Source organism: Citrobacter sp. Ca225 (assembly GCF_030337175.1).
GTDB lineage: Bacteria > Pseudomonadota > Gammaproteobacteria > Enterobacterales > Enterobacteriaceae > Citrobacter_A > Citrobacter_A amalonaticus.
On the sequence record NZ_JAOWCD010000103.1, the window covers coordinates 299571 to 382418 of the forward strand.

The 82848-nt window shown below is 53.6% G+C and carries 79 protein-coding genes and 1 pseudogene; 37 read left to right on the plus strand and 43 right to left on the minus strand.

Annotated features, from left to right (window positions below; all coding sequences use genetic code 11):
* From tuf to fkpA, 9 genes are all read right to left on the minus strand, one after another.
* The coding region (gene tuf, locus OGW13_RS25250) for an elongation factor Tu (RefSeq protein ID WP_054176463.1) at positions 1-1148 on the minus strand (1148 nt) is incomplete at its 3' end.
* A gap of 70 nt (positions 1149-1218) precedes the next feature.
* Positions 1219-3333, minus strand: a complete 2115-nt coding sequence (gene fusA, locus OGW13_RS25255; protein WP_042322790.1) for an elongation factor G — start codon at positions 3331-3333, stop codon at positions 1219-1221.
* A gap of 96 nt (positions 3334-3429) precedes the next feature.
* Positions 3430-3900 carry a 30S ribosomal protein S7 gene (gene rpsG, locus OGW13_RS25260; protein WP_042998382.1) on the minus strand — a complete coding sequence of 157 codons (471 nt, stop codon included), beginning with the start codon at positions 3898-3900 and terminating at the stop codon, positions 3430-3432.
* A gap of 96 nt (positions 3901-3996) precedes the next feature.
* A complete protein-coding gene (gene rpsL, locus OGW13_RS25265; protein WP_000246815.1) occupies positions 3997-4371 on the minus strand; it encodes a 30S ribosomal protein S12 in 375 nt (124 codons plus the stop codon).
* Between the two features lie 125 nt (positions 4372-4496).
* Entirely contained in the window at positions 4497-4784 is a 288-nt protein-coding gene (gene tusB / locus OGW13_RS25270; protein WP_042998383.1) for a sulfurtransferase complex subunit TusB, read from the minus strand.
* Positions 4785-4791: 7 nt separating this feature from the next.
* A complete protein-coding gene (gene tusC, locus OGW13_RS25275) occupies positions 4792-5151 on the minus strand; it encodes a sulfurtransferase complex subunit TusC (RefSeq protein ID WP_044263779.1) in 360 nt (119 codons plus the stop codon).
* Positions 5151-5537 carry a sulfurtransferase complex subunit TusD gene (gene tusD, locus OGW13_RS25280; RefSeq protein WP_042998385.1) on the minus strand — a complete coding sequence of 129 codons (387 nt, stop codon included), beginning with the start codon at positions 5535-5537 and terminating at the stop codon, positions 5151-5153. Before tusD ends, tusC begins: the two co-directional genes overlap by 1 nt.
* Entirely contained in the window at positions 5537-6259 is a 723-nt protein-coding gene (locus OGW13_RS25285) for a helix-turn-helix transcriptional regulator (RefSeq protein WP_042286247.1), read from the minus strand. The genes tusD and OGW13_RS25285 overlap by 1 nt, the downstream gene beginning before the upstream one ends.
* A 166-nt stretch (positions 6260-6425) precedes the next feature.
* Complete coding sequence (fkpA, locus tag OGW13_RS25290) at positions 6426-7253, minus strand: FKBP-type peptidyl-prolyl cis-trans isomerase (protein ID WP_044263781.1); 828 nt, start codon at positions 7251-7253, stop codon at positions 6426-6428.
* Between the two features lie 223 nt (positions 7254-7476).
* Between fkpA and OGW13_RS25295 the strand changes: the two genes are divergently transcribed.
* Positions 7477-7695 carry a protein SlyX gene (locus OGW13_RS25295; RefSeq protein WP_042998387.1) on the plus strand — a complete coding sequence of 73 codons (219 nt, stop codon included), beginning with the start codon at positions 7477-7479 and terminating at the stop codon, positions 7693-7695.
* A gap of 197 nt (positions 7696-7892) precedes the next feature.
* On the opposite strand, the gene slyD is transcribed toward OGW13_RS25295, so the two are convergent.
* From slyD to kefG, 4 genes are all read right to left on the minus strand, one after another.
* Positions 7893-8489, minus strand: coding sequence for a peptidylprolyl isomerase (gene slyD, locus OGW13_RS25300; protein WP_042322804.1), 597 nt, complete (start codon positions 8487-8489; stop codon positions 7893-7895).
* A gap of 94 nt (positions 8490-8583) precedes the next feature.
* Positions 8584-8784 (minus strand): YheV family putative zinc ribbon protein, encoded by a 201-nt coding sequence (locus OGW13_RS25305; RefSeq protein ID WP_042998388.1) that lies wholly within the window; start codon positions 8782-8784, stop codon positions 8584-8586.
* 9 nt (positions 8785-8793) lie between these two features.
* On the minus strand, positions 8794-10599 hold the full coding sequence (gene kefB / locus OGW13_RS25310; protein WP_044263783.1) for a glutathione-regulated potassium-efflux system protein KefB: 1806 nt from the start codon (positions 10597-10599) through the stop codon (positions 8794-8796).
* Positions 10599-11150, minus strand: a complete 552-nt coding sequence (gene kefG, locus OGW13_RS25315; protein ID WP_042322810.1) for a glutathione-regulated potassium-efflux system ancillary protein KefG — start codon at positions 11148-11150, stop codon at positions 10599-10601. The genes kefB and kefG overlap by 1 nt, the downstream gene beginning before the upstream one ends.
* A 136-nt stretch (positions 11151-11286) precedes the next feature.
* Here kefG and OGW13_RS25320 point away from each other — a divergent pair, with 136 nt between their 5' ends.
* Genes OGW13_RS25320 through OGW13_RS25335 form a run of 4 tightly spaced genes read left to right on the plus strand, consistent with a single transcriptional unit; the run spans position 11287 to position 15355 of the window.
* Positions 11287-13188 (plus strand): ABC transporter ATP-binding protein, encoded by a 1902-nt coding sequence (locus tag OGW13_RS25320; protein ID WP_287116619.1) that lies wholly within the window; start codon positions 11287-11289, stop codon positions 13186-13188.
* Between the two features lie 5 nt (positions 13189-13193).
* Positions 13194-14210 carry a hydrolase gene (locus OGW13_RS25325; RefSeq protein WP_080721655.1) on the plus strand — a complete coding sequence of 339 codons (1017 nt, stop codon included), beginning with the start codon at positions 13194-13196 and terminating at the stop codon, positions 14208-14210.
* A 2-nt stretch (positions 14211-14212) separates the two neighbouring features.
* A complete protein-coding gene (locus OGW13_RS25330) occupies positions 14213-14431 on the plus strand; it encodes a YheU family protein (RefSeq protein ID WP_042998391.1) in 219 nt (72 codons plus the stop codon).
* 54 nt (positions 14432-14485) lie between these two features.
* Positions 14486-15355, plus strand: coding sequence for a phosphoribulokinase (locus tag OGW13_RS25335; protein ID WP_042998392.1), 870 nt, complete (start codon positions 14486-14488; stop codon positions 15353-15355).
* 99 nt (positions 15356-15454) lie between these two features.
* Here OGW13_RS25335 and OGW13_RS25340 read toward each other — a convergent pair whose 3' ends face one another.
* A complete protein-coding gene (locus OGW13_RS25340) occupies positions 15455-15859 on the minus strand; it encodes an OsmC family protein (protein ID WP_042998393.1) in 405 nt (134 codons plus the stop codon).
* Between the two features lie 307 nt (positions 15860-16166).
* Here OGW13_RS25340 and crp point away from each other — a divergent pair, with 307 nt between their 5' ends.
* Both crp and OGW13_RS25350 read left to right on the plus strand, forming a co-directional pair.
* The gene (gene crp, locus OGW13_RS25345; protein ID WP_000242758.1) at positions 16167-16799 is read left to right on the plus strand and encodes a cAMP-activated global transcriptional regulator CRP; all 633 of its coding nucleotides are present in this window, start codon (positions 16167-16169) and stop codon (positions 16797-16799) included.
* A gap of 51 nt (positions 16800-16850) precedes the next feature.
* Complete coding sequence (locus OGW13_RS25350; protein ID WP_044253459.1) at positions 16851-18938, plus strand: YccS/YhfK family putative transporter; 2088 nt, start codon at positions 16851-16853, stop codon at positions 18936-18938.
* 67 nt (positions 18939-19005) lie between these two features.
* Here OGW13_RS25350 and argD read toward each other — a convergent pair whose 3' ends face one another.
* From argD to ppiA, 5 genes are all read right to left on the minus strand, one after another.
* Positions 19006-20223 carry a bifunctional acetylornithine/succinyldiaminopimelate transaminase gene (gene argD / locus OGW13_RS25355; RefSeq protein WP_044253462.1) on the minus strand — a complete coding sequence of 406 codons (1218 nt, stop codon included), beginning with the start codon at positions 20221-20223 and terminating at the stop codon, positions 19006-19008.
* Between the two features lie 85 nt (positions 20224-20308).
* Positions 20309-20872, minus strand: a complete 564-nt coding sequence (gene pabA / locus OGW13_RS25360) for an aminodeoxychorismate synthase component 2 (protein WP_109739780.1) — start codon at positions 20870-20872, stop codon at positions 20309-20311.
* 31 nt (positions 20873-20903) lie between these two features.
* Entirely contained in the window at positions 20904-21506 is a 603-nt protein-coding gene (locus OGW13_RS25365) for a putative adenosine monophosphate-protein transferase Fic (RefSeq protein ID WP_042998398.1), read from the minus strand.
* Positions 21496-21663 (minus strand): FicA/YhfG family antitoxin, encoded by a 168-nt coding sequence (ficA, locus tag OGW13_RS25370; protein ID WP_287116620.1) that lies wholly within the window; start codon positions 21661-21663, stop codon positions 21496-21498. The genes OGW13_RS25365 and ficA overlap by 11 nt, the downstream gene beginning before the upstream one ends.
* A 108-nt stretch (positions 21664-21771) precedes the next feature.
* Positions 21772-22344: a peptidylprolyl isomerase A gene (ppiA, locus tag OGW13_RS25375; RefSeq protein WP_042998400.1), complete on the minus strand. Its 573-nt coding sequence runs from the start codon at positions 22342-22344 to the stop codon at positions 21772-21774.
* Positions 22345-22609: 265 nt separating this feature from the next.
* Between ppiA and tsgA the strand changes: the two genes are divergently transcribed.
* The 6 genes from tsgA to OGW13_RS25405 all read left to right on the plus strand — a co-directional run bounded on the left by tsgA (position 22610) and on the right by OGW13_RS25405 (position 29725).
* A complete protein-coding gene (gene tsgA, locus OGW13_RS25380; RefSeq protein WP_044253471.1) occupies positions 22610-23791 on the plus strand; it encodes an MFS transporter TsgA in 1182 nt (393 codons plus the stop codon).
* 321 nt (positions 23792-24112) lie between these two features.
* Positions 24113-26656, plus strand: a complete 2544-nt coding sequence (gene nirB, locus OGW13_RS25385; protein ID WP_042998402.1) for an NADPH-nitrite reductase large subunit — start codon at positions 24113-24115, stop codon at positions 26654-26656.
* Positions 26653-26979, plus strand: a complete 327-nt coding sequence (gene nirD / locus OGW13_RS25390) for a nitrite reductase small subunit NirD (RefSeq protein ID WP_042998403.1) — start codon at positions 26653-26655, stop codon at positions 26977-26979. The genes nirB and nirD overlap by 4 nt, the downstream gene beginning before the upstream one ends.
* 136 nt (positions 26980-27115) lie before the next feature.
* Complete coding sequence (gene nirC, locus OGW13_RS25395; RefSeq protein WP_042998404.1) at positions 27116-27925, plus strand: nitrite transporter NirC; 810 nt, start codon at positions 27116-27118, stop codon at positions 27923-27925.
* An 11-nt stretch (positions 27926-27936) separates the two neighbouring features.
* A complete protein-coding gene (gene cysG / locus OGW13_RS25400) occupies positions 27937-29310 on the plus strand; it encodes a siroheme synthase CysG (RefSeq protein WP_042998405.1) in 1374 nt (457 codons plus the stop codon).
* A 247-nt stretch (positions 29311-29557) separates the two neighbouring features.
* Entirely contained in the window at positions 29558-29725 is a 168-nt protein-coding gene (locus OGW13_RS25405) for a DUF4223 family protein (protein WP_042998406.1), read from the plus strand.
* 67 nt (positions 29726-29792) lie between these two features.
* Here the strand turns inward: OGW13_RS25405 and trpS are convergent, their stop codons facing one another.
* The 12 genes from trpS to OGW13_RS25465 form a co-directional block, all read right to left on the minus strand.
* On the minus strand, positions 29793-30797 hold the full coding sequence (gene trpS, locus OGW13_RS25410) for a tryptophan--tRNA ligase (RefSeq protein ID WP_090050276.1): 1005 nt from the start codon (positions 30795-30797) through the stop codon (positions 29793-29795).
* Positions 30790-31548, minus strand: a complete 759-nt coding sequence (gene gph, locus OGW13_RS25415; RefSeq protein WP_042998408.1) for a phosphoglycolate phosphatase — start codon at positions 31546-31548, stop codon at positions 30790-30792. The genes trpS and gph overlap by 8 nt, the downstream gene beginning before the upstream one ends.
* The gene (gene rpe, locus OGW13_RS25420; RefSeq protein ID WP_044263794.1) at positions 31541-32218 is read right to left on the minus strand and encodes a ribulose-phosphate 3-epimerase; all 678 of its coding nucleotides are present in this window, start codon (positions 32216-32218) and stop codon (positions 31541-31543) included. Before rpe ends, gph begins: the two co-directional genes overlap by 8 nt.
* 17 nt (positions 32219-32235) lie before the next feature.
* On the minus strand, positions 32236-33072 hold the full coding sequence (gene dam / locus OGW13_RS25425; protein ID WP_042998410.1) for an adenine-specific DNA-methyltransferase: 837 nt from the start codon (positions 33070-33072) through the stop codon (positions 32236-32238).
* A 66-nt stretch (positions 33073-33138) separates the two neighbouring features.
* A complete protein-coding gene (gene damX, locus OGW13_RS25430) occupies positions 33139-34419 on the minus strand; it encodes a cell division protein DamX (protein WP_287116621.1) in 1281 nt (426 codons plus the stop codon).
* A gap of 96 nt (positions 34420-34515) precedes the next feature.
* Positions 34516-35604 carry a 3-dehydroquinate synthase gene (gene aroB / locus OGW13_RS25435; protein WP_044253482.1) on the minus strand — a complete coding sequence of 363 codons (1089 nt, stop codon included), beginning with the start codon at positions 35602-35604 and terminating at the stop codon, positions 34516-34518.
* 58 nt (positions 35605-35662) lie between these two features.
* Positions 35663-36184 (minus strand): shikimate kinase AroK, encoded by a 522-nt coding sequence (aroK, locus tag OGW13_RS25440; RefSeq protein ID WP_042322869.1) that lies wholly within the window; start codon positions 36182-36184, stop codon positions 35663-35665.
* A gap of 306 nt (positions 36185-36490) precedes the next feature.
* On the minus strand, positions 36491-37729 hold the full coding sequence (hofQ, locus tag OGW13_RS25445; protein ID WP_044263798.1) for a DNA uptake porin HofQ: 1239 nt from the start codon (positions 37727-37729) through the stop codon (positions 36491-36493).
* Positions 37641-38045, minus strand: a complete 405-nt coding sequence (locus tag OGW13_RS25450) for a HofP DNA utilization family protein (protein WP_044253488.1) — start codon at positions 38043-38045, stop codon at positions 37641-37643. Before OGW13_RS25450 ends, hofQ begins: the two co-directional genes overlap by 89 nt.
* Entirely contained in the window at positions 38035-38493 is a 459-nt protein-coding gene (locus OGW13_RS25455; protein WP_104445769.1) for a HofO family protein, read from the minus strand. The genes OGW13_RS25450 and OGW13_RS25455 overlap by 11 nt, the downstream gene beginning before the upstream one ends.
* A complete protein-coding gene (locus tag OGW13_RS25460; protein WP_042998416.1) occupies positions 38477-39016 on the minus strand; it encodes a PilN domain-containing protein in 540 nt (179 codons plus the stop codon). Before OGW13_RS25460 ends, OGW13_RS25455 begins: the two co-directional genes overlap by 17 nt.
* On the minus strand, positions 39016-39795 hold the full coding sequence (locus OGW13_RS25465) for a type II secretion system protein GspL (protein WP_044263801.1): 780 nt from the start codon (positions 39793-39795) through the stop codon (positions 39016-39018). Before OGW13_RS25465 ends, OGW13_RS25460 begins: the two co-directional genes overlap by 1 nt.
* A gap of 120 nt (positions 39796-39915) precedes the next feature.
* Here OGW13_RS25465 and mrcA point away from each other — a divergent pair, with 120 nt between their 5' ends.
* Positions 39916-42468: a peptidoglycan glycosyltransferase/peptidoglycan DD-transpeptidase MrcA gene (mrcA, locus tag OGW13_RS25470; protein ID WP_044327315.1), complete on the plus strand. Its 2553-nt coding sequence runs from the start codon at positions 39916-39918 to the stop codon at positions 42466-42468.
* Positions 42469-42543: 75 nt separating this feature from the next.
* On the opposite strand, the gene tnpA is transcribed toward mrcA, so the two are convergent.
* Positions 42544-42978 (minus strand): IS200/IS605 family transposase, encoded by a 435-nt coding sequence (gene tnpA, locus OGW13_RS25475; protein ID WP_044269204.1) that lies wholly within the window; start codon positions 42976-42978, stop codon positions 42544-42546.
* A gap of 167 nt (positions 42979-43145) precedes the next feature.
* Positions 43146-43706, minus strand: coding sequence for an ADP compounds hydrolase NudE (gene nudE / locus OGW13_RS25480; RefSeq protein WP_042998419.1), 561 nt, complete (start codon positions 43704-43706; stop codon positions 43146-43148).
* A 324-nt stretch (positions 43707-44030) separates the two neighbouring features.
* Between nudE and igaA the strand changes: the two genes are divergently transcribed.
* The 5 genes from igaA to pckA all read left to right on the plus strand — a co-directional run bounded on the left by igaA (position 44031) and on the right by pckA (position 50205).
* The gene (igaA, locus tag OGW13_RS25485; protein ID WP_044263804.1) at positions 44031-46163 is read left to right on the plus strand and encodes an intracellular growth attenuator protein IgaA; all 2133 of its coding nucleotides are present in this window, start codon (positions 44031-44033) and stop codon (positions 46161-46163) included.
* Between the two features lie 65 nt (positions 46164-46228).
* Entirely contained in the window at positions 46229-46897 is a 669-nt protein-coding gene (gene yrfG / locus OGW13_RS25490) for a GMP/IMP nucleotidase (RefSeq protein ID WP_042998421.1), read from the plus strand.
* Positions 46898-46907: 10 nt separating this feature from the next.
* Positions 46908-47309, plus strand: coding sequence for a ribosome-associated heat shock protein Hsp15 (hslR, locus tag OGW13_RS25495; protein ID WP_287116624.1), 402 nt, complete (start codon positions 46908-46910; stop codon positions 47307-47309).
* Positions 47310-47333: 24 nt separating this feature from the next.
* Positions 47334-48212, plus strand: coding sequence for an Hsp33 family molecular chaperone HslO (gene hslO, locus OGW13_RS25500; protein ID WP_043001765.1), 879 nt, complete (start codon positions 47334-47336; stop codon positions 48210-48212).
* Between the two features lie 373 nt (positions 48213-48585).
* Positions 48586-50205 carry a phosphoenolpyruvate carboxykinase (ATP) gene (pckA, locus tag OGW13_RS25505; protein WP_287116625.1) on the plus strand — a complete coding sequence of 540 codons (1620 nt, stop codon included), beginning with the start codon at positions 48586-48588 and terminating at the stop codon, positions 50203-50205.
* Positions 50206-50257: 52 nt separating this feature from the next.
* Here pckA and envZ read toward each other — a convergent pair whose 3' ends face one another.
* The gene (gene envZ, locus OGW13_RS25510) at positions 50258-51610 is read right to left on the minus strand and encodes a two-component system sensor histidine kinase EnvZ (RefSeq protein ID WP_042998424.1); all 1353 of its coding nucleotides are present in this window, start codon (positions 51608-51610) and stop codon (positions 50258-50260) included.
* A complete protein-coding gene (gene ompR, locus OGW13_RS25515; RefSeq protein WP_001157751.1) occupies positions 51607-52326 on the minus strand; it encodes an osmolarity response regulator transcription factor OmpR in 720 nt (239 codons plus the stop codon). The genes envZ and ompR overlap by 4 nt, the downstream gene beginning before the upstream one ends.
* A gap of 226 nt (positions 52327-52552) precedes the next feature.
* Here ompR and greB point away from each other — a divergent pair, with 226 nt between their 5' ends.
* The 5 genes from greB (at position 52553) to feoC (ending at position 58628) form a co-directional block, all read left to right on the plus strand.
* Complete coding sequence (gene greB / locus OGW13_RS25520) at positions 52553-53026, plus strand: transcription elongation factor GreB (protein WP_109739773.1); 474 nt, start codon at positions 52553-52555, stop codon at positions 53024-53026.
* Between the two features lie 98 nt (positions 53027-53124).
* Entirely contained in the window at positions 53125-55440 is a 2316-nt protein-coding gene (locus tag OGW13_RS25525) for a Tex family protein (RefSeq protein WP_287116627.1), read from the plus strand.
* Positions 55441-55814: 374 nt separating this feature from the next.
* Complete coding sequence (gene feoA / locus OGW13_RS25530; RefSeq protein ID WP_042998427.1) at positions 55815-56042, plus strand: ferrous iron transporter A; 228 nt, start codon at positions 55815-55817, stop codon at positions 56040-56042.
* Between the two features lie 18 nt (positions 56043-56060).
* Entirely contained in the window at positions 56061-58382 is a 2322-nt protein-coding gene (gene feoB / locus OGW13_RS25535) for a Fe(2+) transporter permease subunit FeoB (protein ID WP_042998428.1), read from the plus strand.
* A 9-nt stretch (positions 58383-58391) separates the two neighbouring features.
* The gene (gene feoC / locus OGW13_RS25540) at positions 58392-58628 is read left to right on the plus strand and encodes a [Fe-S]-dependent transcriptional repressor FeoC (protein ID WP_042998429.1); all 237 of its coding nucleotides are present in this window, start codon (positions 58392-58394) and stop codon (positions 58626-58628) included.
* Between the two features lie 158 nt (positions 58629-58786).
* Here the strand turns inward: feoC and bioH are convergent, their stop codons facing one another.
* Positions 58787-59557 carry a pimeloyl-ACP methyl ester esterase BioH gene (gene bioH / locus OGW13_RS25545; RefSeq protein ID WP_287116628.1) on the minus strand — a complete coding sequence of 257 codons (771 nt, stop codon included), beginning with the start codon at positions 59555-59557 and terminating at the stop codon, positions 58787-58789.
* Between the two features lie 37 nt (positions 59558-59594).
* Between bioH and gntX the strand changes: the two genes are divergently transcribed.
* From gntX to gntT, 3 genes are all read left to right on the plus strand, one after another.
* Positions 59595-60278 (plus strand): DNA utilization protein GntX, encoded by a 684-nt coding sequence (gene gntX / locus OGW13_RS25550; protein ID WP_042998431.1) that lies wholly within the window; start codon positions 59595-59597, stop codon positions 60276-60278.
* A gap of 58 nt (positions 60279-60336) precedes the next feature.
* Positions 60337-60912: a Fe-S biogenesis protein NfuA gene (gene nfuA, locus OGW13_RS25555; RefSeq protein WP_042998432.1), complete on the plus strand. Its 576-nt coding sequence runs from the start codon at positions 60337-60339 to the stop codon at positions 60910-60912.
* 322 nt (positions 60913-61234) lie between these two features.
* Positions 61235-62551 (plus strand): gluconate transporter, encoded by a 1317-nt coding sequence (gntT, locus tag OGW13_RS25560; protein WP_042998433.1) that lies wholly within the window; start codon positions 61235-61237, stop codon positions 62549-62551.
* Between the two features lie 37 nt (positions 62552-62588).
* Here the strand turns inward: gntT and malQ are convergent, their stop codons facing one another.
* Both malQ and malP read right to left on the minus strand, forming a co-directional pair.
* Positions 62589-64676 carry a 4-alpha-glucanotransferase gene (gene malQ / locus OGW13_RS25565; protein ID WP_042998434.1) on the minus strand — a complete coding sequence of 696 codons (2088 nt, stop codon included), beginning with the start codon at positions 64674-64676 and terminating at the stop codon, positions 62589-62591.
* 9 nt (positions 64677-64685) lie between these two features.
* Positions 64686-67079: a maltodextrin phosphorylase gene (gene malP, locus OGW13_RS25570; RefSeq protein WP_287116629.1), complete on the minus strand. Its 2394-nt coding sequence runs from the start codon at positions 67077-67079 to the stop codon at positions 64686-64688.
* A 376-nt stretch (positions 67080-67455) separates the two neighbouring features.
* On the opposite strand from malP, the pseudogene OGW13_RS25575 reads away from it, so the two are divergent.
* The 6 genes and pseudogenes from OGW13_RS25575 to malT all read left to right on the plus strand — a co-directional run bounded on the left by OGW13_RS25575 (position 67456) and on the right by malT (position 73267).
* Positions 67456-67935, plus strand: a pseudogene (locus OGW13_RS25575) (Hcp family type VI secretion system effector).
* Between the two features lie 28 nt (positions 67936-67963).
* Entirely contained in the window at positions 67964-68830 is an 867-nt protein-coding gene (locus OGW13_RS25580) for a hypothetical protein (RefSeq protein ID WP_054176477.1), read from the plus strand.
* A gap of 9 nt (positions 68831-68839) precedes the next feature.
* Complete coding sequence (locus OGW13_RS25585) at positions 68840-69283, plus strand: DUF1240 domain-containing protein (RefSeq protein ID WP_287116630.1); 444 nt, start codon at positions 68840-68842, stop codon at positions 69281-69283.
* A 9-nt stretch (positions 69284-69292) separates the two neighbouring features.
* Positions 69293-69724 (plus strand): DUF1240 domain-containing protein, encoded by a 432-nt coding sequence (locus tag OGW13_RS25590; protein ID WP_263508294.1) that lies wholly within the window; start codon positions 69293-69295, stop codon positions 69722-69724.
* Between the two features lie 27 nt (positions 69725-69751).
* The gene (locus tag OGW13_RS25595) at positions 69752-70183 is read left to right on the plus strand and encodes a DUF1240 domain-containing protein (RefSeq protein ID WP_042998438.1); all 432 of its coding nucleotides are present in this window, start codon (positions 69752-69754) and stop codon (positions 70181-70183) included.
* Between the two features lie 378 nt (positions 70184-70561).
* Positions 70562-73267 carry an HTH-type transcriptional regulator MalT gene (malT, locus tag OGW13_RS25600; protein WP_287116631.1) on the plus strand — a complete coding sequence of 902 codons (2706 nt, stop codon included), beginning with the start codon at positions 70562-70564 and terminating at the stop codon, positions 73265-73267.
* A 49-nt stretch (positions 73268-73316) separates the two neighbouring features.
* Here malT and OGW13_RS25605 read toward each other — a convergent pair whose 3' ends face one another.
* From OGW13_RS25605 to glpE, 3 genes are all read right to left on the minus strand, one after another.
* Complete coding sequence (locus tag OGW13_RS25605) at positions 73317-74075, minus strand: DeoR/GlpR family transcriptional regulator (protein ID WP_042998447.1); 759 nt, start codon at positions 74073-74075, stop codon at positions 73317-73319.
* Positions 74076-74090: 15 nt separating this feature from the next.
* The gene (gene glpG / locus OGW13_RS25610) at positions 74091-74921 is read right to left on the minus strand and encodes a rhomboid family intramembrane serine protease GlpG (RefSeq protein ID WP_042998448.1); all 831 of its coding nucleotides are present in this window, start codon (positions 74919-74921) and stop codon (positions 74091-74093) included.
* Positions 74922-74995: 74 nt separating this feature from the next.
* Positions 74996-75328, minus strand: a complete 333-nt coding sequence (glpE, locus tag OGW13_RS25615) for a thiosulfate sulfurtransferase GlpE (protein ID WP_042998449.1) — start codon at positions 75326-75328, stop codon at positions 74996-74998.
* Between the two features lie 197 nt (positions 75329-75525).
* Here glpE and glpD point away from each other — a divergent pair, with 197 nt between their 5' ends.
* From glpD to OGW13_RS25635, 4 genes are all read left to right on the plus strand, one after another.
* Positions 75526-77034, plus strand: a complete 1509-nt coding sequence (gene glpD, locus OGW13_RS25620; protein ID WP_044253534.1) for a glycerol-3-phosphate dehydrogenase — start codon at positions 75526-75528, stop codon at positions 77032-77034.
* 410 nt (positions 77035-77444) lie between these two features.
* Positions 77445-78776 (plus strand): MFS transporter, encoded by a 1332-nt coding sequence (locus OGW13_RS25625; RefSeq protein WP_044253536.1) that lies wholly within the window; start codon positions 77445-77447, stop codon positions 78774-78776.
* Positions 78773-80488, plus strand: a complete 1716-nt coding sequence (ilvD, locus tag OGW13_RS25630; protein ID WP_044263849.1) for a dihydroxy-acid dehydratase — start codon at positions 78773-78775, stop codon at positions 80486-80488. The genes OGW13_RS25625 and ilvD overlap by 4 nt, the downstream gene beginning before the upstream one ends.
* Before the next feature lie 53 nt (positions 80489-80541).
* Positions 80542-81447, plus strand: coding sequence for a dihydrodipicolinate synthase family protein (locus OGW13_RS25635; RefSeq protein WP_054176523.1), 906 nt, complete (start codon positions 80542-80544; stop codon positions 81445-81447).
* A 49-nt stretch (positions 81448-81496) separates the two neighbouring features.
* Here the strand turns inward: OGW13_RS25635 and OGW13_RS25640 are convergent, their stop codons facing one another.
* Both OGW13_RS25640 and OGW13_RS25645 read right to left on the minus strand, forming a co-directional pair.
* Entirely contained in the window at positions 81497-82252 is a 756-nt protein-coding gene (locus OGW13_RS25640) for an IclR family transcriptional regulator (RefSeq protein ID WP_042998453.1), read from the minus strand.
* A gap of 266 nt (positions 82253-82518) precedes the next feature.
* Positions 82519-82848, minus strand: a 330-nt coding sequence (locus OGW13_RS25645; protein WP_202096121.1) for a transposase, incomplete at its 5' end; no start/stop codon positions are given.

Sequence of the window (82848 nt, forward strand, 5' to 3'; positions counted from 1 at the left end):
GTACGGCCGCCTTCACGGATTGCGAAACGCAGACCGTCGTCCATCGCGATCGGGTGGATCAGGGTAACAACCATTTTGATGTTGTCGCCCGGCATTACCATCTCAACGCCTTCCGGCAGTTCGATGGTGCCAGTCACGTCAGTTGTACGGAAGTAGAACTGCGGACGGTAGCCTTTGAAGAACGGAGTATGACGGCCGCCTTCGTCTTTGGACAGGATGTACACTTCGGATTCGAACATCGTGTGCGGCTTGATGGTGCCCGGCTTAGCCAGTACCTGACCACGTTCGATTTCTTCACGTTTGATACCACGCAGCAGAACACCAACGTTCTCACCCGCACGGCCTTCGTCCAGCAGTTTGCGGAACATTTCAACGCCAGTACAGGTAGACTTGGCAGTCTCTTTGATACCAACGATTTCAACTTCTTCGCCCACTTTGATGATACCGCGTTCTACACGACCGGTAACAACGGTACCACGACCGGAGATGGAGAATACGTCTTCGATCGGCAGCAGGAACGGCTTGTCAATCGCACGCTCTGGTTCCGGGATGTAAGAATCCAGGAAGCCAGCCAGTTCGATGATTTTCGCTTCCCACTCTGCGTCGCCTTCCAGCGCTTTCAGAGCAGAACCACGAACGATCGGGGTGTCGTCGCCCGGGAAATCGTACTGAGACAGAAGTTCACGAACTTCCATTTCTACCAGTTCCAGCAGCTCTTCGTCATCAACCATGTCGCATTTGTTCAGGAACACGATGATGTACGGAACGCCTACCTGACGACCCAGCAGGATGTGCTCACGAGTCTGCGGCATCGGGCCGTCAGTCGCAGCAACAACCAGGATCGCGCCGTCCATCTGCGCAGCACCGGTGATCATGTTTTTAACATAGTCGGCGTGGCCCGGGCAGTCTACGTGTGCGTAGTGGCGAGTCGGGGTGTCATATTCAACGTGAGAAGTGTTGATGGTGATACCACGAGCTTTTTCTTCCGGCGCGTTATCGATCTGATCGAATGCGCGAGCAGCACCGCCGTAGGTTTTAGCCAGTACGGTAGTGATTGCAGCAGTCAGGGTAGTTTTACCGTGGTCAACGTGGCCGATGGTGCCGACGTTAACGTGCGGTTTTGTACGTTCAAATTTTTCTTTAGACACGGCTATATTCCTTACTATAGCGCTCTCCCCTTGTGGAGAGAGCACGGGACTTAGGTTTTAATCCTGTGGATTATTTACCACGGGCTTCGATTACGGCCTGAGCAACGTTGTTCGGTGCATCATCATACTTCAGGAATTCCATAGTGTATGATGCGCGACCTTTGGTCAGAGAACGCAGCTGAGTTGCATATCCGAACATTTCAGACAGCGGAACTTCAGCGTGGATCTTAACGCCAGTGACTTCGGATTCCTGACCGCGCAGCATACCGCGACGACGGCTCAAGTCACCGATAACATCACCGGTGTTTTCTTCCGGCGTTTCTACCTCAACCTTCATGATTGGCTCAAGCAGAACTGGTTTAGCTTTCTTAAAGCCTTCTTTAAAGGCAATAGACGCAGCCAGTTTAAACGCCAGTTCAGAGGAGTCAACGTCATGGTAAGAACCGAAGTGCAGACGAACACCCATATCAACAACCGGGTAACCTGCCAGCGGACCGGCTTTCAGCTGCTCCTGGATACCTTTATCAACGGCAGGGATGTATTCGCCAGGGATTACACCACCTTTAATGTCGTTGATGAACTCGTAGCCTTTCGGGTTAGAACCCGGCTCCAGCGGGTACATGTCGATAACAACATGACCATACTGACCGCGACCACCAGACTGCTTGGCGTGTTTACCTTCGATATCGGTAACTTTCGCACGAATCGCTTCGCGGTAAGCAACCTGAGGTTTACCGACGTTCGCTTCAACGTTGAATTCACGCTTCATACGGTCAACGATGATGTCGAGGTGCAGTTCACCCATACCGGCGATAATGGTCTGGTTAGATTCTTCGTCAGTCCATACACGGAATGACGGGTCTTCTTTAGCCAGACGGCCCAGAGCCAGACCCATTTTTTCCTGGTCAGCTTTGGTTTTCGGTTCTACGGCGATGGAGATTACCGGCTCAGGGAATTCCATACGCTCCAGAATGATCGGCGCATCCGGGTCACACAGGGTGTCACCAGTGGTTACGTCTTTCAGACCGATCGCAGCAGCGATGTCGCCCGCGCGAACTTCTTTGATCTCTTCACGTTTGTTAGCGTGCATCTGAACGATACGACCAAAACGCTCACGTGCAGCTTTCACGGAGTTCAGTACGGTATCACCAGAGTTAACCACACCGGAGTACACACGGAAGAAGGTCAGGTTACCCACGAACGGGTCAGTAGCGATTTTGAATGCCAGTGCAGAGAAAGGCTCTTCGTCGCTTGCGTGACGCTCAGCAGGCGTGTCTTTACCGTCGTCCAGGATACCGTTGATCGCAGGTACGTCAACCGGGGATGGCAGGTAATCAATTACCGCATCCAGCATCGCCTGAACACCCTTGTTCTTAAATGCAGAACCACAGGTTACCAGGATGATTTCGTTGTTCAGAACGCGCTGACGCAGAGCTTTTTTGATCTCTTCTTCAGTCAGTTCTTCACCACCCAGGTATTTCTCCATCAGCTCTTCAGAAGCTTCCGCTGCGGACTCGATCAGGTTCTGGTGCCATTCTTCAGCCAGTTCCTGCATGTCAGCCGGGATATCTTCGTAAGTGAAGGTAACGCCTGCATCTGCTTCGTTCCAATTGATGGCTTTCATTTTCACCAGGTCAACAACACCGGTGAACGCTTCTTCAGCGCCAATCGCCAGCTGCAGCGGAACAGGGTTCGCGCCCAGACGGGTTTTGATCTGACCAACAACTTTCAGGAAGTTCGCACCCATACGGTCCATTTTGTTAACGAACGCAATGCGTGGAACTTTATATTTGTTTGCCTGACGCCATACGGTTTCAGACTGCGGCTGAACACCACCAACTGCGCAGTAAACCATTACCGCACCATCAAGAACACGCATGGAACGTTCTACTTCGATAGTGAAGTCAACGTGCCCCGGGGTGTCGATGATGTTTACGCGATGCGGTTCATACTGCTTAGCCATACCAGACCAGAATGCAGTAGTCGCTGCGGAAGTGATAGTAATACCACGTTCCTGCTCCTGCTCCATCCAGTCCATGGTGGCTGCGCCGTCATGAACTTCACCGATTTTATGGTTTACACCGGTGTAGAACAGAATACGTTCGGTAGTAGTGGTTTTACCGGCGTCGATGTGCGCACTGATACCGATGTTACGGTAGCGTGCGATGGGTGTTGTACGAGCCATTTGATTCCTCGTTTATCTTTTAGGCGTTCAATTTAAGTAGCCCAAAGCGGGCTGCTTACTGGAAGCGCCCGCCTGGTGACTAAAACTCCGAAGGGATTACCAACGGTAGTGTGCGAACGCCTTGTTGGCTTCGGCCATACGGTGAACGTCTTCACGTTTCTTAACTGCAGTACCTTTGTTTTCTGCAGCATCGGAAAGTTCGTTCGCCAGGCGCAGAGCCATGGATTTATCACCGCGTTTACGAGCAGCTTCAACGATCCAACGCATTGCCAGGGCATTACGACGAACCGGACGGACTTCAACTGGTACCTGATAAGTAGAACCACCAACGCGGCGAGACTTAACTTCGACAGTCGGGCGCACGTTTTCGAGAGCTACTTCGAAAGCTTCCAGTTCAGATTTACCAGAACGCTGAGCCAGGGTCTCCAGCGCGCTGTATACGATTGTTTCGGCAGTAGATTTTTTACCATCTACCATCAGGATATTTACAAATTTAGCCAGCAGTTCTGATCCGAACTTCGGATCCGGCAGAATTTTACGCTGACCAATGACGCGACGACGTGGCATGGAAATACTCCGTTGTTAATTCAGGATTGTCCAAAACTCTACGAGTTTAGTTTGACATTTAAGTTAAAACGTTTGGCCTTACTTAACGGAGAACCATTAAGCCTTAGGACGCTTCACGCCATACTTGGAGCGAGCTTGCTTACGGTCTTTAACGCCGGAGCAGTCAAGCGCACCGCGTACGGTGTGGTAACGAACACCCGGGAGGTCTTTAACACGACCGCCACGGATCAGGATCACGGAGTGCTCCTGCAGGTTGTGACCTTCACCACCGATGTAGGAAGTCACTTCGAAACCGTTAGTCAGACGAACACGGCATACTTTACGCAGTGCGGAGTTCGGTTTTTTAGGAGTGGTAGTATATACACGAGTACATACACCACGTTTTTGCGGGCATGCTTCCAGCGCAGGCACGTTGCTTTTTGCAACTTTGCGAGCGCGTGGTTTGCGTACCAGCTGGTTAACTGTTGCCATTAAATAGCTCCTGGTTTTAGCTTTTGCTTCGTAAACACGTAATAAAACGACCTCATACAATATGAGGACGCCGAATTTTAGGGCGGTGTCGAAAAGGTGTCAAGAAATATACAACGATCACACAATCACCAGGCCATCTGGCTGGCGTGCTTAACCGTAAGTCTGACGAAGTCAGTATAGTCAACCCTGACGACACTGTCTGAAATTTGACCACCCAAACCCCGGGCGTCAATGTCTTCTTTCAGTGCATATACCGTTATGGGGGTGTTTTGCAGGCTTTCAAGGAAGCGACAGCCTTCGACTGCGGCGGTAACGCCATCCTGGAGCAACAAAAGTTCATCCCCTTCTGCAAGCAGGCGCAGGATTGCAGAGAAATCAGAGTGCCACGCGGAGCGGTGTAAAGTATGCAGCATGAAAACCTCAGAATCTCAGGATGACATCGTAGTTGCCCAGTTCACGACGCAGCGCGTCTGGTTCCAGCGGCGTCGTCTCAACGACAAAACTGGCCCCTTCTTCGAGTCCACGCTCGCGCAGCGAGGCGGCGCATAACCAGCACTGTTCGATATCGTACAATCCCAGCAGTTTGAAGGTCGCAATATAGTCGCGGGCCAGAATCACATCCGGCTTTTGTTCCTGCAGGATCTGAAAGACGCCATCACCTATAAAGAAGACGCCGATCTCTTCTGTTAACGCCGACGTCGCCAACAGCGCGTCCAGCCCTTCACGGCCAGAAGCACTACCGTGCGGCACGGTGGAAAAGACAAAGGCAATACGTTTCATCAAAACTGTACCACGCGATCGCAGGTCAATGAGGCTTGTGCCAACGCGCCCAGTCCGCTGAGGGTAAAACCCGGCTGCAGATTGGCGGACGCCAGTCCCAGTCGGCCCGCTTCAGTTTCATCTACCACACCGCGGCGCAGCGCCGCCGCCACACAAATGTTCAGCTCAACGCCATGCTGTGTATTCATCTGTTGCCATGCCCGGACCAGATCAAATTCATCACTGGCCGGAGAGGTCAACTGGTTGGCGTTATACACCCCTTCCCGATAGAAAAAGACGCTGCTTAACGTATGGCCTTCTTCAAGCAAAGCCTGAGCAAACTGCAATGCGCTGCTCGCCTGCTGGGTACCATACGCCGGACCGGTAACCACAATGGCAAAACGCATTACTTATCTTGCCCCTGAAAGTCGCCGCTCTTGAACTGGCGAATATAGAGGTACACGGTGTGCTTGGAGATGTTCAGACGATCGGCGACCTGATTGATGGCATCCTTAATATCGAAGATACCCTTCTCATACAGATTCAGGACGATCTGGCGGTTCTTGGCATTATTGGAGACATTACGATCGGCGTTCACCTCTTCAATGGTGAACTCCAGCGTCTGCGTCACCAGATCTTCCACGGAAGAGGCGAAGTTAACAGACGATCCCACTTCCGGGGTCTCCGGGGGAATAAAGGTATTCATGATCTGCGAAAACGGGACATCAAGGTTCATGTTGATGCACAGCAGACCAATCACACGATGCTCGCGATTGCGAATGGCAATCGTCACTGACTTCATCAGAACGCCGCTTTTCGCACGGGTAAAGTAGCATTTGGAGACGCTGCTATCTGCACCGGTCATATCGTGCAGCATCCGTAACGCAAGGTCAGTAATCGGCGAACCGATTTTTCGTCCCGTATGTTCGCCGTTGGCAATGCGAATGGCGGAACATTTCAAATCCTGCAAAGAGTGCAAAACGATTTCACAGTGGGAACCAATGAGCATCGCTAACCCGTCCACCACCGCTTCGTAGGATTTCAGAATATCAAAGTCGGTTTGATCGAAAGGACGTTGATCCAGTAAATCAAGCTCACTGGTTTCGTTGGTTAAAAGCGACCTGGACATGAAAAAAAACACTCCTTTTCAGGAGCCTGTCGTTATGTTTTCAGGGCAGGCTCATTAATTTTGTGGATGATTAAATTAATACAGTGGTGGTTCCACTTTCCACTATTAATTATATCCGGCCTGCACAAAAAAAACCGCCGCTCTGTTCGGCGGCGGTTCTCAGTTTTTATTTTTTAGCGGCATCTGCTGCTTTTGCATCAGCTTCAGCTGCTGCTTCTGGCTTGGCATCCGCCTTCGGTGCTGGCTTGATGTCCAACAGTTCTACGTCGAATACCAGCGTGGAGTTAGCCGGGATCCCCGGAACGCCGGTTTTACCGTAAGCCAGTTCTGGTGGGATGACCATCTTAATCTTCCCACCTTTCTTAATGTTCTTCAGACCTTCAGTCCAGCCAGGGATCACACCGTCCAGACGGAAAGAGAGCGGTTCGCCACGGGTGTAGGAGTTATCAAACTCTTTACCGTCGATCAGCGTACCTTTGTAGTTCACCACCACCGTGTCGCTGTCTTTCGGCGCTTCGCCTGTACCGGCTTTCTCAACTTTGTAGAGCAGGCCAGTCGAAGAGGTCTTCACATCTTTCTCTTTCGCAAACTTGGTGCGGAACTCTTTACCTTTGGCTTCGTTGTCAGCTGCGTCTTTTTCCATCTTCGCCTGGGCGGAAGCTTTCACGCGTGCTTCAAAAGCCTGCAGAGTCTGCTCGATTTCCTGGTCAGACAGTTTGCTCTTATTAGCAAACGCATCCTGCACACCGGCGATCAGCTGGTCTTTGTCCAGTTTGATGCCCAGTTTTTCCTGTTCTTTCAGGGAGTTTTCCATATAGCGACCCAGCGATGCACCCAGTGCGTAAGCCGATTTCTGGTCGTCATTTTTGAACGCAGCTTTGCTGTCAGCAGCGGCGGCGGCCGGTTTTGCGGCGTCCGCTGCGAAGGTGATCGGGGCGTGCAGAGCAACGGCCATCGTGGTCGCCAGCAAAGTGACTTTAAACAGTGATTTCATCCATATCTCCAGGGCCGGGGCATCTCACCCCATGGTTAACTTTACTATGAGAAGCGTACTATAAAGCGTTGTTGAACAAATCAACATACGGACATGCCTGATTCTCGCTACTTTTGAGACTCTTTTTGTTTAAATTAGTTTCGACAAGACTGAATCAGGGCTGTGTATTCAGACAAAGTTAAGTAGAATCCGCCGCGACCAGAGACAATCGATGAGGTGAATCATGCAGGACACAACGATGGAAACCCGGCTGGCCGAGCTGGAAAGTCGGCTGGCTTTTCAGGAAATCACCATTGAAGAGCTCAACGTAACGGTAACCGCTCACGAGATGGAAATGGCCAAATTGCGCGATCATCTGCGACTGCTGACGGAAAAGCTCAAAGCGAGCCAGCCTTCCCACATCGCCTCCCAGGCCGAAGAGACGCCACCGCCTCATTATTGAGACGTAAAAAAAGCGGGTTAAACCCGCTTTCTTGTATCCGATGGCACCAACACTTATCGGACGGTCTCATAAATACCCAAAGGATTTCGAGTCACCGCAAGGCGGCAAGCTTGAGCAAGCCCCGGGAGCATAGAAAACTATGTGACCGGGGTTCGAAAGCGCAGCCAACGCTGCGGTGGTTTGAAAGACGACGGGTATTAGTGGCAACCGCAGCCGCCATTGCCTTTACCGCCGCCACCGCAGCAGCCTTCGCCGCCGTGCTCGTGACCGTGATCATGGCCGTGACCGCCGCAGCAGCCGTCGTGATCGTGGTCATGGTCGTGACCGTGCGCACCGTGAACGTGGCCGTGAGCCAGTTCTTCTTCGGTCGCTTCGCGGATCGCCACAACTTCAACGTTGAATTTCAGATTCTGACCCGCCAGCATGTGGTTGCCGTCAACCACAACGTGGTCGTCTTCCACTTCGGTAATTTCTACCGGTACCGGGCCCTGGTCAGTTTCCGCCAGGAAACGCATGCCAACCTGCAGCTCATCAACGCCCATGAAGACGTCTTTTGGAACGCGCTGCACCAGGTTTTCATCATACTGACCGTAAGCGTCGTTCGCGCCTACCGCAACATCGAATTTGTCGCCAACATCGTGACCTTCCAGCGCTGTTTCCAGGCCAGAGATCAGGGAACCGTGACCATGCAGGTAGTCCAGCGGCGCACTCACCGGAGACTCATCAACCAACACACCGTCTTCTGTACGTACCTGATAGGCCAGGCTGACCACCAGGTCTTTTGCTACTTTCATGATATCTCCTGAGCGTGGGAAAATTGCTGGCGCAGATTGTAGCGGAAATCTGCACCTGTGTACCCTTTAGCTTAAAAAATCTCGGGCCATATCGCTAGTCTGGATGAAAGATCCCAATCACTTGCTCTTCTTTGCGAACGTGATCGCGGACTTCTTTATCCGCTTCCCGCATCTGATGTCCGCACTTAACGCATTCAACAATATCGATATTATTCTCGCGCCACATCGCCAGAGAATCCTGCGCCTGGCAGGAAGGGCATTTCGCCCCTGCAATAAAACGTTTACGAATTGCCATACTTATCCTCTATTCGAATTCATCCCAGCCATCCAGTTGGCGTCGTTCTTGTTGCATCTCGCGCTGGAAAATCTCCTCCAGCTCGCGTCTGGCTTCTCTGGCGCGAGAGATTTGTACCGTATCAGCATGCATTGGGATGAGCTCCCTCAGCATCCGCATATCCAGCCGGCGGAAATGCAGTTGCGCCCGCTGCGCCTGATGGGGATGCATCCCCAACGACACCAGCGTTTTGCGTCCCAGTTCCAGCGCACTGGAAAAGGTCTCACGGGAAAACTGTGATACCCCTGCCTGTAATAACTCATGCGCTTCAACACGTCCGCGCGCTCGCGCAAGAATATGCAAATGCGGGAAATGCTGCTGACAGATCGCCACCAGCTTCATCGTATCTTCCGGTTCATTACAGGTAATGACGATAGATTCCGCCGCCTCTGCGCCCGCGGAACGTAGCAGATCCACCTGCGTCGCATCACCGTAATAGACCTTATAGCCATATTTACGCATCAGGTTCACCGCGCTGATGTCCCGCTCCAGCACGGTAATGCGCATTTTATTCGCCATCAGCAAACGGCCGATAACCTGACCAAAACGACCAAAGCCCACTACGATGACCTGCGGCTTATCATCCTCAACCCACGGCATTTCATCTTCTTCATCCGGGCCGTTAAGCTGGCGGGATAGCCATTTATCGATAAGCTTCATCAGCATCGGCGTGGTCATCATCGACAACGTGACGGTCACCAGCAAAAGCGCCATCTGATCGCCCTGAAACAACCGCTGCGACGACGCGGTTGAGAACAGCACAAAAGCGAACTCTCCGCCCTGGCTCAACACGCCCGCAAACTGCATTCTTTCAGAACTGCGCAGGCCGTACAGTCGCGCCAGCAGATAAAGCACCAACGTTTTGACCGCCACCAGCACCACCACGCTTGCCACAACCCACAGCAGATGGGTATACAGCACGCCCAGATTGAGTGACATCCCGACAGAAATAAAGAAGAGACCCAGCAGCAGTCCTTTAAACGGATCGATCGCGGTTTCCAGCTCATGCCGATATTCGCTTTCCGCTAACAGCACCCCGGCGATAAACGTGCCGAGTGCCATCGACAGCCCCAGCGCATCCATAAACAATGCCGATCCCAGCACCAGCAGCAGCGTGGCGGCGGTAAACACTTCACGCACGCCGGAGGCGGCAATAAACCGGAACACCGGACGCAGCAGATAGCGTCCACCAATCAGCATGCCAGCAAACGCCAGCACCTTCATACCGATCTTCATCCAGTCAAAGTCTTCATCGGCCGAACCGGCTAACAGCGGTACTAGCGCGAGCGCCGGGATCACCGCCAGATCCTGGAACAGCAAAACCGAAAAGCCCAACTGCCCGGATTCGCTGCGATTCATCCCTTTTTCGCGCATCAGTTGTAGTGCCATCGCAGTGGAAGACATTGCCAGGCCTATCCCGCCGACGACCGCCGCAGGCCACGAGAAATCGGTCAACATTAGCAGTCCGGCCAACAGCGCCGCACTCAGCAGAACCTGCGCCGCACCCACGCCAAAGATAGAACGCCGAAGCTGCCAGAGCTTCGACGGGTTCAGCTCCAGCCCAATAATAAACATCAGAAACACGACGCCAAGTTCAGAGAAGTGGAGAATCTCATCTACGTCGCTGATGAACCCCAGCCCCCACGGACCAATAGCAATCCCCGCAAGCAAATAGCCCAATACCGCGCCAATCCCCAGCCGCGATGCCAAAGGCACCGCAGCCACCGCCGCGAAGAGAAACAGCACTCCTGCCAGCATTAAATCGGAACCTTCCATCAGCGGCCTCCCACAGGAACGGGATGAGCAAGCCAGTCGCCATACGCTTTTGCATGGCTTTCCAGCTCCTGCGCGCTTTGTCGTCTGGCCCAGTAGATAATAATGGGACTCAACCAGTGCATCCGGCACATCCCTGCCGTCAGTTCGAATGGCCGTAGTACATCGCTCATCGGATAGCGATTCAGCGCGTCATAGCGATAGGCGCTCTCCGGTTCCCCGGTTGTTATCACGCTCCGCCAGTACTTTCCCGCTAACTGATTTCCCCCGGGGCCGCTGGCAAAGCCACGGCTCAATACGCGGTCCAGCCACTCTTTCAGCAACGCCGGACAGCTATAGGTGTACAGCGGATGCTGAAACACGATCACGTCATGCTCACGCAGTAGCGCCTGCTCATGCGGGATATCGATAAAAAAATCAGGATAGTGCGCGTAGAGATCGTGCACCGTAACGTTGCTGAGCTGCGTGGCCGGCTTAAGCAGTACCCGGTTAGCCACCGAGTCCTGAGATTCCGGATGGGCATACAGCAGCAAGACCTTTGCTGGCTGAGACATCATCCCCCTCCCGGTTTATTTCTGTTTTTGTGTATCGTCGTCGTTTTGGGCTACCATTGCGGCCCGGTGCGGAAAATGGCCCACACCTTACATTATCATAATGATAAATTAACATAGTCTGAACATACGGCGCCTTATGATTGTTTTCTCCTCGTTACAAATTCGTCGCGGCGTGCGCGTCTTACTGGACAATGCCACTGCCACCATCAATCCGGGCCAGAAAGTGGGCCTGGTGGGTAAGAACGGCTGCGGGAAATCTACCCTGCTGGCATTGCTGAAAAATGAAATCAGCGCAGATGCCGGCGGTTTTACCTTTCCCGGTAGCTGGCAGCTGGCGTGGGTGAATCAGGAAACACCAGCTCTGCCCCAGCCCGCGCTGGAATATGTTATTGACGGTGACCGCGAATATCGTCAACTGGAAGCCCAGTTGCATGACGCTAACGAACGTAACGACGGACACGCCATTGCCACCGTCCACGGCAAGCTGGATGCCATCGACGCCTGGACCGTACGCTCCCGCGCAGCCAGCCTGTTGCATGGTCTCGGTTTCTCTAATGAACAACTGGAACGTCCAGTCAGCGACTTTTCCGGCGGCTGGCGTATGCGTCTCAACCTGGCTCAGGCGCTGATTTGTCGCTCCGATCTCCTCCTGCTCGATGAACCAACCAACCACCTCGATCTGGATGCGGTTATCTGGCTGGAAAAATGGCTAAAGAGCTATCAGGGCACTCTGATTCTGATCTCTCACGACCGTGATTTCCTCGATCCGGTTGTGGATAAAATCATTCATATCGAACAGCAAACGATGTTCGAGTACACCGGCAACTACAGCGCGTTTGAAATTCAGCGTGCCACGCGTCTGGCCCAGCAACAGGCGATGTATGAAAGCCAGCAGGAGCGCGTGGCGCATCTGCAAAGCTATATCGATCGCTTCCGCGCCAAAGCCACGAAAGCAAAACAGGCACAGAGCCGTATTAAGATGCTGGAACGCATGGAGCTGATTGCCCCGGCGCATGTCGATAACCCGTTCCATTTCAGCTTCCGCGCGCCGGAAAGCCTGCCGAATCCGCTCTTGAAGATGGAGAAAGTGAGCGCCGGTTACGGCGAACGCATCATTCTGGATTCAATCAAACTGAACCTGGTGCCAGGATCGCGTATTGGTTTGCTGGGACGTAACGGTGCGGGTAAATCCACGCTCATTAAACTGTTGGCGGGCGAACTCGCGCCGGTGAGCGGTGAAATTGGCCTGGCAAAAGGCATTAAGCTCGGGTATTTCGCCCAGCATCAACTTGAGTATTTGCGCGCGGATGAGTCGCCGTTGCAGCATCTGGTGCGACTGGCGCCACAAGAACTGGAACAGAAACTACGCGATTACCTGGGTGGCTTCGGCTTTCAGGGCGATAAAGTCAGCGAAGAGACGCGTCGTTTCTCCGGCGGTGAAAAAGCGCGACTGGTGCTGGCGCTGATCGTCTGGCAGCGTCCGAACCTGTTGCTGCTCGATGAACCGACTAACCACCTTGATCTCGACATGCGCCAGGCATTAACCGAAGCGCTGATTGAATTTGAAGGCGCGCTGGTGGTCGTATCGCACGACCGCCATTTGCTGCGCTCCACAACCGACGACCTGTATCTGGTGCATGACCGCAAGGTCGAGCCGTTCGATGGCGATCTGGAAGATTATCAGCAGTGGCTGAGCGATGTGCAGAAGCAGGAAAGCCAGTCCGACGAGACGCCGAAAGAGAACATCAACAGCGCGCAAGCGCGTAAAGATCAGAAGCGTCGGGAAGCTGAACTGCGGACGCAAACCCAGCCGTTGCGTAAAGAGATCGCCCGTCTGGAAAAAGAGATGGAGAAGCTGAACGCACAGCTGGCGCAGGCAGAAGAGAAGCTGGGTGACAGCGAACTTTACGACCAGAGCCGCAAAGCCGAGCTGACGGAATGTCTGCAACAGCAGGCCAGCGCCAAAGCCGGGCTGGAAGCGTGCGAACTGGTCTGGCTGGACGCCCAGGAACAGCTTGAGCAGATGCTGAGCGAGTAACGGTGATGACACACGTAATCCTTCACGACCCAGAGATGCCAAATGGCAGCAGTGACGAATTTCGCCCGATGCGCGGTATCAGTAACTGCCATCTACAGACCATGTTGCCGCGTTTGATCCGCCGAAAGGTGAATTTCGACGCCCACTGGCAGCGTCTGGAATTGCCCGACGGCGACTTTGTCGATCTGGCATGGAGTGAAGATCCGCATCAGGCGAAGCACAAGCCGCGCCTGGTGGTCTTTCATGGTCTGGAAGGCAGCCTGAACAGTCCGTACGCACATGGCCTGATTGAAGCGGCAAAGAATCGTGGCTGGCTTGGCGTGGTGATGCACTTTCGCGGTTGCAGCGGCGAACCGAATCGCCTGAACCGTATTTATCACTCCGGTGAAACCGAAGACGGAACCTGGTTCTTAGGCTGGTTGCAGCGGGAATTTGGCCACGCGCCGACGGCCGCCGTAGGCTATTCGCTCGGCGGAAATATGTTGGCATGCCTGCTGGCTAAAGAAGGGAAAAACATCCCGCTTGATGCGGCGGTCATTGTCTCGGCTCCCTTTGTACTGGAAGCCTGCAGCTATCATATGGATAAAGGCTTTTCCCGTATTTATCAGCGCTATCTGCTCAACCTGCTGAAAGCTAACGCATCGCGCAAGCTGGCGGCTTATCCAGGCTCGCTGCCGGTGAGCCTGGCGCAGTTGAAGTCCCTGCGCCGGATCCGTGAGTTTGACGATCTGATCACTGCCAAAATTCACGGCTTCGCCGATGCTATCGACTACTATCGTCAGTGCAGTGCCATGCCCTTGCTCAGCGACATCGCCATTCCGACGCTGATCATTCACGCGAAAGACGACCCGTTTATGGATCATCATGTGATCCCCAAAGCAGAAGATTTACCGCCGCAGGTGGAATATCAGTTAACCGAACATGGCGGGCACGTTGGATTTATTGGCGGGACGCTACGTCGGCCAGAAATGTGGCTGGAATCGCGCATCCCTGACTGGCTGACACCGTATCTGGAGGCCTAATCATGCAAATCCCCTGGCAGGACCTTTCCCCCGAGACGCTGGACAATCTGATCGAAAGCTTTGTGTTGCGCGAAGGTACCGATTATGGTGAACATGAACGTACCCTTGAACAAAAAGTCGCCGACGTCAAACGCCAGTTACAGTGTGGCGAAGCGGTGCTGGTGTGGTCTGAGTTGCACGAAACCGTCAATATCATGCCGCGCAAGCAATTTCGCGAATAACCCGCACGCTATCGGCCGACTATAATAAAAAATCAATTTATTGATGGAGTTAACATGTCTGCCAAACATCCGGTGATTGCGGTAACAGGATCCAGCGGCGCGGGGACCACCACCACAAGCCTCGCGTTCCGTAAAATTTTTGCGCAGCTCAACCTGCGCGCAGCCGAGGTGGAAGGCGACAGTTTTCACCGCTATACCCGTCCGGAAATGGATATGGCGATCCGCAAAGCACGCGACGCCGGACGCCACATCAGCTATTTTGGCCCCGACGCCAATGACTTCGGTCTACTGGAGCAGACGTTCATTGAGTACGGTCAGACGGGCAAAGGCCAGTCGCGTAAATATCTGCATACCTATGATGAAGCCGTGCCATGGAATCAGGTACCGGGGACGTTTACCCCGTGGCAACCCCTGCCAGAACCCACCGACGTATTGTTCTATGAAGGCCTGCACGGCGGCGTCGTCACGCCCCAGCATGAGGTCGCAAGACATGTTGATCTCCTGGTCGGCGTGGTCCCCATCGTTAACCTGGAGTGGATCCAGAAGCTTATCCGCGACACCAGCGAACGAGGCCATTCTCGTGAGGCGGTGATGGATTCGGTAGTGCGTTCGATGGACGACTATATCAACTACATCACGCCGCAGTTCTCCCGTACCCATATTAACTTCCAGCGCGTTCCCACCGTGGACACCTCGAACCCATTCGCGGCCAAAGGCATTCCATCACTGGATGAGAGCTTTGTCGTGATTCATTTCCGTAATCTGGAAGGAATCGATTTCCCCTGGTTGCTGGCGATGCTGCAGGGGTCATTCATTTCCCACATCAATACATTGGTGGTACCCGGCGGCAAAATGGGGCTGGCAATGGAACTCATCATGTTGCCGCTGGTGCAGCGACTGATGGAAGGCAAGAAGATCGAATAAACGATGGGAAGTGCGCGATGGCGCTACGCTTATCGGGCCTACAAATCAGGGATCTGTAGGCCGGACCAGGCGCTAGCCGCCATCCGGCGACAGGAAAAATTACGCCGCAATCACTTCATACGAATGGGTAATGTTGACCGCTTTTCCCAGCATCAGCGCCACAGAGCAGTACTTCTCCGCTGACAGGTCGACCGCACGCGAAACGGCGGCATCTTTCAGATCGTTACCGGTGACAATAAAGTGCAGATTGATGTGGGTGAACAGGCGTGGCGCCTCTTCGCGACGTTCTGACGTCAGTTTCACTTCGCAGTTCGTCACATCCTGACGGCCTTTTTGCAGGATAGAAACCACGTCAATGGCGCTGCAACCGCCCGCTGCCATCAACACCATTTCCATCGGGCTCGGCGCTTTATCACCAGAGTTACCGTCCATCAAAATCTGGTGTCCGGAAGCCGACTCACCCAGGAAGGTTAACCCCTCAACCCATTTAACACGCGCTTGCATATTTTTTAACTCCAGTGCGTCAATTTTCCTGACAGATTACGCGTACATAACAATTCTCGCAACGGAAGGCGACCTCCGTCATGCTGAAGCGAGACACCAGGAGACACACGGCTAAAGCTATGCTAAAACAGTCAGGATGCTACAGTAATACATTGATGTACTGCATGTATGCAGAGGACTTCACATTAAAGGCTGCAGTGAGTTTTTGACAGCCTCTTCCCAGGACGCGGGAAGCACATTTTTGCAACCCCAGAGACAGCGGCATTTTTTGGCTCTGGAGACAGCTTATAACAGAGGATAATCGCGCATGGTGCTTGGCAAACCGCAAACAGACCCGACACTTGAATGGTTCTTGTCTCATTGCCACATTCATAAGTACCCGTCCAAGAGCACGCTGATTCACCAGGGTGAAAAAGCAGAAACGTTGTACTACATCGTTAAGGGCTCAGTGGCAGTGTTGATTAAGGATGAGGAAGGCAAAGAAATGATCCTTTCTTATCTGAATCAGGGTGATTTTATTGGCGAACTGGGCCTGTTTGAAGAAGGCCAGGAACGTAGCGCATGGGTTCGGGCGAAAACAGCGTGTGAAGTGGCTGAAATTTCTTACAAGAAATTCCGTCAGTTGATCCAGGTGAACCCGGATATTCTGATGCGCCTCTCTTCCCAAATGGCTCGCCGTCTGCAAGTCACTTCAGAGAAAGTCGGTAACCTGGCCTTCCTCGACGTGACCGGTCGTATCGCCCAGACTCTGCTGAATCTGGCGAAACAACCTGATGCGATGACTCACCCGGACGGCATGCAGATCAAAATCACTCGCCAGGAGATTGGCCAGATCGTTGGCTGCTCTCGCGAAACCGTTGGTCGTATTCTGAAGATGCTGGAAGATCAGAACCTGATCTCCGCTCACGGTAAAACGATCGTCGTTTACGGCACTCGTTAATCTCATCGGAAATGACGCGCTACCCGCTAGCGCGTCATTTTTGTTTTGCCAATGTGGCGCAGACTGATTTATCACCCAGAAATCAATTATGCACTACGTCAAACGCTGGTGCTCTGTTTGCCCGTGGCCGTCGGACTGATCATCGGGCAGTTACATCTGGGCCTGCTCTTCTCTCTCGTTCCCGCCTGCTGCAACATTGCCGGGCTTGATACTCCGCACAAACGCTTTTTCAAACGTCTGATCATCGGTGCGTCGCTGTTTGCCGGCTGTAGCCTGATCATGCAGCTGCTGCTGGCACAGGCGGTGCCGTTACCCCTGATCCTGACCGGCCTGACGCTCACGCTCGGCGTCACCGCTGAATTGAGCTCCCTTCACGCGCGTTTGCTTCCGGCCTCGCTGATCGCGGCGATTTTCACACTGAGCCTCGCGGGAAATATGCCGGTCTGGGAACCGCTGCTGATCTACGCGCTGGGCACGCTGTGGTATGGCTTGTTTAACTGGTTCTGGTTCTGGCTCTGGCGCGAACAGCCGCTGCGCGAGTCGCTGAGCCTGCTGTACCGGGAACTGGCGGATTACTGCGAAGCGAAATACAGCATGCTGACCCAGCATACCGACCCGGAAAAAGCCCTGCCGCCGCTGCTGGTGCGCCAGCAGAAAGCCGTCGACCTCATCACCCAGTGCTATCAGCAGATGCACATGCTGTCGGCGCATCACAATAATGACTATAAGCGGATGCTGCGCGCCTTTCAGGAAGCGCTGGATCTGCAGGAACATATCTCCGTCAGTTTGCATCAACCGGAAGAGGTGCAAAAGCTGGTCGAGCGCAGTCACGCGGAGCAGGTGATACGCTGGACGGCGCAAACGGTCGCCGCTCGCCTGCGCGTACTGGCGGATGACATTCTGTATCACCGGCTGCCGACGCGGTTCACCATGCAAAAGCAGATTGGCGCGCTGGAAAAAATTGCTCATCAGCATCCGGATAACCCCGTCGGGCAGTTCTGTTACTGGCACTTCAGCCGTATCGCCCGCGTACTGCGCACCCAGCGACCATTGTACGCCCGCGATCTGATGGCCGATAAGCAGCGTCGGCTACCGCTGCTGCCGGCGTTGAAAAACTACCTCTCGCTGAAATCTCCGGCGCTCCGCAGCGCCGGGCGGATCAGCGTCATGCTCAGCATCGCCAGTCTGATGGGAACCGCGCTGCATCTGCCGAAGCCTTACTGGATCCTGATGACGGTGCTGTTTGTGACACAAAACGGTTACGGCGCCACCCGCGTGCGTATTCTGCACCGTTCGGCGGGAACGCTGGTGGGGCTGATTATCGCAGGCGTAACACTGCACTTTCATATTCCTGAAGGATATACGCTGGCGCTGATGCTGGTGATCACCCTGGTCAGCTATCTGACCATCCGCAAAAACTACGGCTGGGCGACCGTGGGATTTACCGTCACGGCGGTGTACACCCTGCAACTCCTGACGCTGGACGGCGAACAGTTCATCATTCCGCGATTTGTCGACACGGTGATAGGCTGCCTGATTGCGTTTGGCGGCACCGTTTGGTTATGGCCACAATGGCAGAGCGGACTGTTGCGTAAAAACGCCCATGATGCGCTGGAGGCCGATCAGGAAGCTATTCGTCTGATTCTGAGTGACGATCCGCAGGCCACACCGCTGGCTTATCAGCGTATGCGCGTCAATCAGGCGCACAACACGCTGTTTAACTCGCTGAATCAGGCGATGCAGGAGCCAGGCTTTAACACGCACTACCTGGCGGACATGAAGCTGTGGGTGACGCACAGTCAGTTTATCGTCGAACATATCAATGCCATGACCACGCTGGCGCGTGAGCATACGATGCTGACGCCGGAACTGGCGCAGCGATATCTGCAATCGTGCGAAATTGCCATCCAACGCTGTCAGCAGCGGCTGGAATACGACGGGCCGGGCAGTTCGGGGGATGTGAATATTCTGGAAGCGCCCGAAGCGCTCACCCACGGCCCCTTAAGCACGCTGGAACAGCATCTGCAACGCGTGCTGGGGCACCTGAACACGATGCATACTATCTCGTCTGTCGCATGGCGTCAGCGGCCGCACCATGGGATCTGGCTCAGCCGCCGGTTACGGGATATGCGGGGTTAACACGGATTGCCGGATACGCGCGTTATCAGCACCAGGCCTGATAAACGCCGCGCCGTCAGGCACACCGTTAACCGATAACCTTCGCCACAGCCTGTGCAAAACGCTGCATCCCTTCGTCGATATCCGCCTCTTCCACCACCAGCGATGGGGCAAAGCGCATCACATCAGGACCGGCATTCAACACCATCACACCCGCGTCGGCTGCCGCATAGAGGAAATCACGCGCACGCCCTTTGTATTGTGATTTCAGCTCGGCCCCAATCAACAGCCCCATACCGCGAATATCGCTGAACACGTGGTACTGCTCATCAATCTGCTGCAGATGTTGAACGAATCTCTGGCGTTTTGCACTCACGCCTCCCAGAACCTCTGGCGTGTTGATGATGTCGAACGCGGCTTCCGCCACCGCGCAGGCCAGCGGGTTACCGCCGTAGGTCGAACCATGAGAGCCGACATGAAACGCCGAGGCGATTTCCTGCGTCGTCAATACCGCGCTCACCGGGAAGCCGCCGCCCAGCGCTTTCGCGCTGGTGAGGATATCCGGCGTCACGCCATAGTGCATATAGGCAAACAGATCGCCGGTACGCCCCATTCCGCTTTGTACTTCATCAAACACCAGCAATGCCTGGTGCTCGTCGCAGAGCTCGCGCAGCCCTTGCAGGAACTCCGGCGTCGCGGCCAGAACGCCACCTTCTCCCTGTACCGGCTCAACCACCACCGCGCAGGTATGGTCATCCATCACCGCTTTCACCGCATGGAGATCGTTAAACGGTACATGGATGATATCCGCCGGTTTCGGCCCAAAGCCATCGGAATACTTCGGCTGACCGCCCACCGTGACGGTAAACAACGAGCGACCGTGGAACGCGTTATGAAAGGCAATGATTTTGGTTTTGAACGGGCTATGGCGCACGCAGGCGTAATGACGCGCCAACTTGAACGCCGTTTCGTTGGCTTCTGTTCCCGAGTTCATAAACAGCACGCGCTCGGCAAAGGTGGCATCGATTATTTTCCGTCCCAGACGCAGCGCGGGTTCGTTGGTGAAGACGTTACTGGTATGCCAGAGCGTTTCGCCCTGCGCTTTTAACGCATCGACCAGTACAGGATGGCAATGCCCCAGCGCGGTCACCGCAATTCCGCCCGCGAAATCAACATAGTCTTTGCCCTGCTGATCCCAGATCCGGCTGCCTTTGCCTTTTACCGGAATAAATTCCGCCGGTGCATAAATCGGCAGAATGACTTCATCGAAAGTTGCCCGGGTTACTGCCGTTTGTTCAGTTGCCATCTCATGCCCATCCAGTTATGCAAAAATGAATGTGAAAATATAATCACAAAATATGCATAAAAAATCACAGGATAGCAATCACAAATCACCGATTGAGGAAATTTTCCAGCAATTGATGTCCCTGCTCGCTGAGAATACTCTCCGGGTGGAACTGCACCCCTTCCAGATCCCACATCGTATGGCGAATCCCCATAATTTCCTGTGTTTCGCTCCAGGCGGTCACCTCAAAGCAGTCTGGCAGTGTGGTGGGGTCGATGATGAGCGAGTGATAGCGGGTGACGGTAAGCGGGTTAGTTACCCCCTGAAACACGCCCTGTCCCGTATGGTGGATGGGCGACGTTTTTCCGTGCATCACTTTTTCGGCGCGTACGATCGTTGCGCCAAAAGCCTGCGCCATCGCCTGATGCCCCAGGCAGACACCCAGTATCGGCAAACGTCCGGCATAGTGGCGAATCACCTCCAGCGAAATTCCGGCATCATCCGGGGTGCAGGGACCGGGCGAAATGACGATTTTTTGCGGCTGTAGCGCATCGATCTGCGACAGCGTCAATTCATCATTGCGCTTAACCTGCACGTCAGCGCCCAGCTCACAAAAATACTGGTAGAGGTTCCAGGTGAAAGAATCGTAGTTATCGATAAGCAGGATCATGGCGGCTCCGGTCGAGGAAAACCGCGCTATTCTACTCAGTTTCCTCGGCTTCGCTTACCCCTTTACGAAATATCGCCTGCAATGCGCTAAGGTCGCCCATCGCCCCTTCCTGATTCGCCCGACGCCACTCCGCCACCGGCACATCTGCCCAGTGAAGAAGATACCCCGCATGAATAGCCAGCTGTTCGAAGAAAATCCGCTGCGCCATGCCGCTGCCAAGACGAAACGGATGTAGCACGTTGATCTCACAGTAATAATGTGCAAGGCGACTGACGAACTTCTCTTTTGGCAGCCCCATCAGGTAGCCCTCTTCTTCCAGATCCTGCATCAGGGCATTTCCCTCTTTTTCGATGTACGCGAAATGGCAGAAACGGGTATCACCCTGATAGATATCCACTTCACGCAGATGACCCGCCCAGTCAAAGACGTCCTGGTAAAGCTGCCGATGAATCGCGCACAGATGAGGCAAGCCGCGCTTCGCCGGGCCCAGTTCGATAGTCGCCGCTCGTAGTGCAGTCAGTTCATAAGCGGCCTGTTCCAGACGTGCAACCTGGTGGATCCCCAGACGGTTACGCATCACATTCAGTCCGGGGTAAAGATACGGATCGCGGTCGTCGCCGATTTTATCGCTCATAGTGCCTCCGGAGTTCTTCCAGACGCGCCAGCGCCTCTGCGGGATTAAGCGTGACTAACGGACTTTCGACGCCCTCAAGACGGCGGCTGGCCTGGTAATTCACGTTGCGCTGCTGTTCCCAGAGCCGGGATTTTTGCCTGTCGGTGAGTTTTTTCACTTTACGCCTCCCTGATTGATCCGTGTTTGCCACAAGTATAAGCAGCAAAACGCGGTTACGCAGGGAAGATAAAGCAACGCGGGCCTGCAATGCCCGCGCGGGAAAGGATTACGGCAGAACTTTGGCGGAGAGGATAACCACTGGTTTTGACGGCACATTCTGGTAAGGGCCGACATCATGGGTCGGCACCTGGGAAATCTTATCGGCCACCTCCATCCCTTTCACAACTTTACCAAATACGGCATAGCCGAAATCACGCTGGCCGTGATCGAGGAAGGCATTATCGGCCACGTTGATAAAGAACTGGCTGGTCGCGCTGTCTTTATCAGCAGTACGCGCCATCGCGATGGTGCCGCGCGTGTTACGCAAGCCATTATCGGCTTCGTTTTTAATCGGGGGATTAGGTTTCTTCTGCTGCATCTGCTCGGTGAAGCCACCGCCCTGGACCATAAAGCCGGGAATTACACGGTGAAACGTGGTGTTGTTATAGAAACCATTGTTCACATAATCGACAAAGTTTTGCACTGAAACAGGCGCTTTCTGGCTATTCAGTTCCAGTTCAATATTACCTGCAGAGGTCGTCAGCAAAACGTGCGGATCCCCTTTTGCTGCCAGCGCTGCGGGAGAGAGAGCAGAAAGGGCGAAAACAGCTGCAACAGCCGCCAGGGTCGATTTGAGCATGAGATTTCCTTTAGGAGAGCGGTAACAAAAGCCAGTGGTTTGATTCTAAAGAGCCTTCAGGGACAAGGCCATCCCTTTACCTAATTTTACGTACCTGAAACATATGTAACTTCATCAAAGCATTAATTATTGTGACTTACATCACCTTTAAAAATGTAACAGATCCTGTAATTTCCGATAAAAGTTTAAATGCATCACTAAAAAGCCTAAAATCCGCCCGTTCCCGGCGCCGTCAATGCGCTTTACTTCCATTTACAGGCCAGTCATGACTAACAGCAATCGTATCAAGCTCACATGGATTAGCTTTCTCTCCTACGCCCTCACCGGTGCGTTGGTTATTGTCACCGGGATGGTGATGGGAAACATCGCAGAGTATTTCCAGCTGCCAGTTTCCAGTATGAGTAACACTTTCACCTTCCTGAACGCCGGTATCTTGATCTCAATTTTCCTTAATGCCTGGCTGATGGAAATTGTTCCGCTGAAAACGCAACTGCGCTTTGGCTTTATCCTGATGGTACTGGCCGTTGCCGGTCTGATGTTCAGCCACAGTCTGGCTTTATTCTCTGCCGCAATGTTTGTGCTGGGACTGGTCAGCGGGATCACCATGTCCATTGGTACGTTCCTGATTACGCAGATGTATGAAGGCCGTCAGCGCGGCTCCCGTCTGTTGTTTACCGACTCCTTCTTCAGCATGGCTGGGATGGTTTTCCCGATGGTCGCCGCGTTCCTGTTGGCGCGCAGCATCGAATGGTACTGGGTGTACGCCTGCATCGGTCTGGTCTATGTCGCTATTTTTCTTCTGACCTTTGGTTGTGAATTCCCGCCGCTGGGCAAACACGCGCCGCAAAGCGATACACCCATCGTGAAAGAGAAATGGGGCATTGGCGTCCTGTTTCTGTCTGTCGCTGCGCTGTGTTACATCCTCGGTCAGTTGGGCTTTATCTCCTGGGTACCCGAGTACGCGAAAGGGTTGGGGATGAGCCTGAACGATGCCGGTACGCTGGTCAGCAACTTCTGGATGTCATACATGTTTGGGATGTGGGCATTCAGCTTCATTCTGCGTTTCTTTGATTTGCAGCGCATTCTGACTGTACTGGCGGCACTGGCCACCGTGCTGATGTACTTGTTCATCACCGGGACGCCTGAACATATGCCGTGGTTTATTCTGGCTCTCGGCTTTTTCTCCAGCGCCATCTATACCACTATCATCACCCTGGGTTCGCAGCAAACCCGCGTAGCCTCGCCAAAACTGGTTAACTTCGTCCTGACCTGCGGCACCATCGGCACCATGCTGACGTTTGTCGTCACCGGTCCTATCGTGGCGCACAGCGGTCCTCAGGCGGCCTTGCTCACCGCGAATGGCCTGTACGCTATCGTCTTCGTGATGTGCTTTATCCTCGGTTTTGTGACCCGTCATCGTCAGCATGAGGCCCCGACAGCACAGTAACGTGATTTGCCGGATGGCGATCCTCTTTATAGGCCGGATAAAACGCTACCGCCATTCGGCCTTTTCTCGTTTCTCTTCCCTTCCTCGAAGGATGTAAGGCAGCCAATCTTTAGTGGTAGCCCTCTTCTGCTAAAAACCCCCTCATTTTGTACGTTATTTGTACAATCGCGAAAAGTCTGATATTTCCACAACTTAAGAAAATGCTGTCAAATCAGCAATATACTCCTTAAGAGGTATATAAAGGTGAATTTGATTTGCATCAATAAGTGGGGGTGCTGAATCGTTAAGGTAGGCAGTAATAGAAAAGAAATCGAGGCAAAAATGAGCAAAGTCAGACTCGCTATTATCGGTAATGGTATGGTCGGCCATCGCTTTATTGAGGACCTTCTTGATAAATCCGACGCTGCCAATTTTGATATTACTGTTTTCTGCGAAGAACCCCGCAAGGCATACGACCGTGTGCACCTGTCATCCTACTTCTCACACCACACCGCCGAAGAACTGTCTCTGGTTCGCGAAGGATTTTACGAGAAGCACGGCGTTAACGTGCTGGTCGGCGAACGTGCGATTACCATCAACCGCCAGGAAAAAGTGATTCACTCCAGTGCGGGCCGTACGGTTTACTACGACAAGCTGATTATGGCGACCGGTTCTTATCCGTGGATCCCGCCGATTAAAGGTTCCGAAACCCAGGACTGCTTCGTTTATCGTACCATTGAAGACCTCAACGCGATTGAATCCTGTGCTCGTCGCAGCAAGCGTGGTGCGGTCGTCGGCGGCGGTCTGTTAGGTCTGGAAGCGGCAGGCGCGCTGAAAAACCTCGGCGTGGAAACTCACGTAATTGAATTCGCCCCGATGCTGATGGCTGAGCAGCTTGACCCTATGGGCGGCGAACAGTTGCGTCGCAAGATTGAAAGCATGGGCGTGCGCGTGCACACCAGCAAAAACACCCAGGAGATCGTCCAGCAAGGCACTGAAGCCCGTAAAACGATGCGTTTTGCCGACGGTAGCGAGCTGGAAGTGGACTTCATCGTCTTCTCGACCGGTATTCGCCCACGCGACAAACTGGCGACCCAGTGTGGTCTGGAGGTTGCGCCACGCGGCGGGATCGTGATCAACGATGCCTGCCAGACGTCCGACCCGGATATCTACGCCATCGGTGAATGTGCCAGTTGGAACAACCGGGTATACGGTCTGGTCGCGCCGGGCTACAAAATGGCGCAGGTCGCCGTTGACCATATTCTCAATAACGAAAACGCCTTCGAAGGCGCAGATTTAAGCGCCAAGCTGAAACTGCTGGGCGTTGACGTCGGCGGTATTGGCGACGCACATGGCCGCACGCCGGGTGCCCGTAGTTACGTTTACCTCGACGAAAGCAAAGAAGTCTACAAACGCCTTATCGTAAGCCAGGATAACAAAACCCTGCTCGGCGCTGTGCTGGTGGGAGATACCAGCGATTACGGCAACCTGCTGCAACTGGTACTGAATGCCATCGAACTGCCGGAAAACCCGGACTCGCTGATCCTGCCGGCCCATGCCGGCAGTGGTAAACCGTCTATTGGCGTGGATAAACTGCCGGACAGCGCGCAGATTTGCTCCTGTTTCGACGTCACCAAGGGGATGCTGGTCGCCGCCATCAACAAAGGCTGCCACACCGTTGCCGCGCTGAAAGCCGAAACCAAAGCCGGTACCGGCTGCGGCGGCTGTATCCCACTGGTTACCCAGGTGCTGAACGCCGAACTGGCGAAACAGGGTATCGAAGTGAACAACAACCTGTGCGAGCACTTTGCTTACTCGCGCCAGGAACTGTTCCACCTGATTCGAGTGGAAGGCATCAAAACCTTCGAGGAGCTGCTGGCAAAACACGGTAAAGGTTATGGCTGCGAAGTGTGTAAACCGACCGTGGGCTCTTTGCTGGCTTCCTGCTGGAATGAGTACATTCTGAAACCGCAGCACACCCCGCTGCAGGATACTAACGACAACTTCCTGGCGAACATCCAGAAAGACGGGACCTACTCTGTGATCCCACGCTCTGCCGGCGGTGAAATCACGCCGGAAGGTCTGGTTGCCGTAGGTCGTATCGCCCGTGAATTTAATCTGTACACCAAAATCACCGGTTCTCAGCGTATCGGCCTGTTCGGCGCGCAAAAAGACGACCTGCCGGAAATCTGGCGCCAACTGATTGAAGCTGGCTTCGAAACCGGCCATGCCTACGCCAAAGCGCTGCGCATGGCGAAAACCTGTGTGGGCAGCACCTGGTGCCGTTATGGCGTGGGTGACAGCGTGGGCTTCGGCGTTGAGCTGGAAAACCGCTACAAAGGCATTCGCACCCCGCACAAGATGAAGTTCGGCGTTTCCGGCTGTACCCGTGAATGTGCCGAAGCCCAGGGCAAAGACGTCGGTATCATCGCTACCGAGAAAGGCTGGAACCTGTACGTCTGCGGTAATGGCGGGATGAAACCGCGTCATGCGGATCTGCTGGCAGCGGATATCGATCGTGAAACGCTGCTCAAATATCTCGACCGTTTCATGATGTTCTACATCCGTACGGCGGACAAACTGACCCGTACCGCCCCGTGGTTAGACAACCTGGAAGGCGGCATTGAGTATCTGCGTTCCGTCATCATCGACGACAAACTGGGTCTGAACGAACATCTGGAAGAAGAGATGGCCCGTCTGCGCGAAGCCGTAGTCTGCGAGTGGACGGAAACCGTCAACACGCCATCTGCCCAGACGCGTTTCAGACACTTTATCAACAGCGATAAACGCGATCCGAACGTCCAGGTAGTGCCTGAACGTGAACAGCATCGTCCGGCCACGCCGTATGAACGCATCCCGGTCACTCTGGTGGAGGAAAACGCATGAGCCAGTGGACAAACATCTGCCACATTGATGACATCCTGCCCGCAACCGGCGTCTGCGCGTTGTTAGGTGAGGAACAGGTCGCTATTTTTCGTCCGTATCACAACGACCAGGTGTTTGCGATCAGCAACATCGACCCGTTCTTTGAATCCAGCGTGCTGTCTCGCGGATTGATTGCGGAACATCAGGGCGAATTGTGGGTCGCCAGCCCGTTGAAAAAACAGCGCTTTCGCCTGAGCGACGGCCTGTGCATGGAGGATGAACGTCATTCCGTGGCGCACTACGACGCGCGGGTGAAAGATGGCATTGTGCAGTTGCGCAGTTAATGAATTTTAGGGAGGCGCAACGCCTCCCTTTTTAACGTATTGGCAGTCCCGTTTTTTCGTAGGTCTGATGGCGGCATAAAGGCCTATCCGGCCTACGGTTACGTTTTTATTTTATTTTTTATGGGTAATCACAGTCATGTTCACAGATACAATTAACAAATGTGCGGCTAACGCTGCGCGCATCGCACGCCTGTCGGCGAATAACCCGCTCGGCTTCTGGGTCAGTTCTGCGATGGCAGGGGCTTACGTTGGCCTCGGTATCATCCTGATTTTCACTCTCGGTAACTTACTCGATCCGTCCGTGCGTCCGCTGGTGATGGGCGCGACCTTTGGGATTGCCTTAACGCTGGTCATTATTGCTGGTTCCGAACTGTTTACCGGTCACACGATGTTCCTGACGCTTGGCGTCAAAGCGGGCACCATCAGCCAGGGGCAGATGTGGGCGATTTTGCCGCAGACCTGGTTGGGTAACCTGGTGGGTTCCGTGTTCGTCGCGCTACTGTACAGCTGGGGTGGCGGTAGCCTGCTACCGGTCGATACCAGCATCGTACACTCGGTCGCGCTGGCGAAAACCACGGCACCGGCAACGGTACTGTTCTTCAAAGGCGCGCTGTGTAACTGGTTGGTTTGTCTGGCAATCTGGATGGCGATCCGTACTGAAGGCGCTGCGAAATTTATCGCTATCTGGTGGTGTCTGCTGGCGTTTATCGCGTCCGGCTATGAACACTCAGTTGCCAACATGACGCTGTTCGCCCTCTCCTGGTTCGGACACCACAGCGAAGCCTATACCCTGGCGGGGATTGGTCATAACCTGCTGTGGGTAACACTCGGCAATACTTTGTCCGGTGTCGTGTTCATGGGGTTAGGTTATTGGTATGCTACGCCAAAATCGGAGCGACCTGCTCCGGCAAAAATCAACCAAACTGAGGCTACAGCCAATAATTAAGGGGTAATGTCGTGGATCATTTGCCTATATTTTGTCAACTACGAGACCGCGACTGTCTGATTGTCGGCGGTGGTGATGTCGCAGAACGCAAAGCACGGTTACTGCTGGAAGCAGGCGCTCGTTTAACGGTTAATGCGCTGGCGTTTATTCCGCAGTTCACCGTATGGGCAAATGAAAACATGTTGACGCTGGTGGAAGGACCGTTTGATGAAGCCCTTCTCGACCCGTGCTGGCTGGCGATTGCCGCGACCGATGATGATGCGGTGAATCAGCGCGTGAGCGATGCTGCAGAATCCCGCCGCATCTTCTGTAACGTCGTGGATGCGCCGAAAGCCGCCAGTTTCATCATGCCATCGATTATCGACCGTTCACCGCTAATGGTGGCGGTCTCTTCCGGCGGCACCTCACCGGTGCTGGCCCGTCTGCTGCGTGAAAAACTGGAATCCGTTTTACCTCAACATTTGGGTCAGGTTGCACATTATGCCGGGCAACTTCGTTCCCGGGTGAAAAAACAGTTTGCCACGATGGGTGAACGTCGCCGCTTCTGGGAAAAGCTGTTTGTTAACGACAGGCTGGCACAGTCGCTGGCGAATGCCGACCATAAAGCGGTAGAAGAAACCACCGAGCAGATGCTCAGCGAGCCGTTGGATCATCGCGGTGAAGTGGTGCTGGTGGGTGCAGGCCCTGGCGATGCCGGACTTCTGACGCTAAAAGGGTTGCAGCAGATCCAGCAGGCCGATGTGGTGGTCTATGACCGTCTGGTGTCTGACGACATCATGAACCTGGTGCGTCGCGACGCCGACCGTGTGTTTGTCGGTAAACGCGCGGGTTATCACTGCGTGCCGCAGGAGGAAATTAACCAAATCCTGCTGCGTGAAGCGCAACAGGGCAAACGTGTCGTCCGTCTGAAAGGCGGTGACCCGTTTATCTTTGGTCGTGGTGGAGAGGAGCTGGAAACACTGTGCCATGCCGGTATTCCGTTTTCCGTGGTGCCGGGAATAACCGCGGCATCCGGCTGTTCCGCCTACTCCGGCATTCCGCTGACACACCGTGACTACGCCCAGAGCGTACGTCTGGTTACCGGGCACCTGAAGACCGGCGGCGAACTGGACTGGGAAAACCTGGCGGCAGAAAAACAGACGTTGGTGTTTTACATGGGGCTAAATCAGGCGGCCACTATCCAGCAAAAACTGATCGAATTTGGCATGCAGGCCGATATGCCGGTCGCACTGGTTGAAAACGGCACCTCGGTGAAACAGCGGGTAGTCAAAGGTGAACTGAATAATCTCGGCGAACTGGCAACACAGGTTGCAAGCCCGGCGCTAATCATTGTGGGGCGCGTGGTGGGATTACGTGAAAAACTAAACTGGTTCTCTAATCACTAAGCCTTAATTGTCGGTAAGGTCAGCATCGTCTGGCCTTATTTTTTTGGCCCTAAAATACAAGTTCCAGATCCGGACATTATATTAACTCATTAATTTTAAAATGATTACCCCTTCCACCCCTCCCGCATGCCTATTCCCTTACTGACGCGAAAAATAGATTACGTTATCGTCGACCCCGGTTAGCGAATGAAGATTCACTAATTCAATTGATGGTTAAAAAATTATATTTTTTACATAGGGAATGTAAATGAACACATTTATCAAAATGGCACTCTTAGGTGCGGCACTGGCAACCCTGACAGCTTGTACAGGTCACATCGAAAACCGTAATAAGACCTGCTCTTATGACTATCTTCTGCACCCTGCCATTTCTATTTCTAAGATGATTGGCGGCTGCGGCCCGACCGCAGAATAATCTCGCTGATCATTGCGCCGATACAAAAAAACCGGGAATCTCCCGGTTTTTTCATTTCGCGTACCCGTTACGGCCTGGCAACAAAACCAATCGCTTCATAAACCGCTTTCAGCGTAGCTGATGCACGCGCGCCCGCTTTTTCCGCGCCGTCTTTCATCACCTGTTGCAGGAAGGCTTCGTCGTTACGGTAACGATAATAACGCTCCTGCAACTCAGTCAGCATGCCGGATACCGCATCGGCGACTTCGCCTTTCAAGTGACCATACATCTTGCCTTCAAACTGTTTTTCCAGTTCGGGAATACTCTGTCCGGTCACGGCGGAGAGAATATCCAGCAGGTTAGAGACGCCCGCCTTGTTCTGCACATCGTAGCGCACCACCGGCGGCTCTTCGGAATCCGTTACCGCGCGTTTAATCTTCTTGACCACGGATTTCGGATCTTCCAGCAGGCCAATCACGTTGTTGCGGTTGTCGTCCGACTTGGACATCTTTTTCGTCGGCTCCAACAGAGACATCACGCGGGCGCCTGATTTAGGAATAAACGGCTCAGGAATTTTGAAGATGTCGCCATACAGCGCGTTGAAACGCTGAGCGATATCGCGGCTCAGTTCCAGGTGCTGTTTCTGGTCTTCGCCCACCGGCACCAGGTTGGTCTGATACAGCAGGATATCTGCTGCCATCAGTACCGGGTAGTCAAACAGACCAGCGTTGATGTTCTCAGCGTAGCGCGCTGACTTATCTTTGAACTGGGTCATACGGCTCAGTTCGCCAAAGTAGGTGTAGCAGTTCAGCGCCCAGCTCAGTTGCGCATGTTCAGGCACATGAGACTGAACGAAAATGGTGCTTTTCTCAGGATCGATACCACACGCGAGGTAGAGCGCCAGCGTATCCAGCGTCGCTTTACGCAGTTGCTGGGCATCCTGACGAACGGTGATAGCATGCTGGTCAACGATACAATAGATGCAATGGTAATCATCCTGCATGTTCACCCACTGACGCAGTGCACCCATGTAGTTACCAATGGTCAATTCACCTGAGGGCTGTGCGCCACTAAAAACGATGGGCTTAGTCATTTTTCGATTCCTGATTTTCGCTATGCGGAAGCCCGAGAGCGGGCAGTAGTTCATTAATGCGGTCATACATGACGTCTGGCTGGCTCAGCGCGATGGGTTCACCATAGTTGTAACCATAGGTGAGGCCAACGGACGGGCAGCCAGCGGCTTTTGCCGCCTGAATATCATTACGCGAATCCCCCACGAAGAGCAATTGCTCTGGCGCAATGCCGAGCTTACTTGCCACCAGCAGCAGCGGATCCGGATGTGGTTTTTTGTTCTGGACGTCGTCACCGCCAATAACGACGCTGAAATATTTACTGATATCCAGCGCGTCGAGCAATGGCGCAACAAACGGCGTCGGCTTGTTGGTCACCAGACCGAGCGGCAGTCCTTTGGCGTGCAGTGCGCCCAGCGTGTCGGCGACATCAGGGAACAGAAACGTCCCTTCTTCTGCGACATCTCCGTAGTAGCGGTCAAATAGCTTACGCAGAATACGGACCTGCTCCTCGGCGGGAATATCTTCATCGACCGGCGGCTTGCCCATCGTCTTACGAAGTGTGGCGCGCTCCTGACGAGACCAGGTTAACGCCCGCTCCATCAATACATCAGCACCATTACCAATCCAGGTAATGACGCGCTCTTCACCGGCAACCGGCAGCTCCAGCGCATACAGCGCCATGTCCACTGCGGCGCTCAATCCCGGCGCGCTGTCCACCAGCGTTCCGTCGAGGTCAAAGGCAACGCCCCGAATATCCTGCAATTTATCCATGACTTACCTTCGCCAGTTCGCTGCGCATGTCATCAATGACTTTTTTGTAGTCTGGCTGATCGAAGACGGCGGAACCGGCGACAAACATATCGGCTCCCGCGGCGGCGATTTCAGCTATGTTGCTCGCCTTCACGCCGCCATCCACTTCGAGGCGAATGTCATAACCCGACTCGTCAATGCGACGACGGACTTCGCGCAGTTTGTCCAGCGTTTGCGGAATGAAAGATTGACCGCCAAAGCCTGGGTTAACGGACATCAACAGGATCACATCCAGCTTGTCCATTACATAGTCCAGATAGCTTAATGGTGTCGCCGGATTGAAGACCAACCCGGCTTTACAGCCGTGCTCTTTAATCAGTTGCAGCGATCGGTCAACGTGTTCGGAGGCTTCCGGATGAAAGGTAATGATGCTGGCGCCCGCGGCTGCGAAATCCGGGATGATTCGATCGACAGGTTTCACCATCAGATGCACATCGATGGGAGCCGTAATGCCATATTTACGCAGGGATTTCAGTACCATCGGACCCATGGTCAGATTCGGTACATAGTGGTTGTCCATGACGTCAAAATGCACGACGTCACCACCGGCAGCCAGAGCTTTCGCGGTGTCCTCACCCAGGCGAGCAAAATCAGCCGACAGGATTGAGGGGGCAATCAAATACTGTTTCATCCGCTTCTCCTTGAGAATTATTTATTCGCGGGTGAAACGACTCCTGGTTTGTACAGAGCCAGCAGTTCGTCCACCTTTTTACGTGTGCCGCCGTTGCTGCTTATACTGCGTCGCACTTTGACCTGAAAATGTTCCGCCGCTTTATACCATTCGCGGGTATCCGGCGTGTCATGGTTCGAAATTAACACCGGGATCTGCTTACTGACCAGCTTTTCGGCCATTTTAGCCAGATGGGCCTGCTCTTTCGGGCTGAAGCTATTGGTATGATACGCGGTGAAATTCGCCGTTGCTGACAGCGGGGCGTAGGGCGGATCGCAATAGACAACCGAGTTCGCATCCGCTTGCTCCATGCACTCATCATATGAGAGGCAGTGGAATTCCGCATTCTGCGCTTTTTCCGCAAAGTGATACAACTCAGCTTCCGGGAAGTAAGGCTTTTTGTAACGTCCAAACGGCACGTTAAACTCACCGCGCAGATTATACCGGCACAGGCCGTTGTAACCATATCGGTTCAGATACAGGAACAGAACCGCACGACGGAAAGGATCCTGGCTGGCGTTGAACTCTTCACGGAACTGATAGTAGAGCTCAGCCTGATTGGTTTCCGGGTTAAACAGTTCACGGGAAGCCTTCACGTACTCGTCGGTACGGGTCTTCACGATCTTATAGAGACTGATGAGGTCGCTATTGATATCGGCAAGAATATAACGAGAAAAGTCGGTGTTAAGAAACACCGACCCTGCACCCACAAAGGGTTCGACCAGGCATTCGCCCTGCGGTAAATGCCGTTTGATGTCGTCAAGCAGGGGATATTTACCCCCTGCCCACTTCAGAAAAGCGCGATTTTTTTTCATGCTGACTAACTAATTACACCTTCTCCGGCTGTGGAGAAAGCTCCGACAGCATCCTGCGCTTTAACATTATTTCAGATCGGCCTGTACCTGATGCAACGGTTTGGCCCACGGATTTTTTGCCTGCACATCGGCTGGCAGCGTGGAAACCGCGCGTTTCGCATCTTCTTTCGAGGCATACACGCCAGACACCAGAACATACCACGGTTGGCCGTTACGCGTCGTCTGATACACCACATAGTTTTTCAGATTCTCTTTCTTCGCCCAACCATTCAGGTTGTCGTAGTTTGAAGAGCTGCTGAGCTGCAGGGTGTAATGACTGGACGGTGCGGACTTCAGCGATCCGACGTTACCGGCGCTTTTAGCGCCAGATGCGCTACCTGCCGTTGCCGCTGGCGCGGTCTGAGCAGGTGCTGGCGTTTGCGCGGGCGCTGCTGTCTGTGCCGGTGCGGTGCTGACCGTCGCTTTTGGCGTCGTCGTGGCCGTAGGCGCTGCGGGTTCAGTCCGTTTAGGCTGAGCCGCCGGTTTCGGTGCTGCGGACGTCGTTTTCGCGGTGGTCTGCGGTTTCTTCGGCTCGATCACAGCCTGTTTACGTTCAGGTCGCTGGGCGCTGGCGGCGGGTGCCGTCGCCGTCTGGCTTGACGCAGTACCATTACGCACGGGCGCAACGGTCGCCGGTTCTGTTGGCAGCGTAGAGTTTACCGCCACATTATTTAGCTGTTCCTGACCCTGCGGTTGCGTCAGTGCATTATTCAGATCGCCCTGCACTTCTACACGCTGTTGACCTTCTGTGGTCACAGGCGTTTGACCCTGCGTTGGCGTGGAGGAGATTGGTGGCAAAGAAACATCCTGCTGAGTGTTACCCGCAGTCTGTTCAGCGGAAGTGCTTCCCGGAGCGGGTTGGGCGCCGTTTGCCTGGTCAGCGGCATTGCCGGTGAGATCGATATTCTTCTCGCCAGACGCCGTTTGTTCACTTGAAGACGGGGTGGAAGGCGCTTTCAGCGCGGAGCCAATACCGATGATCAGCAGCAGCAGGACCAGCACGCCCACGCCCATCATCATGTACTGACGAGAAGCGGGTTTACCGGCGGCTTTTTTACGCTTACGCGGACGACGCTCGACGCGTTCTTCATCCACGAACTCTTCATCATCGGATTCGTAATCCTCTTCCCTCTCTTGCTCATCAAGGCGTTCTTTACGCCCGCGTGCAGGACGGCGATCGTCAGCGTCCAGATCAAAATCATCAAAGTTGATCTGCGGTTCTCCGCGTTCTGAAGATTGACGAGAACGACCAGTACGACGATCGCTGGGATCGGGTTTCAGCTCGTCTTCTGGTTTGAATTCATCCATTTAACACCCCACTCAAAGGCTAATGCTTACGACGTTGCAACTAACCTGAATCTAAATGGCCGATACGTGAGCCGTATCAGTCCGCCTTTCTTGTTGTTACGCCTGCTGGCAATCAGCAATAGCGTTAAGAACCACCTCGTGCGACACGCCGCCGCGTACTTCACTTTTCCCTATCGCCAGCGGAAGGACTAAGCGCATTTCTCCCGCCAACACTTTTTTATCACGCAACATGTGCGGCAGGTAAGCCTGCGCGGACATCTCGCGCGGTCCGTGGACCGGCAAGCCGGCACGTTTAAGTAACGTGATGATGCGCTGCGTATCTTCTGGCGCAAACTGCCCCAGACGTTCCGACGTCCGCGCAGCCATTACCATACCTGCTGCGACCGCTTCACCATGTAACCAATTGCCATAACCCATTTCAGCTTCAATGGCATGACCGTATGTGTGCCCCAGATTCAGTAAAGCACGTAAGCCGGTTTCGCGCTCGTCTGCGGCAACAACTTCGGCTTTCAGCTCACAACAACGACGAATACACCAGGCCATTGCCGGTCCGTCCAGACGCAGTAGCGCATCCAGATTCTCCTCCAGCCAGCTAAAGAATTCGCCATCCAGGATAATGCCGTACTTGATCACTTCCGCCAGACCGGATGCCAGTTCACGGGCAGGGAGCGTTTTCAGACAGTCGAGATCCACCACCACGGAGGCCGGCTGGTAAAACGCGCCGATCATGTTTTTGCCGAGGGGATGGTTTACGGCGGTTTTACCGCCAACGGAGGAGTCAACCTGCGACAAAAGTGTCGTCGGGACCTGGATGAAGCGTACACCGCGCTGATAGCTGGCAGCGGCAAAACCGGTCAGGTCGCCAATGACGCCGCCGCCCAGTGCGACCAGCGTCGTATCACGACCATGCGGTTTTTGCAGCAAGGCGGTGAATACCGTATCCAGCACCGTCAGGCTTTTGTACTGCTCGCCGTCAGGCAGGATGACGCTATCAACGTTCACACCCGCTTGTTCAAGTACGCTGCTAATCTTATCAAGATAAAGGGGAGCCAGGGTTTCGTTGGTGACCAACATAACCTGATCGCCCGATTTCAGCGGTAAGAATGAAGCTGGTTCGTTAAACAAACCAGCCGCGATGGTGATAGGGTAACTACGTTCCCCGAGAGTGACGGTAATCCTCTCCATGACGCGACATCCACCTTAATGACTTATACCCGCTTACCGAGTGTGTATTAAGCCAGAATCAGTTGCTTTCCAGCATATGAATAATCTGGTTTGCAACGACTTTGGCGCTCTGATCATCGGTACGAATGGTTACGTCGGCAATCTCTTCATACAGCGGATTGCGTTCGTCGGCCAACGCTTCCAGAACTTCACGAGGCGGCGCTTCTACCTGCAACAGCGGACGTTTTTTATCGCGCTGCGTACGCGCAAGTTGTTTTTCGATGGTCGTTTCGAGATAGACCACGACGCCACGCGCGGAAAGACGATTACGGGTTTCACGCGATTTTACAGAGCCACCACCGGTAGCCAGCACAATACCCTGTTTTTCCGTCAATTCGTTGATGACTTTCTCTTCACGATCGCGGAAGCCGTCTTCACCTTCTACGTCGAAGACCCAGCCCACATCAGCTCCGGTTCGTTTCTCAATCTCTTGATCAGAATCGTAAAATTCCATATTGAGTTGTTGAGCTAACTGGCGCCCAATAGTGCTTTTTCCGGCACCCATAGGCCCAACCAGAAAGATATTGCGTTTCTCTGCCATTTTTTCGGTACTACTAAGACTATTCGTTAATGATAAACCCGCGTCGCAGACACTGAGCGCAGCAGGACATGAACTGAAACCTCATAAGATATTGCGAGAGTCAGACTGAAAATTATCTCAATACTCAAGCAGGTTTGGCAACTGAATAAATCATCAAACCAGATTGTAGACAACCCGAGTCGGCATTGCCGGACGGCGATGAGAAGTACCGACTCTCAAATCGGTACTCCTTGTATGCTAAATAGCTGCGCACGTCAAATCCCTGAAACGAGTTAAGTGCAAAAACAACGGTGTTTCATGCATAAATCATTCTGTCGAGACCAATCTGGGCGTAATAAATACCACCAGCTCACGACGTTCGTTTTCTTTCCCATCGTGGCGAAAGAGTTGTCCAAACCAGGGAATATCACCTAACAGCGGAATACTGTCCTTCCCGGTTTTACTCTTGTTTGAAAAAATGCCGCCCAGCGCCAGCGTCTCTCCACTTTTCACCTCGACCTGCGTTTCAATTTCCTGCTTATCGATGGCCAGTACCTCGCCATCCGCTTGTTGCAGCATCTGCCCCGGCATGTTCTGACTGATACGTAGCTTCAGGCGGATCCGCCCCTTCGGTAAAACCGTTGGGGTGACTTCCATCCCTAGCACGGCCTCTTTAAATTCAACCGACGTCGCACCGCTTTCGCCGCTGGAAACCTGATAGGGGATCTCGCTCCCTTGCTTGATGCTGGCAGGCTGTAGGTGAGAAGCCAGCAGTCGCGGACTGGCGATAATATCGAGCTGTTGCTGTTGCTCCAGTGCAGACAGCTCCAGATCCAGCAACCGCCCATTAATACGACCAATATTGAACCCGACGCGGGTGGTCGCATTCGCGACCGAGAGATCGCTGGCTATCGTTGTCACTTGCCCCACCGCACCGGCCTTCTCGGCCTCTGCCAGTGTCCATTTCACCCCCAGTTCACGCAGACTTTTTTCATTAATGGTGACGATATGCGCCGCCAGTTCGACCTGTTCTATCGGGAGATCCATTTGTGCCACCCACTGTTCCACCAGCGCCAGCGTCGGCGAGTTATCCCTGACCAGCAGTCGATTGGTACGCTTATCTACCGTGAGGCTACCTTTGGCACTCAGCAGTTTATCCCCCGCTTTCGCCAGTTCAGTGGCATCGGCGTAATGCAGGGCAATATGCCGATTCTCCAGCGGTAAGTTCGCCTGGCGTCTTGCGACCTCCGCCTCCTGTCGCGCCGCCTCTTCGCTCTGCCAGCTCTCGGAATGCACATGTAAAATCGCCCCTTCCTGACGTAACACCAGTCCAGCGCTTTTCACTACCGTCTGGAGCGCCTGTTTCCACGGGACATCCGTCAGATGCAACGACACCACGCCGCTGACATCCGGCGATATCACGAGGTTTTTTCGCTCCTGTTCAGCCAGTGCCTGAAGAACCTGCGTGACGGGCACGTCATCCACCACCAGCGTCACGTTCTGGTTTTTTCCGGCCTGAACCGGCTGCAGGATGGCGATCAACACCACCAGTATCCATTGCTTCATTACCCTCTCCTTGTCGTTGCCACTGCCACTGGGGCGGGTCACACTCTTTACCTGTGCTCACTGTCAGCGTCTGTGCCGTGAGTTGCACGATAGTCCAGCCATTATCCAGAACCTCATGTTGCTCGACACGCCGCCAGTGATGCTGCCCGTCCTGAAGCAGTCCAATATTTCGCTCTCCCCTGCTCACCATCCCCTGGTATTGCCATTGCGCCAGCTCGGCACCATGGCAATGATCTTCAGGCTGGCGGAACGGATCGCGCATGCCGGTCAGCATCAACAATGAAAGAGCCACCAACACCGCGTTCTTACCCTTCATGGAGAGACTCCAGCCTGAGCGTCAACACTCGCTCGTCGTTTTCTGCTTTCAGCGAAAATGCACTCACGGACATGCCTCGCGCCGCCAGGTATCCGAACAATGACACCATCGCCTTCCAAGGCGCCTTCACCGCAAGTTCTCCGCCCTGCGCCGATGGACGCCAGTACAGTAGCTGCATATTCGGCACCTGAAGCGTGAGCGGTGAAAACACCGGCGTTTGCGATGCCGATGAAAGCTGTGCCTCTGCCTGCGCGCCAGAGAGGTGATACAACGTTGAACTGAGCTGGCGGTTGGCCACCCGTTGCTGGCTAAGCGCACCCTCATCACGCATTCCCGGGAAGAACAGAAAAGACAACGCGATCGTACTTAACGCAGCCACCCAACTTACCCAGCAGACAATGCGGGTACGCGGCGAAAAAGCGCACCAGGTGTCAAAGAGGGCGATCATGCGCTTCTCTCCATATCACACGGTACTGGAACTGCCAGTATCCCTGCGCATCCTGCAGGGTGGCGCCGGTATGGTTTATCTCAAACATCGGCGAGTCGCGCAGGGCGGCTTCCAGTGCGCTGAGCGCAGAAAAGGTGAGCGCTTTTCCACTGAGTTCCAGTGAGCTCTGCTGGTAGTCCATACTGGTTAGCCAGGCCTGTGCCGGCACACTCAACGCAAGACTTTCCAGCGCGGGCTGCCAGCGGCGGGTCTGCTCGCGCAATCTGTCTCGTTGAATGACCTGCTGCGCCTGACGCTGGCGCGCCTCAAGCCGGGGTTTCACTGTCGTAAGCGCCGTGGCAAGTTGTTGCTCCGCCTGCAACAACACCCCATTAGCCTGCCCGCTCGTGGCGCGGGCGAGATATCCGATCAGCGTTAGTGCCAGCACGATCGCCGCTGATGCGCCGAATAGCCCACCCCACATACGCAGACAGGCATTACGCCGCTGTTGCCGCCAGGGCAAAAAATTGACGGGAGGATGCATCAACGCATTTCTCCCAGCGCCAGTCCTAGCGCAACGGCGAATGCATGACCTTCCCTGGGTACGGGAGGCTGACGAATTGAAACCGCCCGCCAGGGGTCAAACCCCTCGTCTGCGCAGAGCGCCACCTCTTCGCTTCTGAGGGAGAGTCCGGCAGCTAGGTCGTGAAGATGAGCTATCTCTGCCCGCGATTTGCGCCCCCATGCGTTGCGCGTCGCCCACAGCCACTGCGTGTCATCGCGCCACACCAGGCAGGTTTGTTCCGGGGAAAGAAAAGGCAGCAGACGCTGCAATGCGCAGGCATCTGGGGTGATCGCCGTGACGTTTACACCGAGTGTTTTCGCCAGCGTTAACAGAGCCGAAATCTCTTTGTCCTGCGCGGCGGTGACCGTATAGGCCGGGGCGAGCGCATCTTCGCTATAGTCAAAGCGCAGAGCTGCCGACTCCATATCCAGTTCACGCGCCATCGAACCGGTCAGCCAGGCCGTTTGTTCACGCTCGCGAAGCGACATTGAGGGGCGGGGAAAGCGCTTTTGCCGCGTCCGACTCGCAGGAAAAGAGAGGTGTATATGGTGGCGTTGCGGCAGCTCGCGACTCCACGGTTGTAACACCGCCACAAGCTGTTCGGCGTCGTGGAAATGTCCGTCGCTGATTGTGTGTTGCGCCAGCGGCAGACGCCACCAGCGCTGTAGATACCAACCCGACGCGCCGCGAACGACGGCAACCGCCAGGGCTTCGTGTGGCTGAATGTGAAGGCCGACTTGCCAGAATCTGAAAGCCATTGCTGATGATCTCCTTATCACCCGTCGCTCTCACGGGTATATCAATGCGTCTGGCTTGCCTTTATACTACCGCGCGGTTGTTTATAAACTGCCCAAATGAAACTAAATGGGAAATCTCCGGTGAAGTTCGTAAAGTATTTATTGATCCTTGCAGTATGTTGCATCCTGCTGGGAGCAGGCTCGATTTATGGCCTCTATCGCTATATTGAGCCACAGTTACCTGACGTCGCGACGCTTAAAGATGTGCGTTTGCAGATCCCGATGCAGGTTTACAGCGCAGATGGCGAGCTCATTGCGCAATATGGTGAAAAACGTCGTATTCCGGTGACGCTCAATCAGATCCCGCCGGAAATGGTCAAAGCCTTTATCGCCACAGAAGACAGTCGTTTCTATGAGCACCACGGCGTTGACCCGGTGGGGATTTTCCGTGCGGCAAGCGTAGCGCTGTTCTCCGGTCACGCCTCGCAAGGGGCGAGTACCATCACGCAGCAGCTCGCAAGAAATTTCTTCCTCAGTCCTGAACGCACGTTGATGCGTAAGATTAAGGAAGTGTTCCTGGCGATCCGCATTGAGCAATTGCTGAGTAAGGATGAGATCCTCGAACTCTATCTGAACAAGATCTACCTCGGTTACCGCGCTTATGGCGTCGGGGCGGCGGCGCAGGTCTATTTCGGTAAATCAGTCGACCAGTTGGATCTGGGTGAGATCGCGGTAATTGCCGGTTTGCCGAAAGCGCCTTCTACCTTTAACCCGCTTTATTCGATGGACCGCGCGACCGCACGTCGTAACGTGGTGCTGTCTCGCATGCTGAGCGAAGGGTACATCACTCAGGCACAGTACGATCAGGCGCGGAATGAGCCGATCGACGCCAACTATCATGCGCCGGAAATCGCTTTCTCCGCCCCGTACCTGTCAGAAATGGTGCGTCAGGAGATGTACAACCGTTATGGCGAAAACGCCTATGAAGACGGTTACCGCATTTACACCACGATCACCCGTAAGGTGCAGCAGGCCGCGCAACAGGCGGTACGTAATAATGTGCTGGACTATGACATGCGCCACGGCTATCGCGGTCCGGCCAACGTGCTGTGGAAAGTGGGTGAAACCGCATGGGACAGTAAGAAAATCACCGATACGCTGAAAGCGCTGCCAACTTACGGGCCGTTGCTGCCAGCGGTGATCACCAGTGCAAACCCGCAGGAAGCGACGGCGACTCTGGCAGACGGCACTTCGGTCTCGCTGCGGATGGAAGGCATTCGTTGGGCGCGTCCTTATCGTTCGGATACTCAGCAAGGCCCGACGCCGCGTAAGGTCACTGACGCGGTGCAGACCGGTCAGCAGATCTGGGTGCGGAAGATGGGCGAAGCCTGGTGGCTGGCGCAGGTTCCGGATGTGAACTCCGCGCTGGTCTCTATCAATCCGAAAAACGGGGCCGTGCTGGCGCTGGTCGGCGGTTTTGACTTTAACCAGAGCAAGTTCAACCGTGCCACTCAGGCGCTGCGTCAGGTCGGTTCTAACATTAAGCCGTTCCTCTACACTGCCGCGATGGACAAAGGTCTGACGCTGGCGAGTATGCTGAACGACGTGCCAATTTCTCGCTGGGATGCTGGCGCCGGTTCCGACTGGCGTCCGAAAAACTCACCACCGCAGTACGCAGGCCCGATTCGTTTACGTCAGGGGCTGGGCGAATCGAAAAACGTAGTAATGGTACGCGCCATGCGGGCCATGGGCGTGGACTACGCGGCGGAATATCTGCAGCGTTTCGGCTTCCCGGCACAAAACATTGTGCGTACCGAATCCCTGGCGCTGGGCTCCGCGTCATTTACCCCGCTACAGGTGGCGCGTGGTTATGCCGTCATGTCGAACGGCGGCTTCCTGGTCGATCCCTATTTCATCAGCAAGATTGAAACGGACCAGAACGGCGTAATTTTCGAAGCGAAGCCGAAAATCGCCTGCCCGGAGTGTGATATTCCGGTGATTTACGGTGATACCCAGAAATCCAACGTTCTGGAAAACAGCAACGTCGAAGATGTCTCCATCTCTGGCGAGCAGCAGAACGCCGCCGTGCCAATGCCCAAACTGGAGCAGGCAAATCAGGCGTTAGTGGCGCAGACCGGGGCGCAAGAGTACGCACCGCACGTGATCAACACGCCGCTGGCTTTCCTGATCAAGAGCGCGCTGAATACCAACATTTTCGGCGAACCCGGCTGGATGGGTACAGGTTGGCGTGCAGGTCGTGATCTGAATCGCCACGATATCGGCGGTAAAACCGGGACCACCAACAGCTCGAAAGACGCCTGGTTCTCCGGCTACGGTCCAGGGGTAGTCACCTCCGTATGGATTGGATTTGACGATCACCGCCGTGACCTGGGGCGCACCACCGCCTCTGGCGCGATCAAAGATCAAATCTCTGGCTACGAAGGCGGTGCGAAAAGTGCGCAACCCGCGTGGGATGCTTACATGAAAGTGGTGCTGGAAGGGGTTCCTGAGGAGCCGCTGACGCCGCCACCAGGCATCGTCACGGTCAATATCGATCGCAGCACCGGACAACTGGCAAACGGCGGTAACAGCCGGGCAGAATATTTCATCGAAGGCACGCAGCCGACACAGCAGGCGGTGCATGAGGTGGGAACGACCATCACTGACGGTGGTGAGACACACGAACTGTTCTAAGTAAAAGACCACCTTCTGAGAAGGTGGCTTTTGAGAATGCCCCCTGTAAGGGGGGCTACTGTCAACTTTCGATGACTACCCTAGCAATTCCATTTGCTGTTCATGCGTTTGTTCCGTTTTCTCCTGATGCCTCACATATCGTCTGATAATTTCTTCATTCACTCCCACCGTATCGACAAAGTAGCCTCGGGACCAAAAATGGTTTCCCCACAGCTTCTTCCTGATATGTGGAAAACGATTATAAAGCCTGATTGCACTGCGTCCTTTTAGATGGCCCATGAGAGTTGATATCGAGATCTTCGGTGGGATGATGACGACCAGATGCACATGATCGGGCTGAACATTTAGCTCCAGAACCTCACAATCCTTTATTCCACAGAGGATATAGATCGTCCTGTACAGCTCCTTACCCAACTTATCTTTCAGGATCCTGAATCGGTACTTGGGCGTCCAGACTATGTGGTATTTGCAACGCCAATATACATGTGATGAACTCCTGTAAAGTCCCATGTCGGTTTGTCTCCTTTTACTTGTGGTGAGTAAGCAAAGATATTCCGACATGGGCATTCTTCAGGCTATAGCCTTACAGGAGCAATCACCACCTCCCTAGGAGGTGGTTTAGGGATGACAATAAAAAGGCGCTGCGGCGCCTTTTTTCATTCCTTCAGGGTGCTCGTTTACAGCCGTCCCTGCCCTTTCAGCCATTCGCGTACAAGAAACAACGCGCTCACGTTTCGTGCTTCGGTAAAGTCGGGGTCTTCCAGCAGATCCATCAGATGCGCCAGCGGCCAGCGCACCTGCGGCAACGGTTCGGGTTCATCGCCTTCCAGTGACTCGGGAAAAAGGTCTTCCGCCACCACGATATTCATCTTGCTGGAAAAGTAAGACGGCGCCATGCTGAGTTTTTTTAAAAAAGTCAGATCGTTTGCCCCAAAACCGACCTCTTCTTTCAGTTCCCGGTTCGCCGCTTCAAACACGCTTTCACCCGGGTCGATCAACCCTTTGGAAAAGCCCAGCTCATAGGACTCCGTTCCCACCGCGTATTCACGAATCAGAATCAGGTGATCGTCAACGATCGGAACAATCATTACCGCTTCACGGGTCGAGGGACGCATCCGTTCATAGACACGACGCACGCCGTTGCTGAATTCGAGGTCCACGCTTTCAACGCTAAATAGCCGCGACTGTGCGACAGTTTCGACGTTCAGAATGGTGGGTTTTTGTAATGATTTGCTCATCGTGAGAATCTATGCCGTGAAATCAGTCGTTATTGTGCGATACGCAACACGGTTTCGGCAATGCGAATTGCCAGTTATTTACATTTATGTAACCTAATAAAAATATAATTCCTATTTCAAATTAAAAGTCAATAGGTTGAAATAGGTCCAGGAATTTGCTGATATTCCGCTTTTGCAGGTTTTGCTATCATCAGCATTCACTGGGATGCGCTGAAAAATGCTCAAGTTCAACTCCATGCTTGCCGATAGCCAACCACGGGATCACGTTCATTGTGACAGGGTGCGACTGACCACACCTGACAGATTAAGTAAGATGGGGAAAGCATGAGCACCATTCTGATTTTTTTAGCGGCGTTGCTGGTCTGCGCATTGCTGGCCTGGTGGCGACTTAACGTTCGTGCCAGACGGCGTAAGCTGCCGTGGACAAATGCATTCTCAGAGGCGGCAACGCGCAAACTCACGCCTGAAGAACGCAGCGCCGTTGAAAATTATCTTGATAGCCTGAGTCAAATCCAGCAGGTACCCGGTCCGACGGGTGCCAGCGCAGCCCCTGTTTCCCTGACGCTGAATGCTGAAAGCAATAACGTCATCATTCTGACCCACTCAATCACCCGCTACGGCATCACGACGGACGATCCGAATAAGTGGCGCTACTACCTCGATTCCGTCGAAGTCCATCTGCCTCCCTTTTGGGAACAGTACATTAATGATGAAAACAGCGTTGAGCTGATCCACACCGATACGCTGCCGCTGGTGATCTCGCTAAATGGTCATTCCCTGCAAGAGTATATGCAGGAGGCGCGTGGTTACGCGCTGCAACCGACCACATCCACACAGGCGTCGATTCGCGGCGAAGAGAGCGAACAAATTGAGTTGCTGAACATTCGTCAGGAGACGCATGAAGAATACGCGCTCAGTCGCCCGGCCGGTTTTCGCGAAGCGCTGTTAATTGTCGCCGCCTTCCTGCTGTTCTTTTTCTGTCTGGTTACGCCGGACGTCTTTGTGCCGTGGATGGTGGGCGGAGCCGTGCTGTTACTGGCGGCAGGATTGTGGGGCTTATTCGCGCCGCCATCGAAATCCGCACTACGCGAAATTCACTGCCTGCGGGGAACGCCGCGCCGCTGGGGACTGTTTGGCGAAAATGACCAGGAGCAGATCAACAATATCTCGCTGGGGATTATCGACCTGGTGTATCCAAGCCACTGGCAGCCTTACATTGCGCAAGATCTCGGCCAGCAAACAGATATTGATATTTATCTCGATCGCCACGTCGTGCGTCAGGGACGGTTTTTATCCCTGCATGACGAGGTTAAACACTTCCCGTTGCAGCACTGGGTACGCAGCACGATCATCGCCGGTGGCTCACTGCTGGTGCTGATGATGCTGTTATTCTGGATCCCGCTCGATATGCCGATTAAGTTCACGCTGTCGTGGATGAAAGGTGCACAAACCATCGAAGCGACCAGCGTAAAACAGCTTGAACAGTCCGGCGTGCGCGTCGGCGACACGTTAAATCTTCGCGGGACCGGCATGTGTAATATTCATGCGCAGGGCACCTGGAGCGCACAAACCAGTTCACCGTTTATGCCGTTTGACTGCTCGCAAATCATCTGGAATGACGCCCCTGCGCTACCGTTGCCGGAATCCGATCTAGTGAACAAAGCCACTGCGCTCTCGCAGGCCGTTAACCGCCAGTTGCACCCCAAACCGGAAGATGACTCTCGCGTCAGCGCGGCCTTGCGCTCCGCCATTCAGAAATCGGGCATGGTGCTGCTGGATGATTTTGGCGATATCGTCCTGAAAACCGCCGAGTTGTGCGCGGCAGAAGACGAGTGCGTACGCCTCAAAAATGCGCTGGTAAACCTGGGGAACAGTAAAGACTGGAGCGCGCTGGTGAAACGGGCCAACGCGGGCAAACTGGATGGTGTTAACGTTCTGCTGCGTCCCGTCAGCGCCGAATCGCTCGACAATCTGGTTACCACCTCCACGGCGCCCTTTATTACCCGCGAGACCGCCCGCGCCGCCCAATCGCTGAACAGTCCCGCTCCTGGCGGATTCCTGATTGTCAGCGATGAAGGCAGCGATCTGGTCGATCAGCCCTGGCCGACCGTATCGCTGTACGATTACCCGGCGCAGGAACAGTGGAGCGCCTTCCAGCGACTGGCACAAATGCTGATGAACACGCCGTTTAGCGCCGAAGGGATTGTCACCAATATCTATACTGACGCCAATGGCACGCAGCATATCGCCCTGCACCGCATCCCTGATCGTTCTGGTTTGTGGCGTTACCTCGGCACCACGCTGCTGATGCTGACGATGTTAGCCTGCACACTCTATAATGGCGTACAGGCATTCCGCCGCTACCAGCGTCATCGCACCCGCATGATGGAGATTCAACAGTACTATGAAAGCTGTCTGAATCCGAAGCTCATCAGCGCTCCGGAAAGCCTCATCTGATAACATGTCTGCGGCACCGGGTGTGCTACCCTGTGCCGCATCGCGTTTTCTTCTGGAGAGTTCCCATGCATATTGATATTGCCTGGCAGAACGTGGATACCGTTCTGTTAGACATGGACGGCACGCTGCTCGACCTGGCGTTTGATAACTACTTCTGGCAAAAGCTGGTGCCTGAGACCTACGGCGCGCAGAACGGGATCTCGCCACAAGAGGCGCAGGAACGCATCCGCCAGGAATATCATGCCGTGCAGCATACGCTAAACTGGTACTGTCTTGATTACTGGAGCGACCGTCTGGGTCTGGATATCTGCGCGATGACTACCGCAATGGGGCCGCGAGCGGTGTTACGTGACGATACAATCCCCTTTTTAGACGCGCTCAAAGCCTGCGGTAAACGGCGGATTTTGCTGACCAATGCGCATCCGCATAATCTGGCCGTGAAGCTGGAGCATACCGGTCTGGCCTCACACCTTGATTTATTACTTTCTACCCACACATTTGGATATCCCAAAGAGGATCAGCGGTTATGGCGCGCCGTGGCGGAAGAAACGGGAATGAGTGCAGAGAAAACGCTGTTTATCGACGATAGCGAACCTATTCTCGATGCGGCGGCGAAGTTTGGTATTCGTTATTGCCTCGGCGTGACTAACCCCGACTCTGGCGTTGCGGAAAAACAGTATGCGCGCCATCCGTCATTGAATGACTACCGCCGACTGATCCCCTCACTGATGTGAAGGAGACGCCATGAAAGAGAAGCCCTCGGTTGAGGTCAGACTGGATAAATGGCTTTGGGCTGCGCGGTTTTATAAAACCCGCGCACTGGCCCGCGAAATGGTGGACGGCGGGAAAGTTCACTATAACGGACAGCGCAGTAAGCCAAGCAAGATCGTCGAACTGAACGCCACGCTAACGCTGCGTCAGGGCAACGACGAGCGAAAGGTGGTGATCAAGGCGATCACCGAGCAGCGTCGTCCGGTCAGCGAAGCCGTCACTCTGTACGAAGAGACAACGGAAAGCATAGAGAAACGCGAAAAAATGGCGCTGGCGCGTAAGCTTAACGCTCTGACCATGCCGCACCCGGACAGGCGACCGGACAAAAAAGAACGCCGTGACCTGTTACGATTTAAACACGGCGACAGTGAATAACTGTCGCCCGCTAGAGAGATGATTATGCCGCAACATGACCAATTACACCGCTATCTGTTTGAAAATTTTGCCGTGCGCGGCGAACTGGTAACCGTATCGGAAACCCTGCAACAGATCCTCGAAAACCATACTTATCCGCAGCCAGTGAAAACCGTTCTCGCTGAGTTACTGGTTGCCACCAGTCTGCTCACGGCGACGCTGAAGTTCGCCGGTGATATCACCGTTCAGCTCCAGGGTGATGGTCCGCTGAGCCTGGCGGTGATCAACGGCAACAACAATCAGCAGATGCGTGGTGTGGCGCGCGTCCAGGGCGAGATCCCGGAAGATGCTGACCTGAAAACGCTGGTCGGTAATGGTTATCTGGTCATTACCATTACCCCGGAAGAAGGCGAGCGTTATCAGGGCGTTGTCGGTCTGGAAGGCGATACGCTGGCGGCATGTCTGGAAGATTACTTCCTGCGTTCTGAGCAATTGCCAACCCGTCTGTTCATTCGTACCGGTGATGTTGACGGGAAAGCCGCTGCCGGCGGAATGCTGTTGCAGGTGATGCCAGCCCAGGATGCGCAAGCGGATGACTTCAACCATCTGGCCACGCTGACCGAAACTATCAAGGCGGAAGAGCTACTGACCCTGCCAGCCAATGAAGTGCTGTGGCGTCTGTATCACGAAGAAGAGGTCACCCTTTACGATCCGCAGGACGTTGAGTTCAAATGCACCTGCTCGCGCGAACGCTGTGCTGGCGCACTGAAAACGCTGCCGGACGAAGAGGTGGATAGCATTCTGGCGGAAGAAGGCGAAATCGATATGCATTGCGACTATTGCGGGAGCCACTACCTGTTCAATGCCATGGATATTGCCGAGATCCGTAATAACGCCTCCCCTGCCGATCCGCAGGTTCACTGATCGATATCCTGAACCGGTCGGATGACGCGATGCGTCTCCGACCGTCCGCACTAAATTCCGCACTTTTTGCTAAAATTTTCTTTCGTGGTGAATCGATATTTTGTATGTAAGTGGTTTGTTAATTTCTCGCATGAATGCGATTACACTCACAACATTCCCGTGAAAAATACTAATCCTTAACCTTTTAGGAACATTTTCCACAACTAAAAAGTCATTCCTGCCATAATAAGCCCCGCTTCGTGACTGGAGTCACAGCGTTTTCAGTCAATCGTGATTTTGTCCAGATAAGTAAATCTATGAGCCTTGTCGCGGTTAACACCCCCAAAAAAACCTTACTATTCCAGGTAATACATATTGGCTAAGGAGCAGTGATATGCGCGTGAAACGATTAACCCCGCAAGATCTCAAGGCTTATGGTATCAGCGACGTTCAGGATATCGTCTACAACCCCAGCTATGAAACCCTTTATCAGGAAGAGCTAGACCCAAGCCTGGAAGGTTATGAGCGTGGTGTGTTGACGAACCTGGGTGCCGTTGCAGTTGATACCGGTATTTTCACCGGACGTTCGCCGAAGGATAAGTACATTGTTCGTGATGACACCACGCGTGATACGCTGTGGTGGTCCGACAAAGGAAAAGGCAAGAACGACAACAAACCGCTATCCCAGGAAACCTGGCAGCACCTGAAAGGATTAGTCACTAAACAACTTTCCGGTAAACGTCTGTTTATCGTTGATGCTTTCTGTGGCGCAAACGCCGATACTCGCCTCTCTGTCCGCTTCATTACCGAAGTGGCGTGGCAGGCGCATTTCGTGAAGAACATGTTCATCCGCCCAAGCGATGACGAACTGGAAGGCTTTGAGCCTGACTTTATCGTGATGAACGGCGCGAAGTGCACGAACCCACAGTGGAAAGAGCAGGGTCTGAACTCCGAAAACTTTGTCGCCTTCAACCTGACCGAACGTATCCAGCTGATTGGTGGTACCTGGTACGGCGGCGAAATGAAGAAAGGTATGTTCTCGGTGATGAACTATCTGCTGCCGCTGAAAGGCATTGCCTCCATGCACTGTTCCGCCAACGTGGGCGAGAAAAGCGACGTTGCGGTGTTCTTCGGTCTTTCCGGCACCGGGAAAACCACCCTCTCCACCGACCCGAAACGCCGTCTGATCGGCGATGACGAGCACGGCTGGGATGACGATGGCGTGTTCAACTTTGAAGGCGGTTGCTACGCAAAAACGATCAAGCTGTCGAAAGAAGCGGAACCGGAAATCTACAACGCTATCCGCCGTGATGCGCTGTTAGAAAACGTCACCGTGCGCGACGATGGGACTATCGATTTTGACGACGGCTCGAAAACCGAGAATACCCGCGTTTCCTATCCTATCTATCACATCGAAAATATCGTTAAACCGGTTTCCAAAGCCGGCCATGCCACGAAGGTGATCTTCCTGACCGCTGATGCTTTTGGCGTGCTGCCACCGGTTTCTCGCCTGACCGCCAACCAGACGCAGTACCACTTCCTGTCTGGCTTCACGGCTAAACTGGCGGGTACGGAACGCGGTGTCACCGAGCCGACGCCAACCTTCTCCGCCTGCTTCGGCGCGGCATTCCTGTCGCTGCATCCGACGCAGTATGCTGAAGTGCTGGTGAAACGCATGCAGGCCTCAGGTGCGCAGGCATACCTGGTCAACACTGGCTGGAACGGTACGGGCAAACGTATCTCCATCAAAGATACCCGCGCCATTATCGACGCTATCCTGAACGGTTCTCTGGACGATGCAGAAACCTTCAACCTGCCGATGTTTGATCTGGCGATCCCGACCGAACTTCCAGGCGTGGATACCCGTATTCTCGACCCGCGTAATACCTACGGGTCTCCGGAACAGTGGCAGGAAAAAGCCACTGCGCTGGCGAAACTGTTCATCGAGAACTTCGAGAAATACACCGATACGCCAGCAGGCGAAGCATTGGTCAGTGCCGGGCCGAAGCTGTAAGTCAGTCCGGATAAAGTAAAAATAACAAGGGAGGCATTTCGCCTCCCTTTTTTTACGCCTCTTTAGTCGTCCCCTGGACGCGGACCACAGGAACCGGTAGCCAGGCGCGGATAGAGAGCCCGCCCCGCTCGCTGGTGCCGATCTCCAGCAGCCCGTTATGGTTGTCCACGATACGCTGCACAATCGCCAGTCCCAGACCGGTTCCGCTGGTGCTACGCGCACTGTCGCCACGGACAAACGGCTGGAACAGGTGTTTACGCTGCTCAGGCTTAATGCCGGGGCCATCATCTTCCACCTGGAACCAGGCACGATGCGGTTCAGTCCCGCTGCTGACTTTGATCCATCCGTTGCCATAACGCGCAGCGTTCACCACCATGTTGGCGACTGCACGCTTGATAGACAGCGGGTGCATCTTCACCTGAATGCTACCCGGCTGAAGCGCCGTCTCAATTTCGCGCTCATAGCCACTTTCTGCCGCCACCACTTCGCCCAGCACGGCGTTGAGATCGGCCATCTCCATCGGCATCTCCTGCCCGGTGCGCAGGTAGTCGATGAACTGTTCAATGATCGCGTTGCACTCTTCGATATCTTTATTGATGGACTCCGCCAGATAACCATCCTGCTCGCCCATCATCTCTGTCGCCAGACGAATACGCGTCAGCGGGGTGCGGAGATCGTGACTGACCCCCGCCATCAGCAGCGTTCGGTCATCCGCGAGCTGCTTCACCCCGGCTGCCATATGGTTGAAGGCGCGGGTCACCGAGCGGACCTCAGAGGCGCCGTACTCACGCAGCGGCGGTGGAATAATGCCTTTCCCTACCTGCAGCGCGGCATGTTCGAGATCCACAAGGGGTCGGTTTTGTATACGTATAAACAGCCACGCCCCCCCTATTGCCAACAACATGATGGCCAGCGTATAGCGAAACAGCGGGGAGAAATCGCCCTGATGAATTTCCGTTAACGGAACGCGCACCCAGATATTGGGTGACAGCCAGGTTTTCAGCCAGACAACCGGCGAGCTTTTGTTGACCTCAACGCGCACTTCCGTCGGCCCGCCCAGCTGCTGCGCCATCTGATGGCTTAAAAATTCATAGTGTTGCGCCCAACGCAGTCCCGCCTCTTCGGCGGCTTCGTTGGAATAAAGAGAAATCCCCAGCTCACGGTAAATTTCCCGGCGAAAAGCGGGAGGCACCACCAGTTGCGTGCCGTCCTCCAGTTGCAGTTTATCGGTCATCAGCATACGCACTTCGTAGGCCAGGACCTTATTAAACTGCTGGAGACTCGGCAGAATCGCAAAGTTCAGCACCACCAGATAGGTCGTCACCAGACTGACAAACAGCAGGGTGACGATGAGCAGCAGCGTGCGGGCAAATGAACTTCGTGGCGAGAAGCGCATTCGCCTCATGCTTTAGAACCGTCCGGTACAAAAACGTAACCCAGGCCCCACACGGTCTGGATATAACGCGGATGAGCGGGATCTTCTTCCACCATGCGGCGCAAACGAGAAATCTGTACGTCGATGGAACGCTCCATTGCGGAATACTCACGACCACGCGCCAGGTTCATCAGTTTGTCACGGGACAGCGGCTCGCGCGGGTGGCTCACCAGCGCTTTCAGTACCGCAAATTCACCACTAGTGAGCGGCATCGGCTCGTCTTCACGGAACATTTCGCGAGTGCCCAGGTTTAATTTGAACTTACCAAAAGCGATGACCGCCTCTTCCTGAGAAGGCGCGCCCGGCAGTTCGTTCGCCTGACGACGCAGCACCGCCCGAATACGCGCCAGCAGTTCGCGTGGGTTAAACGGTTTCGGGATATAGTCATCGGCGCCGATTTCCAGCCCGACAATACGGTCAACTTCTTCCCCTTTCGCCGTGACCATGATGATCGGCATCGGGTTACTCTGGCTGCGCAGACGGCGGCAAATAGACAGGCCATCTTCACCCGGCAGCATCAGATCCAGTACCATAAGGTGGAAAGATTCGCGGGTTAGCAGGCGATCCATTTGCTCGGCGTTAGCGACGCTTCGAACCTGGAAGCCCTGTTCGGTCAGATAACGCTCCAGCAGCGCGCGCAGGCGCATGTCGTCATCGACCACCAGAATTTTATAGTTCTCTTGCATTGTTTGTACTCCCAAAGGTTCGCAACAATTGAAGGTATGTATTCTTAAAAAAGCTTACGTTCGTCACCAGCGAATTCTGGTATGAATTCCAGGCTAAATTGTTACAAAGCATATTTAACAGCAGCTTAAGTATACAATGAAACGCGCAGCACATTATTTATTCTGTTATCAGGGTGACGTAATACGAATTGTGCGCTTCGTCACAGACTTAAAGGTAATCAATAAGATGAAAACGCCTCTGATCACCCGGGAAGGGTACGAAAAACTCAAAAGTGAGCTTAATTACCTCTGGCGTGAAGAACGCCCGGAAGTCACAAAAAAGGTGACCTGGGCGGCGAGTCTGGGTGACCGCAGTGAGAATGCCGACTATCAGTATAATAAAAAGCGCCTGCGTGAGATCGACCGACGCGTCCGTTACCTGACTAAATGCATGGAGAATTTGAAGATCGTCGATTACTCCCCGCAGCAGGAAGGCAAAGTGTTTTTCGGCGCATGGGTAGAAATTGAGAATGACGATGGCGATACCCGTCGCTTTCGGATTGTCGGCTACGATGAAATTTTTGGCCGCAAAGATTATATCTCCATCGACTCGCCGATGGCGCGCGCGCTGCTGAAAAAAGAGGTCGGCGATCTCGCGGTGGTCAACACGCCTGGTGGGGAAGCAAGCTGGTACGTGAATGCGATCGAATACGAAAAATGAGCAGGAACAATCCGAAGCCCCGCGCTATGGCTGGCGTTTTTGCCCATCAATCCGTATAACTGTTCCCTGATTTTTTACTCAGTAGATGAAGCCAATCCATGATGAATGATTCTTTCTGCCGCATTATTGCGGGTGAAATTCAGGCCCGGGCCGACCAGGTCACCGCTGCCGTTCGCCTGCTTGACGAAGGGAACACCGTGCCGTTTATCGCACGTTACCGTAAGGAAATCACCGGCGGCCTGGATGATACGCAACTGCGTAATCTGGAGACCCGACTGGGCTATTTGCGCGAACTGGAAGAGCGCCGTCAGGCCATTCTCAAGTCCATTTCCGAGCAAGGCAAACTGACCGATGATCTGGCGACTGCCATCAACGGCACGTTAAGTAAGACCGAACTCGAAGATCTTTACCTCCCGTATAAACCCAAACGCCGCACCCGTGGACAGATAGCGATTGAAGCCGGTCTGGAACCGCTGGCCGACCTGTTGTGGAACGACCCGTCACACGATCCGGACACCGAAGCGGCAAAATATATCGATGCAGAGAAAGGGGTTGCCGACAGCAAAGCCGCGCTTGATGGCGCACGCTATATCCTGATGGAACGCTTTGCCGAAGACGCCGCGCTGCTGGCGAAGGTACGTGACTATCTGTGGAAAAATGCCCATCTGGTTGCCAGCGTAGTCAGCGGTAAAGAAGAGGAAGGCGCAAAATTCCGCGACTATTTCGATCATCACGAGCCGATCGCCTCCGTGCCTTCTCACCGTGCGCTGGCAATGTTCCGCGGCCGTAATGAAGGCGTGTTGCAGCTTTCGCTGAATGCCGATCCGCAGTTCGATGAGCCGCCGAAAGAGAGCTACTGCGAGCAGATCATTATGGATCACCTCGGCCTGCGTCTGAACAACGCACCGGCAGACAGCTGGCGCAAAGGCGTGGTGAGCTGGACGTGGCGTATCAAGGTGCTTATGCACCTCGAGACCGAGCTGATGGGGACTGTCCGCGAGCGCGCGGAGGACGAAGCAATCAACGTATTCGCCCGCAACCTGCACGACCTGTTGATGGCGGCACCAGCGGGTCTGCGTGCCACTATGGGCCTCGATCCGGGTCTGCGTACCGGGGTAAAAGTCGCCGTGGTGGATGGCACTGGTAAGCTGGTCGCCACCGATACCATCTATCCTCACACCGGTCAGGCGGCGAAAGCCGCCATGGTAGTGGCTGCGCTGTGTGAGAAGTACAATGTGGAACTGGTGGCGATTGGTAACGGCACCGCCTCGCGTGAAACCGAACGCTTCTTCCTCGATGTACAGAAACAGTTCCCGAAAGTGACGGCGCAGAAAGTGATCGTCAGCGAAGCCGGGGCGTCAGTCTATTCCGCGTCAGAACTGGCAGCCCAGGAGTTCCCGGATCTCGACGTCTCGCTGCGCGGCGCGGTCTCTATTGCGCGCCGTCTGCAGGATCCGCTCGCTGAGCTGGTGAAAATCGATCCGAAATCGATCGGCGTCGGTCAGTATCAGCATGACGTCAGCCAGACACAGTTAGCCCGTAAGCTGGACGCGGTGGTGGAAGACTGTGTGAACGCCGTCGGCGTTGATTTGAATACGGCATCGGTTCCGCTGTTAACCCGTGTAGCCGGTCTGACCCGAATGATGGCGCAGAATATCGTGGCCTGGCGCGACGAGAACGGGCAGTTCCAGAATCGTCAGCAACTGCTGAAAGTCAGCCGACTGGGACCGAAAGCCTTCGAACAGTGCGCAGGCTTCCTGCGTATTAACCACGGTGATAACCCGCTGGATGCTTCCACCGTTCACCCGGAAGCCTATCCGGTCGTGGAACGTATTCTGGCGGCAACCCAACAGGCGCTGAAAGATCTGATGGGCAACAGCAGCGAACTGCGCAATCTGAAAGCCGTCGATTTCATCGACGACAAGTTCGGTGTCCCGACCGTCAGTGACATCATCAAAGAGCTGGAGAAACCGGGTCGCGATCCGCGTCCGGAATTCAAAACCGCGCAGTTTGCCGATGGCGTTGAAACCATGAACGATTTGCAGCCGGGGATGGTTCTCGAGGGTGCCGTCACCAACGTCACCAACTTTGGTGCGTTTGTGGATATCGGCGTTCACCAGGATGGACTGGTTCACATCTCATCGCTGTCGAACAAGTTTGTTGACGATCCCCACACCGTGGTGAAAGCGGGCGACATCGTGAAGGTGAAAGTACTGGAAGTTGACCTGCAACGTAAGCGTATTGCCCTGACGATGCGTCTGGACGAACAGCCGGGTGAAACCAATGCCCGTCGCGGCGGCGGCAATGATCGTCCGGCAGCGAAAGCGGCAAAACCACGTACTCGTGAAGCGCAGCCCGCCGGTAACAGCGCGATGATGGATGCGCTGGCGGCAGCAATGGGTAAAAAACGTTAAGTTTAGATCGAGTGCCGGATGGCGGCGGAACCGCCCTGTCCGGCCCTTTACCGCATCCACCTTCTCCATCGCGTTATATTTATCACGCCATTAACAGATGAAACCTTAATTAAACATTAACAACGTTAATTTATTAAGAATTCAAATCATTTCACCTGCTGGTTATTATTTTTGAGCCATATCAAAAATGACGCAGATTATTATTCAAACCTACATTCCGTCACATTTAATCGGTTGAAGATAAAAACCATTCTCATTATCATTGCATTGTTGATTATTTACTCTTTCCTTCGTTGGCTAATCATCTGGTCTCATGCCGCGCCCCTTTGCCCCATGAGGTAAACATCCAGTTAGCGAGAAACAAGTAGGTTCTTATGCAATTTGCTCCAGATACTGCGTGGAAAATCACTGGTTTTTCCCGAGAAATAAGTCCTGCATACCGTCAGAAACTGCTTTCCCTCGGCATGCTCCCGGGTTCCTCATTTAACGTGGTGCGCGTCGCCCCCTTAGGCGATCCTGTCCATATTGAAACGCGTCGCGTTAGCCTGGTATTGCGTAAAAAAGACCTGGCATTATTAGAAGTGGAAGCGGTTTCCTGTTAATACAGTGAGTCTATAATGATGAAAAAATTAACCATTGGCTTAATTGGTAATCCAAATTCCGGCAAGACAACCCTGTTTAACCAACTGACCGGTGCGCGCCAACGCGTAGGCAACTGGGCTGGGGTCACCGTGGAACGTAAAGAGGGGCAATTCACGACCACGGATCATCAGGTCACGCTGGTCGATCTGCCCGGCACGTATTCGCTCACTACCATCTCTTCGCAAACCTCTCTGGATGAGCAGATTGCCTGCCACTACATTCTGAGCGGCGACGCCGACCTGTTAATTAACGTGGTAGATGCCTCAAATCTTGAGCGTAACCTCTATCTGACGCTGCAACTGCTTGAGCTGGGCATTCCCTGCATTGTTGCACTCAACATGCTCGACATTGCGGAAAAACAGAAAATCCGCATTGATATCGATGCCCTTTCAACCCGCCTTGGCTGCCCGGTCGTCCCGCTGGTTTCTACCCGCGGACGCGGTATCGAAGCGCTGAAGCTGGCGATTGACCGCCACAGCAAGAACGAAAACGTTGAACTGGTGCATTACGCCCAGCCGCTGCTGCGTGAGGCCGATAAACTGGCAAACGCCATGGCTAAAGAAATGCCGGTACAACAGCGCCGCTGGCTCGGCCTGCAAATGCTGGAAGGGGATATCTACAGCCGGGCATACGCCGGTGACGCTGCTGCGCAACTGGATATTTCGCTGGCGCATCTGAGCGACGAGATGGACGACCCGGCACTGCATATCGCCGATGCGCGTTACCAGTGCATTGCGGCGATCTGCGACGTGGTGAGCAATACTTTAACAGCAGAACCCAGCCGCTTTACAACGGCGGTGGATAAAATCATCCTCAACCGTTTTCTCGGTCTGCCGATCTTCCTGTTTGTGATGTACCTGATGTTCCTGCTTGCCATTAACATTGGCGGCGCGCTGGCCCCGATTTTTGATGCTGGCTCTGTGGCGATTTTTATTCACGGTATCCAGTGGATCGGTTATACCCTTCACTTCCCGGACTGGCTGACCATTTTCCTCGCCCAAGGGCTGGGCGGTGGGATTAACACCGTTCTGCCGCTGGTTCCGCAGATCGGCATGATGTACCTGTTCCTCTCGTTCCTCGAAGACTCCGGTTACATGGCGCGCGCAGCGTTTGTGATGGACCGTCTGATGCAGGCGCTGGGACTGCCGGGCAAATCATTCGTCCCGCTGATTGTCGGCTTTGGCTGCAACGTGCCATCGGTGATGGGGGCCCGCACCCTGGATGCGCCACGTGAGCGTCTGATGACTATCATGATGGCACCGTTCATGTCCTGTGGGGCACGACTGGCGATTTTCGCCGTGTTTGCGGCGGCCTTCTTCGGGCAGAACGGCGCACTGGCGGTGTTCTCCCTGTATGTGCTGGGCATTGTGATGGCGGTTCTGACCGGCCTGATGCTCAAACACACGATCATGCGTGGCGAAGCGTCTCCGTTTGTTATGGAGCTTCCGGTTTATCACGTCCCGCATATCAAGAGTCTGATCATCCAGACCTGGCAGCGCCTGAAAGGGTTTGTGCTGCGCGCCGGTAAAGTGATCGTCATTGTCAGCATCTTCCTGAGCGCGTTTAACAGCTTTTCACTCAGCGGCAAGATTGTCGATAATATCAACGATTCGGCGCTGGCCTCCGTCAGTCGCGTCATCACTCCCATCTTTAAACCGATTGGTGTTCATGAAGACAACTGGCAGGCAACGGTTGGGCTGTTCACGGGTGCGATGGCGAAAGAAGTGGTGGTCGGTACACTCAACACGCTCTATACCGCAGAAAACATTCAGGATGAGGAATTTAATCCGGCTGAATTTAATCTTGGCGATGAGCTGCTGAGCGCGCTGGATGAAACCTGGCAGAGCCTGAAAGATACTTTCAGCCTGAGCGTACTGGCGAACCCTATTGAAGCCAGCAAAGGCGACGGAGAAATGGCGACTGGCGCAATGGGCGTCATGGATGCGAAATTTGGCAGCGCGGCGGCAGCCTACAGCTACCTGATTTTCGTCCTGCTGTATGTTCCCTGCATCTCGGTAATGGGGGCAATTGCCCGTGAATCGAGCCGCGGCTGGATGGGCTTCTCCATTCTGTGGGGGCTGAACATCGCCTACTCGCTGTCAACCCTGTTCTACCAGGTCGCCAGCTACAGTGAGCATCCGCGCTACAGTCTGGTTTGTATCCTGGCCGTGATCCTGTTTAACGTTGTGGTGCTGGGACTGCTGCGCCGGGCGCGTAGCCGGGTGGATGTCAATCTGCTGGCCACGCGGAAAAAAGCCAGCGATTGCTGCGCCAGTACAACCACCGGCGATTGTCACTAAGGTGTCACGATGGCTTCGCTAATTCAGGTTCGCGATTTATTGGCCTTGCGGGGGCGCATGGAGGCAGCGCAAATCAGCCATACATTGCAAACGCCGCAGCCGATGATCGACGCCATGCTCAGTCAACTGGAAATGATGGGTAAAGCTATGCGGATTCAGGAAGAACCTGACGGCTGTCTCTCCGGAAGCTGCAAAAGTTGCCCGGAAGGCAAAGCCTGCCTGCGTGAATGGTGGGCGCTGCGTTAAGGTATTACGGAGAGTCCGCAAGCAGCACGGCGTTTGTATGGTGCGTCGTTGCCACTGGTGGTTACCGTCGTTCCTGATGACGAGATTATGCTGCATCGCGCGGAACCATTAATCTCCGACCCGGTAAGTAAGACACTTTCCGGGCATTTTTCTTCGCGTTACAGTCTTTGCTTTAGCGCCACCAGCGTCTGACAGAATTCATCAGGATGCGAAATAAACGGGGCATGCGCTGCCCTGGCAAAGATCAGCGATTCGCTCGCTGGCCATAGTGCATCAAGCAGTGGCACCACCTTGCGGGGAACCAACCCGTCAAGATAGCCGTACAAACGCAGGAACGGTACCGTTAACGATGTCAGTGACTCGCGCAGATCAACCGTTTTCAGGATCTCCAGCCCTCCGTTAAGCACATCTACCGGCGGCATCGGCAGCGCCAGCACGGTCTTTTTCAATGCGCGTGCATCCTGACGCGCCGTTTCCGTTCCCATCGTTTGCAATGCCAGAAAGCGCTCTACCGTCCGCTGGAAGTCTTCACTCAGTTGCTGCTGGAACCCCGCCAGGACTTCCGGCTTAATCCCCGGCCAATTTTCACGTGCGCTGAAACAGGGCGATGACGCCACCGTCACCAGCGCCTGAACGCGCTCGGGATGAGTTATTGCCACCTGGCTCGCCACTAACCCGCCAAGACTCCAGCCGAGCCAGATAGCGCTCTCTGGCGCCAGTTCCAGGACGCGCTCCGCCATTTCCTCAAGCGTCATGGCCCCAAAACCCTGGCTGCGGCCAAAGCCCGGTAAATCGACCAGATGCAGCGTAAAATGCGAGCTCAGTTCCTCGCTAATGCAATGCCACACTTCGGCGTTAAGTCCCCATCCGTGCAGCAGCACAAGATGACAATTTCCCTCTCCACGGGTCTGCCACCAGATGTCATTCATCAGTTACTGTTCTCTTTTCGCCAACAAGGATGAATCTATGCTAACAGTACCGGGATTATGCTGGCTATGCCGAATGCCGCTGGCGCTGAGTCGTTGGGGGATCTGTTCTGTCTGCGAACGCGCTGCGCGTCGGCACGTCTCGCTCTGTCCGCGATGTGGACTCCCCTCCGCGCATCCCACAATGGCCTGCGGGCGCTGCCTGCAAAAAGCGCCACCCTGGCAGCGACTGATTACCGTCAGCGATTATGCCCCGCCGCTCAGCACGCTCATTCATCAACTTAAGTTTTCCCGGCGCAGCGACATCGCCCCCGCGCTGTCGCGCGTTTTGCTGCTGGAGGTATTGCAGGCGCGTCGTCAGACCGGGCTGACCCTGCCGGACAGGCTGATTAGCGTTCCTCTCTGGCAGCGCCGCCACTGGCGCAGGGGGTTTAATCAGAGCGATCTGTTATGCCAGTCGCTGTCTCGCTGGCTGCGTTGTCCCTGGGACAGTCGAAGCGTTACGCGCATTCGCCCTACCGCCACTCAGCACCATCTCAGTGCCAGATTGCGCAAGCGCAACCTGAAAAATGCCTTTCGCCTTGAATTGCCGGTGAAGGGACTCCATATGGTTGTTGTGGATGATGTCATCACGACCGGGAGTACCGTCGCGGAGATCGCACAGCTGCTTTTACGCAACGGCGCGGCGACTGTCCAGGTATGGTGCCTGTGTCGAACCTTGTAGAGCCTCGATGATGGGCGTATTATAACCAACTAAAATAGTCAACTATTAGGCCATTACTATGATCCGTATTTCCGATGCTGCACAAGCGCACTTTGCCAAACTGCTGGCAAATCAGGAAGAAGGGACACAAATCCGTGTATTTGTGATTAATCCCGGTACGCCTAACGCTGAATGTGGCGTTTCTTATTGTCCGCCGGACGCCGTGGAAGCAACCGACACCGCCCTGAAATTTGACCTGCTGACCGCTTATGTTGATGAGCTGAGCGCGCCCTATCTGGAAGACGCTGAGATCGATTTCGTGACCGATCAACTGGGTTCCCAACTGACGCTAAAAGCGCCGAACGCGAAAATGCGTAAAGTGGCTGACGATGCGCCGCTGATGGAACGCGTGGAGTATATGCTCCAGTCGCAAATCAACCCGCAGCTTGCCGGTCACGGTGGTCGTGTCTCTCTGATGGAGATCACCGACGAAGGCTACGCCATTCTGCAGTTTGGTGGCGGCTGTAACGGCTGTTCCATGGTCGATGTGACCCTGAAAGAAGGGATCGAGAAGCAGCTGCTGAACGAGTTCCCGGAACTGAAAGGCGTTCGCGACCTGACCGAACACCAGCGTGGCGAACACTCCTACTACTAAGTTCGCTGCTCGCGTATTGCCCGATGGCGCTAACGCTTATCGGGCATAGCGCCCCTCTTTGCGTCTTTTGCAATATCCTCTTCGATAATTTGACCTGCCTCGCATAATTTAAATTTTGCCTGCCGGGGTGATTCTCAATCACCCTATGTTACCCGTATCATTCATATGAGCACCAAACACACACATCACATCCGACTAAACTAGATAGTTTTAAGGGTAATCCGTCGAGGTGCCGTTACGTCTCTGTTCCCGGTTGGGACAAACGTAGTTTGTCGTCAAAACATTGACGTTACCCATAACAAATTGAAAGGCCAGGTAAATCATGCCATTAGTCATCGTTGCTATCGGTGTAATTTTGTTATTACTCCTGATGATCCGCTTCAAAATGAACGGTTTCATCGCTCTCGTCCTGGTGGCGCTTGCGGTTGGATTGATGCAAGGAATGCCGCTCGATAAAGTCATTGGCTCCATCAAAGCGGGTGTCGGCGGCACCCTGGGAAGTCTTGCCCTGATTATGGGCTTTGGCGCCATGCTCGGCAAAATGCTGGCAGACTGCGGGGGTGCGCAACGTATCGCCACCACGCTGATTGCGAAATTTGGTAAGAAACACATTCAGTGGGCCGTGGTATTAACCGGTTTCACCGTCGGTTTTGCACTGTTCTATGAAGTGGGCTTTGTGCTGATGCTGCCGCTGGTGTTCACTATTGCCGCCGCGGCTAACATCCCGCTGCTGTATGTCGGTGTTCCGATGGCTGCGGCGCTCTCCGTCACGCACGGCTTCCTGCCCCCGCACCCAGGCCCGACCGCTATCGCGACCATTTTCCATGCCGACATGGGTAAAACCCTGCTGTTTGGTACGATCCTGGCAATCCCGACCGTCATTCTGGCGGGTCCGGTCTTCGCTCGCTGCCTGAAAGGCATCGATAAGCCGATCCCGGAAGGTCTGTACAGCGCGAAAACCTTCACGGAAGAAGAGATGCCGAGCTTTGGCGTCAGCGTCTGGACCTCACTGGTTCCGGTAGTACTGATGGCAATGCGCGCTATTGCAGAGATGATCCTGCCGAAAGGCCATGCGTTCCTGCCTGTTGCCGAGTTCTTTGGTGACCCGGTGATGGCAACCCTGATTGCAGTCCTGATCGCCCTGTTCACCTTCGGTCTGAACCGTGGCCGTTCCATGGATCAGATTAACGATACGCTGACCTCTTCCATCAAAATTATCGCGATGATGCTGTTGATCATCGGCGGTGGCGGTGCGTTCAAGCAGGTGCTGGTCGACAGCGGCGTGGACAAATACATTGCGTCCATGATGCACGAAACCAATATCTCTCCGCTGCTGATGGCATGGTCTATCGCCGCCGTTCTGCGTATCGCGCTGGGTTCTGCTACCGTTGCCGCAATTACGGCGGGTGGAATTGTCGCACCGCTGATCGCAACCACCGGCGTCAGCCCTGAGCTGATGGTTATCGCTGTCGGTTCCGGTAGCGTTATCTTCTCTCACGTAAACGACCCTGGCTTCTGGCTGTTCAAAGAGTACTTTAACCTGACCATCGGCGAGACTATCAAGTCCTGGTCGATGCTGGAAACCATTATCTCTGTCTGCGGACTGATTGGCTGTCTGCTGCTGGGAACGGTGGTTTAACGCTAAAAAGAACCCGCCAGTTGGCGGGTTCTTTTTTTCACGTCTTCTTCGCTGCCGCTTTTCGCCGTTTATCCAGATCCTTAATCAGCTTGTTCACCCGTTCATCGGCAAACATCGCTTCAAGAGTCACGGAGAGCTTACGACGCCAGTTTTTGTACTCTGAACTGGTCCCCGGAATGTTGACCGGTTCCGCCATATCCAGCCAGTCTTCCGGCTGCAACCCTAATAACGCACTGTTACTGTCGGCGATATAACGCTGCATCCCCCGATTGAGCATCGGCGTCATCGCCATCAGCGAAGCCTTACGCCCGGCACGTTTTGGCAGGCAACCGTACTTGTGCAGCGCATCTAATAGCCCTTGTTTCGCCCGCTCACGGTCCTGATACAGTCCGCGCAGCACCACTTCATCAGGATACAGTCCCAGCGCTTTGCCCAGCGTCAAATCACCGCTGTCCCAATAACCTTTGAGCGTAGGAAGATCATGCGTCGTCGCGACAGCCATTGATTGTTCCGGATACGCTTTTGGCGCACGGTAGTTCTTCTCATGGTCGTTCTCGAAATAGAGCACTTTGTAAGAGTACACGCCGCTGGTTCGCAGTTTGCCAACAATCTCCACCGGAACGGTACCCAGGTCTTCACCAATCACCATGCAATGGTGACGCTGACTTTCCAGCGCCAGAATCGACAACAGGTCGTCGACCGGATAGTGAACATAGGCGCCGTGGTCGGCGGTTTCACCGTAGGGGATCCACCACAACCGCAGCATCGACATGACATGATCGATGCGCAGCGCGCCGCAGTTTTGCATATTCGCCCGCAGGAGTTCGATAAACGGCTCGTAGGCACGCGCCGTAATGATATGCGGATCCATCGGCGGCAGGCCCCAGTTCTGTCCAAGCGGACCGAGGATATCCGGCGGCGCGCCAACAGAGGCTTTCAGGCAATACAGCTCGCGATCGCACCAGGTTTCCGCCCCACCTTCCGCCACGCCCACCGCCAGATCGCGATACAGCCCAATTGGCATCTTAAAGCCCTGACTGGTTTCCCAGCAGGCGGCAAACTGGATGTACGCCAGCCACTGTAACCAGAGATAAAAATCCACTTCATCACGATGTTCGTGACAGAATTTTTCCACCTCCGGCGAATCAACAGACTGATACGCTTCCGGCCAGGCCGGCCAGCCCCAGCGCAGTTCATCCTCTTTCACCTGCCAGGCATGCAGCGCATCAAACGCCGCCTGCCAGTACAGGCTGTCGCCTTCCTGAGCCACGAACGCCCGGAATGCCGCCATCTGTTCATCGTCGCGCGTGGCAAACCCTTTCCATGCCATGCGCAGCGCGGTCATCTTCAGCGTGGTGACTGCCGAGTAATCCACCCATTGGGCATCCCGCGCCTGTTGCAGTATTTTCTGCGTATCGGGCATCTGCCACCAGGCCTGCGCTTCTTGACTCAGGCGAAAATCATCGACAGCGTTCACATCAATGTAAATGACGTTCAGCCAGCGACGTGAAGACGGGCTGTACGGGCTGGCGCTCTCCGGGTTTGCCGGATAGAGCGCGTGGATCGGATTGAGGCCGATAAACGCCCCCCCGCGTTTTGCTACATCCACCAGCATTGACTTCAGATCGCCGAAATCACCGATTCCCCAGTTGTGCTCTGAACGCAGCGTATAGAGCTGTACGCAGGCACCCCAGAGTTTCTGCCCGGTCAGCAGCGCCTGCGGCTCGTAGCAGCGTTTTGGCGCCACGATGATGCGGCAATGGTGTCGCTGTTCATCCTGCGTCAGGGTCAACGTGTGATAACCCAGCGGCAGCTTTGTCGGCAGAGTAAAGGATTTCCCGCCGGTGGCGTGCCCCTTAAACTGCACACCCTCTTCGGTGGTCAACAGCCAGTTGAATTCACCGTGTCCCTCTACCGCTAGCGACATCTTTTTGCCTGCGGTGTAGACCATCACATTCGGCACCGCCGTCACCGCTACCTTTGCGGCGGCAGCGGTACGGTGCATAGCATCCAACAAACGTCGCTTGGTTTCGGCACCAATTGACTGCGGCTTGCCGTGGGCATTGATATAATTGGGACTGATCCCCGCCGCCAGCGCGGCATTATCCAGACGTTTGCTATCCATCGCGCTTCCTTAGCGTTTCGCCTGCCAGATTCGGGTCTGATAATCGCGAATGGAGCGATCCGAGCTGAACATACCGCAGCGTGCGGAGTTCAGGATCGCCGCACGCGTCCAGGCCTCCTGGTCACGATACAACACATCCACCTGTTTCTGCGCCTCAACGTAGGCCGCAAAGTCCGCCATCACCAGATACGGATCGCCCCCCTGTTTGCCTATGCTGTGCAGCATCTGATCAAAGGCATGCTTATCGCCGGCGCTGAACTTACCGCTCTCCAGCTCTTTCAGCACGGCATCGAGCACTTTATCCTTTTTGCGCCATTTCAGCGGATCGTAGCCTTTGACTTTCAGCGCCTTCACCTGTTCCACGGTATGCCCAAAGATAAAGATATTCTCATCACCCACTTTCTCGGCGATTTCTACGTTCGCGCCGTCCAGGGTGCCGACCGTCAGTGCGCCGTTTAGCGCCAGCTTCATGTTGCCGGTGCCGGAAGCTTCTTTCCCCGCTGTGGAGATCTGCTCGGAGATATCCGCCGCCGGAATCAGCATTTCTGCTGCTGACACGCAGTAATCCGGCAGGAACACCACTTTCAGTTTGTCGCCGACGTTCGGGTCGTTATTAATGGTTTCCGCCACCTTGTTAATGGCAAAGATGATGTTTTTCGCCAGGTAGTAACCCGGAGCCGACTTCGCGCCAAACAGGAACACGCGCGGTACGCGATCGGCCTGCGGGTTTTCGCGAATCTCTTTATACAACGCCAGGATATGCAGCAGGTTCAGGTGCTGACGTTTGTATTCGTGCAGACGCTTAATCTGAATATCGAAAATCGCCTGCGGGTTAATCTCAATCCCGGTACGAACTTTCACAAACTCAGCCAGACGTACCTTATTGGCCTGCTTGATATCACGCCAGGTCTTGCGGAATTTAGCATCATCAGCGTACTTCTCAAGATTGATCAACTGATCGAGATCGTTCGCCCACTCTTTTTTCAGCGTTTTATCAAACAGCGCAGCCAGTTCCGGGTTGCACTGTTTGATCCAGCGACGCGGCGTGATGCCGTTGGTCACGTTATGGAACTTGTTCGGCCACAGTTGGTGATATTCCGGGAACAGATCTTTCACCACCAGATCGGAGTGCAGCGCGGCAACGCCGTTGACCGCAAAGCCGCTGACGACGCACATGTTCGCCATGCGCACCTGTTTGTCGTGAACCACCGCCAGCTTTGCCCAAACCTGCTTGTCGCCAGGCCAGGTTTTATCGACCAGCGTCTTAAAGCGATCGTTAATCTCTTTGATGATCTGCATATGACGCGGCAGCAGCGCTTTCACCAGCTTCTCATCCCAGCACTCCAGCGCTTCTGGCATCAGGGTATGGTTGGTATAAGCGAAGGTCTTGCTGGTGATCGCCCAGGCGTCGTCCCAGCTCATCTGATGCTCGTCAAGCAGCACGCGCAGCAGTTCCGGAATCGCAATTGTCGGATGGGTATCGTTCAGTTGAATGACTTCGTAATCCGCCAGCTCATGCAGTTTGCGGCCAGCCAGATGATGACGACGCAGAATGTCTGCCACTGAACAGGCGCACTGGAAGTATTGCTGCATCAGACGCAGCTTCTTACCCGCCGTGTGGTTATCGTTCGGGTAAAGCACTTTGGTCAGTTTATCGGCGTCAATCCCCTGCTGTTCCGCACGCAGAAAATCACCGTCATTAAATTTGGTCAGGTTAAACGGATGAGCGTGAGTGGCCTGCCACAGACGCAGCGGTTGCGCCACGCCGTTACGGTAGCCCAGCACCGGCAGATCCCACGCCTGCCCGGTAATCACAAAGCCGGGTTCCCAGTGACCGCCTTTTGTCACCTTACCGCCAATACCCACCTGCACATCAAGCTGCTCGTTATGACGGAACCACGGATAGCTGCCGCGATGCCAGTCATCCGGCGCTTCCATTTGCTGGCCGTCGGCAAAGGATTGACGGAACAGGCCGTACTGATAGTTCAGACCATAACCGGTGGCAGATTGACCCACGGTCGCCATTGAGTCCAGGAAGCAGGCGGCAAGACGCCCTAATCCTCCGTTGCCCAGCGCCGGGTCGATCTCTTCTTCCAGCAAATCGGTCAGCTGGACGTCGTACGCTTTCAGCGCATCGCTCACCGCCTGATACCAGCCCAGGTTAAGCAGATTATTCCCCGTCAGACGACCAATCAGGAACTCCATCGAGATGTAGTTCACATGGCGCTGATTTTTCGCCGGTTTCGCCACAGGTTGGGCACTGAGAAGTTCCGCCAGCGCGCCGCTGACGGCGTGCCACCATTGACGGGACGTCATCTCGTGAGCTGACAGTAAACCGAAACGCTGCCACTGACGTGTCAGGGCTGCCTGAAATTGCTCTTGATTGAAGGTTGGCTGTGACATAGGAATTCCGGGTCCTTTGGTAAAAAACAACGTTATCGCTAGTTTGCCAGGCTCAATGTTGACCTTCCTCATCCCACTCTTGATTAGGCGGGGAGGAGTAGTGGGGATGAGCGTAAAAGTGTGATCGGTGCCACTCTCGCGTACCGCACCCGACTGTTCAGTTCACAGTCATACACTTATTTTAAACCATTTTTATATTTTACCTGGCTCTAATCACAGAATCAGGGAAGAAATGATATAACGCGGATATGAAGAATCTCTCTGGTTTCAAGTCCATATAAAAACAAAACCAGTTGAAATGACAATAATACAAGCGCACACTAAATTTATTGTATTTTAATATATTATCACCACTAATAAATTAAAAGGAAATAATATGTCCCATTTATCCTGGCTCACGCTGACAGGAGAGATTCAGGGAGATATATCAGCGCAGTGCGGCTCCCGGAGTTCAATAGGTAATAAATCTCAAACCCGTCATATTGATCAGATAATGATTTACGCACTTGAACATTAAACATCACGGCAACAAAATGTTTGTCATCATGAATTGCAAATAATTAAGCCCGTTGACCGTTCGTCGCCGTTACTCAGCAAAGCCATCAACGATAACGAAACGCTTGAGTGTGAACTCGACCTGTATCGCGTTAATCCAGGAGGTCAACAGGAGATCTACTATAAAATTAAATTATTCAAAGCTCATATTTCTAACATCAAAATAATTGTGCCGCATAATATTATTGAAAATGGAAACGAAGCACAGGAACGTGTTTGTTTTACGTATGAATCCATCAGTTGGGAACACTGTATGGCGAGCACCAGCGCATTTAGCTTTTGGAGCGACCGACTCTTCTGAGTCTGAATAACATATATAAGGAAATAGCATGCGTCATCGTCCCTCTTCTTCGTTGTACGAGAACACTTCACGTCATCCCGATGGCGATCCGCTGCGCGGCTCAGCAGACATCCATTGGAGTTCAATGAACCCTGTGCAGCGCGATATGGCTTTTATGGATGGATCATTCATCACACAACACCACCATATCCTCCTGTTGACGATAGAAGAAGCACAGCAAGTCGTGGATGACTTAATGGGAGGAATTGATCAGTTTTTTTCGTACCGCGCAGCGCCGGGGAATATGAAAGATGGACTGGATGCCTTTCGCAGTCTGTCTAAGCTCACAACATATTACAACCCGGCTAACGAATTGGTTTTTAACTTTACTGTATTAAAAATAAAAGCGATCGAGTACAACGTGGGCGGCAAAGCCTATATAAAAATTACGGGATACCCTGCGTTACGCCGTATTCTTAACGGGACCCGCTACGGTGCCAGGCATCCGCAAATACTGGAAATGGCCATCGGTAAACGTGGGCTTTACAATAGTATCAGGAGTGGCGTCAGATATTGCCTCTATTTTTCTCTGGCCTGGCGAGCCATCGAATTGATTTTTAAATCAGATTATCAGATGGTGGATTTTCTGGTCGATATTTCAATGGACATGGCTAAAGCGGTAGTGTCGGGGGTTGTGATTGGGGTGGTCGCGGGAGTTTTGACTTTAATTAGTGCACCAATAATTGTTGCAATTGGATTCATAGTTGCCATAGGAATAGGTCTCAACATTGGACTTAACATAATTGATGACAAATTGGGGCTATCAAATGCGTTAAAAGAAAAGCTTCGTGATTATATACATCATCATAAAAATTACGATTATGGATTCGACTCTCCCTACTTTGACTCATTTTAAGGAGGACTTATGAAGAAATTATTTATGCGGCTAATGTATTTTTTGCTGATTATATTTCTCCTTGGCATTCTTGATTTACAAATATTTGGTTTTGTTATGACCGATTTTTTATCATTGATAAGAATGGGTGACGTAATCACTTATCACCATACGTGCTTACTGATAAGTGGAATACCGTTAATGTTGTATACAACCTTTGCTATGGTACGGGTTTTATTCAGCAATGATTTGCAATACAAAGCCCTTCCTGATCCTTTTGAAGTCTGGGTGCTGGGCACTGGCGCGCTCCTTTTTGCTATCGGCTTTATTGCAAACTTTATTGTCCTGTTTTTATTTCTGGTATCACCATACCACTACTGCCCGCAGGACAACCTTCATGATTATCATGTGATCGATATAAAACTTTGCGAAACCCTTGTTGATAATCGTAGTTTTTTTAATCGCTCATTTTAAGGAGGTCTTATGGAAAAATTATTTAAGCGGTTAATGTGCCTTTTATTAATTACCTTCCTCCTTAGCATGCTTTATGCATTAATATTTGGTAATGTAATGACCGATTTCTTATCTTTGATAAGAATGGGTGATGTAATCACATATCACCATACGTGCTTACTGATAAGTGGAATACCGTTAATGTTGTATACAACCTTTGCTATGGTACGGGTTTTATTCAGCAATGATTTGCAATACAAAGCCCTTCCTGATCCTTTTGAAGTCTGGGTGCTGGGCACTGGCGCGCTCTTTTTTGCTATCGGCTTTATTGCAAACTTTATTGTCCTGTTTTTATTTCTGGTATCGTCATATCACTCCTGCCCACAGGACAACCTTCATGATTATCATGTGACTGATGTTAAGCTTTGCGAAACCCTTGTTGATAATCGTAGTTTTTTTTAACTCTCATTTATGTACAGGCAAACAGGCATGCGAAAATTACGACTCCAAATCATAATTATTTTTTTTATTATTTTTTGTTTTGGCTTTTTGGATTTCTTATTCTTTGGATTGGTTATGACGGATTTTTTATCTTTAATGAGGATGGGAGACGTTATTTCTTATAATCAAACTTGTGCACTTATAGGAGCTATACCTCTGGTCATGTATGTTGTGATTGCTATGGTTCGTGTTTTATTTACCGATGATTTGCAATACAAGGCACTTCCCGATCCTTTTGAAGGATGGGTTCTCGCCGCTATCACCTTATTCTTTATAATCGGTTTTATTGCAAACTGTATTGTGCCATTTCTGTTGCTGGCACTTTCCTACCACTCCTGTCCGCAGGACAACCTTCATGATTATCATGTGACTGATGTTAAGCTTTGCGAAACCCTTGTTGATAATCGTAGTTTCTGGTAGGAGCAGTCATAGAAACTGCTAATAATAACGAGAATAAGATTACCTTTTTTTATATCGATAACATCCTCACCTTTTGATTACCCTTTGTCGGTAAAAATTTTATCACGGTAAGTTACAATTTCGCCTGTCACAGAGAGGATCGTAAGCCTATACAAAGTGTCAGGATTCTTTAGCAAAAGTAAATACCCCGACATCCCCTCCGCCAACCGTATCCAGTAGAGGTTATCCATCAGATAAATTTGTGATGTAGTGCAAATTAAGGCGGTTCATTAACGGACATACCTTGCAAAAGTTCCTAATCTGGCCGACCTTATATCTATTAATTACGAAGCGCAAAAAAAATCGCAGTCCCCCATTTTCCACAGTGAAGTGTTAACTATGTTGATTCCGTCCAAACTAAGTCGTCCGGTTCGTCTCGACCATACAGTGGTCCGTGAGCGCCTGTTGGCTAAACTTTCCGGCGCGAACAATTTCAGGCTGGCCCTGATCACAAGTCCTGCAGGTTATGGGAAGACTACGCTCATTTCACAATGGGCCGCCGGGAAAAGTGAACTCGGCTGGTACTCACTGGATGAGGGCGACAACCAGCAGGAGCGTTTTGCCAGCTATCTGATTGCCGCGGTACAGCAGGCCACTAACGGTCATTGCACTACCAGCGAAGTGATGGTGCAAAAACGGCAGTATGTCAGTCTGACTTCGCTTTTTGCGCAGCTCTTTATTGAGCTGGCGGAATGGCATCGCCCGCTGTATCTGGTCATCGACGATTACCATCTGATCACTAATCCGGTGATTCATGAGTCCATGCGCTTCTTCCTGCGTCATCAGCCTGAAAATCTCACGCTGGTGGTACTGTCGCGTAATTTACCGCAGTTGGGGATTGCCAACCTGCGCGTGCGCGACCAGCTTCTGGAGATAGGCAGTCAGCAACTGGCCTTTAATCATCAGGAAGCCAAACAGTTTTTTGACCGCCGCTTATCCTCCCCCATCGAAGCCACCGAAAGCAGCCGGATGTGTGACGATGTGGCAGGCTGGGCGACCGCATTACAGCTCATCGCCCTCTCTGCGCGGCAAAACAACCACTCTGCGCATCAGTCGGCACGCCGTCTGGCGGGAATTAACGCCAGCCATCTTTCAGATTATCTGGTCGATGAAGTGCTGGACAGCGTCGATGTCAGCACCCGCCTTTTCCTGCTGAAAAGTGCAGTTTTACGGTCAATGAACGATGCGCTGATTGTACGTGTAACCGGCGAAGAAAATGGTCAGATGCGGCTGGAAGAGATCGAGCGGCAAGGGCTTTTCCTGCAACGGATGGATGACTCCGGCGAATGGTTCAGTTATCACCCGCTGTTTGGCAGTTTCCTGCGCCAGCGCTGCCAGTGGGAACTGGCGACCGAGTTACCTGATATCCATCGCGCCGCAGCGGAAAGCTGGATGGCGCAGGGTTTCCCCAGCGAAGCCATCCACCATGCGCTGGCGGCCGGCGATGCGCATATGCTGCGCGATATTTTGCTTAACCACGCGTGGGGATTGTTTAACCACAGCGAACTGGCGCTGCTGGAAGAGTCACTAAAAGCGCTGCCGTGGGAAAGCCTGCTGGAAAACCCGCGTCTGGTGTTGTTACAGGCCTGGCTGATGCAGAGCCAGCATCGCTACAGCGAAGTAAACACCCTGCTGGCCCGTGCCGAACAAGAGATTCAGGGCGTGATGGACAGCACGCTGCATGCCGAGTTTAACGCGCTCCGCGCTCAGGTGGCGATCAACGACGGCAATCCCGATGAGGCTGAACGCCTGGCGAAACTGGCGCTGGATGAGTTGCCCATCGCCTTGTATTACAGCCGTATTGTTGCAACCTCGGTGCACGGCGAAGTGCTGCACTGTAAAGGCGACCTCTCTCGCTCCTTAACGCTGATGCAGCAGACCGAACAGATGGCGCGTCATCATGATGTCTGGCACTACGCGCTCTGGAGTTTGATCCAGCAGAGTGAAATCCTCTTTGCCCAGGGATTCTTGCAGGCCGCCTGGGAAACCCAGGAGAAAGCGTTCCAGTTGATTAAAGATCAGCATCTGGAACAGTTGCCCATGCACGAATTTCTGGTGCGCATTCGGGCCCAACTGCTGTGGGCGTGGGCGCGACTGGATGAAGCGGAAGCCTCTGCGCGCAGCGGTATCGAAGTGCTTTCCGCCTTTCAGCCGCAGCAACAATTACAGTGTCTGGCGCTGTTGGTGCAGTGCTCGTTGGCCCGTGGCGATCTGGACAATGCCCGCAGCCATCTCAACCGCCTGGAGAATCTGCTGGGCAACGGTCACTACCATAGCGACTGGATCTCAAACGCCGATAAAGTTCGGGTGATCTACTGGCAAATGGTCGGCGATAAAAAGTCGGCCGCCAACTGGCTGCGCCAGACGCCGAAACCGGAGTTTGCCAATAACCACTTCCTGCAAGGCCAGTGGCGTAATATCGCCAGAGCGCAAATTCTGCTGGGTGAATTTGAACCCGCTGAAATCGTACTCGAAGAGCTGAATGAAAACGCACGCAGCCTGCGCCTGATGAGCGACCTTAACCGTAACCTGCTGCTGCTCAACCAACTTTACTGGCAGGCCGGGCGCAAAAATGACGCGCAGCGCGTGCTGCTTGATGCCCTGCAATTAGCCAATCGCACCGGATTCATCAGCCATTTCGTGATTGAAGGCGAGTCGATGGCGCAGCAACTACGCCAGCTTATTCAACTGAATACGCTGCCGGAACTGGACCAACACCGCGCGCAGCGCATTCTGCGTGAGATCAACCAGCATCACCGCCACAAGTTCGCCCACTTTGACGAAAGCTTTGTTGAGCGCCTGCTGAACCACCCGGAAGTACCAGAGCTAATCCGCACCAGTCCGCTGACGCAGCGCGAATGGCAGGTGCTGGGGCTTATCTACTCCGGCTACAGCAACGAGCAAATCGCTGGCGAACTGGCGGTAGCGGCGACCACCATCAAGACGCATATCCGTAATTTGTATCAAAAACTGGGCGTGGCGCACCGTCAGGATGCGGTCCAACACGCGCAGCGGCTGCTGAAAATGATGGGTTATGGGGTGTAATGTTGCCCGGCTGCACTCACGCTGACCGGGCAGTCTCTTCATCAACGCGTTAGCACAGTTCCAGTTGAATATGGTTATCGGTGATCACCTTCATTACCCCTGCTGGGGGCAGAGCATCGGTATATACCGCATCCACCAGACTGATACTGCCCATATTCACCATCGCATTACGGCCAAACTTCGAATGATCCGTCACCAGTATGACGTGGCGGGAATTCTCAATAATTGCGCGCTTGGTACGCACCTCGTGATAGTCGAATTCCAGCAGCGAGCCGTCACTGTCGATGCCGCTGATCCCCAGAATGCCGAAGTCCAGGCGGAACTGAGAAATAAAGTCGAGCGTCGCTTCGCCAATAATACCGCCGTCCCGGCTGCGAAGTTCACCACCCGCGAGAATAATGCGAAAATCCTCTTTTACCATCAGCGTGTTCGCCACGTTGAGGTTGTTGGTCACAATACGTAAATTGCTGTGGTCGAGTAGCGCGTACGCCACGGCCTCGGGCGTGGTCCCGATATCAATAAACAGCGTTGAACCGTTAGGGATCTGCGAGGCAACTTTACGCGCAATACGCTCTTTTTCCGCCGTCTGCGTGGCTTTACGATCGTGCCACGGTGTGTTGACGGAACTGGACGGTAGCGCCGCGCCACCGTGATGACGCAGAATCATGTTTTGTTCGGCCAGGTCATTGAGATCCCGGCGAATCGTTTGTGGGCTAACGGAGAAATGCTCCACCAGCTCTTCAGTACTGACGTATCCCTGTTTTTTTACCAGCTCAATGATTGCATCATGTCGTTGTGTTTGTTTCATTGTTATTCCCTGGAACTATGTTCGTTTTCGCGCATTTAACGTATCCGCGAACGCCATTGCCAACCCAACTGCCAGCCCGGCGATATGTGCGCCATTGGCCATCGACATCCCAAACAAATCAAACCATCCGGCGACGATCCAAATCAGCGCGAAAATAATCAGCCCGCGCTGCAGGTAGATTCCGCTTTGCGGATCGCGCTCGCCACGCAGCCAGACGTAACCCATCAGCGCATAAACGACGCCGGAAAGCCCGCCGAACCACGGGCCGCTAAACTTATGCTGCACATATCCGCTCAGTAGGGCGCTGATGACCGTAATCACTATCAGTTTGCCGCTGCCTAAACGTTTTTCAACCGCACCGCCAAGATACCACCACCACAGCAGGTTGAAGAGGATATGCATCAGCGAAAAGTGCATGAAGGCGTGAGTGAAGTAGCGCCAGACGTCAAACTGTAATGATGGGTCAAACGGCCAGGCCAGCCACACCATCACGGTTTGATCGCCAACGATATTCATGACGATAAATACCAGAATGCAGGCCGCCATAATCAGCCAGGTGACCGGGCCGGCACGCTCACGCAGTGTGGCAATAAACGGGAAGCGGCGATAACGCAGCCCACTACCAGTATGACCGGACTGCCAGCTGGCCGCGAGATAGCGCGGATCGCCAGGGTTCTCCATAAAACGCGCCAGCTCAGCATGCACACGTTCGGCCTGCGTTTCATCCGCCAGCCAGACATCGCTTTGATGATGTTGTTGAATGGTCAGGATAACACCCTGCGTCGCCATGTAATCAACAAAGGCCTGTGCCACGCGGGGGTTAGCAAAAGAGGTAATCATCAACATGGTTGCTGTCGCTTAATCCATACAAAAGAGGACAGTATATATACCCTTCTAATTTCAAGCTGCATCTTTGTTGGCTATGAAGACGAACCGTATGCCACTTCGGCAGGGAAATGGCGATGCCAGGCGTCAAAACCGCCATCTACGCTGTAGACCGCGTCATAGCCTTGCTGAAGCAAATATTGCGCCGCGCCTTTACTGCTGTTGCCGTGGTAGCACATGACCAAAACCGCCGTATCGAAATCGTGATCGCGCATAAACGAGCCCAGCGTGTCGTTCGTCAGGTGAAATGCCTGGGGAGCATGCCCCATCGCATAACTTTGTGGATCGCGGATATCCACCAGTACCGCCGCGCCCTGATGCAGCTTCTGGTGCGCTTCTTCAACATTAATACATTCAAACTGATCCATACATTCTCTTCTTTATCGTGCAGGTGAAACGTTTTCGGCATTTTATCCGTTAGTGTACGTCCCCATGGGAGTGAAACGCCATAATGTTATATGTATCACTGTAAATTGTTTATTCGATGTTACCAATGGAGCGTTTCTTTGCTATTATGCTCGATAACGAACATTTATGAGCCATAACGAAAGCGCACGAGGGCAGCATGGAAACCAAAGATCTGATTGTGATAGGGGGAGGCATCAACGGTGCCGGTATCGCGGCAGATGCCGCTGGACGCGGTTTATCCGTGCTGATGCTGGAAGCGCAAGATCTTGCGTGCGCAACCTCCTCTGCCAGTTCTAAACTCATCCACGGTGGCTTGCGCTACCTGGAACACTACGAATTCCGGCTGGTGAGCGAAGCGCTGGCTGAACGCGAAGTGCTGCTGAAAATGGCCCCGCATATTGCCTTCCCAATGCGCTTTCGCCTGCCGCATCGCCCTCACCTGCGTCCGGCATGGATGATTCGTATTGGTCTGTTTATGTACGATCATTTAGGTAAACGCACCAGCTTACCGGGTTCTGCCGGTTTGCGTTTTGGCGCAGAGTCGGTACTGAAACCGGAAATTGTGCGCGGTTTCGAATATTCCGACTGCTGGGTCGACGATGCGCGTCTGGTGCTGGCCAATGCCCAGATGGTGGTGCGAAAAGGTGGGGAAGTGTTAACCCGCACTCGTGCAACCTCTGCGCGTCGCGAAAACGGTCTGTGGATCGTCGAAGCCGAAGATATCGATACCGGTAAGACATTCACCTGGCAGGCGCGTGGGCTGGTCAACGCCACGGGTCCGTGGGTGAAAGAATTTTTCGACGAAGGTATGCATCTGCCTTCGCCATACGGTATTCGCCTGATCAAAGGTAGCCACATCGTGGTGCCGCGCGTCCATACCCAGAAACAAGCCTACATTCTGCAAAACGAAGATAAACGCATTGTGTTTGTTATTCCGTGGATGGATGAGTTCTCCATCATCGGCACCACCGACGTCGAGTACAAAGGCGATCCAAAAGCGGTAAAAATCGACGAAAGCGAAATCAATTACCTGCTGAAAGTGTACAACGCGCACTTTAAGAAACAGCTTGGTCGTGACGATATCGTCTGGACCTATTCCGGCGTGCGTCCGCTGTGCGACGACGAATCCGATTCACCGCAGGCCATCACCCGTGATTACACGCTGGATATTCATGACGAAAATGGCAAAGCGCCGCTGCTTTCTGTCTTCGGCGGTAAACTGACCACCTACCGTAAGCTCGCCGAGCACGCGATGGAGAAACTGTCGTCGTACTATCAGGGCATTGGCCCGGCATGGACCAAAGACTGCGTGCTGCCAGGCGGTGAAATCGGTGGCGATCGCGAAGACTACGCGGCGAGACTGCGCCGTCGTTATCCGTTCCTGACCGAATCGCTGGCGCGCCATTACTCACGCACCTACGGAAGCAACACAGAGTGGATCCTCGGCGAAGCCACCTCTGTCGCGGATTTAGGCGAAGATTTCGGCCATGAGTTCTACGAAGCAGAGCTGAAATATCTGGTAGACCACGAATGGGTTCGCCGTGCAGACGATGCGCTGTGGCGTCGTACCAAAGAAGGGATGTGGCTCAACGCCGAACAGCAGTCTCGCATGACCCAGTGGCTGGCAGAGTACGTCGCGAAACATCAGCTTTCACTGGCATCGTAATCTCCTCACGCCCGATAGCGACACGCTATCGGGCGTTTTTATGTTTCCCTCTACAACACAACGCGCACTGCGGTAACGAAACACTTACTTCCCCGCCCCTGAAATCCTCAAAAAACACCGCCATTCCCCGTATGGAATACGTTGCCTGTTCGCGTGTGCGTTCTTTATCCGGCGAAAATCGGTAACCAGAATCAGCCTGTCAGCCATTCCCCTTTGTTTTCAACCCTCTTTTTTTTCGTGCCAGAACACTTTCCGGTGAGTGTTGCAGCAGGATATGAAGCAAATCACAAAATATAACCTTGCTGAGAATATGGAATTGACGCTCAAAATTTATCCCCTCATAGTATCTGCATACAGAACAATAGTTCTCTATACAGAACAAACTACCTCTACTATTAAGGGATGCGCTAATGAGCATTGAACTCGATAAACCAACTACGCGAGGGCGCTGGCTGCACATCATTCCAGCCACCATCCTCGTTTATATCGTGGCTTACATGGACAGGACGAACATCGCAATTGGGATTGCGGGAGGAATGGACGAAGACCTGGGGATGACCGCCTCGTTTGCCGGTCTGGTCGCCGGTATTTTCTTTATTGGTTATATCTTTTTGCAAATTCCCGGCGGTCAAATTGCGGAACGATACAGTGCCAAGAAATTAATCGCCTGGACCATCGTCGCATGGGGCGGGTTCGCGCTGCTGACAGGCTTCGTCCAGACTCCAACCCAATTACTGATTATCCGCTTTGTCCTTGGCGTCGCTGAGGGTGCGGTCTATCCCGCTATTCTGGCGCTGATCGGTCACTGGTTCCCTAATGAAGAACGCGCAAGAGCGATTGCCTATTTCCAGATGAACCTTGCCGTGGCCTCAATCATCACCGGGCCGCTTTCCGGCTGGCTGATCGAAACCTATGGCTGGCGAGAAATGTTCATCATCGAAGGCTTACTTTCTCTCGGCCTGCTGTTCGTCTGGCTGCCTTTGGTTTCTGACCATCCTCATCAGGCCAAATGGCTGGATCCTAAAGAGCGCGCCTGGATCGAACAGAAACTGCAGGCCGATCGCGCACTGACGATCGCCGGTGAGACAAGCAGCATTCGCAATGTTCTGAGCAGCATTAACTTATGGAAACTGATCGGTATCTATTTCTTCGTGCAGGTTGGTTTCTACGGCTTCGCCCTCTGGATGCCAAACCTGATTAAACACCTGACCGGCAGCGGAATGACTATCGTCGGCTTACTGACTGCGGCACCGTACATTTTGTGCATCGTCGGTCAGTACTACATTGCCAAATGGTGCGACAAAACCATGAATCGCCGCCTCTATACGGCAATTCCGTTGCTGGGCTTTGCCGCCTGTCTCGCACTCTCCCTGCTGTTGAAAGATAACATCTGGCTGGCGTACGGCATGATGGTCATCTGCGGCTTCTTCCTGCAGGCCTATGCGGGACCGTTCTGGACATTACCGCCATTACTCTTCTCTCCCAACGTGCTGGGCGGCGTACGCGGCACCATCAACGCATTAGGCAACATTGGCGGTTTTATTGGTCCTTATCTGGTGGGCCTGTTAACCGTCACATTCTCACAAACCGCAGGGATGACGGTGCTGGTTGCCGCACTCCTCATCGCCGTCGCGCTGCTGTTCAGTTTACCTTCGGTTACTGCCCGTCCTGCAGGCAGTAGCAACCCTCATCATGCATCGGCGCCTGAGACGTCGCTCAAACAAGAAGGAATCGCCAAATGAGTCAGAAATGCCAACACGCCCGTGACCTGTGGTCACAACTGGACGCCCTGCGTCTGGGGATGAATTACACCAAAGAAGATGTCAATAAACTGCAGGTTCTGGTGGATGATTGCTATGGCGAAAGTCATCCCGGTAGCTTTCATCTTAATCATCTGGGCGATGAAGCCGTCTTAGGCATTCACGAAAGCGGCGGTCGTGCCGTTCGTCACCACGTGACCGATATTTGTGATGGCTGGGGTCAGGGTCATGACGGGATGAACTATATCTTAGCCTCCCGTGAGGCTATCGCGAACATGGTCGAAATTCATGCTTCCGTCGTACCATACGATGCCGGTATCTTGATCTCCAGTTGTGATAAATCGATCCCGGCGCATCTGATCGCCGCTGCGCGCCTGAATCTTCCGATGCTGCATATCCCCGGCGGCTCAATGCGTCCGGCACCGAATATGAGCACGTCCGATCTCGGTGGTATTACCGCCAAACTCAAGAAAGGCGAGATAGGCATCCAGCAGGTGGAAGCCATGCAGCAGTGCGGTTGCCCGACAGCAGGCGCGTGCCAGTTTATGGGCACCGCCAGCACGATGCAGTGCATGTCTGAAGCGCTCGGTCTTGCCTTACCGGGAAGCGCATTGCTGCCCTCGACACTGGCGGAAATTCGCCGCATCGCGCGAAACGCCGGTCATCAGGCGTTATACCTGGCAGAGAAAAATATCACGACGCAGAAAATTCTCACGCCTGCCGCCTTTGAAAACGCCATTAAGGTCCATGCCGCCATCGGTGGCAGCACCAACGCCATGATCCATCTCCCGGCGATCGCCCATGAACTGGGTTGGGAACTGAAACCTGAGTTGTTTGACCAGATAAACAATGAGATCCCTTACCTCACCAACATTCAACCCAGCGGTCAGTATGTGACTGAAATGATGTGGTTCGCGGGCGGCGTGCCGATGGTGCAATGGTATCTTCGCGACTATCTGGATCTGGATGTCCTGACGGTGACTGGCCGGACGCTGGGGGAAAACCTGGAAATGCTCCATCAGTCCGGTTTCTTTACCCGCAACCACGGTTATTTGAGTAATTATCGGGTCAGCCCGGAAGAGGTGATTCGTAAGCCGGAAAACGCCACCAAGAAAGGGTCGATTGCCGTGTTAAAAGGCAATATCGCACCAGAAGGCGCAGTCATTAAATATGCCGCCTGCGCGCCAGAGATGCACCACCATACCGGCCCTGCGCGCGTTTTCAATTCGGAAGAGGATGCCCAGCAAGCCATTATTCATAACCACATCGAACCGGGTGATGTCATTTTTATCCGTTATGAAGGGGCTAAAGGTTCGGGAGCACCGGAGATGCTCATGACCACAGACGCGATTGTTTACGACAAACGTCTTGATGGCAAAGTCGCCCTGATTACCGATGGTCGTTTCTCCGGCGCAACCAGCGGCCCTTGCGTCGGCCATGTTTCACCGGAAGCCGCCGATGGCGGTCCCATTGCGCTTGTCGAAGACGGCGACCTCATCGAAATGGACGTCAAGGGGCGCAAGCTCAACATTGTGGGTATTCACGGTGAGTACAAAACAGAAGAAGAAATTCAGCACTGTCTTGAACGCCGTCGGACAAACTGGACAAAACCGGATTATTCAAATCGACGCGGCGTCTTTAAGCAATTTACGACCAACGCAACCTCATTAATGGCGGGAGCCTGGATTAAATAACGTCCCTGGTGGGCGGCATTATCGCCAGCCCACCTGCTTTTAAGGATAAAATCATTATGCAAACTGAAAAATTCAACGGTGTCTTTCCGCCTGTTCCGACCATTGTTAATGCCCAGGGGAAATTAGATAAGAAAGGGATGGCGACCTTACTTGACCATCTTATTGCGAACGAGGTTAATGGCGTATTATTACTTGGCAGCGGCGGTGAGTTCTGCCATATGACAAAAGAGCAGCGTCTGGAAGCCGCTGAGTTTTGCGTTCAACATATCAATCATCGAATTCCGGTGTTGTTAGGGATCAGCAGTACCAGCACGCAAGACGTCATTGATTACGGTCGGCATGCTGACAGTCTGGAAGTCGATGCCGTACTGGTCCTCAATCCTTATTATGCACGACTGACCGATGAGTATATTTATCACCATTTCAAAACTGTCGCCGAAAGTATCAACACGCCGGTTATCCTCTATAACTTTCCGGCGCTTACCGGCCAGGATCTCAGCATTGATTTAATTACCCGGCTGGCACATGACATTCCCAATATCATTGGCATTAAAGATACCGTGGATAACATTAGCCATATTCGCGAAATTATCAATACCGTACGACCGGCTCGCCCTGATTTTGTTATTTTCTCTGGTTACGATGAATATATGATGGACACGTTGATCCTGGGAGGAAATGGCGGGATCCCTGCAACTGCTAACTTTGCTCCGCAGTTAACCTGTGGAATTTATCGTGCCTGGCGCGAAAAAGAATATGAGACCTTGTTTCGCCTGCAACGTCGACTGTCTGCGTTATCAACTATTTACAGTCTGGATACGCCTTTCTTCGGGATTATCAAAAAAGCCATTCAACTCAGTGGCATTGATATCTCGGTTGAGGTCATGCCGCCAGTGCAACCGGCAAATGAGGCACATATCACCAGCCTGAAAAAGGTTCTACAGCGCGCCGGGTTGTAACTCTCATCAGCGGGCTTAGCGCCCGCCTTTTCATTTAGCAGCGAAAAGACTAGCGCAACATCGACGACAGGCGACGACTGGCATCCATCATCTGCATGGCAAGCGTTTCTCGTTTATCATCCGGGATCTGGAACGCGACGCCTGACACACTCAAGGCCGCCACCACCTTCCCTTCGGCATTAAATATGGGCACCGCGATACAACGGACGCCTAAAGAATCTTCTTCGTTATCATAGCCCCAACCGCGCTGACGGATCCCGGCTAATTCCTGCTTGAGGATATCCACATCGGTAATCGTCGTTTCGGTATAGCGCGTCAGAACCTGATCGGGCGGCAGCAACTCATCCAGCTCTTCCGAATTAAGCCAGGCAATCAGCACTTTCCCCAGACCAGAACTGTGCAGCGAAAGGCGCTTGCCCTCCCAACTACGGATCACAATTGCCTGTGGGCTTTCCAGCTTGAGAAGATAAATAGGAGAGTCGCCTTCAAGTACGCCAAGATGACAGGTTAAACCCGTCGCATTACGAATTTCTTCCAGTACGGGCAGCGCGATTTTTTTAATATCGTACTGTTCAGCGGCTTTATTCCCTAATTCGTAGAGCCGTAACCCAAGATAATATTTGTCTTTTTCCTGACGCAATAAGCCATGCGCAACCATGCCCGTCAGTAAAGAAGAGGTACTGCTTTTTGCGATTCCTGAATTTTGATGAATTTGCGTGAACGTCGCGCCATCGCATTCCATCAGATAAGCGAAGACGCGCATAATTTTGTCGAGGGCAGGAATCGATGTTGTGATTTTTTTCATATACTTATCAATTAATTATAATTAATTCCTCGGACACTATACACCAGCAGACGGTTATTATTCCATATCAATGCGCAATCACCGCGCACAAAAAAGGAGCCCGAAGGCTCCTTTTTTAAGGAAGGTGCGAATAAGCAGGTCATTTCTTCCCAAGCTGACTCGCTGATTAAAATTTCGCGGATCTGGGCCGATTTTTTTCCCGCAAACACATCGAATCAGCCTATTTAGGCTATTTTTTCCACCATTTCTGGCGTTATTTCCGGTTTTTACTGAGATCTCTCCCACTGACGTATCATTTGGTCCACCCGAAACAGGTTGGCCAGGGTGAATAACATCGCCAGTTGGTTATCGTTTTTCAGCAGCCCCTTGTATCTGGCTTTCACGAAGCCGAACTGCCGCTTGATGATGCGAAACGGGTGCTCCACCCTGGCACGGATGCTGGCTTTCATGTATTCGATGTTGATGGCCGTTTTGTTCTTGCGCGGATGCTGCTTCAAGGTTTTTACCCTGCCGGGACGCTCGGCGATCAGCCAGTCCACATCCACCTCGGCCAGCTCCTCGCGCTGTGGCGCTCCTTGGTAGCCGGCATCGGCTGA

Bases quoted from the DNA above. Each gene is read 5' to 3' on its own strand.
- fusA (WP_042322790.1), bottom strand. From the start codon at position 3,333: ATGGCTCGTACAACACCCATCGCACGCTACCGTAACATCGGTATCAGT.
- trpS (WP_090050276.1), bottom strand. From the start codon at position 30,797: ATGACTAAGCCCATCGTTTTTAGTGGCGCACAGCCCTCAGGTGAATTG.
- OGW13_RS25295 (WP_042998387.1), top strand. From the start codon at position 7,477: ATGCAGGACACAACGATGGAAACCCGGCTGGCCGAGCTGGAAAGTCGG.
- OGW13_RS25525 (WP_287116627.1), top strand. From the start codon at position 53,125: ATGATGAATGATTCTTTCTGCCGCATTATTGCGGGTGAAATTCAGGCC.
- feoC (WP_042998429.1), top strand. From the start codon at position 58,392: ATGGCTTCGCTAATTCAGGTTCGCGATTTATTGGCCTTGCGGGGGCGC.
- aroB (WP_044253482.1), bottom strand. From the start codon at position 35,604: ATGGAGAGGATTACCGTCACTCTCGGGGAACGTAGTTACCCTATCACC.
- OGW13_RS25595 (WP_042998438.1), top strand. From the start codon at position 69,752: ATGCGAAAATTACGACTCCAAATCATAATTATTTTTTTTATTATTTTT.
- ompR (WP_001157751.1), bottom strand. From the start codon at position 52,326: ATGCAAGAGAACTATAAAATTCTGGTGGTCGATGACGACATGCGCCTG.
- OGW13_RS25340 (WP_042998393.1), bottom strand. From the start codon at position 15,859: ATGCAAGCGCGTGTTAAATGGGTTGAGGGGTTAACCTTCCTGGGTGAG.
- glpD (WP_044253534.1), top strand. From the start codon at position 75,526: ATGGAAACCAAAGATCTGATTGTGATAGGGGGAGGCATCAACGGTGCC.
- OGW13_RS25335 (WP_042998392.1), top strand. From the start codon at position 14,486: ATGTCTGCCAAACATCCGGTGATTGCGGTAACAGGATCCAGCGGCGCG.
- fkpA (WP_044263781.1), bottom strand. From the start codon at position 7,253: ATGAAATCACTGTTTAAAGTCACTTTGCTGGCGACCACGATGGCCGTT.
- rpsG (WP_042998382.1), bottom strand. From the start codon at position 3,900: ATGCCACGTCGTCGCGTCATTGGTCAGCGTAAAATTCTGCCGGATCCG.
- malQ (WP_042998434.1), bottom strand. From the start codon at position 64,676: ATGGATAGCAAACGTCTGGATAATGCCGCGCTGGCGGCGGGGATCAGT.
- tsgA (WP_044253471.1), top strand. From the start codon at position 22,610: ATGACTAACAGCAATCGTATCAAGCTCACATGGATTAGCTTTCTCTCC.
- OGW13_RS25585 (WP_287116630.1), top strand. From the start codon at position 68,840: ATGAAGAAATTATTTATGCGGCTAATGTATTTTTTGCTGATTATATTT.
- tnpA (WP_044269204.1), bottom strand. From the start codon at position 42,978: ATGGGACTTTACAGGAGTTCATCACATGTATATTGGCGTTGCAAATAC.
- aroK (WP_042322869.1), bottom strand. From the start codon at position 36,184: ATGGCAGAGAAACGCAATATCTTTCTGGTTGGGCCTATGGGTGCCGGA.
- OGW13_RS25305 (WP_042998388.1), bottom strand. From the start codon at position 8,784: ATGGCAATTCGTAAACGTTTTATTGCAGGGGCGAAATGCCCTTCCTGC.
- igaA (WP_044263804.1), top strand. From the start codon at position 44,031: ATGAGCACCATTCTGATTTTTTTAGCGGCGTTGCTGGTCTGCGCATTG.
- nudE (WP_042998419.1), bottom strand. From the start codon at position 43,706: ATGAGCAAATCATTACAAAAACCCACCATTCTGAACGTCGAAACTGTC.
- nirD (WP_042998403.1), top strand. From the start codon at position 26,653: ATGAGCCAGTGGACAAACATCTGCCACATTGATGACATCCTGCCCGCA.
- bioH (WP_287116628.1), bottom strand. From the start codon at position 59,557: ATGAATGACATCTGGTGGCAGACCCGTGGAGAGGGAAATTGTCATCTT.
- rpsL (WP_000246815.1), bottom strand. From the start codon at position 4,371: ATGGCAACAGTTAACCAGCTGGTACGCAAACCACGCGCTCGCAAAGTT.
- OGW13_RS25405 (WP_042998406.1), top strand. From the start codon at position 29,558: ATGAACACATTTATCAAAATGGCACTCTTAGGTGCGGCACTGGCAACC.
- malP (WP_287116629.1), bottom strand. From the start codon at position 67,079: ATGTCACAGCCAACCTTCAATCAAGAGCAATTTCAGGCAGCCCTGACA.
- nfuA (WP_042998432.1), top strand. From the start codon at position 60,337: ATGATCCGTATTTCCGATGCTGCACAAGCGCACTTTGCCAAACTGCTG.
- OGW13_RS25460 (WP_042998416.1), bottom strand. From the start codon at position 39,016: ATGCATCCTCCCGTCAATTTTTTGCCCTGGCGGCAACAGCGGCGTAAT.
- OGW13_RS25320 (WP_287116619.1), top strand. From the start codon at position 11,287: ATGATTGTTTTCTCCTCGTTACAAATTCGTCGCGGCGTGCGCGTCTTA.
- hofQ (WP_044263798.1), bottom strand. From the start codon at position 37,729: ATGAAGCAATGGATACTGGTGGTGTTGATCGCCATCCTGCAGCCGGTT.
- tusB (WP_042998383.1), bottom strand. From the start codon at position 4,784: ATGCTGCATACTTTACACCGCTCCGCGTGGCACTCTGATTTCTCTGCA.
- tusD (WP_042998385.1), bottom strand. From the start codon at position 5,537: ATGCGTTTTGCCATTGTGGTTACCGGTCCGGCGTATGGTACCCAGCAG.
- OGW13_RS25365 (WP_042998398.1), bottom strand. From the start codon at position 21,506: ATGAGCGATAAAATCGGCGACGACCGCGATCCGTATCTTTACCCCGGA.
- envZ (WP_042998424.1), bottom strand. From the start codon at position 51,610: ATGAGGCGAATGCGCTTCTCGCCACGAAGTTCATTTGCCCGCACGCTG.
- malT (WP_287116631.1), top strand. From the start codon at position 70,562: ATGTTGATTCCGTCCAAACTAAGTCGTCCGGTTCGTCTCGACCATACA.
- OGW13_RS25640 (WP_042998453.1), bottom strand. From the start codon at position 82,252: ATGAAAAAAATCACAACATCGATTCCTGCCCTCGACAAAATTATGCGC.
- hslR (WP_287116624.1), top strand. From the start codon at position 46,908: ATGAAAGAGAAGCCCTCGGTTGAGGTCAGACTGGATAAATGGCTTTGG.
- OGW13_RS25330 (WP_042998391.1), top strand. From the start codon at position 14,213: ATGCAAATCCCCTGGCAGGACCTTTCCCCCGAGACGCTGGACAATCTG.
- damX (WP_287116621.1), bottom strand. From the start codon at position 34,419: ATGGATGAATTCAAACCAGAAGACGAGCTGAAACCCGATCCCAGCGAT.
- nirC (WP_042998404.1), top strand. From the start codon at position 27,116: ATGTTCACAGATACAATTAACAAATGTGCGGCTAACGCTGCGCGCATC.
- OGW13_RS25465 (WP_044263801.1), bottom strand. From the start codon at position 39,795: ATGGCTTTCAGATTCTGGCAAGTCGGCCTTCACATTCAGCCACACGAA.
- ppiA (WP_042998400.1), bottom strand. From the start codon at position 22,344: ATGCTCAAATCGACCCTGGCGGCTGTTGCAGCTGTTTTCGCCCTTTCT.
- OGW13_RS25450 (WP_044253488.1), bottom strand. From the start codon at position 38,045: ATGAAGGGTAAGAACGCGGTGTTGGTGGCTCTTTCATTGTTGATGCTG.
- nirB (WP_042998402.1), top strand. From the start codon at position 24,113: ATGAGCAAAGTCAGACTCGCTATTATCGGTAATGGTATGGTCGGCCAT.
- OGW13_RS25455 (WP_104445769.1), bottom strand. From the start codon at position 38,493: ATGATCGCCCTCTTTGACACCTGGTGCGCTTTTTCGCCGCGTACCCGC.
- gntX (WP_042998431.1), top strand. From the start codon at position 59,595: ATGCTAACAGTACCGGGATTATGCTGGCTATGCCGAATGCCGCTGGCG.
- gph (WP_042998408.1), bottom strand. From the start codon at position 31,548: ATGGATAAATTGCAGGATATTCGGGGCGTTGCCTTTGACCTCGACGGA.
- ilvD (WP_044263849.1), top strand. From the start codon at position 78,773: ATGAGTCAGAAATGCCAACACGCCCGTGACCTGTGGTCACAACTGGAC.
- argD (WP_044253462.1), bottom strand. From the start codon at position 20,223: ATGGCAACTGAACAAACGGCAGTAACCCGGGCAACTTTCGATGAAGTC.
- OGW13_RS25580 (WP_054176477.1), top strand. From the start codon at position 67,964: ATGCGTCATCGTCCCTCTTCTTCGTTGTACGAGAACACTTCACGTCAT.
- kefG (WP_042322810.1), bottom strand. From the start codon at position 11,150: ATGTCTCAGCCAGCAAAGGTCTTGCTGCTGTATGCCCATCCGGAATCT.
- glpE (WP_042998449.1), bottom strand. From the start codon at position 75,328: ATGGATCAGTTTGAATGTATTAATGTTGAAGAAGCGCACCAGAAGCTG.
- feoB (WP_042998428.1), top strand. From the start codon at position 56,061: ATGAAAAAATTAACCATTGGCTTAATTGGTAATCCAAATTCCGGCAAG.
- OGW13_RS25625 (WP_044253536.1), top strand. From the start codon at position 77,445: ATGAGCATTGAACTCGATAAACCAACTACGCGAGGGCGCTGGCTGCAC.
- gntT (WP_042998433.1), top strand. From the start codon at position 61,235: ATGCCATTAGTCATCGTTGCTATCGGTGTAATTTTGTTATTACTCCTG.
- rpe (WP_044263794.1), bottom strand. From the start codon at position 32,218: ATGAAACAGTATTTGATTGCCCCCTCAATCCTGTCGGCTGATTTTGCT.
- glpG (WP_042998448.1), bottom strand. From the start codon at position 74,921: ATGTTGATGATTACCTCTTTTGCTAACCCCCGCGTGGCACAGGCCTTT.
- OGW13_RS25590 (WP_263508294.1), top strand. From the start codon at position 69,293: ATGGAAAAATTATTTAAGCGGTTAATGTGCCTTTTATTAATTACCTTC.
- pckA (WP_287116625.1), top strand. From the start codon at position 48,586: ATGCGCGTGAAACGATTAACCCCGCAAGATCTCAAGGCTTATGGTATC.
- OGW13_RS25325 (WP_080721655.1), top strand. From the start codon at position 13,194: ATGACACACGTAATCCTTCACGACCCAGAGATGCCAAATGGCAGCAGT.
- crp (WP_000242758.1), top strand. From the start codon at position 16,167: ATGGTGCTTGGCAAACCGCAAACAGACCCGACACTTGAATGGTTCTTG.
- hslO (WP_043001765.1), top strand. From the start codon at position 47,334: ATGCCGCAACATGACCAATTACACCGCTATCTGTTTGAAAATTTTGCC.
- greB (WP_109739773.1), top strand. From the start codon at position 52,553: ATGAAAACGCCTCTGATCACCCGGGAAGGGTACGAAAAACTCAAAAGT.
- yrfG (WP_042998421.1), top strand. From the start codon at position 46,229: ATGCATATTGATATTGCCTGGCAGAACGTGGATACCGTTCTGTTAGAC.
- pabA (WP_109739780.1), bottom strand. From the start codon at position 20,872: ATGATCCTGCTTATCGATAACTACGATTCTTTCACCTGGAACCTCTAC.
- OGW13_RS25350 (WP_044253459.1), top strand. From the start codon at position 16,851: ATGTGGCGCAGACTGATTTATCACCCAGAAATCAATTATGCACTACGT.
- slyD (WP_042322804.1), bottom strand. From the start codon at position 8,489: ATGAAAGTAGCAAAAGACCTGGTGGTCAGCCTGGCCTATCAGGTACGT.
- tusC (WP_044263779.1), bottom strand. From the start codon at position 5,151: ATGAAACGTATTGCCTTTGTCTTTTCCACCGTGCCGCACGGTAGTGCT.
- OGW13_RS25285 (WP_042286247.1), bottom strand. From the start codon at position 6,259: ATGTCCAGGTCGCTTTTAACCAACGAAACCAGTGAGCTTGATTTACTG.
- dam (WP_042998410.1), bottom strand. From the start codon at position 33,072: ATGAAAAAAAATCGCGCTTTTCTGAAGTGGGCAGGGGGTAAATATCCC.
- feoA (WP_042998427.1), top strand. From the start codon at position 55,815: ATGCAATTTGCTCCAGATACTGCGTGGAAAATCACTGGTTTTTCCCGA.
- kefB (WP_044263783.1), bottom strand. From the start codon at position 10,599: ATGGAAGGTTCCGATTTAATGCTGGCAGGAGTGCTGTTTCTCTTCGCG.
- OGW13_RS25605 (WP_042998447.1), bottom strand. From the start codon at position 74,075: ATGAAACAAACACAACGACATGATGCAATCATTGAGCTGGTAAAAAAA.